The following is a 115,343-nucleotide window of genomic DNA, read 5'->3' on the forward strand; positions in this document are numbered from 1 at the left end:
GGGTGTCGCGGATGTACTGGCCAGGGCGGGTGAAATCGATAGGGCTCTTGCTGTGATCAAACGCATTGAGAATCCCCGAGTGCGTGGTGGGGCCTTGACGGGTATCGCAGATGTACTAACTGGATCGGGTGAAGCTGATGATGTGATGGCCGGATCGGACAAAATTAATGATGAACAATGGGTTGCTGAGAGTGTGCTGCGCAGAGACGGAGATATTGAATATCGTTGGACACGCGCGAAGACTCTGTCCGATGTTATAGGTACGCTGGTCGGAGTAGGTCAAATTGATAGAGCACTTGATGTGATTAAGCGGATCGAGTATCGCTGGGAGCGCGCGAAAGCCCTGGTTGATGTTGCGGATGCGCTAGCAGAGACGAAAACCATCGATGAACTCCTGAGAGTCACTAAAATTGTCGATTATCCGGAACTTCAGGGTCAAGTCCAATCCGCGGTCATTAAAGCGCTCGTTGGCAAGGGTTCCTCCGATGAGGCCGTCGATATGCTGCGCGCCGCGCTCGCCGAGGTCGAAGGATTCGTGCGCAGACAGGACGCCGCCGACTACTGTGCTGTTCTCGCAGCGACGTGCCTCGATGCCGCCGATCTCGTGGACGCAGGAACCACGACGCACGAGCAGTGGCTCGGCCTGGCCCGCTCCGCGCTCGCCCGCTCCTGGCTCTACGGCGCCTCCGTCTGGGATCGCTTCGACGTCCTGCTGCGCGTGGCGCCGGACCTGGCCACGCGACTCGTCGAGGAGCGCCTGCTCGCCGACCCCGAGCCCGAGTCCGCCAGCCCCGCCAGTTCCGTCGAACCTGCCAGCCCCGAGGAGCTCGAGGGGCCCGAGGGTCCTGGCGGCGGGGCGCCGTCGTCCCGTTAGGATGGCCCCGTCACTCCTCGCAGCCACCGAAAGGCCAACGATGTCAATTCGTCGCGTCGCCCTGCTCACCGCGGGCGGCTTCGCCCCCTGCCTGTCCGCCGCCGTCGGCGACCTCATCGAGCGCTACACCGAGGTCGCCCCCGACGTCGAGATCATCACCTACCAGTACGGCTACCACGGCCTGCTCACCGGCAACTACGTCGTCGTCGACGAGGAGGGCCGCAAGAACGCGGGCATCCTGCGCGACTTCGGCGGCTCCCCGATCGGCAACTCCCGCGTCAAGCTCACCAACGCCAAGAACCTCGTCGAGCGCGGCCTGGTCGCCGAGGGCGTCAACCCCCTGGAGTTCGCCGCCGAGCAGCTGCGCAAGGACGGCGTCGACGTCCTGCACACCATCGGCGGCGACGACACCAACACCACCGCCGCGGACCTGGCCGCCTACCTCCACGAGCACGACTACGAGCTCACCGTCGTCGGCCTGCCCAAGACCATCGACAACGACATCATCCCGATCCGCCAGTCCCTGGGCGCCTGGACCGCCGCCGAGCAGGGCGCCGGCTTCGCCTTCAACGTCATCGGCGAGCACCGCTCCAACCCGCGCATGCTCATCGTCCACGAGTGCATGGGCCGCAACTGCGGCTACCTCACCGCCGAGACCGCCCGCCGCTACCACGAGCTGCTCCAGGCCAAGCAGTGGGCGCCCTCGCTGGGGCTCACCCGCGAGCGCTGGGACGTCCACGCCGTCTTCCTGCCCGAGATGAAGCTGGACCTGGCGGCCGAGGCCGAGCGCCTCAAGGCCATCATGGACGAGCAGGGCAACGTCAACATCTTCCTGTCCGAGGGCGCCGGCGTCCCCGAGATCATCGCCGAGCTGGAGGCGGCCGGCCAGGAGGTCCAGCGCGACCCCTTCGGCCACGTCAAGCTCGACACCATCAACCCCGGCCAGTGGTTCGCCAAGCAGTTCGCCGAGCTCATCGGCGCCGAGAAGGTCATGGTCCAGAAGTCGGGCTACTACTCGCGCGCCTCCCGCGCCAACGCCGAGGACCTGGCCCTCATCAAGAAGATGTGCGACCTGGCCGTCGAGTGCGCCCTGCGCGGCGAGTCCGGGGTCATCGGCAACGACGAGGAGAACGACGACGAGCTGTGCGCCATCGCCTTCCCGCGGATCGCCGGCGGCAAGCCCTTCGACATCACCCGGCCCTGGTTCACCGCCCTCATGGACGAGCTCGGCCAGGCCGTCGAGCCCGCCGAGGCCGCGCCCGAGCACTGAGCCCGGCCGCGACCGGCTGAGTCGGCCGGGCCCTCCGCCGGGCCGCGCGACCCGCCTGCCCGGACCGGCCGCAGCCCCGGCCCCCTTCCCGGGCCAGCCGCTCCCGCCGCGCCCCGGCCCCCGCGTTCCGCCTATTGGCGGGGTGCGGGGCCGGGGCGCGGGCGACCGTATGATGCCAGCGTGATGAACGAGCTCGACCCGCCCAGGATCCCCGCCGGCTGGCGCGCGCGCCCGGCCTCCCAGCAGCCCGTCTACCCGGACGCGGCCGAGCTGGCCGCCGTGACCGCGGACTTGCGCGGCCGGCCCCCGCTCGTCTTCGCCGGCGAGGTCGACTCCCTGCGCGCCCAGATGGCCGCCGCCAGCCGGGGGCGGGCCTTCGTCCTCATGGGCGGGGACTGCGCGGAGACCTTCCGCGAGAACACGGCCAACCACATCCGCCTCAAGCTCCAGACGATTCTGCAGATGGCCGCGGTCCTGACCTACGGCGCCTCCACGCCCGTGGTCAAGATCGGCCGCATGGCCGGCCAGTACGCCAAGCCGCGCAGCCGCGCCGACGAGACCCGCGACGGGGTGACCCTGCCCTCCTACCGCGGCGACTCCGTCAACGACCACGCCTTCACGCCCCGGGCCCGCACCCCCGACCCCCGGCGCATGCTCGACGCCTACCTGCGCGCCGGCACCACCCTCAACCTCATCCGCTCCTTCACCATGGGCGGTTACGCCGACCTGCGCGAGGTCCACTCCTGGAACCGCGGCTTCACCGCGAACCCGGCCTACAAGCGCTTCGAGGCCTTCGCCGAGGAGATCGACCGGGCCATGCGCTTCATGGAGGCCGCCGGCGTCGACTTCGACGCCCTGCGCCAGGTCGACTTCTACTCCGCCCACGAGGCCCTGCTCCTGGAGTACGAGGACGCCATGATCCGGGTGGACTCCCGCTCCGGGCGCCTGTACGACACCTCCGCCCACCTGCTGTGGGTGGGCGAGCGCACCCGCGGCCCGCAGGACGCGCACGTGACCCTCCTGACCGGCGTGCACAACCCGGTGGGCGTCAAGATCGGCCCGGACACGGCCCCGGACGACGTCGTCGCCCTCATCGACCGGCTCAACCCGACCGGCGAGGCGGGCCGGCTCAGCCTCATCACCCGCATGGGCGCCGACCGCCTGCGCGAGGCCCTGCCGCCGCTGGTGGAGGCGGTGCGCGCCGACGGCCGCCCCGTCACCTGGATCACCGACCCCATGCACGGCAACACCATCACCGCCGATAACGGCTACAAGACCCGCCGCTTCGAGGCGATCATGGAGGAGGTCCGGGCCTTCTTCGAGGTCCACCGCGCGCTGGGCACGGTGCCCGGCGGCATCCACGTCGAGCTGACGGGCGACGACGTCACCGAGGTCCTGGGCGGCGGCGAGCACATCGACGAGGCGGGCCTGGCCGAGCGCTACGAGACGCTGGTGGATCCGCGCCTGAACCACCAGCAGTCCCTGGAGATGGCCTTCGAGCTGGCCGAGATGCTCAAGGTCTGAGCCCGCCCGCGGGCGTCCGACGGCGCAGCGCGGGCCCGACTCGCCCGCCGCGGGCCCCGATAGCATGAGCGCATGAGTCTGCCCTCCTGCTCCGCCCTGGTCGAGGAGCTGCCCGGCCTGCCGCACGCCGAGCGCGTCCGCCTCCTCGTGCGCACCGCCCGCGAGCACGACGGCGAGGCGGGCCTGGCGCCCCTGCTCGACGAGCTGACCGCCGCCTCCGCCTACCACGCCGGGCTCGTCGTCGACGCCGCCCGCGCCATCGGGGACACCGCCCGCCTCAAGGCCCTGACCCGCCACCCCGGCGCCGTCGTGCGCATCCGCGCCCTCGGCGCGCTGCCCCTGGACGCCCAGAGCCCCGACGAGCTGGCCGCCGCCTACCTGGCCATGCCGCTTCAGGAGCGGCGCCGCCTGGAGGCCAGGCTCGGCCGCGCCCACCGCACCGACCTCATCGACGCGCTCCTGGACCTGCCCCTGTCCGACGTCGACCGGGCCCGGCTCCTGCCGCGGGCGGGCCGGGAGCGGATCGAGGCCCTCCTGCCGGACCTGGCCGACCTGTTGCCCTCGGTGGCGGCCCTGGCCCACCGCCGCCCCGACGCACTCCTGGACGCGCTTCAGTCGCGCCTGGCCGGGCGCGCCCCGGCCGCCAGGGACGAGGCCTGGGCCTGGGTGGCGCCGGGCCTGCCCTCCCTGGCGGAGAACCGCTCCGAGCGGCTCCTCGCCTTACTGGCGGAAGCCGGTCCCACCACGGTCATCCCGCGCGCCCTGGAGCCGCGCCTGGGTCTGCTCATGGGCCGCGACCCGCGCGCCGTGACCGACCTGCTGCGCACCTGCCCGTGGCCCGCGGGCCTGCGCCCCGGGTGGGGCGCCCCGCCCCGCTTCATCCGCGGCCTGCGCCGTCGGATCGCCGCACTGGCGGACGAGCAGATCGGGGCCCTGGCCCGCAGCTGGAGCGCCGCCAAGAACGAGCGCCTCCTGATCGCGCTGCTGGACGCCCTGCCGCCCGCCCGGCGCGCCGGGGCCCTGGCCGCCGCGCTCACGGGCGTGCGCACCCGCACGCGCGTGTGGTCCGCGCCGGCCCTGGAGGTCATGCCCACGCCGATGCGCCAGGCCGAGGCCGAGCGCATGGCCGCCCTGCCCGGCGCCGAGGCGCCGCTGCGCCGGCTCGAACTGGCCGCCTTCATGGCCCCGGAGCGCGCCCGCGAGGTGGCCGAGCCCCGCCTGCACGCCCTGGACGCCGAGGAGCGCGGCGCGGCCTGGAGGGCCCTCATCGGCTCGGCCGCCCGGGCCCGGGACGCCGCGCGGCTGCGCTCGGTGCTGGAGCGGCTGGCGGAGCTGGGCAATGAGCAGGACCCGGTGCGCGCCGCCGCGGCCGAGGCGCTGTCCGCTGTCCCCGTCCCACTGCTGGCGCGGGCCGGGACGGATGAGCTGGAGGGCTTCGCCCGGGCCGCCATGGAGGCCCGGGACACCTCCGTGAGCACGCTCGTCCCGCTCCACTCGACCGCCTGGCGCCTGCTCGTCCACGCCGCCGCCACCGGCCTGCCCACGCGGGGCGCCTGCGCCCTGCTGGAGCTGATCACCGACCAGGACAATGTCATCCGCGTCCCCTTCCGGCTGAGCCTGCCCCCCGACGCCGCCGCTGAGCTCGTCACCGCCCTGGAGCCGGTCATGCGGCGGGCGGCCCGCCGCCACCGCTTCGCCCTGGCCTTCGGGCTGTGGGACGCGCTGGGCCGCAGGGCCTGGCGCGACGAGACGCTGCTGTCCCTCGTCCGCCAGGCCCTCGACGCCCCCGACGACCACGCCCGCCGGCGCGCCGCCGCGGCGCTCGTCGCGGACCCCTCCACCCGCGCCCGGCGGGTCGGCGAGCTCCTCGCGCGCGACGAGACCTTCGCCATCGACGGGTCGGTCCAGTGGGCTGTGTGCCGCAGCCGCCAGGACCTGGTGGGGGTCTTCTCCCGCCGCAAGGCCCTCAAGGGCCGCTTCTGGACGGGACGGCGGGCGTTCGTGCCCGTCGACCTGCCCGGGCCCTTCAGCCTGTGGGCGCCCGAGCACCTGCGCGCCTACGCCGACGCCCTGAGCCGGGCCCTGGACGACGCCGTCACCACCGACTGGGATCGGCGGCGCATCGCGGGCGCCCTCGCCGCACTGCCCACCACCCGCCCGGAGGACCTCGGCCCCCTCCTGCGCTCCGACTCCGTCCAGGTCGTCGAGGGCGTCCTGGCGGCCCTACCGGCCCTGGACGACGCCGAGGCGGCGATGGGCCCGCTGCTCGACCACGCCGGGACGGACCGCGCCAGGGTCGCCATGTTCGCGGCCTCGCGCTGCGCCGACCGCGTGCGGCCCGGGCGCGCCGTCGAGCTCCTCGCGCCCGTCACGGCCCCGCCCGCCAAGGTGACCTCCCGCAAGGAGGCCGTGCGCATCCTCGGGCGGATGCGCACGCCGCAGAGCCTGGCGCTGCTCGTGCGCCTGGGCCTGGACCCCACCACCCACTCCGACGTTCGCACGGCGGTGGGCCGCGCCCTGCTCGCCCACCTCGACGAGCCCGAGGCCTGGGAGGTCCTGCGCGCCCTGGCGAGCGGGGGAGGGCGCGATGCGGCCCTGTCCCTGGCGGCGACGAGCCCGCGGCAGATGGCCGTGCGCCACCGCGCCGCCTACGCCGAGGTCCTCCTGACCGCGCCGCGCGAACCCGAGACCCTCGCGGCCCTGGGCCAGTGGTGCCAGGAGATCCCCGACCTGACCCGGCGACTGGCCCCCACGATCCTGGACGGCCAGAGGGTGCCGGCGCAGGTCGCCGTCGCGGCCGTCATCGCCCACGCCGAACGGGCCGCCGACTGGGGGCCCCACCTCGCGCTCGTGCGCAGCCTGAAGGAGCGCGCGACCTCGCCGGACGAGCCCGACGCCGGGGCCAAGGAGGACCTGCCGCACCTGCGCCGCCTGGAGGAGCTGGTCGCGGGGCTCATCCCCGGCCGGGCGGCGGCGCTGACCTGGCACCGCGAGCACCTGGGGAGCCTCGCCGAGACCCTGTCCGATTCCCCGTGGACCTTCGGGCTCGCCCGGCGGGCGCGCCTGGCGGCCCTGGACTGGGCCGATGCCGCCGACGGCCTGGCGGCCCTGGCTGACGGGGCGGCGGATGACGGCCTCCTGGCGGATCTGCTCGACGACGCCGGCGCCGCCCTGGCCCTGGCCCGCAGCGAGCGCCTGCTGCCCGACGACGGTCCGGACCCCGGAGCGGTCGACGCCCTCCTGTCGAACCCCCGTCCGGCCGCCGGCGTCCTGGCCCTGGCCCTGACGCGGGACGGGGGAGAGGCCGCGGGCTGGCCGCGGGCCTGGTGCGATCGCCTGCGCGCCCTCAGGCGCAGCCCGGTCCCGCTCGTCGCCGAGCGCGCCAGGCGGGTCAGCACGGTCGAGGGCTGAGGCGGGCGAGCCGGCGCCGGGGGGTGTCCAAAGTGGCCGGGCGGGCCGGCGCCGCAGTCCGCGAGATCGCCGGGTAACCGTCGAGCACGTCACTTGACCCGCGAGATCGCCGGGTAACCCGCGAGCACGTCTGCTAGAGGTACGTGCTCGCGGGTCAAGTGACGATCTCGCGGGCCGGGCGGCCTCCCCGCGGGCCTCGTCCGGTCGTCGGGGCGCCCGTCATGGTCGCCATCGGACCCGCGGCCGCCCTCCCCGGAGGGCGGCCGCGGCGGCAGGTTGTCCGAATCTGTTGCAAAGGCCCCGATCGCGCCGGAGCGCCGCAGGAGAATCGTTGATATTCCGCGCTTTCATCCACGGCCGATCCCGTCGCGGGGCGCCTTTGCAACAGATTCGGACATGTCCCCGCCCCAGCGCGTCCCGGGAGCCCCACCCGCACCACTATGCCAAGGGGTTCGCCCCGTGACTCACCGGAACCGGCCGTCCGCCGGCGCGTCGCCCGCGCCCACGCGGGGCTCGTCCCGGGACGCGCTGGAACCGGGGTTCGGGTGGAGTAAGTCGTCCGGGACGGGTTCGCCTCGGGCCCCCGCCACCGTGGCGAACGCGCAGGTTTCCAGTCGAACGCGCGGCCGGGAGATGCGCGTTCGACTGGAAACCTGCGCGTTCGCGGCCCGGGTTCGCGATCCGGGCGGAGGAATGCGGGGGATCGGGCCGCGGGGTCGAAGGCGCGAGCCCCCGCCCCGCCCCGCGCCCGGCGGCGCTCACACGACGTACAGGGTGACCGTCGAGCCCCTGCGCACGCTGGTGCCCGCCGCCGGGTTGGTGGACAGCGACGAGATGAAGGGGATGCCGAAGACGCGCTCGATCTTGACCACCAGGCCCGCGGCCTTCAGCGCGGCGACGGCCTCGTCCTGCTTCATGGAGCTCACGTCCGGCACCGTGACCATCTCCGAGCCCTTGGAGACGACGATGCTGACGGAGTCGCCGTAGAAGTGCCCGGAGGCCCCGGCCGCCGGGTCGGAGGAGATGACCTTGCCGCTCTCGACGCTGTCGGAGTAGGCCTCCGTGGTGGTGCCCAGGACCAGGCCGGCCTTCTGCAGCGCGGTGGTCGCGTCCGCCACGGTCATGCCCTTGACGTCGGGCACCGTGGCGGGGCGGCGCCCCTTGGAGACGACCAGGGCGACGGCGGAGGAGTGGTTGACGCTCTTCCCGGCCGCCGGGTCGGAGGAGATGACCTTGCCGCTCTCGACGGTGGGGGAGTAGTCGTTCGTCACGGCCCCCACGGTCAGGCCGGCGCCGGTGATGGCGGTGCGCGCCTCCTGCTCGGTGCGGCCCACGACGTCGGGCACCGTCTTCTGCTCCACGCCCCGGGAGATGACGGCGGTGACGGCCTGCCCGACCGGTATGGCCGTGCCGGTCGGGGGCTTGCAGGAGATGACCGAGCCCGAGACCACGGTGTCGGAGTAGGCGCGGGTCGGCGTGCCCCACACCAGGCCCGCCTGCGTAATGGCGGACTGCGCCTCCTCCTGGGTCCGGCCGACGATCTCCGGCACCGCCACCCGGCGTCCGGGGCCGCCCGTGCGGTACCACACGCCGGCCGCGACCGCGCCCAGCGCCACGAGCACCCCGGCGCCGATCAGGGTGCGCCTGCGGGCCAGAACGGTGCGGGCCGACTGGATGACCGTGGTCTTCTGGTCGTCGCCCGTGGCCTGACGATCCATCGCCCGCGTCCTGGTGTCCGGGCCGATCGAGCCGATGGGCAGGGAGACGGTGCGCACGCCCGGGCTGGCCTGGCCCTGGTTCGCCTCCTCGCCGTCCCCGGGGGCGTCGGAGCGCACCGCCTGGCGGGCGGCCTCCGCATTGGCGGCGAGCACCTCCAGGGTGCGCACGGACTCGGTGGCGCCGCCGCGCTTGGCGCTCAGCTCGGAGGGGGTGAGCTCGGCGACGACCTCCCGCAGGCGGGCGAGGGCCGCGTCGGCGTCCTCCAGGCGCTCGTCCGCCTCGCGCCGGGTCATCTCGGCCACGAGCTCGTCGACCCTGGCGGGCAGGCTCGGGACGAGGGACGAGGGGGCGGGGACGTCCTCGTGGACGTTGCGGAAGGCGATCTGGACGGGGGAGTCGGCGCTGAAGGGCTGCTCCCCGGTGAGGAGCTCGTAGAGGATGACGCCCACGGAGAAGACGTCGGCCCGCGGCGCGGAGTCGCCCGAGGTGATGAGCTCGGGGGCGAGATAGGCGGCCGTGCCCATCACATTGCCCGTCGTCGTCTGGGCCACCTCCGTCACGGCCCGGGCGAGCCCGAAGTCGGCGACCTTGGCCACCGAGCCGTCGTCCGGGAGCAGCACGTTCTCGGGCTTGATGTCCCGGTGGACCAGGCCCGCCCGGTGCGCGGCCCCCAGGGGGCGCAGCACCTGCGCGGTCAGCCCCAGGGCCTCCTTGACGCTCAGCGGCCCCGCGGCGATGAGGTCGCGCAGGTTGGGGCCCTCGACGAGCTCCATGACGAGGTAGGCGACGCCGTCGATGCTGCCCTGGTCGTAGACGGCGACGACGCCGGGGTTGGACAGGCGCGCCGCGGCGCGGGCCTCGCGCCGGAAGCGGGCGACGAAGTCGGGGGAGTCCGCCAGGTGCGGGTGCATCACCTTCAGGGCCACGCGCCGGTCCAGGCGCCGGTCCTGGGCGACGTACACCGTGGCCATGCCGCCGCGAGCAACCCGGTCGACGATCTCGTAGCGAGAGTCGACCAGCCGACCGAGGAGGGGATCCGTGACCACGGGGCGAGTCTAAGGGGTGCGGGGGCCCGCCGCGATCACCCGGGGACGGCTACCCGCCCGGGCGCGGCGCCCGCAGTCCGGCAGGCCGTCCCGGGCGGCCGCGGCCCGGACGGGCGGGTCGTGGCCGCAGCCCCTGGGCGGGCGGCCGCAGCCCGGGTGGCCGGCCGCAGCCTCCGGCCGGCTGCGACTCCGCCCGACCGGGTCGCGGCGCGCTCAGGCGCGGCGCTCGCACAGGAGCCGGGCGAGCTCGAGCAGGTCGGAGCGGGACTCGTCGGAGATCTCCGCCGGGCCGATGGGGTCGAGGGTGGCGACGGCGGCCCGCAGGTGCCCGGCGATCTGCTCCTCGTGCTCGGCGCGCGCCCCGCAGGCCTCGATGAGCCCGGCGGCCCGGGCGATGTCCGCCTCGGCCCGGGCGATGTCCGCCTCGCCGGCGCGCGGGCGGGCGAGCACGGAGCGCAGCAGGGCCCGGCCCTCCCCGTCAGCGCGCCGCCAGGCCAGGGCCACCAGGACGGTGCGCTTGCCCTCGCGCAGGTCGTCCCCGACGGGCTTGCCGGTCAGCGCCGGGTCGCCGAAGACGCCGAGCTCGTCGTCGCGCAGCTGGAAGGCGATGCCCAGCTCCTCCCCGAAGACGGACAGGCGCTCGTGGAGCGGGTCGCCGGGGGCCGCCCCGGCCTGCAGGGCCCCGATGAGCAGGGGGTGCATGACGGAGTAGCGGGCGGACTTGCGGCGCACGACCTCCAGGGCGGTCCGGTGCATGCGGCGGCCGGCCTCGCGGGGGTCCTCATCGGGGGAGGGCGGGGGCAGCTGCTGGCAGCGCACATCGAGGTACTGGCCGACGGCGACCTCCGCGGTCATGGCGTCGAAGGCCGCCCGCCCGGCGGCCGCGCGATCGGGGCTCAGGGCGGCCCGCGCCTGGGCCGCGGCCAGCTCCTCCCCGGCCGTGGACAGCAGGAGGTCCCCCAGCAGGATGGCCGCCGACGCGCCGAAGGCGCGGGCGTCGCCCAGCCAGGCGCGGTCGCGGTGGAGGGCCTGGAGGCGGCGGTGCGCGGCCGGCTGCCCGCGCCGCAGCGAGGCGTCGTCGATGATGTCGTCGTGCATGAGGGCGCTGGCCTGGTAGAGCTCCAGGGCGGCGCCGGTGCCCGCGACCAGCGCGGAGTCCAGCATCGCGTCGCGCTCGGGGCCCTCCAGGGCGAGGGCGGCGCCCAGGCCCGCCAGGAGCGCCCGCGTGCGCTTGCCCCCGGCCAGGAGGGCGGCGGCCGCGTCGAAGAGCTCGTCCCCGGCGTCGCCCAGGTCGGCGGCGCGCTCGCGCCCGGTCGTGAGGATGCGGCTCAGGCGGGCGTTGACGCCCGCCTTGACCAGTGCGGAGGCGGCGCTGAGCGAGGACATGGGGGCAGGGTACCGGCGCCCCGACCCCCGCGGTGCGGCCCGTGGGACGGCGGGACGGGAATAAGGGCTATAATCCCACGGTTGTCCGCTGCGTCGGTGGTGATGCGCTCCCCGCGCGCGCCCCACCCGATACGCCCGCCCCGTGAAAGGAAATCCGTGGCTACTTCCACAGCTACGCGGAAGCGCGCCCAGCGTGCCGAGGACCTCGACGAGACCACCGAGGAGGTCGAGGACATCGATCTCGACGATCTCGACGACGAGGACGACCCCGACTCGGACAACGACGCCGAGGACTTCTTCGACGACGACGAGGATGAGGACGACGACGAGGACGACCCCGACGAGGAGGACGATGACGAGGAGGACCCCGACTCCGACGACGATGAGGACGAGGAGGACGACGCCGGGGAGGACCCCGATGACGACGAGGGCCCCGCGCCCGAGCTGCGCGACTACTACCTCGACGTGAACCTGGAGGAGGACGGCGACGGCACCAAGCGCCACCCCTTCAACAGCCCCGCCTCCCTCAAGGGGATCCGCCTGGCGCCCGGGGCCACCCTCTTCATCCGCTCGCGCACCGTCGTCGAGGGGCTCCAGCTCGCCGGCAACGGCACCCTGGAGGCCCCGATCACCCTGGCCCCCTACGGGCACGGCCCCGTGCCGCGCTTCGTCATCCCCGATGAGGAGCAGCCCGTCGTCGCCCGCGAGTTCCTGACCCACAACGGCTTCATCTTCCGCGGCTGGGTCATCAAGGGCATCAAGATGGAGCCCTCGATCGCGGCGCTGACCGGCGAGTTGGAGCGCATGCGCCGCGAGGAGGCGGAGCGGGCCGCCGCCAAGAAGGCCGGCAAGCGCTCCCGGGCCGCCTCCAAGGACGGTTCCTTCACCGTCTCGGACTCCGACGAGGGCGACGAACCCGCGCAGAAGGTCGTCACCGCGGGCGCGACCGCCGACCCGGTCAAGGACTACCTCAAGCAGATCGGCAAGGTGGCCCTGCTCAACGCCGCCGAGGAGGTCGAGCTCGCCAAGCGCATCGAGGCGGGCATGTACGCCGAGCACCTGCTCGCCACCCAGGGCAACGACCTCAACGCGAAGTACCGGCGCGAGCTGCACTGGATCGCCCAGGACGGGCAGCGGGCCAAGAACCACCTGCTGGAGGCCAACCTGCGCCTGGTGGTGTCGCTGGCCAAGCGCTACACCGGCCGGGGCATGCTCTTCCTCGACCTCATCCAGGAGGGCAACCTGGGCCTGATCCGCGCGGTGGAGAAATTCGACTACACCAAGGGCTTCAAGTTCTCCACCTACGCCACCTGGTGGATCCGCCAGGCCATCACCCGCGCCATGGCCGACCAGGCCCGCACCATCCGCATCCCGGTGCACATGGTCGAGGTCATCAACAAGCTCGCCCGGGTCCAGCGCCAGATGCTTCAGGACCTGGGGCGCGAGCCCACCCCCGAGGAGCTGGCCGTCGAGCTGGACATGACCCCCGAGAAGGTCGTCGAGGTCCAGAAGTACGGCCGCGAGCCGATCTCCCTGCACACGCCGCTGGGCGAGGACGGGGACAGCGAGTTCGGCGACCTCATCGAGGACTCCGAGGCGGTCGTGCCAGCCGACGCCGTGAGCTTCACGCTCCTGCAGGAGCAGCTGCACGCCGTCCTGGACACCCTCTCGGAGCGGGAGGCGGGCGTGGTCTCCATGCGCTTCGGCCTGACCGACGGCCAGCCCAAGACGCTGGACGAGATCGGCAAGGTCTACGGCGTCACTCGCGAGCGCATCCGGCAGATAGAGTCCAAGACCATGTCCAAGCTGCGCCACCCCTCGCGCAGCCAGGTCCTGCGCGACTACCTGGACTGACCGACCGGACTCGCCGGACTGACCGGACTCGCCGGGCGGGCGGGGGGCCGCCGCCGGCCCGCGCGCCTCGACGGCGTTGGCCCCGCAACCGGAGGGGTTGCGGGGCCGACGCCGTCGCTGCTACCGTCGCGATTGTGACACGGGGTGCCGCATGGCTGAGAACACACCCGTCGAACCTGTCCAGCTAGTACTGACGAAGGGATGTCACATGCACTGGGAGGCGTCTATCCCGGCGGCGCTCGAGGCGGTGCGGCGCCGCGCCCTGCTGGTGTCCTGCATCACCAACTCGGTGGCCGCCAATGTCACCGCCAACGTCCTCCTGGCCCTGGGCGCGGCGCCCGCCATGGTGGACATCACGGGGGAGGCGGGCCCCTTCGCCCGGGTCGCCTCCGCGCTGCTCATCAACCTCGGCACGCCCCAGTCCGAGCAGCGGGCCGCCGCCCGCGAGGCCGCTGCCGCGGCGCACGACGCGGGCACGCCGTGGGTCCTGGACCCGGTGGCCATCGGCGTGCTGGCGCACCGCACCGCCCTGGCCCACGAGCTCCTCGGCCGGGGGCCCGGCGCCGTGCGGGGCAACGCCTCGGAGATCCTGGCCCTGGCCGGGGTCAGCAGCGGCGGGCGGGGCGTGGAGACCGCCGACGACGTCGCCGCGGCGTTCGCCCCGGCCCGCGACCTGGCCCGCCGCCACGGCTGCGTCGTCGCCGTCTCCGGCCCCGTCGACCTGGTCACCGACGGCGAGAGCGTCGTCCGAGTGCGGGGCGGCTCCGCGCTGCTGACCCGGGTGACCGGCGGGGGCTGCGCCCTGGGCGCGGTGGTGGCGGCCTTCCTCGGGGCGGGCCGGGAGGAGGGGCTGGACGACCTGACCGCCGTCGTGGCCGCGCACGCCGTCTACAGCGCCGCCGCGAAGCGCGCACAGGCCCGGTCGGCCGGTCCCGGCTCCTTCCAGCCCGCCTTCCTCGACGCCCTGTACGCCCTGGAGGCGGGCGACCTGCGGGCCGTCACCGTCACTGTCAGCGCCGCTGGCGGCGCCGCGGAGGCCGCCCGCACCGCGGAGGGGGAACCGGCATGAGGGCCGCGCCGGACCTGTCGGTCTACCTCGTCACCGACGAGGACCAGTGCCGCTCGCGCGGACGCGACGTCCTGGCCACCGTTGCGGCCGCCGTCGACGGCGGGGTCACCTGCGTCCAGCTGCGCGCCAAGGACGCCGACGGCGGCCCCTTCCTGACCCGGGTGCTGGACGTGGCCGAGGCGGTGGGCGACCGGGTCCCCGTCATCGTCAACGACCGCGTCGACGTCTTCCTGGCGGCGCGCGACCTGGGCGCGCCGGTGGCGGGGGTCCACCTGGGCCAGTCCGACCTGCCCGCCGACGTCGCCCGCCGCCTCATCGGCGACGACGCCTACCTCGGGCTGTCGGCCGCGACCCCCGACGAGCTGCGCGCCGCCCGGGAGCAGGGCGCCTGCGACCACGTCGGCATCGGCGTCGTGCGCGCCACCGCCACCAAGACCGACGCCCCGCAGAGCCTGGGCGTGGACGGCGTGGCGCGCATGGCCGCCCTGACCGATCTGCCGGCGGTGGCCATCGGCGGCGTCACGGCCGGCGACCTGCCGGCCCTGCGGGCGGGCGGCCTGGCCGGCGCCGCCGTCGTCTCGGCCATCTGCCTGGCCGAGGATCCCGGGCGCGCCGCCGCCGCCCTGCGCCGCGCCTGGGACGAGGGGGGCCGGCGATGAGCCCCTCACCGGACCATTCGGCGACCGTGACCGCCCTGACCATCGCCGGCTCCGACCCCAGCGGGGGCGCCGGCATCCAGGCCGACATGAAGGCCATGAGCGCGCTCGGCGCGTACGCCATGAGCGTCATCACGGCCCTGACCGCGCAGTCGACGCGCGGCGTGACGGGCGTGCACGCCGTGCCCGTCGACTTCGTGCGCCTCCAGCTGGACACGCTGCTGGAGGACATCGTCCCTGATGCCACCAAGATCGGCATGCTCGCCACCGCCGAGCTGGCCGACGCCGTGGGGGAGTACCTGCCCGGGCTCGCCCGCACGGTGCTCGACCCGGTCATGGTGGCCACCTCCGGGGACCGCCTCCTGGACGAGGAGGCGGTCGGCGCCGTGCGCCGCCTGTGCACCGGGGCCGACCTCATCACCCCCAACCTCCACGAGGCGGCCGTCCTGCTGGACGAGCAGCCCGCGGCGAGCCTCGACGGGCTGCGCACCCAGGCGCAGCGCCTGAGGGATCTGGGCGCGCGCAGGGTGCTGGTCAAGGGCGGGCACCTGATCGGCGACGCGGGCGACGCCGTCGACGTCTACGCCGATGCCGACGGCGTCGAGATCCTGCGCGCCCGCAGGGTCGCCACGGGCAACACCCACGGCACGGGCTGCACGCTGTCCTCGGCGATCGCCTCGCTGCGCCCGCGCCGGGCGACCTGGCTGGAGGCGGTGCGCGACGCCAAGGACTACCTCACCGGCGCCATCGGGCACGCCGACGCCCTGGGCGTCGGGCACGGGCACGGGCCCGTCCACCACTTCTACCGAATCTGGACCTCCGAAGGGGAATGATCATGACTGACAGCCGGGCGGCGGGCGCCGCCGCGGGGGACGACGGGGCCGGCGCCGCCGGCGCGGCGGGCGCGTTCACGACTCGGGCGTGGAGGCGCGCCGCCCCGATCCGCGCCGCGATCGACGAGCAGCCGCTGGTCCGGGGCCTGGGGGACGGAACCCTGAGCGAGGACCGCTTCAACTACTACATGACCCAGGACGCGCTGTACCTCGTCGAGTACGGCCGGGTGCTGGCCGGTGTCGCGTCGCTGAGCGGGGAGCCGGACGAGTTCGCGTTCTGGTGCGACTGCGCCAAGCAGGCCCTGGTGGCCGAGCGCGAACTGCACGCCGCGCACGTGGACCTCATGAGCGGGGCGACGGCGTCGCCGACGTGCCGCGCCTACACCGACTTCCTGCACACCGGCGTCGCCCTGGGCTCTTACGGCGTGGCGGTCGCCGCCGTGCTCCCCTGCTTCTGGATCTACCAGGACGTCGGCGCCGGACTGCTCGCCCGGGCGGGCGATCTGAGCGGGCACCCCTACGGCGACTGGATCTCCACCTACGCGGACCCCGCCTTCGAGCAGTCGACGGCGCGGGCCAGGGGCGTCGCCGACCGGCTGGCGGCGGCCGCCGGCGATGACGAGCGCGGGCGCATGCACGAGGCCTTCGCCACGGCCTGCAGGTACGAGTGGATGTTCTGGGACGCCGCCTGGCGCATGGAGGACTGGCCCGTTTAGGAACCGCGCCCGCACGCCACCGGGCCCCGCGGCCCTGACGGTCGCGGGGCCCGGCGGCGCGGCATCATGCGGGAATCGGGACGGATCGGGCGGGATGGTCGGCTCGCGGGGCGAGGCCCGGGGAGCGGACGGGCGGGGACTGCGGGGCCGGCGGATCAGGCCCCGGGGGCCAGGCGGTCGGTCTCGTCCTGGACGAACAGCGCCTGCCTGTCCAGGGCGGCCCGGTGGGCGCGCCCGTGGTGAGCGCAGAAGAGCAGCTCGCCCGCGGACAGGACGACGCGGATGAAGGCCTGCGCGCCGCAGACGTCGCAGCGGTCCGCCGTGGTGAGCGGGCGTTGCGCGCTCGGGCGCGACTGGGCGGCGGCCTGCTCGGCCGCGTCGGCGATCGGCTCGGCGACAGCGGGGGTGGACGTGTAACTCATGGCTGTACTTCATCACGCCCCGATGACGCCCGCGTGCCGCGGGGGCCCGTTTCCGCCCCCGGCGCAGCCACTGAGCCGACGGCGAACGCCGGGGATGCGCTCGCGGCGCCCCCGGCGCGCCGTCGGGCCAAGGCCACATCCCGGCGGCGGCGCGAAAGGCGGCCGCGGCCCGCCGGATCGGCTAGATTTTCGGCGTGCCCGACAGCTCCACCTCCTACTCCGCCCGACACCTCTCCGTCCTGGAGGGGCTCGAGGCCGTGCGCAAACGGCCCGGCATGTACATCGGCTCCACCGACCAGCGGGGCCTCATGCACTGCGTGTGGGAGATCATCGACAACGGCGTCGACGAGGCCCTGGAGGGCTACGGGGACCGCATCAACGTCGTCGTCCACGACGACGGCTCCATCGAGGTGCGCGACACCGGCCGCGGGGTGCCCGTCGACGTCGAGCCCGCCTCGGGCCTGACCGGCGTCGAGCTGGTCTACACCAAGCTCCACGCCGGGGGCAAGTTCGGGGGCGGCTCCTACGGGGCCGCCGGGGGCCTGCACGGCGTGGGCGCGAGCGTGGTCAATGCGCTCAGCGCCCGCATGGACGTCGAGGTCGACCGGGGCGGGCGGACCCACGCCATGAGCTTCAGGCGGGGGGTGCCCGGGGTCTTCGCCGACCCGCCCGGCGGCCCGAGCCCGGGATCGCCCTTCACCGAGTACACCGAGGCCTCCGAGCTGCGCGTCATCGGCAGGGTGCGCCGCGGCGTGACCGGCACCCGGGTGCGCTACTGGGCCGACCCGCAGATCTTCCCGCGCCCCGACGAGTACGACGCCGCCGCCCTGCGGTCCCGCCTGCGCCAGACCAGCTTCCTCGTGCCGGGCCTGACCCTGACCCTGGCGGACGAGCGGGCGGCGGAGCCGGGGGCCGGCGCCGGGGGGGCCTCTGGTGACGCGGCCGGCGGCGCCGAGACCTTCCTGGCCAAGGGCGGCACCCGCGACTTCGTCGACTTCCTGGCCTCCGACGGCTCGGTGACCGACACCTTCCGCCTGACCGGCCGGGGCGCCTACACCGAGACCGTCCAGCAGTTCGACCGGGCCAGCGGGCACCTGCGCCCCGTGGAGGTGGAGCGCACCTGCGCCGTCGACGTGGCCCTGCGCTGGGGCATCGGCTACGACACCACCGAGCGGTCCTTCGTCAACATCATCGCCACCCCCATGGGCGGCACGCACCTGACCGGCTTCGAGCAGGCCGTCACCAGGGTGCTGCGCAGGCAGATCGAGTCCAACGCCCGCGCCCTGAAGGTCACCAGCCGCGACGGGCGCATCGAGAAGGACGACATCCTGGCGGGGATGACCGCGGTGGTGGCCGTGCGGGTGCCCGAGCCCCAGTTCGAGGGGCAGACCAAGGAGGTGCTGGGCACCGCCCCGGTGCGCCAGATCGTCGCGAAGGTCGTCGAGACCGAGCTCACGGCGCTGCTGACCTCGACCAAGCGCGACCTCAAGGCCCAGTCCCGGGCCCTGCAGGAGAAGATCGTGGGGGAGATGCGCGCGCGGGTGAGCGCCCGCGTGCACAAGGAGATCACGCGGCGCAAGACGGCCCTGGAGACCTCCACCCTGCCCGCCAAGCTCGCCGACTGCCGCTCCGACGACGTGGCCGCCTCCGAGCTGTTCATCGTCGAGGGCGACTCGGCGCTGGGCACCGCCAAGAACGCCCGCAACTCCGAGTTCCAGGCGCTGCTGCCCATCCGCGGCAAGATCCTCAACGTCCAGAAGGCCTCCCAGGCGGACATGCTGCGCAACGCCGAGTGCTCGGCCATCATCCAGGTGGTCGGGGCCGGGTCCGGGCGCACCTTCGACATAGAGTCGGCCCGCTACGGCAAGGTCATCCTCATGACCGACGCCGACGTCGACGGCGCCCACATCCGCACCCTCCTGCTGACCCTCTTCTTCCGCTACATGCGGCCCATGATCGAGGCCGGGCGCGTCTTCGCCGCCGTCCCCCCGCTGCACCGCATCGAGGTGTCCGGCTCGGGCCGGCGCAAGAAGGAGGTCATCTACACCTACTCCGACGACGAGCTGGTGCGCACCCTGCGCCGCCTGGAGAAGCAGGGGCGCGGCTTCAAGGAGCCCCAGCGCTACAAGGGCCTGGGGGAGATGGACGCCCATCAGCTGGCCGAGACCACCATGGAGCCCGAGCACCGCACCCTGCGGCGCATCACCCTGGGCGACGAGGCCGAGTTGACGGAGGCCGAGAACGTCTTCGAGCTGCTCATGGGCTCGGCCGTCGAGCCGCGCCGCGACTTCATCATCGCCGGCGCCGCCGACGTGGACCGCGAGCGCATCGACGCCTGAGGGCGCGGGGCCCGGGCGCGGGCGCGACCCGCATCGGGTAAGGTGCCCAGTGCTCGATCGTCATCACCCGTCCTCACCGGGCCAGTCCTGGTCCCCGCGCAAGGAGGCGCCCATGGCCCCCGTCTACGGATCCTCGCGTCGCCCCGGTCCGTCCGGGCCCTGGTCGATACTGCGCCCCGGCCCCCGCTCGGCCCTGTCCCCCGAGCTGCTCTGGGCGCCGCTGAGCCCGTTGGACAACACCGAGCTCGCCGCGCTCATCGCCCGCGCCGAGGCGGTCGACGACCCGCCCTACCGCACCACCGAGCAGGAGACGGCCGAGTACTTCGTCGACCCCACCTACTCGGGGGTCGCCGGGCGCGACGGCGAGGGGGTCATGCGCGCCTTCGGCCTGGTGCGCATCCGCCCCGCCGGCGAGGTCTACGCCTCGATGAGCGGGGTCGTGGACCCCCAGTGGCGCCACCGGGGCATCGGGGGGGCCCTGCTGCACTGGCAGACCGAGCGCGCCCGCCACCTCATCGGGGCGGAGCGGGCCGGGGCGGCGCCCGGCTCCGTCGCCGCCACGGCCCCCGCCCACGTGGTGACCACCGTCCTGGAGGAGGACGAGCGCATGCAGGAGCACATGCGCGACCTGGGCTTCTCCGCGCGCCGGTGGTACCGGGAGGTGCGCCGCAGCCTGGCCGACGCCGTCCCCGAGGTCGACATCGACGGCTTCCTGACGATCGAGCCCTGGAGCGAGGACTACGACGACGCCGCCCGGCGGGTCCACAACCAGAGCCTGGCGGGCGGCTTCGGCTCCTTCACCATGAGCCGGGAGGACTGGAACGCCGGGCGCACCTACTTCGTGCCCCAGTGGAGCTTCATCGCCGTCGACCGCTCCGGCGACCGGGCGCGCGTGGCCGGGTACCTGCGCTCGGCCCGCTACGAGCAGGACTGGGAGGCGCTGGGCTGGCGCGAGGGGTACACGGACATGCTGGGGGTGCTCGCCGACTACGGCGGGCGCGGCGTCGCCCCGGCCCTGCTGACCGCCGCCATGCGCGCCTACCAGCGCGACGGCATGGAGTTCGCGGCGGCCGGCGTCGACTCCGACAGCCCGACGGGCGCCGTCGACCTCTACCGCGAGCTCGGCTACGCCCCCACCCAGGGCTCCATCCTCTACGCCCTGGACGTGTGAGGGCGCCGCCGGCCCTCACCACCACCCCGCGCCCCGTCCGCCCCCGCCGCCGGGGGACGACGCCTCAGCCGATGCCGGCGATGGGGGCGGCCAGCGGCGAGCCGGAGGCGTCGCGGCGCTCATCGGGCTCGGGCAGGGGCACGGCCCGCCCCTCCGACCCGACGGCGCGGGCCGGTCCGACCCCCGCCCAGGCCAGCACCAGCCGGTCCTCCCCGCGCAGGAAGCGGTGGGCGCGCACCCCGCCGGTCGCCCGGCCCTTGGCGGGGTAGCGGTCCAGGGGGGTGACCTTGACGCTGCCCGTGCCCATGCCCGGCAGGGCGTCCCCGCCGCCGGCGACGGTGACCACCACCGCCTCGGCCAGCAGGTCGGCGGGCACCGAGGCGGCGGCGATGACGCGGGCCGCCTCGTGCAGGGAGATGCCCGCCATGCCGCCCGCGGCCCGGCCCTGCGGGCGGACCCTGCCCGCCTCGAAGCGCAGCAGCCGGGCGTCACTGGTCACCAGGACGAGCACGTCGGAGTCCGCCGCCGTCCCCGCGAAGACGACCCGATCGCCCTCCGCCAGGGAGATGACCTCCCAGGAGTCGCCGCGCCCCGGCTCATCACCGGGCCTGACCCGTTTGACCACGCCCCGCGCGGTGGCCAGCACCACGGGCGCCCCCGCCTCCGCCCCCGCGCCGATGGGCACGAGCCCGACGACGGTCTCATCGGCGGCCACGTCGACCAGGAGCCGCGCCGGCTGGCCGCCGGCCAGGGCGGGCGCCCCGTCCGCGCGCGCCACCTCGGGGGTGGCGAGCACGTCGAGGCGCACGAGGCGGCCGGCGTCGGTGACGACGCCCACCCGGGAGCGGGCGGTGGTGGCGACCTGACTGGTCAGGGCGTCATGGGGCCGGCGCGCCCCGGAGCGGGGGACCGCCTCGGCGCCGGCCAGGCGCGCCACCAGCCCCGTCGCGGACAGCAGCACCCGGCAGGGGTCGTCGGGCACCGTCAGGGGCACGTCGGCGGCCCCGGCCATGAGGCTCATCGCCGCCCTCACCGCCTGCGCGTCGCCCGCGCCGCCCGCCCCCGCGCCTCCGGGGGCCCCGACCCCGTGCGCGAGCGCGTCGGCCCCCGCCCCCGGGGCCGGCAGGAGCACGGTGCGCCGGGGCGTGCCGTGCTCCTCGGCCACCGCCGCCAGCTCGCGCGAGACCACCGCGCGCAGCCGGTCCTCATCGGCCAGGACCGCCTCGAGCTCGGCGATCTCGCGCGCCAGGTCCTCGCGCTCCTTCTCCAGCTCGATGACGGAGAACCTGGTCAGGCGCCGCAGCTGGAGCTCGAGGATGTAGCCGGCCTGGGGCTCGGTCAGGTCGAAGGTCCGCATGAGGCGCTCGCGCGCGGCGGCCGCGTCCTGGCTGGAGCGGATGACGGCGATGACCCCGTCGATGTCGACGATGGCGGTGAGCAGCCCCTCGACCAGGTGGGCGCGCTCGCGGCGCTTGCCCAGGCGGAAGCGGGTGCGCCGGGTGACCACCGTCAGGCGGTGGCGCACGAAGACCTCCAGCAGCTCGCGCAGCCCCAGGGTGCGCGGCCGGCCGTCGACCAGGCACACGTTGTTGATGCCGAAGGAGTCCTCCAGGGGCGTGTGCCTGTAGAGCTGGGCCAGGACCGCCTCGGGGTTGTAGCCGTTCTTGACCCCGATGACCAGGCGGGTGCCGTGCTTGCGGTCGGTGAGGTCGGCGACGTCGGTGATGCCCTGGAGCTTCTTGGAGGCGACGGTCTCCTTGATGCGGGCGATGACCTTCTCCGGGCCCACCAGGTGGGGCAGCTCGGTGACGACGATGCCCTTCTTGCGGGGGGTGATGTTCTCGATGCGGGCGGTGGCGCGGGTGAGGAATTTGCCCCGGCCCGTGCGGTAGGCCTCCCGGATCCCGTCCAGGCCCACGATCATGCCGCCGGCGGGCAGGTCCGGCCCGGGCACGATGGCCATGAGGTCCTCCAGGCTCGCCTCGGGGTGGGCGATGAGGTGGCGGGCGGCGGCGACGACCTCGCGGAGGTTGTGCGGCGGCATGTTCGTGGCCATGCCCACCGCGATGCCCGAGGCGCCGTTGACCAGCAGGTTGGGGAAGGCGGCGGGCAGGACGTCGGGCTCGGTGAGGGTGTAGTCGTAGTTGGGGGAGAAGTCGACGGTGTCCTCGTCGATGTCGGCCGTCAGGGACAGCGCCGGGGTCGCCAGGCGCGCCTCGGTGTAGCGGGGCGCGGCCGGCCCGTCGTCGAGGGAGCCGAAGTTGCCGTGGCCGTCGATGAGCGGCAGGCGCATGGTGAAGGGCTGGGCCAGGCGCACGAGCGCCTCGTAGATGGCGACGTCGCCGTGCGGGTGCAGGCGCCCCATGACGTCGCCGACGACGCGCGAGGACTTCACGTGGGGGCGGTCGGGGCGCAGCCCCATGCGGTCCATCTGGAACAGGATGCGGCGCTGGACGGGTTTGAGGCCGTCGCGGGCGTCGGGCAGCGCCCGGGCGTAGATGACCGAGTAGGCGTACTCCAGGAAGGAGGTGCGCATCTCCGTGGGGAGGTCCTGCTCGACGATGAGGCCGTCGGAGGGCGGAGGCGTCTGCGTGGAGGACTTGGGCATGCGGGCATTGTCGCGGTTGGCGGCGCCGGGGCGCGAGTCGACACCCGGGGGTGAGCGGGACGACGGCGGGTGGCATGATCGGCCCATGAGCAGTCGGACGCCGCCCCCGCCCCGCCCGGTTCCGGCCGGGTCCGCCGATGAGCCCGCCGCCGGGTCCGTCGCGGCGGCCCTGGGCGAGGACGTGGCCCGCGCCGGCTACTACCCCGAGCTCGTCGCGGGCTGCCTGGAGGTGGCCCTGGCGGGCGAGGAGCCGGTGGCGCACCTGGTCCAGGCGGAAACGAGCTTCGCCGACGCCGTCCACCGGCACCTGACCGTCCTGGCCCTGACCCCCGGCCGCCTCATCATCGTCCACGTCGACGACGCCGCCCTGGAGGACGGGGTGCCCGGGGCGGTGGCCACGAGCGAGGCCGTGCCGGTGCGGCGCATCTCCTCCCTCGCGCTGAGCCGGGGGGTGGCCCGGCCCGCCGCGGGCGGGGGGCGCCTGGTGGAGATGACCATCGCCATCTCCTGGGGGGCGGTGCGCCGCCTGGACCTGGAGCCCGCCTCCTGCCCCGACCCCGCCTGCCAGGCGGATCACGGCCTGACGGGAACCTCGGTGCCCGACGACATCGTGGTGCGCGTGGCCGCGGGGGTCGAGGGCGATGAGGCCCTGGGGCGGGCCGAGGCCTTCGCCCGGGCCCTGTCGCGGGCCACGGCCCGCTCGGCGGTGGACGCGTGAGCCCGGCCGGCCCGCCCGAGCCCGCGCCGCCGCGGCCGGACCCGGCCGCCCCTCCCGAGCTGAGGCTGGTCCTGGGCGCCGCCGCCGCGGGGGCGGGCCTGGCCCTGGCGCCGGCGGGGGACCCGGACGTGCTCGACGACGCCGGTGCGCGTCAGACGGCCGCCGCCTGGGGGCTGCTGGAGGGATCCGGCCGGGATCCGCGGCGCGGGGGCGGGGTCGTCGTCGTCCTCGTCGACGGCCTGGGCCTGGAGCTGCTGCGCGAGCGGCGGGGCCACGCGCCCACGCTGCGCTCCTGGCTGGCGGAGGCGGATGGCGGGTCCGGGCCGGGCCCGCGGGCTCTCACCTGCCTGCCCACGACGACGGCCTCGGCCCTGACGACGCTGGGCACCGGCGCCGTCCCGGGCGTGACGGGCGTCGTCGGCTACAGCGTCCTGACGCCCCGGATCGACCGCGCCCGGCTCGTGTCCGGCCCGCCCGGCCCCTCCCGCGTCCTGTGCCTGATCACCTGGGAGGGCGGCGACGCCCCCGACCCGGCCGTCTGGCAGGACGTGCCCACGATCTTCGAGCGCCTGCGGCGGCCCGACGGGCCCGGCGCCGGGCCCGTCGATTCGGCGGGGGCTCCCGCGCCGCCGGCGGTGACGATCGGACCGGCCCGCTTCGCCGGCTCGGGCCTGACCCGCGCCGCCCTGCGCGGCTGCCCCCACCTGGGCGCCGACCGCATGGAGGCCCGCCCCGCCCTGGCGGCGGGGGCCCTGCGCCGCGGCACCCCCCTGGTCTACCTCTACGTCGGCGAGCTCGACCGCGCCGGGCACCTCCACGGCTGGCGCTCGGCGCAGTGGCTGGACCAGCTGGAGCGGCTGGACGCGGTCGCGGCGGACCTGGCCCGCCGGGTCCCCGCCGGGACCCGGATCGTCCTGACGGCGGACCACGGCATGGTCGACACCGACGCGGACCGGCGCGTGGACGTCACCGCCCACCCCGACCTGGCCCGCGACGTCGTCGCCGTGGCGGGCGAGCCCCGCTTCACCCAGCTCTACGTGCCCGGCTCCGACCCGGAGATCGCCGCGCGGGTGGCCGGGCGGTGGCGCGACCTGCTGGGGGAGCGGGCCGCGTGGGTGGGCACCCGCGACGAGGCCCCCGCCGGCCTGGGGCCGCTGGGGCCGCGGGCGCGCGGCGTCCTGGGGGACGTCCTGGTCGCGATGGACGGGAACTGGGTCGTGGTGGACCCGCGGGTCCACAGCCCCTCGGCGATCGCCATGCCCGGCGTCCACGGCTCGGTCACGACGGCGGAGAGGGACGTGCCCCTGCTCCTGGCCCTGGCCTGAGGCCGGCTGGCCGCACCCGGTTCCGGTCCGCGGCGCGCCCCTCACTCGGGCCGGGCGCCGAAGACGATCTCGTCCCAGGTGGGCACGGGGCGGCGCCGGTGCCGCCGGGGCGGGAGCTCGGAGACGGTGGGGGTCTGGGACGTGCGCGCCGGCGCCTCGGGGTCGGGGTTCTCGGCGCCGGGGGGCGCCGCCTGCGCGTCGGCGTCGGTCGCCGGCGCGGGGGAGGGGGCCGACGGCGCGGAGGCGACGGCGCGGCCCCGGCGGGCCCCCACGGGGCGCACGAAGGCGCGCCTGCGCTCGGACATGGACACCACCTGCGCCTGCCCGCGGGGGGAGGTCCTGGGCGCCGGCTCGGCGGGGGAGCCGGCCCCGGCGAGCTGCTCCAGGTCCTCGTCCTCCAGGGGGATCTCGACCTCGACGCGCCGGCCGCGGTTGGAGGCCAGGTCGGCCAGCAGGGCGTCGGTGGAGGAGTCCTCCATGAGCGCGCGCCCGGGGTCGTCGGGGTCGTCGGCGTCGTCGGCGTCGCCCTCGCCGGGCGGCGGGGCGAGGTGCCGGGGCCCGGCGGAGGCGGTGCGCGCCTCGGAGTCCTGGTCGAAGACCTCCGGCAGGCGCTGACCAGCGGCCTCGGTCAGCCACCGCGACTCGTCGTCGAGGGCGCTGACCGAGCGCGCCGCGAGGTCCAGCACCCAGCTGGCGTGCTTCTCCTCGGCGCCCTGGACGAAGGTCAGGTTCACCTGCCAGGGGTCGCGCCCCTCGCGCGAGGCGTCCCAGGCCAGGCTGGAGGGCTCGACGCCGCGGGTGGCCAGGCGGTCGATGACGAGCTCGCCCAGCACCGGGGAGTCCTTCTCCCAGCCGATGCGGCAGGCCTGGGCCTGCTCCACCGCCCAGCGGCGCTCGGCCAGGACGGGGCCCTCGAAGCGCCGGACGTGGTTGACGTCCATGCCCGTGGACTGGGCGACCTCCTCGGCGCTGGCCCCGGCGCGCATGAGCGACTGCAGGGCCCGGGGCCGCAGATTGCCGTTGGAGGAGGGGACGTCGGGCGCGGGGGAGAGGGCGGCGGGCCCGGCCCGGCGCACCGCGGCGCGCAGGGCGTCGTCGACGATGATGCTGTACCGCTGGCCGTCCTGGTCCGTCATGACGATGCGGTCGCCGTTGCCCCCCAGCAGTTCGAGCTCGATCATGGGGTGGGGCCTCCTTCAATCCCTGCTTCGGGCTTCAGCGTGCCACCTGCCGCGCCGCAGTCAAGGGAGGTGTCCCGGTGTGCCCATGAATCGGGTCCCGGAATCTATTCACGATCGGCCCTCGTGGTGCTATTGTGCGCGTGCCCTGCTCGAAGGGACGATCCGGCAGCTCCTGTGTCCCGGGCCGCCCCCGGTGGCCGCCCCGCCGCCTGAGCGCCGCATCGACTGCCGCCGACGAGAAGAGAGTGACGAGCCATGGCGACCGACTACGACGCCCCGCGTAAGAATGATGACGAGCCCGAGGCTGATTCCATCGAGGAGCTCACCGCTCGTCAGAAGGATCACTCCTCCGACGCCATCGAGGAGGACGAGAATGAGGTCGCCGAGGGCTTCGAGCTGCCCGGGGCGGACCTGTCGCGCGAGGAGCTGAGCGTGCACGTCGTGCCCCAGCTCGACGACGAGTTCACCTGCTCGGAGTGCTTCCTCGTCCACCACCGCAGCCAGCTCGCCTACATCGACGAGGCCACCGGGCTGCCGGTGTGCACCGACTGCGCCGGCTGAGCCGCGCGCCGCCGCATCCGTCACATCCGCCATCCAGTCACGAGCGAGCCCGACCGGGCCCGTCAGCACCGAGGAGCCTGATATGGGTCTGTTCTCCCGCCGCCGCCACGACGACCCCGCGCCCGCCTTCGAGGACAGGAGCGCCCCCGCCCCCGCCGAGCCGCGGGGCACCGGCCCCTGGGACCGGGACGGGGCCCCCGAGGCGCCCCACGGCCGCGTCGACCTGGGCTCCCTGCGCGTGCCCGTCGTCGACGGGATGCAGCTGCGCCTGGAGTCCCCCCGCCCCGGGGCCGAGGCGGTCGCCGTCATCCTCGTCCTGGGCGGCTCCACCCTGGAGCTGCGCGCCTTCGCCGCCCCCCGCACGGCCGGGGTGTGGGACGAGCTGCGGGCGGACATCACCGCCGAGCTGACCCGGGCGAGGGCCAGCTGTCGGGTGCTGACGGGCCCCCACGGGCCCGAGATCCTCGCCCAGGTGCCCGTGCGCGGACCCGGCGGCCAGCCCATGAACGTCCCGGCGCGCTTCATCGGCGTCGACGGCCCCCGGTGGTTCCTGCGCGGCGTCCTCCAGGGCCGCGCCGCCACGGACGACGAGGCCGCGCGGGCCCTGCGGGAGGTGTTCGACGACGTCGTCGTCGTGCGCGACGGCCAGGCCCGCCCGCCCCGCGAGCTGCTGCCCCTGCACGCCCCCGGCGCCGTGGGCGGCCCCGAGGCCGAGGACCTGCCGGGGCTGGAGCCGCTGACGCCCGGGCCGACGATCTCCGAGATCCGATGACTCTGCGCTCCCGGCTCGCCGAGCTGCTGCACCCGCTGCGGGCCAGCCGCGAGGAGCTCGACGCCGCCGACGAGGCGCGCGGCGCGACCCGCCGGGGAACTGTTCCGATCGGGCAGATCGTGCCGCGCCACCGGGCGAGGGTGTCGGGGGTGCTGCGGGCCCTGACGTACGGGCCCGCGCAGAGCAAGCCCGTGCTGGTCGGCCAGCTCTTCGACGGCACCGGGTCGGTGGACCTGGTGTGGCTGGGGCGCCGCTCGATCGCCGGGATGCGCCCCGGCGTCCACCTGTGCGCCGAGGGCATGGTCGTCGCGGGCGATCCCCGTTCGAGCATCTACAACCCCGCCTACGAGCTGATCGGAGACGAGTGATGAGCCCTCGCCCGCCCGCGCGCACCGGTCTGGGCGCCATCGACGCGGAGCGCTTCAACGTCGCCTCGGCCGTCGGCGGGTGGCGCGGCGTCATCGAGTCGGCCGCCCCCACCCTCGTCTTCGTCGTCGTCATGGCGGTGCGCCCCTCCGCCCTCGTGGCCGCCCTGGCGGCCTCGCTGGCGGTCAGCGGGGCGGCGCTGGCGGCCCGCCTGGCCCAGCGCCAGGGCCTGACGCAGGTGCTGGGCGGGGCCGTCCTGGCCCTGGTCAGCGCCGCCTGGGCGTGGCGCAGCGGCGAGGCCTCGAACTTCTACGCGACCGGGCTGCTCATCAACGCCGCCTGGCTCGCCGGGTGCCTGCTGTCCCTGGCGGCGGGCCGGCCGCTGGTGGGGATCCTCATGGGGCTGTGGCGCGCCGCCGCCGGCGGCGGGTCCGCCCGGCCCGACGGCGGGGCCGACGCCGATGACGCCGCCCGGCCCGAGGACGCCGCCCCCCGGTCCCGGCCCGCCGGGCGGGGCGGTCGGCGACGCGACCCGGCCCGGGCGGCGGAGCACCGCCGCCACCGGGCCGCCACCGCGGTGCTGGCGGCCATGTTCGCCCTGCGGCTGGCGGTGGAGGTGCCGCTCTACCTGGCCGGCGCCGCGGGCGTCGGCGCGCTGGGAGTCGCCCGGCTCGTGCTGGGGCTGCCGCTGTTCGCCCTGACCGCGTGGTTCGTCTGGCTGCTCGTGCGCGACCCGGCCCGCCCCGCCCGGCCGGACTGATCGGCCGGACCGGTCGGCCCGGGCGGGGCCTCAGCCCAGCTGGGGCGCCGGGTCGGCCCGGGTGGGATCGGGCGCGGGCTCGTCGTCGGCGGTGAAGATCACCGGGATCTCGCCCAGAGTGGCCTCCCCCTCGCGGGCGGTGAGGAAGAGCAGCTCGTCGCCGCGCTCGAAGCGCTCGTCGGCGTCGGGGGTGATGGGGCGGTACTCGCGCAGGATCGCCGCCAGCACCGTGTGCGGGGGCAGCTCCACCTCGCTGACGAGCTCGCCGATGACGGGCGAGTCGTCGGGCAGGGTGAGCTCGTGCATGAGGGCGCCGGACTGGTGGAAGGTGAACACCGACACGAGCGAGCCGACGCTGACCGCCTCCTCGACCAGCGCCGTCATGATGCGCGGGGTCGACACCGACACGTCCACGCCCCAGGCGTCGTCGAAGAGCCACTCGTTCTTGGGGTTGTTGACCCGCGCGACGGTGCGGGGCACCCCGTACTCGGTCTTGGACAGCAGGGAGATGACGAGGTTGGACTTGTCGTCGCCCGTGGCGGCCACGACGACGTCGGCGGTGCCGGCCCCGGCCTCCGCCAGGGCGTCGACGTCGCAGGCGTCGGCCAGCTGCCAGTCGGCGTCGGGTACCGAGGAGATGCGCATGGCGTCGGGGGAGCGGTCCACGAGGGTCACCTCGTGGCCGTGGCTGATGAGTTCGCGGGAGATGGACCGGCCCACGGAGCCGGCTCCGGCGACGAGGATCTTCATGGCTCAGGCCTCCTGGACGGGCGGACGGGACAGGGCGCGCTGCACGGCGGTCAGCCTCTCGGTGGCCACCGCCAGGTGGAGGCGGTCGTGCTCCTGGATCAGGGTGGTCCCGGTGGGCACCAGGGCCCCCGAGCCGCGCGAGATCCAGGCCACCCGCACGCCCAGCCGCTCCTCGATGGCGGTCACGGACGTGCCCACCCAGGCGTTGGACACGTCGGGCTGGACCAGGCCGACGGCGCCGGAGGGGTCCACGATCTCGCGGGCGATCCCGCCGGGCAGCATGCGGCGCATCATCTGCTCGGCCGTCTGCCGCACGGTCGCCACGGTGGGGATCCCCAGCCGCTCGTAGACGTCGGCGCGCCGGGCGTCGTAGATGCGGGCCACCACGTGCTCGATCCCGAAGGTCTCGCGCACCACCCTGGCGGCCACGATATTGGAGTTGTCCCCGTTGGACACGGCGGCGAAGGCGTAGGCCTCATCGATCCCGGCCTGCTCCAGGGCGTCGCGGTCGAAGCCGATGCCCTTGACCTTGCGCCCCTGGAAGTCGTGCGGCAGCCGCCGGAAGGCGTCGGACAGCTGATCGATGACGGACACCGAGTGGCCCATGCGGTCGAGCTGGGCGGCCATCGAGGCGCCCACGCGGCCGCAGCCCATAATGACGAAGTGCACGGGCCCAACCGTACCCCGGCCCGGGCCCCGGCGCCGACGGACGTGCCCGCCCCGGCGGGCCCGCTTGGCCCGGGGCGCCGTCGGACGTACCATTCGCTGACGTGCGCGACTTCGCAGACCGCCTCAAACGGATCCTCGTCGGGCGCCCGGTCCCCAGCCAGGCCCTCGGCGAAACCCTCCTGCCCAAACGCATCGCCCTGCCGGTCTTCGCCTCCGACGCCCTGTCCTCCGTGGGCTACGCCCCCGACGAGGTCCTCATCACCCTGGCGGTCGCCGGCGTGGCCGCCACCGCCCTGTCCCCGTGGATCGCTTTGGCGGTCGTCGGCGTGCTCGTGGTCGTCGTGGCCTCCTACCGCCAGACCGTCCACGCCTACCCCTCCGGGGGCGGGGACTACGAGGTGGTCTCCACCAACCTCGGCCCCCACGCCGGCCTCCTGGTGGCCTCGGCCCTGCTGAGCGACTACGTGCTCACGGTCGCGGTCTCCGTGTCCTCGGGCACCGGCTACCTGGCCGCCGCCGTGCCGGGCCTGGCCCCCTACAAGGTGTCCATCGCCGTGGGCGTGGTCACGGTCCTGGCGGTGCTCAACCTGCGCGGCTCGCGCGAGTCCGGCAGCGCCTTCGCCATCCCCACCTACCTGTACATGGCCGCCATCGGCGTCACGGCCGTGACCGGCCTCGTCCAGGAGCTGACCGGCACCCTGGGGCGGGCGGCCAGTTCGGGGTACCAGATAGCGGTCGACGCCGACTGGGACCGGGGGCTGACCGGCCTGGCGGGCGCCTTCCTCATTCTGCGGGCCTTCTCCTCCGGCTGCGCCGCGCTGACGGGAGTGGAGGCCATCTCCAACGGCGTGCCCAGCTTCCAGCGCCCCAAGTCCCGCAACGCCGCCACCACGCTGCTGCTGCTGGGCTCCATCGCCGCGCTCATGCTCATGAGCATGATCCACCTGGCGGGCGCCACGCACGTGCAGATGGTCGAGGACCCCGCCACCCAGCTGCTGCACGACGGCGAGCCCCTGGGCGGGGGGTACCACCAGGACCCCGTCATCGGGCAGATCGCCGCCACCGTGTTCTCCGGGTTCAGGCCGATGTTCTACCTCGTGACCGCCGTGACCGGCCTCATCCTCGTCCTGGCCGCCAACACCGCCTTCAACGGCTTCCCGGTGCTGGCCAGCGTGCTGGGCCGCGACGAGTTCCTGCCCCGCCAGCTGTCCCAGAGGGGTGACCGCCTGGCCTACTCCAACGGCATCATCGTCCTGTGGCTGGGGGCGGTGGCCTTCATCGTCGGCTTCGGCGCCAACACCAACCGGCTCATCCAGCTCTACATCGTGGGCGTGTTCATCTCCTTCACCCTGTCCCAGATCGGCATGGTGCGCCACTGGACCCGCGAGCTGACCACCGCCACCGACCCCAGGGCGCGCGCGCGCATGCACCGCTCGCGCCTGATCAACGGCATCGGCGTGGTCGGCACCGGCACGGTCCTGATCATCGTGCTGGCCACCAAGTTCACCCGCGGCGCCTGGATCACCCTGACGATCATGGCGCTGCTGTACCTGGTCATGAACCGGATCCGGCGCCACTACCGGCGCGTGAGCGCGGAGCTGGCGATCTCCGACCTGCACGACGCGCGCGTGCTGCCCGCCCACGTGCACGCCATCGTCCTGGCCTCGCGCCTGCACCGGCCCACGCTGCGGGCCCTGACCTACGCCCAGTCCACCCACCCGACCTCCATCGAGGCCGTCACGGTGGACACCGGCGACGGCGGCGCGGACCGGCTCCTGGACGCCTGGGAGGAGGCGGAGCTGCCGGTGCCGCTGACCATCCTGGACTCGCCCTTCCGCGACATCACCCGCCCCATCATCTCCTACGTGCGCAGCGTGCGCCGCGAGTCCCCGCGCGACCTCGTCGTCGTCTTCCTGCCCGAGTACCTGGTGCGCCACTGGTGGGAGCAGATCCTCCACAACCAGACCGCGCTGCGGCTCAAGACGGCCCTGCTGTTCACCCCCGGCGTCGTCATGGCCTCGGTGCCCTGGCAGCTGGGGCTGCCCGGGGAGAGGCTCATCCACCACGGCGTGCGCGCCACCGCCCCCACCGGCATCGCCGACGCCGACGCCGCCGCCCGGGCTGCCGACGCCGTGCGCCTGGCCCCCGCGGACGACGGCGCCGCCGGCGCCGGGACCGGAAGGACGCCATGACCGCGAATGCGACCCGGCCGCGCCAGGGGCGCGAGGAGATCGTCCTGACGGTGGGGCCGCCCGCCCACGGCGGGCACTGCGTGGCCCGCCCCGCCGACGACCCGTCCGGACGGGTCGTCTTCGTGCGCCACGCCCTGCCCGGCGAGACGGTGCGGGCGGTCATGACGGGGAAGAGCGCCAAGATCTGGCGGGCCGACGCCGTCGATGTGCTGTCGGCCTCGCCCGACCGCGTCGAGCCGCTCTGGCCCGAGGCCGGGCCCGGCGGGGTCGGCGGGGCGGAGCTGTGCCACGTCGCCCTGCCCGCCCAGCGCACCTGGAAGCGCTGGGTCCTGGCCGACTGCCTGCGGCGCATCGGCGGCGAGGATGTCGCCTCGGCCGTGGCGGCCCTGCCCGAGGCGACCGGCGCGGGGGCGGTCCCGGTCGAGCCCATGGCGAGCGAGGCGGCGGCGGAGGCGAGCGAGGCGGCGCGCGTGCGCGCCCGGGCCGGCACCGGCACCCGGACCAGGGTCGCCCTGGTCGTCGACGACGAGGGCCGGGCCGGCATGCACGCCTTCCGCTCCGGACGCGTCGTGCCGGTGCGCTCCCTGCCCCTGGCGGTCCCGGCCATCCGGGACCTGGGCCTGACCGAGCGCGCCGTGTGGCGCCGGCACTACCGGCCGGGCATGCGCGTGCGGGCCCTGGCCCCCGGCGTCGGCGAGCCGGTGGTGCTCCTGTCCGACGTCGAGGGGGACCGGGTCCTGACCGCGGCGGGGCGCCCCACCGGGCGCCGGCGCGTCGAGGAGGTCGTCGACGCCTCCGGCCTGGGGCTGGGCGAGCTGCGCTACAGCGTCCACGTCTCGGGCTTCTGGCAGGTCCACCGCGACGCCCCCGCCGCCCTGGTGGAGCGGGTCGTGCGCGCCGCCGTGCCGGATCCGGCGCGGGCCGGGGCCGCCCGGGTGCTGGAGCTGTACTCGGGGGCCGGCCTGCTCACCCTGCCCCTGGCCGCGCTGGGGTGCGAGATCCGCTCCCTGGAGGCCGACGAGCGGGCGGTGCGCGACGCCCGGCGCACCCTGCACGACTTCGGGGCGGCCCGTCTGCACGTGGGGCGGGCCGGCGCCGACTCCGTGGCCTCGCTCGGCTCCGGGTTCGGGCCGGGGCGGGACGGGCGGGCCGACGTCGTCGTCCTCGACCCGCCGCGCCGGGGCGCCGGCCGCGAGGTCGTGGAGGCCGTGGCCGCCCTGCGCCCGCGGCGCATCGTCCTGGTCGGCTGCGACCCGGCCGCCCTGGCCCGGGACCTGCGGACCTTCATCGGCCGCGACTGCCGGATCGTCGCCATGAGCGCGCTGGACATGTTCCCCCACACCCACCACTTCGAGACGATCGCGGTGCTCGAGGGCGCCTGAGCGCGGCCGGTCCGGCGGCGGGGAGAAGGGCCCGGCGGCGGGGGAGGGCGCCGTCGTCGCCGCCGAGTCCGCCCTGGGGGCGCATGGGTCCTCCTTGTGGGTCATGGACCTGGACGACTCCGGCGCGCTGCGCCTGTCGCACTGGGAGCCCGCGGCATGAGCGGACCCGCCGGAGGATCGGCACGGGTGGCCGCACGTTAATCGGCCCCCGCCCCGCGGCGGACCCGACGGCGGGATCGGCGCCCTGCCGGGACTCCGCCGGGGCCGTGCGGCATATTGACGCGGGATGACGGAACGTCGTCTAGCGTGGGTCACGGCTTGACCGAGCAGGACCGGTCCCGCGCCCCCGCGCGGGCGCACGGCGGTCCGCTCTCCCTTGCGCAGAACAGGAGCGACGTTGACGAGCCTCGACACCTTCCACTCCCGCTCCACCCTCGACGTGGACGGCCGCAGCTACGAGATCTTCCGCCTGGACGCCGTGGACGGCCTGGAGCGGCTGCCCTACTGCCTCAAGGTCCTGGCTGAGAACCTGCTGCGCACCGAGGACGGCGCCAATGTCACCGCCGACCACGTGCGCGCCCTGGCCGCCTGGGACCCCGACGCCGAGCCGGACACCGAGATCCAGTTCACCCCCGCCCGCGTCATCATGCAGGACTTCACGGGCGTGCCCTGCATCGTGGACCTGGCCACCATGCGCGAGGCGGTGGCGGACCTGGGCGGCGACCCGAAGGTCATCAACCCACTGGCCCCCGCCGAGATGGTCATCGACCACTCCGTGCAGATCGACTCCTTCGGCCTGGCCTCCTCCCTGGAGATCAACAAGGAGCGCGAGTACGAGCGCAACGCCGAGCGCTACCAGTTCCTGCGCTGGGGGCAGGGCGCCCTGTCCAACTTCCGCGTCGTCCCGCCGGGCACCGGCATCGTCCACCAGGTCAATATCGAGTACCTGGCCCGCACCGTCTTCACGCGCGAGATCGCCGGGCCCGACGGCGCGAGCGCCGTCCAGGCCTACCCCGACACCTGCGTGGGCACCGACTCCCACACCACCACGGTCAACGGCATGGGCGTGCTGGGCTGGGGCGTGGGGGGCATCGAGGCCGAGGCCGCCATGCTGGGCCAGAGCGTGTCCATGCTCATCCCCCGCGTGGTCGGCTTCAGGCTCACCGGCTCCATCCCGGCCGGGGCCACGGCCACCGACGTCGTGCTCACCATCACCCAGATGCTGCGCGCCCACGGGGTGGTGGGCAAATTCGTCGAGTTCTACGGCGAGGGCGTGGCGCAGGTGCCGCTGGCCAACCGCGCCACCATCGGCAATATGAGCCCCGAGTTCGGCTCGACCGCCGCCATCTTCCCCATCGACGAGGTGACCCTGGACTACCTGCGTCTGACCGGGCGCAGCGAGGAGAACGTGCGCCTGGTCGAGGAGTACACCAAGACCCAGGGCATGTGGCACGACCCGGGGCGCGAACCGGTGTTCTCCGAGTACCTGGAGCTGGATCTGGCCACGGTGGTGCCCTCCATCGCCGGGCCCAAGCGCCCCCAGGACCGCATCGAGCTGTCGGGGGCCAAGGCCTCCTTCGAGCGGACCCTGCCGACCTACGCCGCCCAGGCCCACAAGCCCACGCCGGTGACCCTGGCCGACGGCACGCTCACCGAACTCGACCACGGGCACGTGGCCATCGCCTCCATCACCTCGTGCACCAACACCTCCAACCCGAGTGTCATGGTCGCCGCCGGGCTGCTGGCCCGCAACGCCGTGGCCCGCGGCCTGCGGAGCAAACCGTGGGTCAAGACCTCCACGGCGCCCGGATCCCAGGTGGTCACCGACTACTACGCCAAGGCGGGGCTGTGGCCGGCGCTGAACGCGCTGGGCTTCAACGTCGTGGGCTACGGCTGCGCCACGTGCATCGGCAACTCCGGGCCGCTGCCGGAGGAGATCTCGGCGGCCGTCAACGACGCCGATCTCGCCGTCGTCTCCGTGCTGTCCGGCAACCGCAACTTCGAGGGGCGCATCAACCCCGACGTCAAGATGAACTACCTGGCCTCCCCGCCGCTGGTCATCGCCTACGCCCTGGCCGGCACCATGGACTTCGACTTCGCCACCCAGCCGCTGGGGCGCGACGAGCAGGGCCGCGACGTCTTCCTGGCGGACATCTGGCCCGACCCCGCCGAGGTCCAGGCCACCATCGACGCCACCATCGACCGGCAGATGTACACCCGCGACTACGCCGACGTGTTCGCCGGCGACGAGCGCTGGCAGGGCCTGGACACGCCCGAGGGGGAGACCTTCGCCTGGAACGAGGAGTCCACCTACGTGCGCAAGGCCCCCTTCTTCGAGGGGCTCACCATGGAGCTCACCCCGGTGACCGATATCCGCGGCGCCCGGGTGCTGGCGCTGCTGGGCGACTCGGTGACCACCGACCACATCTCCCCGGCCGGCGCCATCAAGTCCGACTCCCCGGCGGGCCGCTACCTCGCCTCCCGGGGGGTGGCGCGCCGCGACTTCAACTCCTACGGCTCGCGCCGCGGCAACCACGAGGTCATGATCCGCGGCACCTTCGCCAATATCCGCCTGCGCAACCAGCTGCTCGACGGCGTCGAGGGCGGTTACACCCGCAACTTCCTCACCGGCGAGCAGGAGTCGATCTTCGACGCCTCCCTGGCCTACCGGGCGGCCGGCGTCCCGCTGGTGGTGCTGGGCGGCAAGGAGTACGGCTCGGGCTCCTCGCGCGACTGGGCCGCCAAGGGCACCGCGCTGCTGGGGGTCAGGGCGGTCATCACCGAGTCCTTCGAGCGCATCCACCGCTCCAACCTCATCGGCATGGGGGTGGTGCCCCTGCAGTTCCCGGACGGGGAGTCGGCGGCGAGCCTGGGCCTGGACGGCACCGAGACCTTCTCCGTCACGGGGCTGACGGCGCTCAACGAGGGCGTCACGCCCCGGACCGTCGTCGTCAGGGCCGAGCGGGCCGACGGGTCGGTCGTCTCCTTCGACGCGACCGTGCGCATCGACACCCCTGGCGAGGCCGACTACTTCCGCAACGGCGGCATCCTCCAGTACGTCCTGCGGGGCCTGGCGCGCGGCGAGTCGGCCTGAGGTCACGGACGCCTCGGCCCAGGACAGGTCCCCCCTGTCCGACACCTGCCGGTGGTGCACGGTCTTCGCCAACTCTCGGGGCGCGGGCGGCGAGTTCGCCTGATCCGGGTGCGTCCGAAAGCCTACCGACCAGCCCTACTTCCCGGCGGGCCGGTAGGCGACGATCTCGTCCGTGCTGTAGACCTGGGCCACGATGAGATCCGGGTTGACCATGTAGAAATGGTCGTACTGTTTGGGGAGTTCGATGCGTCTGCCGTTATCGGTCCTCCACATACCGCGAACACTCATCTCAACTCCACCGCAAATCAGAACACTCCGGTCGTCAGACAAAAAAATTGACTCTTCGTCATAGTTATCGAAATCATCATATCTAATTGCCTTGGATGTTGATCCTGCGACTTTGAATTTATAGTGCCCATTGTTGGTTATCGTGGCCGTAAGTTCGGCCCAGGAGGTGTCTCCCGTGGTCAGGTAGGATCTGTATTGCTCGATGCTCGCATAGGGTTGTGTATTCGTGCGAATATACCGAGTGTCATGAGTTTCATTAGTGGGGGTATTGATAACCTCCTGCACCTCTCCGGTGGGCGAGGCCAGCACCCTAACCTTTCCCTTTTCGAAAGCCCATCCGTCACTGAGAGAGCTGACCCAAGGAGTGTCGTAATCGTTGGTGTGGTTCTGCGAACTGTCAAGAGGTATGTCAATGGGGTACGTCTCGCCGGTGGCAAGATTGACGAGAGTATAATCTCCGAACCTGACTATAGTCGTCCCGTTCTGATTATAGATCGAGCCCGCCCAGTTATTCTGCCACAGTAAGTACCGCCTTTCTACTCCAGGGATTGTTTTAGTCCAAAGCACCTGATGGGGACGCTCGGAGCCCCAGGCGGTGCACTGATCTGCGTCATCGCAATTGACAGCATAGTTGTCGATGATGTCGGGGTGAGCATCAATTGGCCAGGGCCACGGCGTCTGTTCGCCAGTAACGGCGTCAATGAGGTAGCCAAAGTAGATGATGTAGTTGCCCCAGTAAGAACTGGCTACGCCTGTGGCTTTAGGATTAGGTTCAATTGCAGTCTCCCATTGCTTATTGAGACTGTCTCCGGAGACATCGTATGAAGTTATCAAAGTCGAATTAGTCGAATTGGTGGACGAATCGAAAATCACAAGCTGATTCCCTCTTCCGGTGAAACTTCGTCCATCGGCGGCGTCGAATTTCCAGATCTGGCGCCATTCTCCGGCCCAGCCGGAGGCGGAGGAAGTGGCCTGGGCGCCGGTGCCGCCGTGCAGTTTCTTGACCGCGATGGCGGCTCCTCCGACGAGGACGAGGACGGCGACGAGGATCGCGGCGATAATGCCCATCCGCGGGCGCCGTCTGGTTCTGGGGGCGGGGGGCGCGGTTGAACCCGCATCGGCGCCGGAGTCGGCACTGGCTGTGGAGTGCGTGAGTCCAGCCCTCCGCTTCGTCTTGGCTGCCGGTGCGGGCGCGGTGGACGTTGACGGGTTCGCGGTGGCGTCTGCCGTCCGGGTGGACGCTTCCGCCTGTGCCGGCGTTGTTTGCGTCGGTTCTGGTTGGGTGGCGGTGCGCTGGGCGAGGGCGGCTTGGACGGCGGGGTCGGGTGAGGTGCGCAGCCAGTCGACCAGGTCGGGGTAGGTGGCCGGATTGGTCGCCAGAGCGGGGTGCAGGTCGGGCCGGGCGGCGGCGATGCGGGCCAGCTCGGCGGCCGGGGTGGAAGGGGAGGAGGCGGCCAGGCGGTCCGCGTCGGTGTCGGACCCGGCCGCACCCGGATTCGATGGAGGAGGCGGAACCGGCGGGATAGGCGGTCTCGACGGGGATGGCGGTGGATCTGAGGGCGCCGCCGGGCCCGACGGCACTGACGCGCCCGACGGGGACGACGCGCTCGGCGAGCCCGCCTGGGAGGGCGGATTCTGCCGTGGTGACGGGGACGAGGGGGATGACGGATCGGTGGCCATGCCCACATGGTATGGACGCGCCCGTCCTCGCCCGGCACTCGCCGCTACACAATTTCTTGTACTTTCCAACCCCGCCGACCGCACCTACAATCACCGGTCCTCGTGGCGACGGCGAGAACCCCGGACCTGTACCCCCGGACCAGCGAGAGGGTTCTCCCGCGGCCGGTGGCGAGCAGGATCGAGGGCACCCCGGAAGGACGCTCGACGCCGACCCCCGGCCGCAGTCTCGGCGCCCGCCCGTGCGACGGGCCGCGGGGCGGGCGCCGGCTGAGGAGTCCCCTGCCGGTGGCGCCGTCCGGGACCGCTTCCGCCCCCGTCGTCTGCACTGGTTCTCATGCGCCCCTATTTCTTGGCGGGCTTGTAGGCGGTGATCATATCGTATTCATCGATGGCCACGATGAGTTCGGGGTTGACGAGGTAGAAGCTGGTCTTCTCGTCGGAGAATTCATTTCCGGGGAAATGAATGAGATCACCGTCCTCGACGGTCCACGCGCCGCTGATCTGCAGGCCCGTGCCCGTATTCACCGGGATGACACTGCCGCGCAGCAGTACGGAGCCGTCCGAGGACAGGGAGTAGATGGTGCCGTCTGATTCGGCGCAGCGGCCCGACTCGTCGTACGGCTTCAGGGTCGAGTCGCCGACTTTGAGTGAATCCCAGCAGTCGCCGGTCGGCTTATTCTTGCGCATGCCCTGGACCTGTGCCCAGCTGAAGTCATCATCCTGGACGCAGGACTTGAGTTGGGCGGCGGTCATGCTCCGCTGTTCGGTCGTGGGGCGCCAGGTGCCGCAGTAGTAGTAGGGATCCTCCCCGCTGGTGAAGGTCTCGCGCTTCTCGCCCGTGGGGGACAGGATCGTGACTTTGCTATTGATATACGTGTACCAGCCGTCGGCCAGCACCCTGGGGAATTCTCCCTCACCGAAGTCGTAGGTATCGCCGGTAGTCGCATTGACTCCGGTGTCTGACGCGACGAGTGCGATGGTGCTGTCGTCACCCTGATACACGGATCTGGTGATCTGGGGGTCCGTCGTGAGATAGTCGTAGCTGCCGGGTATGGTGGTTCTCCACAGTTCCTTGTCAGGATTCTTGGCGCTCCAGCCGGTGCACCGGTCTCCGGAACTGCAGCCGATGATGTAGGTGCCAGCCCGAATCCAGGCCTCACCCCAGGGGACGCTGGTCGTCTCGCCGTCATCGGCGTCGATGAGCTTGTCGTTGGCGATGATGAAGCCGCCCCAGTAACCGCCCCAGTAGATATTGGTGGAGGCGTAGGGGTTGGGATTGAGTTTCGTGGTCCACTGCTCCTTCGGCTTATTGCCGGAGACGTCGTAGGCGGTCACTCTCGTGACATTCTGGTCCGAATCGGTGTTGGCGACGAAGAGCTGATCCTCATTCCCGAGGAGGACCGACTTCCCACCGGCGTCCATCGTCCAGGTCTGACGGGCGCCCTTCGCCCAGGATGCGGAGGGCACTGCGATGATCGGATCGGGGGTCTTGAAGAAGAACCATATTCCCGCCGCGGCGGCGCTCAGGACGAGGACGGTGACGAGTACGACGACGGTGATGACGACCGGTCGGGGGGTCCGGGCCCTTTTGAGGGCCGGAGCGTACCCGGCGCTTGGGGCGGGGGCGAGGGCGAGGGGCGCCGGAGGCGCCTGGGGGACCGCGCGCCGGACGAGGGCGATCTGGACGGCGGGGTCGGAGGAGGCCCGCAGCCAGTCGACCAGTTCCGGATAGGTGGCGGGGTTGGCGGCCAGGATGGCATGCAGATCGGGCCGGGAGGCGGCGATACGGGCCAGTTCGGCGGCCGTGGTGGCGGGGGAGCCGGCGGCCAGAAGATCCGGGTCGGGCGTGCCCGGGCCCGTCGGGACTGACGAGCCCGGCGGGCCCGGCCGAGGCGGCGGGGGTGGCGGAGCGGTGGTCATGCCCACATGGTATGGACGCGCGGGCCCCCGCTCGACGTTCGTGGACCTACAATTTCTTGTACTTCTCAACCCCGCCGACCGCCCTCGGAGCGCGGCGAGTCAGCCTGACCTCCGGGACAGGTATCAAGGACTGCCAAAAGACGTCGGCTCACCGGGGAGCCCGACGTCGTGCATTCCTCGTCCGGTTCCGGAGGCGGACGTCAGGAGCGGCCCGGGGCGTAGGCGGTGATGGTTCCCTCGCTGTCCATCTTGCCTACGACGAGGTCGGGGCGTGCGAGATAGAGGTAGTCCTTATCATCGAGGTCTACCCAGTCGTCCTTCAATCTGATGCCGCTGATTTCTTGTGACTTGACCGTGAGATAGGCGGCGGAAGAAACTGCGGTGACATTCCCGGTCGGGTCGGTGATCGTGAAATGTCCATCCTTCGTGGGTTTGACGGGACTATCGCAGCCGCTGGGGTAATCGGGTGCGGAGCCGATCTGCCCACTCGCCGTATCGATGAAGACGTCGCCCAGGTGAACCACCATCGTCGAATTATTGCAGTACACGTCCTCGACCGAGATCTCCCACGACGAGTACAACATGACGTCGATACCTGTATCGTGGGCTACATCCTCACTCAGACCGGGCCTGGAGGTGCGCCACAGTTCTGTGCCCGGCTGCGTGCTCGACCGTCCGGTGCAGGTGTCCGACTTGTCGCACACAATGAGTTTGTCACCGACGATCCAGAACTGATTTTCGTATCTGTCGCCGTTAGTATATACTGGAATCTCGGCGATCTCGTTGCCGGTGGCGGGGTCGATGACCTGGTTGCCGGCGAGAATGTACTCCCCCCAGTAGGCGGGGAAGTCGGGGAGCGACTTACTCCACTGCTGCGTCGGAGTATCGCTGCTAATATCAAAGGCGGTAACGGGGTAGAACGCGTCGTCGCTGGAACCGTCGTGCGACATATCGATTGCGAGTACCTGATCGCTCTTGCTCGTTATTAAGCCGTAGGCATCTATCCGCCAGGCGATGTGGGAGCCCGAGGCCCAATCCGGTGACAGCGGGGCCCCACTGGCGTCCACCGCGGCTCCGGTCGGCGTGCTGGTCGGGTTGCCGCGGTGGGTCCGCGTCCAGGCGAAGGCGCCTCCGACGGCGAGCACGAGCACGACTGCGAGCGCGGCGGCGGCAATCGCGAGAGGCCTGCGCCGCAAGATGCGTCGGGGAGTCGTCCCGCTGGCCTTGGCCGACGGCGCGGCCGCGTCGGCGCCTTCCGCCTGGGCGGGCGCTTCCGTCTGCGCCGGCGCCGCTTGCGCCGGTTCTGGCTGGGCGGGCGCGCTTGCGCGCTGGGCGAGGGCGGCCTGGACGGCGGGGTCGGGGGAGGTGCGCAGCCAGTCGATCAGGTCGGGGTAGGTGGCGGGGTTGGCGGCCAGGGCGGGGTGCAGGTCGGGCCGGGCGGCGGCGATGCGGGCCAGCTCGGCGGCCGGGGTGGTGGGGGAGGAGGCGGCCAGGCGGTCCGCGTCGGCGTCGGGCCCGGATGCTTCCGGAGAGGGCGGGGAGGATGTCATGCGGGCATGGTATGAACGTGCGGCCCCTCGCCGGACGTGCGCGGACATACAATTTATGTACCCTTTCATCCCCCGCCGGCCGTCTTCTATAATCCTGGGTTCTCGCAGTGAGGGGCGACGGCGCCGGTCGGCGGGCCCCGCCGCCGGCTCACGCGCCCCGGTGGGGACTGATGAGGCCGGCCTCGTAGGCGGCGATGACGAGCTGGGCGCGGTCGCGGGCGCCCAGGCGGGCCAGGAGCGCGGTGATGTGGCTGCGGCAGGTGGCCCGGGTGATGCCCAGCTCCACCTCGATCTCGCTGTTGGACAGGCCGCGGGCGATGAGCAGGAGGACCTCGCGCTGGCGGGGCGTGAGCGCCCCGACGCCGTCGGCCCGCCGGCCGGCGGACGCGCCGACCGCCGCGGCGCTCGGCATGCGGGCCACCAGGCGGGCCAGGACCCGGGGGCTGAGCAGCGACTGGCCCTCGTGGACGGTGTGCACGGCGTCGACGAGGGACTGCGGGTCGGCGTCCTTGAGCAGGAAGCCGCAGGCTCCGGCGCGCAGGGCGCCCAGGACGTAGTCGTCGACCTCGAACATGGTCAGGATGAGGACGCGCGTGCCCCCGAGCGCCGGGTCGGCGCAGATCCGGGCGGTGGCCTCGATGCCGCTCAGCCCCGGCATCTGAATGTCCATGAGGACGACGTCGGGGCGCAGCTCGGCGGTCAGGGCGAGGGCGCGGGCGCCGTCCCCGGCCGTCCCGACGACGCTCATCCCCTCCTCGGCCTGAAGCAGGGCGGCCAGGGTGGTGCGCAGGAGGGCCTGGTCCTCGGCGATGAGGACCCGGATGGGGGCGCCGGCAGCCGCGCCGTCCGGCCCGCCGTCGCCGTCGGGCTCAGTCACGGGACCTCCCCGCAGTGGGCTCGGACGCGCGCGGGCCCGGGACCCGGGGGAGCACGGCCTCGACGGCGAAGCCGGGGGCGTCGCCGCGGGGCCCCGCGGTCAGGGAGCCGCCCAGCGCCGTCACGCGCTCGCCCAGGCCGCGCAGTCCCTGGCCCGCCCCGGGGCGGGGCGCCCAGCCGGGGGCCGGGCCGTCGTCGACGACGCGCACGCGCAGCCGCCCCGGCTCCTCGAGGAGGGTGACGCGGGCGCGGGTGGGGCCGGCGTGGCGGGCCGTGTTGACCAGGGCCTCGCCCACGACCCGGACGGCGGCCCGGCTCACCGCGGCGGTCGGGCCGCCGGGGGCCGCCGCGCCCGGGGCCGCATCCGTTTCCGCGCCCGCCCCCGTGACGGCGTCGGCGTCGAGCTCGACCCTGACGCCGGCTCGTCGGGCCCCGTCGATCGCCTCCGCGAGGCTACCGGCGAGCCCGGGCCCCGCCCCCGCCCCGGCGGGCGGCGCGGACGCCGTCACGGCCCCGGGCGTCGGGGGCGTGCGCTCGTCGCGCAGGACGGCGAGCATGCGCCGCAGCCCGTCGGTGGCCTCGCGGGAGGCGGCCTCGACATCGCCCAGGGCGTTGCGCAGGCCGTCGGGGGTGGTCTCGAGGCGCCGGGCCACGGCGCAGCGCACGGTGATGGCGCCCAGGTTCCCGGACACGGCGTCGTGCAGCTCGCGGGCGATGACGAGGCGGTCCTCGGCCACCGCGCGCGCGGCCGTCTCCTGCGCCAGGCGCCACTCGTAGACGCGCCGGTCGCGCCGTCGCAGCCACAGGGCGGCGGCGACGAGACCCGTCATGGCGAGAATCGTCGTCATCTGAATGCGCGGGGAGGGGTACGGGTAGACGCCGATGAAGAGGCCGGTGCCGACGATAAGTGCGGCGGTGCCCGTGATGGCGCGTCCGAGTGCGGAGTGGCGCGGGAGGGCGTCGAGGGCGGGCACGCAACCAGTCTAGGAGGGCGGTCCGGGCGCTTCATCGGACCAGGGTTCGACGGACCTGGGTCTGAGACGCCGGCCCGGTATTCGCCCCGGCGGCCGATGCGCGCCGCGGCCCGGCGCGGCGAGGGTGGGCCCATGATCAGTATTGAGAACCTCGTCAAACGGCACGGTTCGCGGGAGGTGCTCCACGGCGTGAGCCTGGAGGCCCGCCCGGGCCGCGTCACCGGCTTCGTGGGCCCCAACGGCGCCGGGAAGTCCTCGACCCTGCGGTGCCTGCTGGGGCTGGACCGGGCCGACGGCGGGCGCGCGCTCATCGGCGGGCGCCCCTACCGCGAGCTGCGCGAGCCGCTGCGCACGGTGGGCGCGATGCTCGACGGCTCCGGCGCGCACCCCTCCCGCACGGCCCGCGGGCACCTGGCGTGGGTCGCCTCGGGAGCGGGCATCGGGCGGCGCCGGGTGACCGAGGTGCTCGACGCCGTCGGCCTCGGCGGGGCGGCCGGACGCCGGGTGCGCACCTTCTCCCTGGGGATGGGTCAGCGCCTGGGACTGGCCGCGGCCCTGCTGGGCGACCCGGAGGTGCTCATCCTCGACGAGCCGGTCAACGGCCTGGACCCCGAGGGGATCCGGTGGATCCGCACGCTGCTGCGCCGTCGGGCCGACGCCGGGGGCACGGTCCTGCTGTCCAGCCACGTCCTGGCCGAGCTGGCCGAGGTGGCCGACGACGTCGTCGTCATCGCCGACGGGCGGGTGCGGGCGGCTGGGACGCTCGATGAGATCGCCGCGGGCTACTCGAGCTTGGAGGAGGCCTTCTTCTCCCTGACCGGGGGCGGGCTCGGCGGCCGGGCGGGCCTTCGCCGCCCGGCGCGCGCGGAGGGGGTCCGGGCATGAGCGCGGCGACGGCGCTGATCCGCTCGCTCAGGGCGGAGGCGCGCAAGACGGCCGGTCTGCCGGGCGTGTGGCTGGGGGCGGCGCTGGCGCTCGCCCTGCCGGTCCTGGTGGAGTACTACGTCAATCACAACCTGGCGGACGAGCTGGCCGCCGGCGGCCAGCGGGCGTCGGCGCGGCTGGGCGACGTCGGCGTCATCGGCCTGTACATGGGGACGACGGGGATCGTGGTGCTGGCGGCGAGCGTCGTGGTGAGCGAGTACGTGAGCGACCCGCGCACGAACGTCGACTCGCGGCAGGTGACGACGACGATGCTGGTCCAGCCCCGGCGCGGGGCGGCGGCGGCCGCGAAGCTGATGGTGGTGCTGGCGGCCGCGCTGGTGCTCCTGGCGCTGGCGTGGGCGGCGACGTTCTCGCTGTGCCGGCACCTGCTGGGGCCGCGCATGCCCCTCGGTCCGGTGCCGTGGTGGATGCTGACCGGGATACTGGCGTGGTGGCTGTTCTCGGCGGCGGCGTCGATGGCGCTGGCCGCGGCCACGCGCAGCGCGATGGCGTCGATGACGGCCCCCATCGCCATGTCCACGATGATCTCGCCGGGGGTGCTGCTCATCAAATCCACCGATGCGGCGCGGTTCCTGCCGGATGCCGCCGCGGTCCGCCTCATTGCGGACCCGACGACGCTCAACTACGACCGGCTCGTCGAGCTGCTGTCCGTTCCCATGGCGGCCGCGGTCTGCGCGGCGTGGGCGGGCGGCTGCGCCGTGGCCCTCTGCTGGGTGTGGATGAGGAGGGACGCATGAGCGGGACCCGTGTGCACAGCAGAACCGGCGGGGCCGCCGGGGCCGCCGGGGCCGCCGGGGCCCGGACGGTCGGGCGCGGCGGGGCCGGCGCCGGGGCGCCCTGGGGACGCGCGCTGCGCGGCGAGCTGATGAAGGCGGTGACGCTGCCGTCGATGTGGTGGACGGCGGCGATGACCGGCGCGGCGGGGATCGCCATCATCATGTCGGCCCTTCAGAATAGTGAGAGTGGGCAGTCGTTCGGCTTCGAGGACATCGCCCCCATGTGGACGCTGGCGGTGCAGATCGGGTTCGTGACCGCCGGGGTGATCGTGGCCGGGGCCGAGCACTCCAGCGCGCAGGGGATGACGAGCCTGCTGGTGACGCCGGCGCGTGGGCGGCTGGTGGCGGCCCGGCTTGCAGTGCTGACCGGCGGGGGACTGGTGGCGGCCGGCGCGCTGGTCGCCATGGGCGTGGTGGCCTGTCCGCGGACATCGTCGGCGGCGCTGTGGGCCGGCGGCAGGACCGTCGTGTGGCTGACGGCGGCGCTGCTGCTGGCCGAGGGAATCGGCGAGATCGTGCGCAGCGCGACGGGGGCGGCGACGGCCGCGGCGGTCCTGGTGGTCCTGGCGCCGCAGCTGGCCTCGATCCTGGGCGACGCCGTCGACTGGCTCCCCGGTCAGGCGGGTCAGATCTGGGTGGCGGGCGGCGCTTCGCGCGACGGCGTCGTCACCGCCGGGCTCATCGCGCTGGCGTGGACGACGGCGGCGACGGCGGGCGGCGCGGCGCGACTGGTGCGCGCCGACGCGTGAGGACGCGGGGAGAAGGGGGCTGCGGGCATGCTGGGCTCGCGGGTCCCCTTCTCCCCGCCCCACTGGCGGCGGCCGGCCGGTCTGCTGTCGGCGACTCGCTTCCGGGGATGTTGATCACCTTTGCGCCGCCGTCCGGGGTCTCCGATTATCCTGTAATCGATATGGAAATCGTAGCGGTCGATGGCACAGTTCTCTATGAGAATCGGAGGCGCGTCCCAGGGGCCTCGGAGACCTCGGAGACCTCGGAGACCTCGCCGTCATCGGCCCTGAGGGTCGGCTCCCGCTCCGGGGTCACTTCTTGCCCGGGGCGTACGCCGTGATCCTCCCGCTCGCGGAGTCCGATGAGATCATGAGGGAGGGGCCGGCGAGGCGGAAGACATTCTTCTCGATGTCCGAGCCGGGGAACTCAATCGGTTTCTGATCGGCGATCGTCCAGGCGCCCATAATACTGGCGGACTCGGGGGAGAACGGCTTCTCCCATGCGGCCACCAGAATCTTTTCGTCATCGGAGACGATGTAGAGGGAGGGGTATGCGAGGCAATTGGAGATCGACTGGACCTTGCCCTTCACGATGGTTCTGCCGACGGCAATGGTGGCCTCGCACCCATCGGCTCCCAGGCCGACGTAGTTCACGGACACCTCGGCCCAGGACAGGTCGCCGTCCTCCAGGTACCTGCGGTACTGCTCGCCGGAGGGCCGCTCCTGCGACGGCGTCGCGGTGAATCTCGTGACGCCCGCACTTCCTCCGAATGTGTTCTTCTTCTCACCGGTGGGGGACAGCAGTGCGTATTCACTGCCGTTGTAAGCGACCCAGCCGTCGGTGGTGGCGGACATGGCCCTGTAGCCCTCCGCTCTCAGGTCGAAGGTCTCCCCGGTGTCGACGTCCACGAGCATCTTCGGGGACAGGGCGAGAATGGTGCGGTCCCCGACATGGGTGTTCGTCCGCGAGACCGCCTGCACCCCGTCCTTACCGATATTCGCCAGCGCGCCCTCAATGGTCGCGCTCCACGCCCTGGAGGAGATGTCTGAGGACCTCCAGGCCTCGCAGTTGTTCTTCTCGTCGCAGGCGATCGCCATGTCATCGACGATGGCCACTAAAGGCGGGTTCACGGACCAGGGCGCCTCCGTGACGCGGCCGTCGGAGCGCTCGATGAGCTGGTGGCCGACGGTGAGATAATCGCCCCAGATGCCGTACGAGTACATCGAGGCGCCGTGCACCTGGGCCTCCCACTGCTTCTCCGGCTCACTGCCGGAGATGGAGTAGGCCGCCACCGAGGACCGGGATCCGTCTTCACCGGATTCGGCTACGAATAACTGGTCGCCGGCGGTGGTGATCATCCGACCGTCGAGGCTCCACACCTCGTGGGCGCCGTCGGCCCAGGAGGGATCGGGTGAGATCATTCCTCCCTCCGGCGGGCCCGGCGACGGGCTCTCGGACGGCTGCGGCGCGGCCGTGGGAGCCGATCCGCTCTGCGAACGACCTTTCGAACTCAGGAAGTGGAGCCCGACCCCGGTGGCGCCGACCAGCACGAGGACGGTCACGAGCACGGTGGCGGCAATGATGGCGGGGCGCGGGAGCCCGGTTCTCCGCCCCGTCTTGGTGGTCGGTGCGGGCGCGCCGGCCGGTGTCGGGCTCGTGGCGGCGTTTGCCGCCCGGGTGGGCGCTTCCGTCTGCGCCGGCTCCGCCTGCGTCGGTTCTGGTTGGGCGGGTGGGGTGGTGCGCTGGGCGAGGGCGGCCTGGACGGCGGGGTCGGGGGAGGTGCGCAGCCAGTCGACCAGGTCGGGGTAGGTGGCCGGATTGGCGGCCAGGGCCGGGTGCAGGTCGGGCCGGGCGGCGGCGATGCGGGCCAGTTCCGCGGCCGGGGTGGCGGGGGAGGCCGCGGCCAGGCGGTCCGCGTCGGCGTCGGCCCCGGCCGCACCCGGGGCCGATGGATCCGCCGGGGACGGTTGGGCCGGCGAACCTGGTCGGGAGGACGGATCTCGTTGCGATGACGGGGATGACGGATCGGAGGTCATGTCCACATGGTATGGGGAATGCGTACGTCTCGTCGGGGTAGCCGGCCATCGTCGTCCCTTGTTCGGGTTCGCCGCGGTGGAGTGCTGGGAAGGTTGTTCTGAGGCCGGTTTTAAATACGTAGCGCGAGGGTTGTGGTGATCGTCTGCTTTGACGAGCCTTTCTCGTCGGGAGTGGTGGTCCGTGGGCCCGGACCGGCGCGGTGATGGAAGTGGGCGGGCGCGGGGTGGTACGGGTGGGGCTCCTGGGGCGGTCCGGGGCGGGGACGTGTCCGAATCTGTTGCAAAGGCGCCCCGGGCCGGAATCGGCGGTGAGAAGAAGCGCGGAATATCAACGATTCTCCTCCGGCGCTCCGGCTCGATCGGGGCCTTTGCAACAGATTTGGACAAACGGCGCCGTCGCGGACCCCGGGAGGGGCGGCCGCGGACCCGCGGCCGCCCCTCCCGCCTCGGAACATCTCCTGTGTTCCGGTGAGAAGGGCTCAATCTGAGCGGGAAAGACCTCCGTCAGGGCCTTGGCGGAGTGGACTGGGGCGCGCTCCGGGACTAGTCGGCGCCCGGGGCGTACGCCGTGATCTTCCCGCTCGTGCGGTCCGACGCGATTATGAGCGAGGGGCCGGCCAGGTAGAGAGAACTCTGCTTCGTATCCAATCCGGGGAAGGTGATCTCCCACTGGGCGGTGGCCGACCAAGTGCCCTTGATGAGGGCGGACTCGGGGGAGAGCGGAGCATCCGCTATGGCCATGACTACTCTTTTGTCGTCGGATACGACGAAAGCCGCGGGATACTTCAGGCAATGGGCGGTGTCGATGACCTGGTGGAACATCTTCATGGTGTTATTGCCAACAGTGACGTTGACCGGGCATGTGCCGGAGGACGTATTACCGCTGGGTATGCTCATGCGCAGTTCGGCCCAGGACAGGTCGCCGTCCTCCAAGTACTTGCGGTACTGCTCGCTGGAGGGGCGTTCCTGCGAGGGAGTCGGCCCGAACCTTTCACTCCCGAATTTTCCGCTGAAGGTGCCCTTCTTCTCGCCCGTGGGGGACAGTATCGTGAACTCATACTCACTGGTTCCCTTGTAGGCGATCCAGCCGTCGGTGGTGGCCATCACTCCGCTATAGTCCTCCGCGCTCAGGTCGAAGGTCTCCCCGGTGTCGACGTCCACGAGCATCTTCGGGGACAGGGCGAGAATAGTGCGGTCCCCGACATGGATGCTCGCCCGAGAGATCAGTTGCAGCGAGCTGAGGGTGAGGCGGTACTGCGAGTCCTTAACGGTCGCGTTCCACGCCCTGGAGAAGGGGTCGGAGGATCTCCAGGCCTCGCAGTTGTCCTTCTCGTCGCAGGTGACCGCCATGTCGTTGATGACGAGCAGGAAACTCGCTTTAGTGGACCACGGCGCCTCCATGACCCGGCCGCTCGAGCGCTCGATCAACTGATCGTCGATGACGAAGTAGTCCCCCCAGACCCCGGACGGACCCAGTTTCTTGTCGTGCAGCTGGACCTCCCACTGCTCCTTGGGCTCGCTGCCGGAGATGGAGTAGGCCGCCACCGAGTCGGCGTGGCTGGAGTCCGCACTGATCGTGATGATGAAGAGCTGGTCGCCGGAGAGAATGAGCGAGGTCTTCTCCCCGCCCTCGAGGCTCCACACCTCGTGGGCGCCGTCGGCCCAGGAGGAATCGGGCACGACCATTCCCCCCTCCGGCAGGCTCGGCGACGGGCTCTCGGACGGCTCGGGCGCCGACGCGGTCGTGGGCCGGGACGTTCTCCTCGCGTGGTCCTTGGAATTCAGGAAGCGGATCCCGGCCCAGGCCGCACCGCTGATGACGAGGACGGTCACGAGCACGACGACGGCGATGACGGCGGGGCGCGGAAGTCCGGTTCTCCGCTTCGTCTTGGTGGCCGGTGCGGGCGCGCCGGCCGGTGGCGGGCTCGTGGGGGCGTCTGCCGCCCGGGCGGGCGCTTCCGCCTGCGCCGCTTGCGCCGGTTCCGCTTGTGCTGGTTCTGGTTGGGCGGGTGGGGTGGTGCGCCGGGCGAGGGCGGCCTGGACGGCGGGGTCGGGGGAGGTGCGCAGCCAGTCGACCAGGTCTGGGTAGGTGGCCGGATTGGCGGCCAGGGCCGGGTGCAGGTCGGGCCGGGAGGCGGCGATGCGGGCCAGCTCCGCGGCCGGGGTGGTGGGGGAGGAGGCGGCCAGACGGTCCGCGTCGGCGTCGGCCCCGGCCGGATCAGTCGGGGACGGCGGGGATGACAGGAACGACGGGTTCGGCGGGTCCGGCGGGTCGATCGGGGACGATGGGGAGGTGGTCATGCCCACATGCTATGGGGGCGCGCACCCTCGCCCGGCGCCCGCGAGTACACAATTTCTTGTACTTCTGCCCCGCGCCCCGCCCCGGCCGACCCGTCGGACCCGGCCCCCGCTCCGGGGCTAGCCGTTGCCCGGGGCGTACGCCCTGATCTTCCCGTTCACGTGGTCCGACGCGATTATGAGTGAGGGGCCGGCGAGGTGGAGGAGGCTCTTCTTCGTATCCAATCCGGGGAAGATGATCTCCTTCTGGCCGCTGAACGACCAGGCGGCCAGAATAATGCCGGAATGGCGGGTGAGCGGCACGTCCGATACGGCTATGACTACTTTTTTGTCATCGGATACGGCGAGAGCATCGGGGTATCTCGAGCAATTGGCGCTGTCGACGGGCCGGTAGAAGTCGCTTATGGTGTTATTGCCAATGGTGATGTCGATCGGGCACATTTCGCCGGGGACCTTGCTTCTGTCCATGCTCATGCGCAGTTCGGCCCAGGACACATCGCCGTTCTCCACATACCTGCGGTACTGCTCACTGGAGGGGCGCTCCTGCGACAGCGTCGGTCCGAACCGTTCGTCCCTGTCATTGTTCCCGCTGAAGGTGCCCTTCTTCTCGCCCGTGGGGGACAGGATCGTGTGCTTCCCCTCTCCGCTCGCATCGCTGGCGATCCACCCGTCGGTGGTCGACACCAGGGACATGTATCCCTCCGCACTCAGGTCGAAGGTCTCCCCGGTGTCGACGTCCACGAGCATCTTCGAGGACAGGGCGAGAATGGTGCGCTCCCCGACATAGATGTCCGCCCGTGTGATCAGCCGCGATGAGCCGAGGCGGCTCTGCGAGTCCTTGATGGTCGCGCTCCACGCCCTGGAGAAGGGGTCGGAGGACCTCCACGCCTCGCAGGCATCCTTCTCGTAGCAGGCGATCGCCGTGTCATTGATGACGATCACGAGCATCACTCGAGCGGACCACGGCGCCTCCATGACCCGGCCGCTCGAGCGCTCGATCAGTTGATCGTCGACGAAGATGTAGTCCCCCCAGACTTCGATCGGTATCCCCCTGTTGTCGGGCAGTTGGGCCTCCCACTGCTTCTCCGGCTCGCTGCCGGAGATGGAGTAGGCCGCCACCGAATCGACAGTGAAGTCCGCCTTGTTCGTGATGACGAAGAGCTGATCGCCGGCGATCAGGAGCGAGCCCTTCCCCTCCTCCTTATCGAGGCTCCACACCTCGTGGGCGCCGTCGGCCCAGGAGGGATCGGGGGTGACCAGTCCTCCCTCCGGCAGGTCCGGCGACGGGCTCTCGGACGGCTCGGGCGCCGACACGGTTGCGGTCGCGGGCCGGGACGCTCTCCTCGAATGGTCCTTGGGGCTCAAGAATCGGATCCCGGCCCAGGCCGCACCGCTCAGAACGAGGACGGTCACGAGCACGACGGCGGCGATGACGGCGGGGCGCGGGAGTCCGGTTCTCCGCTTCGTCTTGGTGGCCGGTGCGGGTGCGCCGGCCGGTGGCTGGTTCGTGGGGGCGTTTGCCGTCCGGGCGGGCGCTTCCGCCTGCGCCGCCTGTGCTGGTTCTGGTTGGGCGGGTGGGGTGGTGCGCCGGGCGAGGGCGTCCTGGACGGCGGGGTCGGGGGATGTGCGCAGCCAGTCGACCAGGTCGGGGTAGGTGGCCGGATTAGTCGCCAGAGCGGGGTGCAGGTCGGGCCGGGCGGCGGCGATGCGGGCCAGCTCCGCGGCCGGGGTGGCGGGGGAGGCCGCGGCCAGGCGGTCCGCGTCGGCGTCGGCCCCGGCCGCACCCGGGGCCGATGGATCCGCCGGGGACGGCTGGGAGGACGGGAACGACGGGTCCGGCGGGTCGGTTAGGGACGATGGGGAGGTGGTCATGCCCACATGCTATGGGGGCGCGCGCCCCCGCCCGGCGCCCGCGAGCACACAATTTCTTGTACTTCTGCCCCGCCGCCCCGCCCCCGGTCGCACCTCCGCGACCGGGGGCGGGACCTCGTGGGCGGGGGCGCGGCCCGCGCGCCCTACTTCTTGCCGGGGCGGTAGGCGGTGAGCTCGCCGCTCGTGTCGCGGGCCACAATGAGTTCGGGATTGACGAGGTAGAAGACGGTTCCGCTGTCGAAGTCGTTGCCGGGGAAATCGATGGTCTCGCCGTCCTTGACGGTCCATGCGCCGCTGAGCCACATGCCCGTGGACGTGCTCGTCGGGTCGGTGGACGCGCGCATGAGCACCGACTCGTCCGAGGACAGGGCGTACAGGACGGTGCCGTCCGGCTCGTAGCACTCGCCCGACTCGTTGGCCGGTTTGAAGGTCGACTCGCCGATCGTGAGCTTGGTCGAGCAGCTGCTGCTCGAGTTCTTCGCACGGGTGATCTTGATCTTCGCCCAGCTGACGTCCTCGTCCTGGATGAAGGACTTGAATTCGGCCGCGCTCATGAGGGGGTGGTCGAGGGTGGACGCGGTGCTGACGTCCTCGGGGTACTCCCCGTCGAAGCTCTCGCGCTCCTCTCCGGTGGGTGACAGGATCGTGAACCTCCCCTTTTTGTAGTCGTACTTGCACCAGCCGTCGGTCAGGGCGAAGACGAAATCCGAACTGGTCGTATCGAAGTCGTAGACGTCGCCGGTGATTACGTTTATCCATGTGCTCTCGGAGGCCTGCACAATGAGCTTGCCGTCCCCCTGGTAGGTGGATCTGCCCGCGGAGGGCGTGCCCTGGAAGTCGGAGCTGCCGGAGACGCTGGTCTCCCACAGCTTCTGGTCCGGATTCGAGGCGCTCCAGCCGGTGCACTGGTCCTTGCGGCTGCAGGAGAAGGCGTAGGCGCCGACAATGATGGGGTTATTATGCCAGGGGGCGTCGGTGGTCTTGCCGGTGTCGGCCTTGATGAGCGTGTCCCCGGCGATGAGGTAGTCGCCCCAGTAGGACAGGTAGAAGGAGTCGGTGCGGGGATCCGCGGACCACTGCTTCTTGGGCTTGTCGCCGGAGACGTCGTAGGCGGTCACCGTATCGATGTTGTAATCCGAGTCCATATCGGCGACGACGAGCTGGTCCTTATTGCCGATGAGCGTCGACCGCTCGCCGACATTCATGTCCCAGGCCTTGTGGGAGCCCTTCGCCCAGCTGTTGGAGGGGGCGGTGGGCCCGTTCGCGGAGTCCCCGCCCAGCAGGTGCATTCCCAGCACGACCGCGCCGCTGATGACGAGGACGGCGACGAGGACGGCGACGGTGATGATGACGGGCCGTGAGACCCGCCGTCGCGGCGGCGCGGGGGCGGCGGGCGCCGGCTGCGGGGCCGCTACGGGATATCCGCCGGTCTGCGGGCCCGGGACCGCGAAACTCCCCGAGGCGGGCGTGCCCGCCCCGGGCGGCAGTGCCGGCAGGGAGCTGGGTGCCGAGGGCGCAACCGGTGCTGAGGCGGCGGCCGGGGGAGGCGGTGCTGAGGCGGCGGCCGGGGGAGGCGGGGGCGCCGGTGCTGCCCCGGAGTGCGCGAAGCGGGCCGCGAGCGCCGCCTGGACCGCGGGATCCTCGGAGTGCCGCAGCCAGTCCACGAGGCCCGGGTACGTCGACGGGTTCGTGGCGAGGACGGCGTGCAGGTCGGGCCGGTAGGTGGCGATGCGGGCCAGCTCGGCGGCGGGGGTCAGGGGGGAGGCGGCTGCGTCGGCATCGGCGTCGGCGGCGGGGGTCAGGGGGGAGGCGGCGGCGTCGGTGTCGGAGGCGGCGGCGTCGGCCGCATCGGCCGCGGCGTCGGCATCGGCGTCGGCGGCATCGGCGTCGGCGGCGGGGGTCAGGGGGGAGGCGGCGGCGTCGGTGTCGGAGGCGGCGGCGTCGGCCGCATCGGCCGCGGCGTCGGCATCGGCGTCGGAGGGAAGGGCCGAGGAGGGCGGAGTGCTCATAGGGGCAAGGTAGGCGCCCGGAGCCCGGTGTTCTGGGACTTCGGGGCCGTGACACGGCGGCGGGACTCCGTCCGTCGCGCCCCGGGGTGCGACGGACGGGCGACGCGGCCGGCGTCACTCGCCGTCGGGAATGAAACGCCCCGATCTCATGGTTCACGCCTATCGAGAATCGAGCGCCAAGGAGAACCGTCATGACTCACGCCCATACGCCCGCCGCAGCCCCCGTCCCCGCCGCCCCGACCGGGCCGGCCGAACCGGCCGAGGAGGTCGACCTGCTCGTCGTGGGGGGCGGCAAGGCCGGCAAGTCCCTGGCGATGCTGCGCGCCAGAGCCGGGGACAGGGTCGTCATGGTGGAGCGCGACAAGGTGGGCGGCACCTGCATCAATGTCGCCTGCATCCCCACCAAGACCCTCATCTCATCCGCCCGGGTCCTGCGCGAGGTCCAGGGCTCGGGCGCCCACGGCGTCACCCTGCCCGGCCGCGACGGCGGCGCCGGCGCCCTGGAGCGGGCCCGCATCGACCTGGCCGCCCTGCGCGCCCGCAAGGAGGCCGTCGTGGGGGGCATGGTGGCCGCCCACGAGAAGATGTTCCCCGCCTCCGGCATGGACTTCGTGCGCGGCACCGCCCGCTTCGTCGCCCCGCGCACCGTCGAGATCGCCCTGAACGACGGCGGCCGGCGGCGCGTGCGCGGCGCCAGGGTCCTCATCAACACCGGCACGACGCCGTCGGTCCCCCCGATCGAGGGCCTGTCCGACGCGCCCCACTGGACCAGCGAGGACCTGCTCGCCCTGCCCGAGCTGCCCGACCGCCTCGTGGTCCTGGGCGGCGGCGTCATCGGCGTCGAGATGGCCTCCCTCATGGGCCTGCTCGGCGTGCCGGTGACCGTCGTCCACGCCGGGGCGCACATCCTGGACCGGGAGGACGACGACGTCGCCGCCGAGGTGGCCGCCGGCCTGGAGGCCCTGGGGGCCACGATCCTCACCGGGGCCCGCGCCTCGAAGGTCGCCGCCGCCCCCGACGGGCGCGGCGTCGTCGTCACCACCGCCGACGGGCGCGAGGCGGCCGGATCCCATCTGCTCGTGGCCCTGGGCCGCACCCCCGTCACCGCCGGGCTCGGCCTGGAGGCCGCGGGCGTGGAGCTGACCGGGCGCGGCTTCGTGCGCGTCGACGACCACCTGCGCACCACCGCGCCGGGCGTCTACGCCGCGGGCGACGTGGCCGGCACGCCCCAGTTCACCCACGCCTCCTGGAACGACTTCCGCGTCCTGCGCGACCTCTTCGCCGGTAAGGAGGCCTCCACCGCCGGCCGGCTCATCCCGTGGGCCGTGTTCACCACGCCCGAGCTCGGGCACGTGGGCCTGACCGAGGCCGAGGCCCGCCGGGCCGGCCACGAGGTGCGCGTCGCCAAGACCCCCACGGCCGCCGTCCCGCGCGCCAAGACCCTGGGGCGCACCGAGGGCTTCTACAAGGTGATCGTCGACGCCCGCACCGACGAGATCCTGGGCGCCGCCATCATCGGCGCCGAGGCGAGCGAGGTCGTCACCGCCATCCAGATGGCGATGCTGGGGGGCCTGAGGTGGCAGCAGGTGCGCGACGCCGTCATCACCCACCCCACCATGGGCGAGGGGCTCAATATCGTCCTGGACTCCCTGGGCTGAGGGCGGCGGTCGCGGGCCCGGGCGCGCTCACCGGCCCGCCGCGCCCGGGCGCCCCTGCGGCCGCAGGCCCAGGCCCGCGACGACCTCTGCCCCCGGCAGCGCCGCCAGCAGCGCCCCGGGCACCAGGAGCTTGGAGCGGCGCACGCCCGAGCCGATGAGCACCGTGTCCCGGCCGGCCACCGCGGCGTCGATGAGGAGCCTCCAGTCCCCGGGCAGGCCGACCGGCGTGATCCCGCCGTACTCCATGCCGCTCATCTGCACGGCCCGCTCCACCGGCAGGAAGGAGGCCTTGCGCACGTCGATGCGCCTCTTGACGACGTGGTTGACGTCGGCGGAGTCGGTGGCCCGCACGACGCAGGCGGCGATGCGCTCCTGTCCGGTGCGCCTGCCGGCCACGAGCACGCAGTTGCCGGTCGCCTCGGGGTCCAGGGAGTAGCGGGCGTTGAGGGCGCCGGTGTCGGAGTGGTCCGGGTCGATGGGCACCACCCGCGCCCGGCGGGCCAGGTCCGCGCCCTGGGGCGAGGACGCCTCCAGCGCCCGCAGCGCCGCGGCCACGGGCGGGCCGAGCAGGTCGGCGCGCTCCAGGGCCGGCCGCCAGCCGATCTCCGCCGCGAAGACCTCGGCGGGGTCGCGCAGTTCAGCGGTCATCTCTCATCCCCTCCTCGACGCGCGGCGCCGCTCGATGCGCTCCTCCAGGCGGGCGCTGACCCGGGGCCATTCCGGAGGGGTGACGCTGAACATGGCCGTGTCGCGCACGAGCCCCTCCTCGCCGGGCGCCAGGGAGGGCTGCCAGGCGCGCAGGACCGCCTCGAAGGTCGCCCCCGTGGCCGCGATCGCCGCGCGGGCCGCCTCGTTGCGCGCGTCGGTCTTGATGTCCACGCGGTCCACGCCCCAGGACTCGAATGCCTGTGTCATGAGCAGGAGCTTGGCGGCCGGGTTGACGGCGGTGCCGCGGGCCGCCGGGGCGAGCCAGGTCGATCCGATCTCGACGGCGAAGAGCCGCCCGCCGTCCATCCACCGCGGCGTCAGATAGGCGGTGTGCCCCACGACGCGGCCGGTGGCGGCCTCGATCTGCGCGAAGGGGGCGTAGGCGCCCGCGTCCCGGCGGGCCAGGCTGCGGGCCACATAGTCCTCGACCTCGTCGGGCGTCGGCACCGCGGCGAAGGCGTTCGGGCCCGCGCCCTCGGCGGCCCGCCGCAGCCCCGGCACGTGCCCGGGCGTCAGCGGCTCGAGGCGCACGACGTCGCCGCTCAGCGCGTCGCAGGACAGTGCGGGGGAGGACGGGTGCGGGACGGGGCTCATGGGCCCGATCATGGCAGCCCGGTCGCGCCCGCGCCCGAGCGCCTCAGCATGTGGTCTCATTGTCCCCGTGCTGCACGTCATCTTCTACTGTCCGCGCATCCCCGGCAATTCGGGGGCCGCCATCCGCCTGAGCGCCAACACCGGCTCCATGCTGCACCTGGTCGACCCGCTGTTCGACATGGACGACGCCAAACTGCGCCGCGCCGGCCTGGACTACCACGACCTGGCCGCCACGCGCGTGCACGGCACCTGGGAGGAGTGCCTGGCCCAGATCCCCGGGAGGATCTTCGCCTTCACGGCCCGCGCGGAGCGGCTGTACACGCAGGTCGACTGGCGCGACGACGACGCGCTGCTCCTCGGCCCCGAGCCCACGGGGCTGCCCGAGCAGATCATGGCCGACCCGCGCGTGAACGAGCGGATCCGCATCCCCATGGTCGGGGCCAGCCGGTCCCTCAACCTGGCCAATGCGGCCGCGATCGGCCTGTACGGGGCCTGGCGCGCCCTGGGCTTCCCCGGGGGGAGCTGACGGCGGCGCGGGCCCCGCCGCCGGCCCTTCAGAGGATCTCGGCGGGGCGGATGGACAGGTTCTCCACGACGGCGTCCAGCGGCGTGTCCGCGGCCAGGCGCACCGCCGCCGCCACCGAGCTGGGAGCCATGTGGTCCTCGGCGCGGTACTCCCCGCCCCGGGCGGCCTGGACGCGGTGCTGCATGGGGGTGTCGACGCTGCCGGGGAAGATGCTGGTCACGCGCACCACGCCCCGCTCCTCCTCGCGCAGCCCGTCCGCCAGCGCCTTGAGGCCGGCCTTCGCCGCGCTGTACAGGGTGTGGCCGGCCCACGTGCGCAGCCCGGCGCTGGAGTTGATCATGACGACCAGGCCCCGGGTGGCCCGCAGCGCGGGCAGGACCAGGCTCGTCAGGTGGGCGACGGCCACCAGGTCGAGGTCGAGGACCTCCCGCCACTGCGCGGGGGTGAGGGAGGCGATCGGCGCGGAGGACTCCACGCCCGCGGAGTGGACGAGGATGTCCAGGCTGCGCAGCCTGAGGTCGCCCACGGCCTTGGCCACGGCCTCGTCGTCGGTCAGGTCGACGGCGCAGGTGCGCACCCGCGTGCCGTTCTCCTCGCTCAGCACCGCGGCGAGCTCGTCGAGGTGGGAGGCGTTGCGGGCCATGAGGACCAGGTCGTGGTCCAGGGCCAGGTTCTGCGCGATCGCCAGGCCGATCCCGGAGGTCGCGCCGGTGACCAGGGCCATGTGCCGGCGCTGGTGGCGCCCCGTGATCTGGGGGATCTCCCCGGTGACGGGCGAGACCGTGGCCGGGGGGACGACGGCGGGGCTCATACGACGTCGGCTCATGCGTGGGACTCCTCGGTGATGAAGGGGGCGCGGTCGCCCGGGACGGAGTAGGTGGCGGTGAGCAGGGCGCGCCCCAGGGCGTGGAAGGAGACCTGGCAGGCGACGGCGGCGGCGCTGGCCGACCCGTCCAGGCCGAGGGTGTCGACGTCGAGGGCGTGGACGGCGAAGACGTAGCGGTGGTCGCCGTCGCCCGCGGGCGGATAGGGGCCGAACCAGGCGCGGGTGCCGGCGTCGTTGCGCACGTGGAAGGCGGGGGCCGCGAGCCCGTCGTCGGACTCGCCCGCCCCGCGGGGCAGCCCCGCGGCCGAGGCGGGCAGATCGACGACCGTCCAGTGCCACCAGCCCGAGGGGCTCGGGGCGTCGGGGTCGAAGCAGGACACGACGAAGGAGCGCGTCCCGGCCGGGGCGCCCGACCATCGCAGCCCGGGGGAGAGGTTCTCGTGGATCGCGGTGAAGCGGTCCCCCATGCGCTCCCCGTCGGCGAGGTCTTCCGAGGTCAGGGAGAAGGAGGGAACGGCGGGAAGAATGTCGTAGGGCGGGGTCGCGCGGGGGCGGGAGAGATCGGGTGTCACGGGAGGCTCCTGGAGAGCGGCGGTGGGCCTTTTGGGTCACTGTAGACGGCTCTGGGGCGGATGGAAGCACCCCGCGACGCCGCCCGGAGCGGTGCACCGGCACCTTTGCCCGTGATCCCGCCGTAATCCCGATGTGACCCTTTTGATATGGCGCAGGCCACCACGGCGCGCCTGAACGCCGGCGCCCAGCGCCGCGCCCCTCCCCGGCGTGTCGCGCGCGTTCACCGCCGGTCACGGCGGCGGCCGGCGGGCAGACGGCGCACCACCAGGGCCACCAGGCACAGCCACGCCGCCGCCAGCGCCCACCCGGCCAGGACGTCGGTGAACCAGTGGTGGGCCAGGTAGACGCGCGACAGGCCCACCGCCGTCGCCGCCGCGACCGCCCCCGAGGCGGCGACCGCCTTGCGGCGCCCGGAGGCCGGGGAGAACAGGACGAAGCCGGCGAGGGCGCCGACGAAGACCGCCGTGTTGAAGCTGTGCCCGGAGGGGAAGGAGTAGGTGCTCAGCGCCTCGTCCACGAGCAGGCCGGCCGGGGGGCGGGGACGGGCGAAGACCAGTTTGAGCGCCACGGTCAGCCCCGCCGAGCCCGCCATCGCCGCCGCCAGGACCAGGGCGCGGCGGTGCAGACGGCGGGCCAGCAGGAGCGCCGCGACCAGGACCGTCCCGATCGTCAGCCCCGTCGTGCCGCCCAGGTCGGTCAGGACCCGGACCGCGGGGGTCAGGGCGCCGCGGCGCGCGGCCACGGCCCAGTCGGTGACGGCCCGGTCCAGGCGGGACGGGCCCGCGCCCGCCCCGGCGCCGACGGCCAGGGCGGCGAAGACGGCCAGGGCGAGGAGCCCGGCCGCCGCCGTCGCGGCGCCCGGGGCGGGGCTCTGCGCCCGGCGGGGGTCCGGGGCGGGGGGAAGACGCGTCATGGGCGGGAGGCTAGCGGGCGCATCCGCCCGCCGCGCACGCGCGCCGCCTCCCGCCTCCCGCTGCCCGCTGCGGCGTCGGACCCGGCCGGCCGGTAGCATGCCCGCGGCGCTCCGCCGCCCGCGCGGACCCGCCCGAAGACCCCGGGAGAAACCGAGAGGACCCATGGCCAAGCTCTACTTCCGCTACGGCGCCATGAACTCGGGCAAGACCACGAGCCTGCTCCAGACCGCCCACAACTACGAGGAGCGCGGCCAGCGGGTCGTCCTCGTCAAGGCCTGCGTCGACACCAAGGGCGACGACGCGATCGTCTCCCGCCTGGGCGTGTCGCGCCGCGTCGACATCCTCCTGTCCGCCGGGGACGACGTGCGCGCGCTCGTGCGCGCCCTCGATCCGCGGGGGCCGGGCGGGCCGGGCCCGCGCCGCCGCGCCGTCGACTGCGTCCTGGTCGACGAGGCCCAATTCCTCACCCCCCTGCAGGTCGACCAGCTCATGGAGCTCGTCCTGCTCGACGACGTCCCCGTCCTGGCCTACGGCATCCGCACCGACTTCCGCACCACGGGCTTCCCCGGCTCGCGGCGCCTGCTGGAGATCGCCCACTCCCTGGAGGAGCTCAAGACGATCTGCCGCTGCGGCCGCAAGGCGGTGTTCAACGCGCGCAGGATCGGCGGGCGGTTCGTCTTCGACGGCGACCAGGTGGCCATCGACGGCGTCGACGTCGCCTACGAGTCCCTGTGCGGCAAGTGCTACCTGGAGGTCGGGGGGACGCTGCTGGGCCGGTAGGGCCGGTGAGGGGCGCGGGGCCCGCGGCCGGCCCGCCCGTGCGGCGCAAATCCGCGATGAAATGGCGCGATTGCCTGGATCCGTCGGGCCGAACGTGCTACTATGTACACATGTTCGACCAGGGCTCGGCACCAGGCCCCCTCCCCGACGCGGCGGGAGCGGGCGGCGGGGACGTTCCCGCCCCGAATGCGGCACCCCCCGGCGCGGCGGTGCCGGGCGCCGAGTCGCCGGACGCGCCCGCCCTCGCCGAGCGCCTGGCGTCCCTGGCCCCCGGCGCGGACCTGGCCGCCCTCGTCGAGGGGCTCATGGGCGGCCTCCTGGGGCCCGCCGCGCCCGCCGCGCTGCGCGAGGAGGCCCAGGGCGAGCCGGTGCTGCTGGACGAGGGGCTCCTGGCCCCCGCGGACCTGTCCCTGCTGCGCCGGGCCCGGACCCGCGAGATCGGCGCCGCCGGGGCGCTCGCGGCGGACGCCCTGGGCCAGATGGGGGCGGAGGTGCTGAGCGAGGTCGTGGCCGCCTGCCGCCGCCTGGCGACCTGGTCCCAGTGGGCCCTGGGCGTGGCGAGCGCCTGCCTGGCCCGCAGCCCCGAGATGCGCACGGGCCCGGCGCCCCGGGGGCCCGGCGGGCGCGCGGAGCGCTTCGTCACCCCGGAGGAGACCCGCTTCCACGCCTCCAGCGAGATCGCCTGCCGCCTGGGCGTGGCGCGGACGAGCGCCGAGCGCCTGCTGGACAGGGGCGAGGGCCTGCTGGACGGGGTCTTCGCCCCCACCGAGTGCCTGCACCGCTGCGGCCTGCTCGACGAGGCCAAGACCGCCCTCGTCCTGAGCCGGCTCAAGGGGGTCGCCTACGAGGCCGCCCGCGAGGTCCAGGAGCGGGTGCTCCCCCGGGCGCCCCAGCGCACCCGCCCCCAGCTCGCCCGCGACATCGACCGAGCCCTGGCGGCCCTCGACCCGCAGGGGGCGGGCGCACGCCGCCGGCGCAATGTCGCCCAGCGGCACGTCGGCCGCCCGAGTCCGCGCGGCGAGGGCGTGGCGCGGATGAGCCTGCTCCTGCCGACGGCGGACGCCTTCCTGCTCGACGCGACCCTCGACGCCGTCGCCGCCTCCGCCCGCGCGAGCGGCCAGGAGCGGACCCTCGGCCAGCTGCGGGCCGACGCCCTGGTCGGCCTGTGCCTGCACGCGCTGCGCAGCTCCCAGCACGCCGCCCACCGCCTCGGGCCCGGGCGGGCGGGGGAGGTCGTCGATCCCGCCGCGGACGGGGCCCCGGCGCCCGCGGGCGGCGACGGCCCCGCGGACCCGCCCGGCTCGATCGGCCCGCCCGGTCCGGCCCGTCCGGCCGGCGGCGCTGCGCGGGGGGCGGTCCCCGACGCGGAGCGCCCGCGGCTCCTGCCCGACGGGGTCCCCCTGGAGGGCCTGCTCTCCTCCCTCAGCGACCTGGTGGGCTCCTCGAGCCCCTGGTGGACGCCCTCGGGGACCGGGCCCGTCCCGCTCCCGCCGGGCCTGACCGTGAGGGTGGACGTGACCGTCCCGCTCGACCAGCTCCTGCCCGACGCCGCCGCGCCCCCGCCCCGCGCGCCGGGGGCGCGCCCGCCGTCCCGCGGCGGCCCTCCCGACGCCCCCGTCCTGACCGCGGGGGGCCGCAGCGCCCCCGTGCCCGCCCTGCTCGCCCGCGCCCTGGCCGCCGGCGGGACCTGGCGGCGGATCGTCACCGACCCGCTCTCCGGCGCCGTGCTCGACGTCGGCCGCACCCGCTACCGCCCGCCCGCCGCCCTGGCCGACCTCGTGCGCGCCCGGGACCGCGCCTGCACCCACCCCGGGTGCGAGATCCCCGCGCGCCGCTGCGACATCGACCATCTGCGGCCCTGGGCCCGGGGCGGCACCACCAGCCTGGACAACCTCACCGTCCTGTGCCAGGCCCACCACCGCCTCAAGCACACGCCCGGGTGGTCGCTCGCGCGGCTGGACGACGGCGCCCTCCTCTGGCGCACCCCCTCGGGGGCCCGCTACCGCCGCGAGGCCGACGGCACCATCCTCCGCCTGCCCCGGCGGATCGGGCCGCGCTCCCTCGTGGACCCCGGCGGCCCCGTCCCGGCGGACCTGGCCGCGGCCGTCACCGGCCCCGTCCTGGAGCGCCTGGAGCGCGGACTGGCGCAGGCCGCCCCGCGGGCGGGGGCGGGGGAGGGGGCGCCGCGCCTGGAGACCCGCGGGCCCCGCCCCGGCCGGAGCCCCGGCGCCTTCGAGGCCGTCCCCTACCCCGCCGCCCTCCACGAGCTGGGCCTGACGGCGCTGCTGGACGCCGTCGTCCCCTTCTGATCGGGCGGGGCCCGCCGCGCCGGCCTAGGCCTTCTCGCCCTTCTCGGCGGCGTTGTACCTGGGCAGCTCGCCGACGACGGGGGCGTCCTTGGTGTGCAGCTCGGAGTAGACCGACCAGGCCACGCTCACCAGCGGCACGGCGACGACGGCGCCCAGCAGCCCCACCGAGAAGGTGCCCACCGCCACGGCCAGGCCCACGACCACCGGGTGCAGCGAGACCTGCCGGCCCATGATGAGCGGCTGGAGGATGTGGCCCTCGATCTGCCCGATCCCGGCCACGCCCAGCCCGACGACGACCATGGCGATGAAGCCCTTGGAGGCCAGCGCCACCACCATCGCCACCAGCATCGCCGCGGGCGCGCCGATGATGGGCACGAAGGCGCCGATGAAGACCAGGACCGCCAGGGGCGCCGCCAGCGGCACCCCGACCACCTGCAGGAAGATCCCCGCCATGACGGCGTCGGTCAGGGCCAGGATGACCGTGCCGCGGGCGTAGCCGGCGAAGGTGTACCAGCCGGCCCCGGCCGCGCGGTGGACCCTCTCGCGCAGGTGCGCCGGCAGCTCGTTGAGGAACCAGCGCCACATGCGCCCGCCGGAGGCCAGGAGGAAGATGGCCGTGAACAGCGCCAGCGCGAGCACGACGAAGACGTCGACGATCGAGCCCGCGTTGGACAGGACCTCCCCGGCCAGGCTCGGGGCATTGGACTGCACGTACTCCTGCCCCTGTTCGACCAGGCTCTGCACGGTGTCGACGAGCTCCTGCTGGGTCAGGTGGACCGGCAGGGGCCCGTGCTCCAGGAAGTCGACGATCGTGTCCAGGCCGTCGGAGAACTGCCGCGCCAGGGAGTCCCACTGGCTCGTCACCGAGGACACGACGTAGGCGATGAGGGCGGCCACCACCGCCAGGGCCGTGAGCAGGCCCAGGAACGTGGCCGGGTAGCGGGGCATGAAGCGGGCGAAGAAGGAGACCAGCGGGTAGAGGATCGCGGTGATGACCAGGGCGATGAACACCCCGATGAACACGGGGATGACCTGCGCCGTGCCGATGAACACGAGGCTGACGGCCGTCACGATCCCCAGCAGGAGCCAGGCGCCCACGCCGCCGCGCACGAGCCAGCCGGGCAGGGAGTCCAGGGTCGCGGACCGCGTGGTGACCTCGCCGACCACCCTCACGCGCGCGGCCTCCTCCGGCGCCGGCGCCGCGCGCCGCTCGTCGGAGACTATCGGGGCGTCCAGGCGCATGACCAGGGCCCTGTCGGCCTCCCGCCACTGGTCCGCCCGGTCGATCTGGCGGTGCAGCGCCTGCCTGGCCCGGAAGATCGGGTTGATCGGGCGGTGCTCCCCGGCCCCGCGCGGGGAGTCCGCCGGCCCGTCGGACGGCGCGGGGGCGTCGGCGGGGGCCTCGACCCCGGCGGGCACGGCGTTCTCGGCGGGCCTCCCGGCCCCGGCCGGGTCCTCGTCCGCGCTCATCGGCGCCTCCTGTCCGGCTCCGGCGGGGCCCCCGGGGCGGGGTTGGGATCGTTCAGGATCAATGTCCGGCCTTTCTCTCGGTGACGCGGCGCCGCAAGCCTACTAGCGTGGCCGCATGAGCACCCCGGATGACACGAACCGCCCCCCGACTCCTCCGCCCGCGCCCCGTCTGCCGCGCACCGCCGCCCTCGGGCCCGGCCGCAGGGGCCTGCCCCGCCTCCTGGTCGACGCCGCTGCGGGCGGCGGCGAGATCTACCTCCACGGGGCGCACCTGACGTCGTGGCGCCCCCGCGGCGGCGAGGAGGTCCTCTTCGTCTCGCGCCGGGCCGTCTTCGACGGCGTGCACGCCATCCGCGGGGGCGTGCCGATCTGCGCGCCCTGGTTCGCCGGGGGCGCCGGCGGCGGGCGCGCCCCCGCGCACGGCTGGGCCAGGATCCGGCCCTGGCGGCTGCGCAGTGCGCAGGCCACCGCCGACGGCGGCGTGCGCGCCCTGTTCGCCCTGGAGCACGACGACCTGTCCCTGCTCTACGAGGTCGGCATCGGCGAGGAGCTGAGCCTGGAGGTGTCCCTGCGCAACACGGGCGCCGCGCCGCGCACCGTGGAGGCCGCCCTGCACACCTACCTCGCCGTCGGCGACGTCACCGCGGTGTCGATCACAGGGCTCGAGGGGGCCCGCTACTCCGACCGGCTCACCGACGAGGAGCGGGTGCAGGACGGGCCCATCCGCTTCTCCGGGCGCGTGGACCGCATCTACCGGGCCCGGGGGCCCGTCGCCGTGACGGATCCGGCCGGCGCTCGCCGCATCGTCGTCACCGGGGTCCGCGCGCCCAACGCCGTGGTGTGGAACCCGTGGAGCAGGGTCGCCGCGACCATGGCGGACCTGGGGGAGGAGTGGCCCTCCATGGTCTGCGTCGAGTCCGCGGCGGTGCGCGACCGGGCCGTGCGCCTGGAGCCGGGGGAGTCGACGTCCCTGGGCGCGCGCATCGGGGTCGAGCCGCTCGCGTGAGACCGCCCGGGCGCCCGCCCGCCGGACCGCCCGGGCCTGTGATGCACCGCACCGGGGGCCGATTTGCCCCGCCTCGACGCGGGCGTGCTAAGTTGTCCTGCGTCGCCGCGGCGGGGTCCGCCCCGCATCGCGATGATGCGCAGTCCGAGTGGCGGAATAGGTAGACGCGCTAGCTTGAGGTGCTAGTGCCCTATTAAACGGGCGTGGGGGTTCAAGTCCCCCCTCGGACACCCGGAGCCGGGGCCCCGATTCGAACGGATCGGGGCCCTCGTCGTCGTCCGGCCGCTCAGGCCGCCCCGGCGCAGGCCCGCCGCCGCTCGTCGCGCAGGCGCACCTGACGCGCGGACCACCGCGCGCCCGCCGCGCCGCCCAGCGCGAAGACGACCAGGGGCGCCACCGCGGCCACCGGCCCGATCCCGTCGCCGCCCGCGACGAGCGAGTCGCCGTGGAAGACGGCGGCGACGGCGGCCTGCGCGACCAGCACGGCGGCGACCAGGCCGATGTGCACGGCGGTCAGGGCGCTCCACCTGTCCTCCCGGCGCCTGGCCTCGCACCACGAGGGCAGGGAGGGGGCGTCGACGCGGTCCGGGGTGATCTCCACGGGCCCCCGGTCCCCGGGTGCGCGGGCCGGGCGGCTGAGGATCAGGGCGTCGGAGCCCCGGCGGCGGGCGCAGACGAACGCGCCGCAGACCCCGTAGGCCAGGGCCGGCAGGGGAACGGGGGAGAACAGCCCCAAGGACACCGGGAGCATCAGGGCCGCCCCGGCGGCGGCCAGCCCCAGGACCAGGACGACGCCCAGCCCCGCCGTGACCCGCCGGGCCCGGCGCACCGCGCGGGCCACGTCGATCCGGTCGGGCCAGGCCGGGCCGGGCAGCCCGTCGCGGGTCAGCCCGCGCACCATGCGCTCCCCGCCCGGGTGGGTGAGCAGGTCGCGCCGCAGGCCCGCCTCCACGTCCAGGGGCCGGGAGGAGCCCGGCTCCTGACGGGCGAGCCCGGCCAGCGTCCGGCGCAGGAGCCGCCACTGGTCCTCCGCCAGCCACGACGGCGTGCGCAGCACCCACGCGCGCCGCGCCAGGGTGAGCACGATCGCCGTCGTGCCAACCACTATCAGCGACACGAGAACGGCCATGAACACCTCGAAGAAGCGGTCCCCGCCGGAACCCAGCAGCTCGCGCCCCGCCGTGACGGCGAACCAGCACGCGCCGGCGGCCACGCCGACCGCGGCGAGCGCCGACACCAGGTGGCCGAATAAGTCCCCCGGGGACGGGGCGGCCGGGAGCGGGCCGCCCCCGGTCCGCCGGTCCTCCGCCAGCGCCGCGCGAACGGCCCGCCGCACCTCCTCGACCGTCCCGACGGCGGCCAGGGGGACGGTCAGCCGCTCGCGCACCAGCCGCAGGGGGGTCGGCGAGCCGCCCAGCCCCGACTCGTAGAACGGGACGGGGCGCCCGGACCCCGCCCGGTGCTCGCCGATGCGGCCGAGCTCGAACCGGATCTCGGCGACCCGGGCGGGCACGCGCTGCTCGACGCACACCACCCCCGAGCGCAGGCGCACCCGCACGGCCGGGCGCAGCCATCGGGGCGCGGGCGGTGCGGGCGGGGCGGGGTGCTGGCTCATGCGGACTCCTCATCAGGGGGAGGGACGCCGCCCAGCCTAGCGGGCGGGCCCGCCGGGCCCGGCCCGCGAGCCGGGGCCGGGTGCGGCGCCGGGACTATGATCGCCCGCCATGAGGCCCTTCGAGATCCGCGTTCCCGCCGCCCGCCGGGGCGGCGCGGAGCTGCCCGCGCTCCTGCTGTCCGCGCCCACCGGGGCCGACGTCGAGCGGATCGCCGGGATCTGCCAGGACCCCGACATCCAGGAGTGGACCACCGTCCCGCGCGGCTACACCCGCGCCGACGCCGAGGACTTCGTGACCGGGACCGTCGTCAAGGGCTGGCGGAGCGGCGCGGAGCTGACCTGGGCGGTGCGCGAGGAGCGGCCGGGCGGCGCCGTCCTGGTGGGCATGACGGGCCTGTCCGGGCGGGTCGGCGGCGTCTGGGAGATCGGCTACTGGCTGGACCCCGCGGCCCGCGGCCGGGGCACCGCCTCCCGCGCCGCCCGGGCCCTGGTCGAGGCGGCCTTCGACCCGGACGGCCCGCTGCGCGCCGCCGCCCTGCGGTGGCGCTGCGACATCCACGACGGCGTGCCCAACTGGGCGTCCTGGCGCGTGGCCCGGGGGCTGGGCTTCCGCCGGGAGGGGCGGGTGCGCTCCCTCCTGGTCAACGACGGCGTCCTGCGCGACGGCTGGGTCGGCACGCTCCTGCCGGGCGACCCGCGCCGCCCGGCGGCCCCCTGGGACGGGCCGGCCGCCCCCGGGCGGCCGGGCGGCTCCCGCCACACCCGCGGCGCCGACACCCCGCTGGTGGAGGCGGACGGCGTCGGCGAGAGGGAGGGCGACGACCCCGAGGCCCTCGTGCGCCGCTTCCACCACCTCTACGGCCTGCCCGTGCGCACCGACGGGCCCGGCCTGGAGCGCGAGAGCCTGCACATGCGCATGAGCCTGATCGCCGAGGAGTTCGCCGAGCTCGTCGGGGCCGTCTACGGGGCGGGCGCCCGCGCCCGGGTCGAGGCCGCCTACGCCCGGGCCGTGGCCGACGACGACGGCGAGCGGGACACGGCGGCGGCCGCCGACGCCCTGGCGGACCTGGTCTACGTCGTCTACGGCATGGCCCTGGAGACGGGCATCGACCTGGCCGCCGTGCTCGCCGAGGTGCAGCGCTCCAACATGTCCAAGCTGGGCGCCGACGGGCGGCCGGTCTACCGCGAGGACGGCAAGGTCCTCAAGGGCCCCGGCTACTTCCCCCCGGACGTGGCGGGGGTGCTCGGGATCGGGTCGTGAGGGGGCCGCGGCCCCGGCGGCGCCCCTGACCGCGCCCGGCGCCGGACGTGGCACCATGGGCCCACCACGACACCGGAAGGAGCGCACATGACTCGCGTCACCATCGTCGGAGGCGGTTACGGCGGCATCGTCCTGGCCAAGGCCCTCGACGACGTCGCCGAGGTCGTCCTCGTCGAGCAGAAGGACACCTTCGTCAACCACGCCGCGGCCCTGAGGGCCGTCGTCGACCGGCGGTGGGCGGAGAGGATCTTCATGCCCTACGACCGCCTCCTGGCCCGCGGGCGCGTCGTGCACGGCACCGCCCTGGCGGTGCGGGGCACCACCGTGTCGGTGACCGGCGCCGGCGACATCGGGGCCGACCACCTGGTGCTGGCCACCGGCACCGCCTACCCCTTCCCGGCCAAGCACCTGGAGTCCTCCGCCGCCCTGGCCCGGGCCCGCATCGAGCGCGCCCACGCCGGCCTGGAGCGCGCCGGGCGCGTGCTGGTCGTGGGCGCCGGCGACGTGGGCGTCGAACTGGTGGGGGAGATCACCTCCGCCTTCCCCGGCATCAGGGTGGTCCTGCTGGAGGCCTGCGCGCGGATCCTGCCGAACCGGGGCTACCTGCCCGAACTGCGCCGGTCCATCGCCGACCAGCTCGAGCGCCGCGGCGTCGAGGTCATCACCGGCGACACCCTGGCCTGGCTGCCGCCGGTCGACCCGGGCGTCCTCTCGCCCTTCCGCGTGACCACGACCAAGGGCCGGCGCCTGGAGGCGGACACGTGGTTCCGCGCCCACGGCGCCTCGGCGGCCACAGGCCTCCTCGGCGGGGACTACGACGAGATCCGCCGCTACGACGGCACCATCCGCGTCGACGAGCACCTGCGCGTCGTCGGCCACCCCGGCGTGTGGGCCATCGGCGACATCACCGACGTGCGCGAGACCAAGCGCGCCGACGCCGCCCGCGCCCACGCCCGCGTCGTCGCCGCCAATATCCGCTCCCTCATCGGGGGCGGGAGCGCCGACGCCGTCTACGCCCCCCGGCCCGAGCACGTCGTCCTGCCCCTGGGGCCCGACGGCGGCGCCTCCCAGATCCTGCGCGACGGGGAGCGCGCCGTCGTCGGCCCCGAGGAGACCTCCCGCTTCAAGGGGCGCGACATCTACGACGGGGCCATGCGCGAGATCCTGGGCCTGGGCCGGGACGGCGAGTGAGCGGCAGGGCGCGGGGCGCGGGGCGGTCCGGGCCGGTATTGTGACCCGCATGACGAACGACCCGCGGTCCGCGCTCAACCGACTCATCGCCGCCTTCGAGGCGCACCTGGACGCCGCGGCCACCGGGGATGATCTCTCGCCCGCGGTGGTCGCCGCCGAGAACGCGCTCCAGGACGCCTTCTTCACCTACGACGACGCCCTGTTCACCGCCTACGGCATCGAGCTGCCCTTCGACATCGTCGACGCCGACGACGAGGAGGACGAGGACGACTACGACGAGGGCGATGACGAGGACTACGACGACTACGACGACGAGGATGACGAGGACTACGACGAGGGGGACTGAGCCGGCTGGGCGCGCGGCCGCTCAGAAGCGCTCGGGGTAGCCCAGCTCCGGCGCCGTCACCTCGTCCAGGGCGTGGCGGATCTGCACCGGCAGGCTCAGGTCCTCCGCCGACAGGGCCCCCTGGAGCTGGGCGGGGGTGCGCGCCCCCACAATGGTGCAGGCCACGCCCGGGGCGTCGCGCGCCCAGGCCAGGGCCACCTCCACCGGCTTGCGGTCCAGGCCCACGGCCGCCGTCGCCACCGCCTCGACCACCCCCTCGTGGCGCTGCGCCAGGTAGGGGGCCACGTAGGAGCGCAGGTGCGGGGAGCCCCCACGCGAGTCCGCCGGCGTGGACGCCCGGTACTTGCCGGTGAGCACCCCGCGCCCCAGCGGGGCGTAGCCGATGACCCCCAGGCCCAGGGCCGCCGCGGCGGGGACCACCTCGCGCTCGATGCCGCGGCTGAGCAGGGAGTGCTCGACCTCCACGGCCGCCATGCGCGGCCCGCCGCGCTCGCGCAGCAGGTCGGCGGCGTGGACGGTGGCCCACGCGGGGTGGTTGGACACCCCCACGTAGCGGGCCCGGCCCGAGTCGACCGCGATGCGCAGCGCGTCGACCGTCTCCTCCATGGGGGTCGTGGCGTCGGGCACCTGGACCAGCCACAGGTCCAGGTGGTCGGTGCCCAGGCGGCCCAGGGATATGTCCAGCAGGTCCAGGAGCGTGCCGCGCGAGGCGTCCGCGGCGCTGGGCCGCTCGCCCGTGCGCCAGGTGCGCACCCCCGCCTTGGACACCAGGACCAGCTCCTGACGGTCCACGTGCTGCTCCAGCAGCTGGCCGATGACCTCCTCGCTCAGCCCCTCGCAGTAGGAGGCCGCCGTGTCCAGGAGCGTGCCGCCGGCGTCGAGGAAGACGTCGAGCTGCTCCTTGGCCTCCACCTCGTCGGTGTCGCGCCCCCAGGTCATCGTGCCCAGGCCGACCGACGACACGCGCAGGCCCGTGCGGCCCAGTCTGCGATGCTCCATGGGCTAACCGTAAACGGCCCCGTCAAGGCGACGGCGGCGGCGCGCTCACGTCCTCCCCCGCCGCCCCCGCGCGAGGCCGCAGCCTCAGGCGGCCCGCCGGGCCGTGAGCAGCCGCTCCACGCCCTCCGGCGACGCCGGCGGGGGCTCGCCCCCGAACAGGGGGCACACCGCCTGGAAGGAGCACCAGTCGCACAGGCGCGAGCGGCGGGGCGCGAACCGCCCGCTGCGGGCGCAGTCCTCGACCTCGTCCCACAGCCGCTCCAGGCGCACGGCCGTGGACTCCAGCTCCGCCGGGTGCGGGTCGTGGGTCAGGACGCGCCCGTCCTTGAGGTAGATCAGCTGCAGCCGCCGCGGCGCCCGGCCGCGCCCGAGCCGCAGCACCAGCGCGTAGAAGCGCATCTGGAACAGCGCCTCCTGAACGAAGCGCGGCCCGGGGGAGCGGCCCGTCTTGTAGTCCACCACCCGCACCGACCCGTCGCCGGCCACGTCCAGGCGGTCGATGAAGCCGCGCAGGAGCAGCCCGCCGCGGGTCTGCGCCTGGACGAACAGCTCGCGCTCGGCCGGCTCGAGCCGGGAGGGGTTCTCCAGCCGGAAGTAGGCGGCGATGAGCCCGCGGGCCTCCTCCAGCCACGCCCCGACCCGTCCGGGGGAGTCGAACAGCTCCATGACCCGCGGGTTGCGCCCCCGATGCTCCTCCCACTGGTCCGGCAGCATCCCCAGGGCCGCAGACACGGTCCGCTCGCCGGCCGGCAGGTCGTAGAGCCGCTCCAGCACCGCGTGCACGAGGGTGCCCCTGTGCGTGGCCAGGGACCCCGGCTCGTCCAGCCGGTCCACGACGCGCAGCCGGAACAGCAGGGGGCACTGCATGAAGTCCTTGGCCCGCGACGGGGACAGGGCCGCGCGCCGGCCCTCCGGCGCGCCGGGGGTCGCATGGTCGCTCATGCCCCCGAACCTACCCCCGCCGGCCGACACGAACCCGCCCCTGCGCACCCCGGCGCCGGACCGGCTAGGCTCACCCGCATGTCACCGCAGTCCACGCCCCGCGGATGGGTCCTGGGCCGCGTCGGCGGCGCCGACGTCGTCGTCCAACCGGCCTCGGCCCTGCTCGGGCTGCTCATCGCCGGATCCTGGTACCCGCTGGCCGCCGACGCCCTGACCGGCCTGAGCGCGCCCGCCGTCGTCGGGGCGGTCGCCGCCACCGTGGCGGGCGCGGCCGTGAGCATCCTCGCCCACGAGCTCGCCCACGGCGCCGCGGGCGCCGCCCTGGGCCGCAGACCCGTGCTCTACGAGTTGCACCTGTGGGGCGGGCGCACCACCTTCGGCCCCGCCGCCGCCTGGCGCCCCTGGAAGGACGCCCTGACCTCCCTGGCCGGGCCCGCCGCCAACCTGGCCCTGTGGGCCGCCGGCCGGGCGGCCCTGGAGTGGGCCCGCCCGCCGCTGGCCGCCGCCTTCGCCCTGTGGGCGCTGACCTGGGTCAACCTCGCCCTGGCCGTCTTCAACGCCCTGCCGGCCCTGCCCCTCGACGGCGGCCACGCCCTGGCCGCCGCCGTCGAGCAGGTCACCGGGCGGGCCCGGCTCGGCCGCACCATCGCCGCCTGGGGCGGCCTGGCCGTCATCGCCGCCATCGCCTGGCAGTGGATCGCCCGCCCCCTGCTCGCATCCGGGCGCCGGCCCGACTCCTTCTCCCTCATCCTGGCCGTCATGGTGGCCTGGCCCATCGCCGCGACCAGCTGGCGGGTGCTCGGACTCGGACGGGGGGAGCGGGCCGCCGCCCGCCTCGACCTGCGCGACCTGGCCCGGCCCGTGGCGGTGGTGCCCTCCCGCACCGACCTGGAACGGGTCCGCCGCATCCTGGACGAGGGCGCCGCCCTCGTCCTGGTCGCCGACGGACCGGCCCTGCTGGGCGCCATCGACGACGCCGGCCTGGCCGAGCTGGGCGCCGTCGACGAACGGCGGGCCACCGCCGGACAGGTCTGCCTGGCCCTGCCCGCCCGCGCCGTGACCACCACCGCCACCGGGCCGGAGGCCGCCCGGGCCCTCAAGGCGGCGCGCACCGTCTCGCGCTGGCTCGTCCTGGTCGAGGACGGCCGCATGAGCGGCGCCGTGCCCACGGGGGCGAGGTGACCATGGCCGACGCCGCCCCGACCCCCGACGACGCGCCCGCCCCCGGCCCCGGCGACGCCGGCGCCCCGCCCGGCAGGCGCCGCCTGCTGCGCACGACCCTGGCCGGCACCGCCCTCCTGGCCTCCGGCGCCCTGGGCGCCGGAGCCGGCGCCGCCCTCACCCACCACCTCGACACCCACCTGTCGCCCACCGACCGGGTCGCCCCGGCGCCCACGGGCCCCGGCGCCCTCACCGCGCGCGTCCTCCTCCAGGGCCCCGACGACGCCCCCCGCGCCTGCATCACCTTCGACGACGGCCCCGACCCCGCCTGGACGCCGCTGGTCCTGGACATCCTCGCCGACGCGGGCCTGAGCGCCACCTTCTTCGTCCTGGGCGAGGCCGCCGCCGCCCACCCCGAGCTCATCGCCCGCGAGGCCGGGGCCGGCCACGAGATCGGCGTCCACAACTGGGTCCACACCGACGTCTACAGCGCCGACGCCGCCCATCTGCGCGCCGACGTGGACCGCACCATCGCCGCCATCGAGTCGGCCGGCGCCCCGCGACCGGCGCTGTGGCGCCCGCCCTACGGGCGCATCGACGCCCCCGCCCTGGCCGTGGCCGCCGAACGCGGGCTCGACCTGCTGCTGTGGAGCGAGCACACCCCCGACGTCGAGCACGCCCGGGCCCTGACGACGCGCGTCCACGCCGGCTCGATCATCCTGTGCCACGACGGGCGCACCCAGCCCAACCGGGAGCTGCTGCGGGCCGTGGGCGACTCCCTCGTCGCGCTCGCGGAGCGGGGGATGACCTTCCTGACCGGCTCGCAGATGCTCGCCGCCTCCCAGTCGCAGTAGGCGCCGTCCGCCGGGGCCGCCCAGCCCCCCGCTACACTGGCGCCATGACCGAGCCGGACCCCGGTGCGGCGCACCGCGCCCACTTCGCCGACAACCGCGCCAACTGGGACGACCGCGCCGCCCTCCACGAGGCCTGCGGCTACGGCATCGCCGAGCTGCTCGCCTCGCCCGCGGCGCTCACGAAGGACGTCGCCGCCGACCTGGGGCGCCTGGGGGACCTGACCGGCCTCGACGTCATCCACCTCCAGTGCCACCTGGGACTCGACACGATCAGCCTGGCCCGGCTGGGGGCGCGGCGCGTCGTCGGCCTCGACCTGTCCCCGCGGTCGCTGGAGCGGGCCCGGGACCTGGCGCGGCGGGCCGGGGCCCGCATCGAGCTGGTCGAGTCCAACGTCTACGCGGCCCGCGGGGCCGTGACCGGGGACTTCGACCTGGTCTACACCACGCTGGGCGTGCTGTGCTGGCTGCCCGACGTCGGCGCCTGGGCGCGCGTCGTGGCCCGTCTGCTGCGCACCGGCGGGCGCCTCGTCCTGCGCGACGACCACCCCGTCTTCATGGCCGTGGGGGACGACGCCTCCCACGGGCTCACCCTCCACGAGCCCTACTTCCAGCAGGACGAGCCCATGACCTGGCAGGACGAGGGCTCCTACGTGGAGGCGCCCGCGGACGCCGCGCCCATCGCCCACACCCGCAACCACCAGTGGAACCACGCGGTGGGGGAGATCCTCACCGCCCTGATGGGGGCGGGCCTCGTCCTGGAGGAGGTGGGCGAGACCCGCGTGAGCGCCTGGCGCCGCTGGCCCGAGCTCATGGAGCCCTGCGAGGGCGGCTACCGCTTCGCCGACCCGGCGCTGCGCGAGATGCTGCCCCTCCAGCTCGTCGTCGTCGCCCGCCGGCCGGGCGCGGACCCCACTACACTGCGCGGTGATGAGTGAGCAGCAGGCCGGCCCCGGCCTCCCCCCGCGCCACGCCACCCAGGAGGTCCTCGGCCCGGCCGGGCGGCGCGGCCCCTTCCGCTACGGCGAGCGCATCCAGGTCACCGACTCCAAGGGCGCCAAGAGCACCTTCCACCTCGACCCGAACGGCTGCTTCCGCTCCCGTCGCGGCGGCTTCCGCCACCGCGACGTCGTCGGCCTGGAGGAGGGCACCGTCCTGACCACCGACACCGGCCACGAGCTGCTCCTGCTGCGCCCGCTGCTGGCCGACTACGTCCTGTCCATGCCCCGGGGCGCCCAGGTCGTCTACCCCAAGGACTCCGGCCAGATCATCGCCATGGGCGACATCTTCCCCGGCGCCCGCGTCATCGAGGCCGGGGTCGGCTCCGGGGCCCTGACCATGAGCCTGCTGGGCGCCGTCGGGCCGGCCGGGCGCCTGCTGTCCATCGAGCGGCGCGAGGACTTCGCGGCGATCGCCGCCTCCAACGTCGACTCCTGGTTCGGCGGGCCCCACCCCGCCTGGGAGCTGCGCACCGGCGACTTCGCCGACGTCGTCGCCGCCCGCGTCCCCGACGCCGGCGCCGACCGCGTCGTGCTGGACATGCTCGCCCCCTGGGAGAACGTGGACGAGTCCGCCCGCGCCCTCGTGCCCGGCGGGGTGCTCCTGGTCTACGTCGCCACCGTCACCCAGCTGTCGCGCGCCGTGGAGGCCCTGCGCCGCAGCGGCCGGTTCACCGAGCCCGAGTCCTGGGAGTCCATGGTGCGCACCTGGCACGTCGACGGGCTGTCCGTGCGCCCCGACCACCGCATGGTCGCCCACACCGGCTTCCTGATCGCCGCCCGCCGCCTGGCCGCCGGCTCCGGGCCGCTCACCCGCCGCCGCCCGCCCGCCCGCGGCGCCTACGACGAGGCCGGCCACTGGGAGCCCCGGGACGTGGGGGAGCGCACCGGCAGCGACAAGAAGGTGCGCCGCGTCCTGCGCGACGCGGCCGCCAAGCGGCCCGGGGCCGCCACCCCCGTCCTGCCCGGCGCCCCGGCGCGCGGTGAGGGCGAAGGGGGCGGCGCCCGTGCCTGAGACCCGGCCCCGGACCCCGGGCCCGCCCCCGCCCTCGCCGTCCTTCACCAGCCACCAGCTGCGCGAGGCCCGCGCCGAGGCCGCGAGCCTGGCCGCCAAGAACGAGCGCCTGACGGCCGCGCTCACCGCCGCCCGCGAGCGCATCGTCGAACTGGGCGCCCAGCTCGACGCCGTCACGGCCCCGCCCGTCACCCTCGGCCTGCTCACCGCCGCCCCCCGGTCCCGGGGGGAGGGCCGGCCCGTCGAGGCCGACGTCGCGCTCGGCGGGCGGCCCATGCGCCTGGGCCTGCACCCGGGCCTGGACCCGGCGACCCTGGGCGCCGGCCGGCTGGCGGCCGTCAACGACCAGATGCTCGTCGTCGACTCCCTGCCCGCCCCCGACACCGGCGAGGCCGTCACCCTCGACGAGGTCCTCGGCGCCCGCCGCGCCCTGGTCACCACCGGAGGCGGGGCGAGCCGGGTGCTGGCCCTGGCCGAGGGCCTCGACCCCGCCGCCCTCAAGCCCGGCGACACCCTGGTCGCGGATCTGCGCGCCGACCTCGCCACCGCCCTGGTGGAGCGCACCGGCGTCGAGCAGCTCGTCATCGCCGAGGCCCCGGACGTGTCCTGGGCCGATATCGGCGGGCTCGGCCCCCAGATCGACCGGATCCGCGACGCCATCGAGCTGCCCTTCGCCCACCCCGGGCTCTACCGCGGCTACGGCCTGCGCGCCCCCAAGGGCGTGCTTCTGTACGGCCCGCCCGGCTGCGGCAAGACCCTCATCGCCAAGGCGGTGGCGACATCCCTGGCCGACTCCGCCGGCGGGCGCCCGGCCGCCTTCCTCAACATCAAGGGCCCCGAGCTGCTGAGCAAATTCGTGGGCGAGACGGAGCGGCAGATCCGCGCCATCTTCGTCCAGGCCCGCAAGGCGGCCGCCGAGGACCGGCCCGTGGTCGTCTTCTTCGACGAGATGGAGGCCCTGCTGCGCACCCGCGGCACCGGCGTGTCCTCCGACGTCGAGACCATGATCGTCCCCCAGGTCCTGTCCGAGATCGACGGCGTGGAGTCCCTGCGCAACGTCATCGTCATCGGCGCCTCCAACCGCGAGGACATGATCGACCCGGCGATCCTGCGCCCCGGCCGCCTGGACGTCAAGATCCGCATCGACCGCCCCGACGCCGAGGCCGCCGCCGACATCCTCGCCAAGCACCTGAGGGCCGACCTGCCCCTGGATCCCGGGGAGCTGGCCGGGGCGGGCGGGGACCGCCAGGCCGCCGCGGCGGCGATGCGCCGGGCCGCCGTGGACGCCCTGTACGCGCGCACCCCCGCCACCGCCGTCCTGGAGGTCGTCTGCGCCTCCGGGGCGCGCGAAACCCTCCACCTGGCCGACCTGGCCAGCGGCGCCATGCTCGCCGCCGTCGTCGCCCGCGCCAAGACCGCCGCCATCAAGGACGAGATCGCTGGCGGGCCCGGCGGGCTGTCCACCGCCCGCCTCCTGGAGGCCATCGCCGTCGAGGCCCGTCAGAACGAGGAGATCGCCTCCGCCGCCGGCCCCGAGGGCCGGGAGCGCCTCATCGGCCGCCGGGGCGAGCGGATCCGCTCGGTCACCAGGCTCGTCCCCGACCGGGAGGAAGCGTGAACGATCACCCCGCCCAGCCCGTGGAGCGCCCCGTCGGCCTGGAGACCGAGTACGGCATCCTCAAGCCCGGCGACCCCCGCGCCAACCCCGTCGCCCTGGCCTCCCGCCTCGTCGCCGCCTACGGCGCCGTCTCCCGGCCCGCCCTGACCGGGCCCGACGGCGCGCCCGCCCCCGCCGTGCGCTGGGACTACGAGGACGAGGACCCCCTGGCCGACCTGCGCGGCACCCGCCTGGAGCGCGCCGCCGCCCACCCCAGCCTGCTCACCGACGACCCCGACCGGCCCGCCCCCGGCGGCGAGGAGACCGCCCCCGGTGCGCCCGGGCCGGCCGCCCCCTGGGGCGAGCGGGCCCGCCCCGGCGCCGCCGAGGCGGCCCTGCCCCGCCCCGCCACCGCCGTGCTGACCAACGGCGCCCGCCTCTACGTCGACCACGCCCACCCCGAGTACGCCGCCCCCGAGGTCCTCACCCCCCTGGACGCCCTCATCTGGGACCGGGCCGGGGAGGTCGTCGCCCGCCGGGCCATGGCCGCCCTGGCCCGGGGGCGGGGCGGGGCCGGGCCGGAGCAGGTCGTGCTCTACAAGAACAACGTCGACGGCAAGGGCGCCGCCTACGGCAGCCACGAGAACTACCTCGTGCGCCGCGACGTCCCCTTCGCCGACCTGGCCGCCGCCCTCATCCCCTTCCTGGTCACCCGGCCCGTCGTGGCCGGGGCGGGGCGCGTGGGCATCGGCCCCCGCTCCCAGCGCCCCGGCTTCCAGATCAGCCAGAGGGCCGACTACGTCGGCTGCGACATCGGGCTGCAGACCACCTTCAACCGCCCCATCGTCAACACCCGCGACGAGCCCCACGCCGACGCGGCCCGCTGGCGCCGCCTGCACGTCATCAACGGCGACGCCAACCGCTTCGAGACCCCCGTCTACCTCAAGGTCGCCACCACCGGCCTGCTGCTGTGGTACCTCGAGCGCGCCCACGAGCGCGGCGAGGGGCCGGGCCCCCTGGCCCGGCTGCGGCTGACCGCCGACCCCGTCGAGGAGCACTGGGCCCTGTCCCACGACCCGACCCTGCGCCGCGCCCTGGCCACCGAGTCCGGGGCGCGCACCGCCCTGGAGATCCAGCGCGCCCACCTGGAGGAGATCCGCGCCGCCGTCGTCGCCGACTACGGCGGCACCCGGGCCGCCGGACGGGCCACGCACCGAGCGCTGGCCCTGTGGGACGAGGTGCTCGCCTCCCTGGAGGCGTGCGCCGCCCGCCCGGCGGACGAGGCCGCCGCCGACGCCGCCGCCCGCGACGTCGAGTGGCTCGCCAAGCTCCGGGTGTGCCAGGGCCTGCGCCGCCGCGGCGGACTGGACTGGGACGACCCCCGCCTGGCCGCCCTGGACATCCAGTGGGCGGACCTGCGCGAGGGCCGGGGGATCGCCGACAGGCTCATCGGCGCCGGGCGCACCCGGCGCCTGACCGACGACGCCGCCATCGAGGCCGCCGCCGACAGCCCCCCCGCCGGAACCCGCGCCGCCGTGCGCGGGCGCGCCGTGGCCGAGTTCGCCGAGGTCGTGGCCGCCTCCTGGACCGGCCTCGTCCTGGACATCCCCGCCCGCCCCGGCCTGACCCGGCTGGCCCTGCCCGACTCCGTGCGCGCCGACGCCGCCACCGCCGAGGAGCTCCTGGCCGCCCTGCGCGACGCGATTGGGACCGGCCCCGCCGACGGGGGGACACTGGCCCCATGAGCCTCAACGAGCAGATCCAGCCCACCGCCCCCGCCGAGCCCGACCCCGCCCCCGCGGCCGGGCAGACCCGCACCGGCGGCGTCGACGACATCCTCGACGAGATCGACGCCGTCCTGGAGACCGACGCCGCCGCCTTCGTCCAGGGATTCGTCCAGAAGGGCGGCCAGTGAGGTGGGCGCTCCGGCGCGCCGCATCTACGGCATCGAGACCGAGTACGGCATCACCTGCGCCTCCACCACCGGCGGCGCCCCGCCCCTGGACGCCGACCGCGCCGCGCGCCTCCTGTTCGAACCCGTCATCGCCCGCTCCCGCACCTCCAACGCCTTCACCCGCGGCGGCGCCCGCCTCTACCTCGACGTGGGCTCCCACCCCGAGTACGCCACCGCCGAGTGCGACCGCCTGACCGACCTGCTCGCCCAGGATCGCGCCGGCGAGATCACCATGGCCGACCTGGCCGCCCGGGCCAACGCCGACCTGGCCGCCCGGGGCGTGCCCGGGCGCATCCACCTGCTCAAGAACAACACCGACTCCGCCGGCGCCGGATTCGGGTGCCACGAGAACTACCTCGTGCGCCGCCGCGCGGACTTCTGGAACGACGCCCGCACCCTCGTGCCCCACCTCGTCACCCGCCAGATCCTCGTCGGCGCCGGACACGTCCTGCCCGGCGCCGACGGGGCCCCCGCCCGCTACGTCTTCTCCCAGCGCGCTGACCAGATGGAGGACGCCGTCTCCTCCGCCACCACCCGCTCCCGCCCCCTGATCAACACCCGCGACGAGCCCCACGCCGACGCGACCCGCTACCGGCGCATGCACGTCATCGTCGGCGACTCCAATATCGCCCAGGGATCCACCCTCCTCAAGGTCGCCGCCATGGACCTGCTCCTGGACTACCTGGAGAAGGGCGGCTCCCTGGCCGACCTCCGGCTCGCCCGCCCCATGAGCGAGATCCGCCGGGTCTGCCACGACCTGAGCGGGCGCACCCCCCTGGAGCTCGCCGACGGGCGCACCATCACCCCCATCGACCTGCAGACCGAGCACCTGGCGCGCGTGCGCGCCCACGCCGCCGACCTCGACCTGAGCGAGTCGCACCGCCGCGCCCTGGACCTGTGGGAGAGGGGCCTGGACGCCGTCGCCCGCGGCCGGCCCCAGGACGTGGCCGCCGACCTCGACTGGGCGGCCAAGCACCAGCTCCTGACCCGCTACGCCCGGCGCGCCGGCACCGGCCTGGACGACCCCCGCGTCGCCCGCCTGGCCCTGGCCTACCACGACGTGGACCCCGGGACGGGCCTGCGCCCGAAGCTGGAACGGGCCGGACTGCTGCACCGCCTCGTCGACGAGGACCGCTGCCGGGCCGCCGTCGACACCCCGCCCGCCACCACCCGGGCGCGCCTGCGCGGCGCCGCCGTGGCCCTGGCCCAGGACCTGCGCCGCGACCTCACCGTCGACTGGGTCAACCTGCGCCTCGACGACGGGCGGACCCCGCCGCTGGCCCTGCGCGACCCCTTCGCCCGCACCGACGAGCGCGTCGACGCCCTCCTGGAGGCCATGGCCCGCCGGGACGCCCCCGCCGGCTCCTGGCCGCCGACCATCTGAACCCCGGATCTGAGATACTCGCCTCCCGATGACACCCGACCAGCACCCCACCCCGGCCGACGGGCGGCCGCTGACCCGCAGGAGACTGCGCGAGATCGAGCGCGCCCGCGCCGCCGAGGCCGAGCGCGCCCGCCGGGCCGCCGCCCACTCCGCCCCGACCCCGGCCGCATCCCCCGAGCCCCCCGAGTGGGCCGCGTCCCCCGAGTGGGCCGCGCCCCCCGCCCCGGCGGCGGACCGGCCCCGGCGCAGGTCCATCGCCTCCCCGCCCGAGCGGCGCTCGCGGGCGTCCGCGCCCCCCGAACCGCCCACCGTCACCGGCGCCCAGCGGGCCGTCGGCGCGACCCTGGGCCGCAGGCGGCCGCGGGGCGCGGTGGCCGTCATCCTCACGATCGTCGTCGTGGTCGCGATCATCGCCGTGCCCGTCGTCCTGTCGCGCAGCGGCGCCGGGCGCATCCTGGGGGGCGCCACGGCGGGCGGCGGGGGCGGGGTGACGCTGGCCGCCGACGCCCCGATCGACTCGGCCCTGACCGTCACCGGCAGGATCGGCTCGACCCCGGCCCTGTCCCTCAAGGGCGTGCTCGCCCCGCCCGCGCCCGAGCAGGTCATCACCGACGTCGTCGTCCAGGGGACGGGACGGACCGTGAACGAGGGCGACGGCGTGCTCCTGTCGGTCTCGCGCTTCTCCGGGACCGACGGCGCCAACACCACGGGTTCGCCCTCGGGCAGGCGCCTGTTCTTCCGCCGCCTGGACGCCGGTGTCGTCGGCGAGGCCATCGACGCGGCCGTCGTCCAGGCCGCCGAGGGCTCGCGCATCGTCCTGCGCTCGTCCGTCGAGAGCAGCGGCGGGAGGGTCGCCGAGGTGACGGTCGTCGACGTCCTGCCCACCCTCGCCGCGGGCGCGGCGCAGACGCCCGCCGCCGGGACGCCGAGCGTCGCCCTGGCCGAGGACGGCACCGTCTCCGTGGGCCTGACCGGGCTGGCCGCCCCCACCCGCTCCACCGCCGCCGTCGTCATCCGGGGGGAGGGGAGCCAGGTCTCCGCCACCGATACGATCGTGGCCCGCTACACCATCGTGTCCTGGTCCGGGGGCACGGTCCGCACCACGAACTACGGCTGGACGGCGGCCCTGGGCACCATCGACATGACCGACACCCTGGCCGGGCTGGCCCAGGGCCTGGTCGACGTTCCCGTCGGCTCGCGGGTCGTCCTGTCGCTGCCGGCGGACCAGGCGCGCGGGGACGAGCCGGTCGCGGTCGTCGTCGACGTCCTGGCCATCGTCGAGGGCGGCGCCGCCCCGTCCGACGCCGCCTCCGCGCCGGCCACGCCCTGAGCCGGGGCCCGCGGGCGCTACCCTGGTCCGGTCCGCACCCCCGCAAGCGCCCGCCGCGAAGGAGCCACCGATGAGCGTCGCCGTCCGCGTCATCCCCTGCCTCGACGTCAAGGACGGGCGGGTGGTCAAGGGCGTCAATTTCACCGGCCTGCGCGACGCCGGGGACCCCGTCGAGCTGGCCCGGCGCTACGACGCGCAGGGCGCGGACGAGATCACCTTCCTCGACGTGTCCGCCTCCCGCGAGGGGCGCGCCACCATGCTGGAGGTCGTCGCGGCCGCGGCCGAGCAGGTCTTCGTGCCCCTGACGGTGGGCGGCGGAGTGCGCGGCGTCGGGGACGTCGACGCGCTGCTGCGGGCGGGGGCCGACAAGGTCGGCGTCAATACGGCGGCGATCGCCCGCCCCGAGCTGCTGTCCGAGGTCGCCGAGCGCTTCGGTGAGCAGGTCCTCGTCCTGTCCCTCGACGCCCGCCGCTGCCCGCCGGGGGTGAGCACGCCGTCGGGCTACGAGGTCACCACCCACGGGGGCACCCGCTCCACCGGCGTCGACGCCCTGGAGTGGGCGCGGCGGGCCGCCGACCTGGGGGCCGGGGAGATCCTGCTCAACTCCATGGACGCCGACGGCGTCACGGGCGGCTTCGACCTGGACATGCTCGACGCCGTGCGCGAGCGCGTGCGCGTGCCCCTCATCGCCTCCGGTGGGGCGGGGCGGGCGGAGGACTTCGCCGCCGCCGCCGACCACGGCGCCGACGCCGTCCTGGCCGCCAGCGTCTTCCACTACGGGACCCTGACGGTGGCCGACGCCAAGGAGGCCCTGCGGCGGGCGGGCCACCCGGTCAGGACCGCGCCCGCCGCCCCCGCCGCCCGTCTGGACCCGGCGCTCGCCGCCCGCCTCAAGCGCGACGCCGCCGGGCTGGTGGCGGCCGTCGTCCAGCAGTACGACTCCGGCGAGGTGCTCATGGTCGGCTGGATGGACGACGAGGCCCTGCGCCGCACCCTGACCCAGGGGCGCGTGACCTTCTGGTCGCGCTCCCGCCGGGAGTACTGGCGCAAGGGCGACACCTCCGGCCACCATCAGTACGTCAGGTCCGTGGCCCTGGACTGCGACGGCGACGCTCTGCTGGTGCGCGTCGACCAGGTCGGCGCCGCCTGCCACACCGGGGCCCGCAGCTGCTTCGCCGCCGGCGGGGACCTGGGGGCCGTTGTCGGGCGCCGGCCGGCCTCCTGACGCCGGCTCGCCGCCCTGATTTGCCACGGCGGCCCGCCGCCGAGGACTATGAGCGGACCGGGGCGCCGTCGTGCGGGCCCGGTCGGGACCGCCGCTCGGGGTCAGGAGGTGCAGCGGTGAACAGGTTCGAGGAGCTCGCCCAGGCGGCCCGCGCCGCCGTGCGGGCCCGCCAGCGGCGCCTGCCGCTGGAGCACCTGCGCGAGCTGGTGCGCACCGCGCCCCCGACCCTCAATGCGGCCGCCGTCCTGCGCTCGCGCGGCCGGGCCGTGTCCGTCATCGCCGAGGTCAAGCGCGCCACGGCCGACTTCGCCGACCTGACCGGGGTCGGCGACGTCGCGGTCCTGGCGCGCTTCTACGAGGCCGGGGGGGCGGCCTGCGTCTCGGTGGTCACCGAGCCGCTGCGCTCCCACGGCGCCCTGGAGGACCTCGACGCCGTGCGGGGCGCCGTGGACGTGCCCGTCCTGGTCAATGACCTGGTCGTCACGCCCTACCAGGTCCACGAGGCCCGCGCCCACGGGGCGGACCTGCTCATGCTCGACGCGCGCACGGCCACCCTCGTCCTGGAGTCGCTCATCGACCGGACCCACTCCCTGGGGATGCTCGCGGTCGTCGGGGTCCACTCCCGGCGCGAGGCCCTGACCGCCGTGCACGCGGGCGCCCGCGCCCTGGCCGTCGACGCCCGCGACCCCGGCACCCGGGCGGTGGACCGCTCCCGCTTCGAGCAGGTCGCCGAGGTCCTGCCCGGCTCGACCATCCGCATCGCCGCCGGCGGGGTGAGCGGGGCGCACGACGTCATGAACTACGCTCGGGCCGGGGCGGACGTGGTCCTCGTCGGCGAGGCGATCATTCGCTCCGCCGACCCCCAGCAGTTCGTGGCCCAGCTCGTGGCCGCGGGCTCCCACCCCTCACTGCTCACCGCCACCCGCCGAGAGGTCCTCTGAGTGCTCGCCATCGCCCCGCTGCCCGCCCCGCCCGCCTCGATCCCCAGCCCCTCGCGCAACGCGTGGCATCTGGGCCCCTTCTCGCTGCGCGCCTACGCGCTGTGCATCCTGGCGGGCGTCTTCATCGCCGTGTGGTGGACCTCCAGGCGCTACCGCGCGCGCGGCGGCGACGGGGACACGGTTCTGGACGTGGCCGTGCTGAGTGTGCCCGTGGGCATTCTCGGCGCCCGGCTGTACCACGTCATCACCTCCCCGGACGCCTACTTCGGGCCGGGGGGCGACCCCGTCCGCATCGTGCAGATCTGGCGGGGCGGACTGGGCATCTGGGGCGGCGTCGCCGCGGGGCTGGCGGCGGCCGCGTGGCTCATGCGCCGGCGCGGACTGCGCCTGGCCCCCCTGACCGACGCCGTCGCCCCGGCCCTCCTCGTGGCCCAGGCGGTGGGGCGCGTGGGCAACTGGTTCAACCAGGAGCTCTTCGGCGCCCCCACCGCGCTGCCCTGGGGCCTGGAGATCGACGACGCCCACCTGCCGGCCGGCTGCGCCCCCGGAACCCTGTTCCACCCGACCTTCCTCTACGAGGCGCTGTGGAACCTGGCGGGGGCGGCCCTGCTGGTCCTGCTGGAGCGGCGCCTGAGGCGCCGCGACGGGACGACGGGCGGGCGCCTCATCTGGGCCTACCTCATGGTCTACACGGCCGGTCGCGCCTGGATCGAGTACCTGCGGGTGGACGAGGCCGCCGTCGTCCTGGGCCTGCGCCTGAACGAGTGGACGGCGATGATCGTCTTCCTGGTGGGCCTGGTCGGCTTCGTCGCCGCCGGCCGGCGCGGGGCCGACGACGCCATCGCCGTCGGCCCCGCGCCGGACCCCGCCGACGCCGGATCCGACGATGAGGACCGCCATGCGACCCTCGATGGTCCGAATGGCGACACGGAGGGGGGATCGGGCGACGACGACCGGGCTCGGAGTGCGAACGGGTAGTCTCCGGGCCCGTTGTCCCGTAGGCTGGGGCCATGCGCAGAGCCAAGATCGTATGCACCCTCGGACCCGCCACCGAATCGTCTGAGCAGGTGCAGGCGCTCGTCGACGCGGGCATGGACGTCGCCCGCATCAACCGCTCCCACGGCAGCGCCGAGGAGGCCGAGGTGCTCATCGGCAGGGTGCGGGCCGCGGCGGAGGCCTCCGGCCGCCCGGTGGCCGTGCTCGTCGACCTCCAGGGCCCCAAGATCCGCCTGGGCACCTTCGTGGGCGACCAGAGGGTCAAGCTCGACAAGGGCGACGAATTCACCATCACCATCGACGACGTGCTGGGCACCGTCAAGCGCGTCTCGACGACCTTCAAGGGCCTGCCGGGGGACTGCAAGCCCGGCGACCGCCTCCTCATCGACGACGGCAATGTGGCGGTGCGGGTCACCGCCGTCACGGACACCGACGTCATCACGAAGGTCGAGGTCCCCGGCTACGTGTCCAACCACAAGGGCCTCAACCTGCCCGGCGTGGCCGTGTCCGTGCCCGCCCTGAGCGAGAAGGACCGCGAGGACCTGCGCTGGGCCCTGACGCGGGCCGACGCCGACGTGATCGCCCTGTCCTTCGTGCGCAGCGCCTCCGACATCGACGACGTCCACGCCATCATGGACGAGGTCGGGGTGCGCCTGCCCGTCATCGCCAAGATCGAGAAGCCGCAGGCCGTCGACAAGCTCTTCGAGATCGTCTCCGCCTTCGACGGCATTATGGTGGCCCGCGGCGACCTCGGCGTCGAGATGCCCCTGGAGGCCGTCCCGCTGGTCCAGAAGCGCGCCATCGAGCTCGCCCGCCGCCAGGCCAAGCCCGTCATCGTGGCCACCCAGGTGCTGGAGTCCATGATCCAGAACCCGCGCCCCACCCGCGCCGAGGCCTCCGACTGCGCCAACGCCATTCTCGACGGCGCCGACGCCGTCATGCTCTCGGGCGAGACCTCCGTGGGCGCCTACCCCATCGAGGCCGTGCGCACCATGGCCCGCATCATCGAGAACGTCGAGGACAACGGCGGGGACCGCATCGCCCCGCTGGGCTCCTACCCGCAGACCCGCGGCGGGGCGATCACCCGGGCGGCCGCCGAGATGGGCGACCAGCTCGAGGTCACCCACCTGGTGACCTTCACCCAGTCCGGCGACACGGCCCGCAGGCTCTCGCGCCTGCGCTCGCCCATTCCGCTGCTCGCCTTCACGCCGCTGCGCTCCACGCGCAACCAGCTGTCCGTCTCCTGGGGCGTGACCACCTACGAGGTGCCCGAGGTCAGCGACACCGACGAGATGGTCGCCCAGGTCGACGAGGTCCTCCAGGCCAGGCACCTGGCCCGCGCCGGCGACGAGGTCATCATCGTCGCCGGCATGCCCCCGGGCACCCCCGGCTCGACGAACTCCATCCGCGTCCACACCGTCGGCGAGACGGTCGACTACCGGTCCTGAAGGACTCCCCGGGCCGGACCGGGTGACCGGGCGGGGCCCGCACCATCACGGTGCGGGCCCCGCCCGTGAGTTCGCGCCCGGGTCCGTGCCTCCGATGGGATTCGAACCCATAACACTCCGATTTTGAGTCGGATGCCTCTGCCGATTGGGCTACGGAGGCGCGGCGACGGCGAGTGCGTCGGCGCGGAGCATACTAATATGCGAATCGTGAGCAAACAATCCGCGTCCCCTGAGACCCCCACCGCCCGCAGTCGCCGCGTCGTCGTCGCAGAGGACGAGACGCTCATCCGCCTCGACATTGTCGAGACCCTCACCGAGGCGGGATACGAGGTCGTCGCCGAGGCCGCCGACGGCGAGGAGGCCGTGCGCCTCGTCGAGGAGCACGAGCCCGACCTGTGCGTCATGGACATCAAGATGCCCGTCATGGACGGCATTACCGCCGCCGAGAAGATCCTCGACAAGCACTCCGTCGCCGTCGTCATGCTCACCGCCTTCTCCCAGACCGAACTGGTCGAGCGCGCGGGGGCGGCCGGGGCCATGGCCTACGTCGTCAAGCCCTTCACCCCGGCCGAGCTCATTCCGGCCCTGGAGATCGCGCTGTCGCGCCACGAGGAGATCCGGTCCCTGGAGGGCGAGATCGCCGACCTCCAGGAGCGCTTCGAAACCCGCAAGCGCGTGGACCGCGCCAAGGGCCTGCTCATGGAGAAGATGGGGCAGAGCGAGCCGGAGGCCTTCCGGTGGCTGCAGAAGACCTCCATGAACCGCCGCCTGACCATGCGCGAGGTCGCCGACGCCGTCATCGAGCAGGTCGGCGGCGTCTCCAAGGGCCCGGCCAAGAACCGGGACTGAGGGGCGCGCCGCCGGCCCCGTCAGGCCGCGTCGTCGTCGGACCGGGCGTCGGGCCGGGTGTACAGGCTGCGCAGCGTGCCCCGGGCCACGGCGCGGCCCTCGTCGTCGCTCACCCTCACCTCGTAGACGCAGGTGCGCCGGTCCTGGTGGACGGGGGAGGCGATGGCCGTGACGTAGCCGGAGCGCACCGGGCGCAGGTGGTCGACCATGAGCCCGGCGCCCACGGGCACCGCCCCGGCGGGCGCCGCCCGCCGCGCGGCCACGGAGGCGGCCGTCTCGATGAGGGCGGCCGTGGCGCCGCCGTGCAGGACCCCCGCTACCTGGCGGGCGCCCTCCACCGGCATGCGCACGACGCTGCGCTGCGCCCCGCGCTCGAGGACCACCATGGACAGGGTGTCCATGAGGGTCCCCCGCTCCGCCTGCTCCAGGGCCGGTCGCAGCGCGCTGGCGGCGGACACGGCCGAACCGGCCGGACGCGGGACCGGGAAGGGGTCGGTGCCGGAGTCGGGGAAGGCGACGGCGGTGTCGGCGGAGTGCGGGACGGGGCTGTGGGGCTCGCTCATGCCCTTAGGCTGGCACGGTGAGCACCACCGAGACCAGCCCATCCGACCCCGACGCCGCGCCCGGCGCCCCCCGGGCGGGGCGCCTGCTGCTCATCGACGGCCACTCCATGGCCTTCCGGGCCTACTACGCGCTGCCCGTGGACTCCTTCACCACCTCCACCGGCCAGGCGACCAACGCCGTGCACGGCTTCATCTCCATGCTCCTGTCCCTGCTGGAGCAGGAGCGGCCCACCCACCTGGCCGTCGCCTTCGACCTGCCGGGCGGCACCTTCCGCACCCGCCAGTACCCCGGCTACAAGGCCAACCGCGACGAGACGCCCCGGCCCTTCATCGGGCAGATCGAGCTCATCGAGGACATCCTGGCGGCGATGGGGGTGCGCGCCGTGACGGCCCCGGACTACGAGGCGGACGACGTCCTGGCCACCCTGGCCGCGCGGGCCCGGGCCGAGGGCCTGGAGGTCCTGGTGTGCTCCGGCGACCGCGACTCCTTCCAGCTCATCACCGAGAACTGCACCGTGCTCTACCCCGTCAGGGGCGTCTCCGCGCTGCGGCGCATGACGCCCGCCCAGGTGCGGGAGCGCTACGGCGTGGGCCCCGAGCGCTACCCGCACCTGGCGGCGCTGGTGGGCGAGACCAGCGACAACCTTCCCGGCGTGCCGGGCGTGGGGCCCAAGACCGCGGCCAAGTGGCTCAACCTCTACGACGGCCTGGACGGCGTCATCGCCCACGCCGGGCAGATCCGGGGCCGGGCGGGGGCCTCGCTGCGCGAGCACCTCGACGACGTGGTGCGCAACCGCCGCCTCAACCGGCTCGTCACCGACGTCGACCTGGGCATCGACCCCCTGCGCGACCTGCGCCCGGGCGGCGCTGGCCGCGAGGAGCTGGCCCGGATCATGGAGGCCCTGGAGCTGCGCACCCTGCACCGGCGCGCGCAGCGGGTCCTGACCTTCCGCGACGCCGCCGGCTCCGGCGACGGCTCCGCCGACCCGGTGCGCGAGCGCCTGGCGGCGCTGGAGATCGCCGTCCTGGGCCGCCAGGTCGAGCCCGGGGGCGTGGGGGCCTGGCTCGACCGCCACGCGGGCGGCGGGCCCCTGGGCCTGGACGTCGTCGGCGTCCTGGCGCCGGAGCGGGGCGACGCCCAGCTCCTGGCCCTGAGCGACGGCGCGCGCGCCCTGGCCCTGGACCTGGCGCTGGTCGACCCCGACGACGAGCGGGCGCTGGCCGGCCTCCTGGGCGACGCGGACCGCCCCAAGATCGTGGCCGACGCCAAGGGGGTCTGGCACGCCCTGCGCGCCCGCGGCCTGGAGCTCGACGGGGTCGTCGCGGACCCCTCGCTGGCCGGCTACCTGTGCCGCCCCGAGCAGCGCGGCTACGACGTCGCCGCCCTGGCCCGGCGCTGGCTCGACCTGGACCTGGAGGCCCTGGACGGCGCCGGGGACGAGGGCGGCGCCCAGGGCGCCTTCGACCTGGAGGCCCTGACCGACGACGCCCCGCCGCGGGCGCTGCTGGCCTGCGCGCGCCGCGCCGCCGTGCTCCTGCCGCTGTACGACGTCCTGCGGGCGCAGATGGTCGAGCGCGGCGCCGAGGTGCTGTTCACGGACCTGGAGATGCCGGTGGCGGCCCTGCTGGCCCAGATGGAGGACGCCGGCATCGCCGTCGACGACGCCGTGCTCGCCGAGCGCGAGACCGAGCTCGACGCCCGCGTGACCCGCGCCGCCCAGGACGCCTGGGCCGCGGCCGGCCACGAGCTCAACCTCTCCAGCCCCAAGCAGCTCCAGACGGTGCTCTTCGACGAGCTGGGCATGCCCAGGACCCGCAGGACCAAGACCGGCTACACCACCGACGCCGAGGCCCTGGCGGGCCTGTACGCCAAGACCTCCCACCCCTTCCTGGCCGGCCTGCTGGAGCACCGCGACGCCATCAAGCTGCGCCAGACCGTGGAGGGCCTGCGCAGGGCGATCGGGGCGGACGGGCGCATCCACACGACCTTCCAGCAGACGATCGCCGCGACCGGGCGGCTGTCGTCGACCGACCCGAACCTGCAGAACATCCCGGCGCGCACCGAGGAGGGCCGGCGCATCCGCGAGGCCTTCGTCGTGGGGCGCGGCTACGAGTGCCTGCTCACGGCCGACTACTCCCAGATCGAGATGCGCATCATGGCGCACCTGTCGGGGGACGAGGCCCTCATCGAGGCCTTCCGCAGCGGGGAGGACCTGCACCGCTACGTCGCCGCCCTCGTCCACGACATCGACGTCGGGGCGGTCACCGACGCCCAGCGCAGCCGCATCAAGGCGATGAGCTACGGGCTGGCCTACGGGCTGTCCGCCTTCGGCCTGGCCCGCCGGCTCGGCATCGACTCCGCCGAGGCCATCGCCCTGCGCCAGGCCTACTTCGACCGCTTCGGGAAGGTGCGCGACTACCTCGAGGGGGTCGTGGAGCGGGCCCGCGTCGACGGGTGGACCGAGACGATCCTCGGGCGCCGCCGCTACCTGCCGGATCTGACCAGCGACAACCGCCGGCTGCGCGAGATGGCCGAGCGGGCGGCCCTCAACGCCCCCATCCAGGGCAGCGCGGCCGACATCATCAAGAAGGCGATGATCGACGTCGCCGACGCGCTGGCCGGGGCGGGCGCCTCCTCCCGCGTCCTGCTCCAGATCCACGACGAGCTCCTCCTGGAGGTCGCCCCCGGCGACGCCGACGAGGTCGAGCGGATCGTGCGCGACAAGATGGGGCGGGCCGTGGAGCTGTCCGTGCCCCTGGAGGTCTCGGTGGGGCGCGGGACGACCTGGCGCGAGGCCGCCCACTGAGGGAGCCGGTGCGAACGTGAGGGATTCCACGCATAGCGAATACAGATTGCCCAGGACCGCATAGGCTACGGATTGGGTGCATGCTGATAGAGTCCCTTGAGTGCGCTCCTGGGCGACTTGACGTCCCCGACCGAGTCGCGGTGCCAGTCCGGGCTGGCCCGGGACGAGGGGTGCGCACGGCTCTGCCCACCCGACCATCACATCCGTATTCGGAGCACCCACTCAATGACCACAACCATGCCCAGCCCCGCCCCGGTCGCCGTCAACGACATCGGCTCGACCGAGGAGATCCTCGCCGCCGTCGACCAGACCATCAAGTACTTCGATGACGGCGACATCGTCGAGGGCACCGTTGTCAAGGTCGACCGCGATGAGGTCCTCCTCGACATCGGCTACAAGACCGAGGGCGTCATCCTCGCTCGCGAGCTGTCCATCAAGCACGACGTCGACCCCGACGAGATCGTCTCCGTCGGCGACGAGATCGAGGCCCTCGTCCTCCAGAAGGAGGACAAGGAGGGACGCCTGCTCCTGAGCAAGAAGCGCGCCCAGTACGAGCGCGCCTGGGGCACCATCGAGCGCGTCAAGGAGGAGGACGGCGTCGTCACCGGCACCGTCATCGAGGTCGTCAAGGGCGGCCTCATCCTCGACATCGGCCTGCGGGGCTTCCTGCCCGCCTCCCTGGTCGAGATGCGCCGCGTGCGCGATCTGCAGCCCTACGTCGGCCGTGAGCTCGAGGCCAAGATCATCGAGCTCGACAAGAACCGCAACAACGTGGTTCTCTCCCGCCGCGCCTACCTGGAGCAGACGCAGTCCGAGGTGCGCACCAACTTCCTCCAGACCCTCCAGAAGGGCCAGGTCCGCTCCGGCGTGGTCTCCTCCATCGTCAACTTCGGCGCCTTCGTGGACCTGGGCGGCGTCGACGGCCTGGTCCACGTCTCCGAGCTGTCCTGGAAGCACATCGACCACCCCTCCGAGGTCGTCGAGGTCGGCCAGGAGGTCACCGTCGAGGTCCTGGAGGTCGACTTCGACCGCGAGCGCGTGTCCCTGTCGCTCAAGGCGACCCAGGAGGACCCCTGGCAGGCCTTCGCCCGCACCCACGCCATCGGCCAGGTCGTGCCCGGCAAGGTCACCAAGCTCGTCCCCTTCGGCGCGTTCGTGCGCGTCGAGGACGGCATCGAGGGCCTGGTGCACATCTCCGAGCTGGCCCAGCGCCACGTGGAGGTCCCCGAGCAGGTCGCCAAGGTCGGCGACGAGGTCTTCGTCAAGGTCATCGACATCGACCTGGACCGCCGCCGCATCTCGCTGTCCCTCAAGCAGGCCAACGAGGGCGTGGACCCCAACTCCGAGGACTTCGACCCCTCGCTGTACGGCATGGCCGCGGAGTACGACGAGAACGGCAACTACAAGTACCCCGAGGGCTTCGACCCGGAGACCAACGAGTGGCTCGAGGGCTACGACGCCCAGCGCGAGGCCTGGGAGGCGGAGTACGCCGCCGCCCACGAGCGCTGGGAGGCCCACAAGGCCCAGGTCGCCCGGGCCATGGAGCGGGACGCCGACCCCGGCGACGCCGGGTCCGCCTCCTACTCCTCGGCCGCCTCGGAGGCCACCGGCACGCTGGCCTCCGACGAGGCGCTGGCCGCCCTGCGCGAGAAGCTGACCGGCAACTGAGACGATCCGGCCACGACCGATCGACGCCCGTCCCGTCCGCCGCCGGCGGGCGCGGCGGGCGTCGATCGGAGCCGGGACGGGGCGGCGTCCCCATCGCGCCGGCGCCCGACTCGTGCCAGTCTGCTGTCGTTTGCGGGCGACGCCCCGGAATCGGAAAGCGGAGGGGAACTGACGATGACCAGTTGGGGTGAGCTGCCCGATCTCATCGCGGGGGCGGGCGATCCGCGGGGGCGCAGCGCCCAGGAGCTCCTGAGCCGCCTGCTCGTGGAGGATCCCCCCGATGCGGAGCCCACCGGGGCCCAGGCGCGCGCCGTCGCCGAGCCGCTCATGGCCGTGGACCGGGTCTGGGTCGCCGCCCTGGGGGAGGATCCCGACCGCAGTCGGGAGGACCTGGAGCGGGCCGCGGCGGTGTGCGAGGCCCTGCGGTCCGCGGTGTCGGCCTCGACCCTGCCCCTGCGGTACGCGCGGGTGGAGCTGTGCGCGGTCCTGGGCCTGCGCGCCGAGGCCATTGAGCAGCTGCGCACGGCGCGGCTGTTCTCCTTCGGCGAGCCCGACGCCGAGGCGACGCTCACCACCGCCCGCCTGCACGACGACTACTCCGGGGTCATCCGCACCACGACGGCGACCCCCGCCCGTCCCGACGCCGACCCCGCGGGCACGGCCCTGACCCTGGCGGCCGGCCTGCTGCCGCACCTGGCGCGCGGCGGGCGGGTGGAGGCGGAGGACGCCCTCATGTCGCTGACGCTGCTGGCGGTGCCCGAGAGCCTGCGGCTGCGGGTGCTGGGCGATGAGCTGGAGTACCTGGGGCTGTCGGGGCAGTGGGAGCGGGGGCTGGCCCTCATGCGCCACTCGGGGCCGGCCGACCCGGGGCAGGCCACCGCCTGGTCCCTGCTCAACGCCGCCGTCGGGGCGAGCCTGGTGCTGCGCGAGGCCAACCGCGCGGGCTACGGGTCCAACGCCCTGGGCTCCACGATCGACTGGCGCACGCCCTGGGGCGACCTGAAGGTCACCGGCTGGGACCCCGTCGTGCGGGCCTACGACGCCGTGACCGCCTTCGTGCGGGCCCTGGCCGTGCGCTTCGACGCGCGCAACGGCAACAACGGGGTGTCCTTCTGGGCGGAGAGCCGCATGGCGGCCGAGGCCCGCTCCCTGGCCTCGCGCTCCTACGGGACCGTGACGGGCGTGGTCGCCGACCGCGCCACCCTGGGCAACCAGGGCCGGCTCCTGGGCCAGGTGCGCGAGCTGCTCGTGCTGGCCAACGGCTACGGCCTGGACTCGGTGCACGAGCGCGCGCTGGTCACCGCCGAGACCGTGAGCCAGTCGCTGGCGGCCGTGACCGACGACTCCCAGCTGGAGACGGTCGTCGACCTGCGCATCGCCTTCTGCCGGCTCCTGCTGGCGCTGGGCGCCGATGAGCGCGCGGAGAAGGAGGCCCTGGACACCGCCGAGCTGTGCCTGTCCCAGGGGTGGTCCGAGCTGGTGGTGGCGAGCCTGACCATCGCCGCGCAGACGGCCGCCCGCCATCGCGACGCCCGGGCGGCCTCGGCCTCGTGGGAGCGGGTGCGCCAGGAGGCGGGCGACTGGGGGGCGTCGCGGGCGGGGGAGCGGGCCGGCGTCGTCGTCGAGGCGATCGGGGACCCGGCCTCCGCCGCCCAGGCGCTGACGATCATCGCCGAGGAGGTCGCCCGGGGCGTGGAGGAGGACCACGGCCGGGCCAGCGCCGCGCGCGAGTTCTGCAAGCGCGCGCGCACCCAGCTCGAGCGCTGCCGCACCGCGCCGCGGGGCGTGGCCGAGCGCCTGACGGCGGTGGAGGCGGCCGTGGCGCCCTTCGGCCGCGGCCACGGGGGGCGGCGCTCGCGCGGCGGGGCCGCGCGCAGATCCGAGGAGGGCGGCGAGCGGGCCTCCTGAGGCTCCTGAGCGAGGAGCGGCCGCCGGCTATACGCTCCCGTTATGCATGATGCCGCGCCGCCCTTGTCTGACCACTTGGTCACCGCGCTCGTCACCGGCTTCGAACCCTTCGACGGCGCCCGCCTCAACCCCTCCTGGGAGGCCGTCCGCCTCCTGCCGGGGGAGCTGGCGCTGGCGCACGGGGCCCTCATCGTCCACCGCGAGCGGCTGCCGGTGACCTTCGAGGGCGCCCGGGGCCGCGTGCGCGAGCTCATCGCGGCGCTGCGCCCCGATGTCGTCGTGCTCGTGGGCCTGGACGCCGGCGCCCGGGCGGTGAGGCTGGAGACGACGGCCCGCAACCTGGCCGGGGCCCGCATCCCCGACAACGCCGGCCGCCGGCCCCGCGGCGAGGCCCTGGTCTCCGGCGGGCCGCCCCGGCGCTGCGCCACGTGGAGCGCCCCGACGCTGGCGGGCAGGCTGCGCGCCGCCGGTCACGCGGTGGAGGTCAGCGACGACGCCGGGGGCTACGTGTGCAACGCGACCCTGTACGCCGCCCTGGAGGCCCTGGAGGCCGGCGGCCGGACCGGAGTGCTCACCGGGTTCGTGCACGTGCCCGGGCCCGGGGCGCCGGGCGCCGACGACGTCCCCGCGCTGCTGACCGCCCTGCTGATCGAGCTCGCCGACCAGGTCCGCCGCCGCCGGGCGTGGAGGCAGGGGGTGGGGCGCGCCTCCGTCCCGCGCGCCGGGCGCCCCCTGCGGGTGGGGCTGACCGGCGGGATCGGCTCGGGCAAGTCGACGGTGGCGCGCCTGCTGGCCCGGCGCGACGCCACCGTGGTCGACGCCGACGCCATCTCCCGGCGGGTGACCGGGGCGGGCGGAGCGGTCCTGGGCCGGATCCGCTCCGTCTTCGGCGACGGGGTCATCACCGCCGACGGCGCCCTCGACCGCTCCGCCATGGCGGGCCTCATCTTCTCCGACCCCTCCGCGCGCCGGCGCCTGGAGTCCCTCACCCTGCCGCGCATCGCCCTGGAGGCCGCCCAGGAGATGGAGCGCGCCGGGGCGGGGGGAGTGGCCGTCTACGACGTCCCCCTGCTCGTGGAGCAGGGCATGGCGGACCTGTTCGACTCCGTCGTCGTCGTCGAGTCCCCGCTGGAGCAGCGCCTGGAGCGCCTGGAGCGGCGGGGGCTGGAGCGCGCCGAGGCCATGGCGCGCATGGCCGGCCAGGCCGACGACGAGGCGCGCCGCGCCCTGGCGGACGTCGTCCTGATCAACAACGGCACCGAGGCGGACCTGGCCGACGGCGTCGCCTGGCTGTGGGACAACCGGCTCTCCCCGCTGCGGCGGCTCGGGGCGGCCGACCGGTCCGCGTAGCCTGGGCCCATGCGTCCCGTCACCGACCTGCGCCGCCGCGCCAGGCCCTTCGAGGTCATCAGCCCCTACACGCCCGGCGGCGACCAGCCGGCCGCCATCGACGAGCTGGAGCGGCGCCTGAGGGCGGGGGAGAAGGACATCGTCCTGCTGGGGGCCACCGGCACCGGCAAGTCCGCGACCACCGCCTGGCTGGTGGAGAGGGTCCAGCGCCCCACCCTCATCCTGGAGCCCAACAAGACCCTGGCCGCCCAGATGGCCGCCGAGTTCCGCGAGCTGCTGCCGAACAACGCGGTGGAGTACTTCGTGTCCTACTACGACTACTACCAGCCCGAGGCCTACGTGCCCCAGACGGACACCTTCATCGAGAAGGACTCCTCCATCAACGACGAGGTCGAGCGCCTGCGCCACAGCGCGACGAATTCGCTGCTCACCCGCCGCGACGTCGTCGTCGTGTCCTCCGTGTCGTGCATCTACGGCCTGGGCACCCCCCAGGAGTACGTGGACCGCATGACGCCGCTGGCCGTGGGCCAGGTCATCGACCGCGACGAGCTGCTGCGCCGCTTCGTGGCCATGCAGTACACCCGCAACGACGTCGACTTCACCCGCGGCACCTTCCGGGTGCGCGGCGACACCGTGGAGATCATCCCCATGTACGAGGAGCTGGCCATCCGCGTGGAGTTCTTCGGCGACGAGATCGAGTCCCTGGCCACCCTCCACCCGGTGAGCGGCAAGGTCATCGACTCGGCCGACGAGGTCTTCGTCTTCCCCGCCTCCCACTACGTGGCCGGCCCCGAGCGCATGGCGCGGGCCATCGAGGGCATCGAGGCCGAGCTGGCCGATCGCCTGGCCGTCCTGGAGCGCGACGGCAGGCTCCTGGAGGCCCAGCGCCTGCGCATGCGCACCACCTACGACCTGGAGATGCTCGGCCAGATCGGCATGTGCTCGGGCATCGAGAACTACTCGCTGCACATCGACGGGCGCTCCCCGGGCACCCCGCCCAACACCCTGCTGGACTACTTCCCCGAGGACTTCCTCCTGGTCATCGACGAGTCCCACGTGACGGTGCCGCAGATCGGGGCCATGCACGAGGGCGACGCCTCGCGCAAGCGGACCCTGGTGGATCACGGCTTCCGCCTGCCCAGCGCCCTGGACAACCGGCCGCTGACCTTCGCCGAGTTCGAGGACCGCATCGGCCAGACCGTCTACCTGTCCGCCACCCCGGGCCCCTACGAGACGCGGCGCTCCGACGGCGTCGTCGAGCAGATCATCCGCCCCACGGGCCTGGTGGACCCCGAGGTGGTGGTCAAGCCCACCGAGGGGCAGATCGACGACCTGCTCGAGCAGGTGCGCGTGCGCGTCGAGCGCGGCGAGCGCGTCCTGGTGACCACCCTGACCAAGCGCATGGCCGAGGACCTGACCACCTACCTGGCCGAGCGGGGCGTGCGTGTGGAGTACCTGCACTCCGACGTCGACACGCTGCGGCGCGTGGAGCTGCTGCGCCGACTGCGCCTGGGGGAGTTCGACGTGCTCGTGGGCATCAACCTGCTGCGCGAGGGCCTGGACCTGCCGGAGGTCTCCCTGGTGGCGATCCTGGACGCGGACAAGGAGGGCTTCCTGCGCTCGGCCACCTCCCTCATCCAGACCATCGGGCGCGCCGCCCGCAACGTCTCGGGGCAGGTGCACATGTACGCCGACGCCATCACCCCGGCCATGGCCGCGGCCATCGGGGAGACCGAGCGGCGCCGCGCCAAGCAGATCGCCTACAACGCCGAGCACGGCATCGACCCGCAGCCGCTGCGCAAGAGGATCGCCGACGTGACCGACATGCTCGCCCGCGAGGACGTGGACACCGCCGAGCTGCTGGCCGGCGGCTACCGCGGACACGAGGAGCGGGCGGTGGTCTCGCGGCGCCGTCGGGCCGCCGAGGCCACCGTGCGCGAGAAGCTGGCCGGGGCCGCCCAGGGGGACCTGGCCGACCTCATCACCGAGCTCACCGCCCAGATGCACGCCGCCGCCGAGGACCTGCACTTCGAGCTGGCGGCCCGGCTGCGCGACGAGATCCGGGACCTGAAGAAGGAGCTGCGCTCCATGCGCGCGGCGGACTGACCGGCGCCGGCCGCATCGCCGACGCCGCACCGGGCGCCGGCCGCGCGGGCCGCCGAGCCGTTAGACTCGCCCCGACCACTCGGAGGGGAGTACTCCCACCAACGGCGACGTCGTCATCACGGCGACCGGGTCCTCAGGGCCCCGGCCCCGGCGTCGCAGGCCCCGGGTCCGCGCCGTCCGGCGCGGGCCGCGGCGGGAGGAGACCTTCGGTACCTTTTCCGAACCCGTACCGAAGGAGCGCCCGTGGACGTCCACGCCCTCGGATGGATCGCCCTGGCCGCGATCATCCTGACCATGATCACGATCGACGTCGTCGGCCATGTGCGCACCCCCCACGAGCCCTCCATGAGGGAGGCGGCCGCCTGGTCGGCGGCCTACATCGCCATGGCCTGCGCCTTCGGCGCCGTCGTGTGGGCCGTGTGGGGCGGGCGGTACGGCCAGGAGTACTTCGCCGGCTACATCACCGAGAAGGCGCTGAGCATCGACAACCTCTTCGTGTTCGTCATCATGCTCACCGCCTTCCGGGTGCCGCGCGCCTACCAGCAGGAGGTGCTGCTGGCGGGCATCGTCATCGCCCTGGTACTGCGCCTGGTCTTCATCCTGGCCGGCGCCGCCCTCATCGAGAACTTCTCGGCGATCTTCTACGTCTTCGGCGCCTGGCTCATCTACACCGCCGTGGCCCAGGCCCGCGAGGGCGTCCAGCGGCCCGACGAGCACGAGGCCGAGGAGTACCGGCCCAGCGGCTTCGTCAGGCTCGTCTCGCGGGTCGTGCCCATGACGGACGGCTTCGTGGGCGGCAAGGTGATCCACCGCCACGCCGGGCGCACCATGATCACCCCGATGCTCCTGTGCATCATCGCCATCGGCACCGCCGACGTCATGTTCGCCGTCGACTCCATCCCGGCGATCTACTCCCTGACGGCCGAGCCCTACCTCGTCTTCGCCGCCAACGCCTTCTCCCTGCTGGGGCTGCGCCAGCTCTACTTCCTCATCGACGGGCTGCTGGACCGCCTCGTCTACCTGCACTACGGACTGGCCGCCATCCTGGGGTTCATCGGCCTCAAGCTCGTCAACCACGCCCTGCACAGCAACGAATTGCCCTTCATCAACGGGGGGCGACCCTGGGAGGCGATCCCCGAGCCCTCCATCGGGGCGTCGCTGGGCCTCATCGTCGTCGTCGTCGCCCTCACCGTCGTCGCCTCCGCCCTGTCCTCCCGGCGCGCCGCCGCGGCCGGGCGCGACGGCGACCGCTGAGAGGGGGGACGATGGGCGCGAGTCCCCTGGCCTGGCTGGCGCTGGGCGCCGTCGTCGCGGGCCTGCTGACCCTGGACTTCGTCGGGCACGCCCGCAACCCGCACCCGCCGGGCCTGCGCGAGGCCGTGGGCTGGAGCCTGGCCTACATGGCGCTGGCCGCCGGCTACGGCGCCGTGGTGTGGGCGGTCGCCGGCGGCGCGTGGGGGCAGGAGTTCTACGCCGGGTGGGTCACCGAGTGGTCGCTGAGCGTGGACAACCTCTTCGTGTTCATCCTCATCCTGTCGGCCTTCCGGGTGCCGCGCGCCTACCAGCAGAAGGCGCTGCTGGCGGGCATCGTCATCGCCCTGGCGCTGCGCCTGGTCTTCATCCTGGCCGGCGCCGCCCTCGTGGAGCGCTTCGGCGCCGTCTTCTACGTCTTCGGCGCCCTCCTGATCGGCACCGCCGTCAGGCAGGTCGTCGACGCCCGCCGGCCGGACGGGCCCGACGACGGCGCCGAGTACGCCGACAACGCGGTGACCCGCCTGGTGCGGCGGGTCCTGCCCACGACCGACGGCTTCGTGGGCAACCGGCTGATCCACCGCCACGCCGGGCGCACCATGATCACCCCGATGCTCATCGCCGTCGTCGCCCTGGGCTCGGCCGACCTCATGTTCGCCGTCGACTCCATCCCGGCGATCTTCGGGCTCACCTCCGAGCCCTTCCTCGTCTTCAGCGCCACGGCCTTCTCCCTGCTGGGGCTGCGCCAGCTCTACTTCCTCATCGACGGGCTGCTGGAGCGGCTCGTCTACCTGCCCTACGGCCTGGCCGTCATCCTGGGGTTCATCGGCCTCAAGCTCATCGACCACGCCCTGCGCGTCAACTCCCTGCCCCTCATCAACGGCGGGCGGCCCGTGGAGCTCGTCCCCGAGCCCTCCACGGCGGTCTCCCTGCTGGTCATCGTGGTGACCCTGGCCGTGGTCGCCGTCGCCTCCCTGCTGCGCACCCGGCGCCGGGGCGGGCGCCGGTAGGCTGGCGGCCATGACCGATCGGATGACCGAGCAGACCCGGACGGACCCTCGAGAGCCCGTCGGGGCGGACGGCGCCCCGCGGGGCCTGAGCGCCTCCCAGGTGCGCGAGCGCGTGCGCCGGGGGCTGACCAACGCCTACCGGGAGCCCAGCTCGCGCTCGGCGGCGGCGATCCTGCGGACCAACCTGCTGACCGTCTTCAACGCCATCCTGGGCGTCGCCCTGGTCGTGGTGCTCCTCGTGGGGCAGTGGGTGGACGCGCTGTTCGGCTTCGTGCTGGTGCTCAACACGGCCACGGGAACCCTCGCCGAGGTCCGCGCCAAGCGCGCCCTGGACCGCCTCAGCGTCCTCCAGGCGCCCACCGCCCACGTCCGGCGCGAGGGGCGCGAGGCCGACGTCGACGTGGCGGACATCGTCCTGGACGACGTCGTGCGACTGCGCAGCGGGGAGCAGGTCCCCGCCGACGGCGAGCTCCTGACCGCCGACGGGCTGGAGATCGACGAGTCCATCCTCACCGGGGAGTCCGACGCCGTGCGCCCCGAGCCGGGCGCCCGGGTCCTGTCGGGCACCACGGTCACGGCGGGGGAGGGGCTCATGCGCGCCACCGCCGTGGGCGAGCGGGCCTACGCCCACCGGCTGGCGCGCGAGGCCCGCCGCTTCTCCAGGGTCGGCTCCGAGCTCCAGGAGGGCACCGACCGGGTCCTGCGCTGGATCTCCTGGGTCATCGTGCCGGTGGCGCTGCTGCTGGCCTGGTCGCAGATCAGCGCGGCGGGCGGCTGGCAGGCGGCGCGGGCCACCGGCGCCTGGCGCATGGCGACGGTCGCGGCCATCGCCGGGGTCGTGGGCATGGTCCCCCAGGGGCTGGTGCTGCTCACGAGCGTCAACTTCGCCACCGCCTCGCTGCGCCTGGCCCGCCGCCGCGTCCTGGTCCAGGAGCTGCCCGCCGTGGAGGTCCTGGCCCGCGTCGACACGCTGTGCCTGGACAAGACCGGCACCATCACCACCGGGCGCATCCGCCTGGAGCGCGTCGAGGGCCCCGGCGGGGCCGGGGCGGGGCCCGAGCTGCGCGGCGCCCTGGCGGCCCTGACCTCGCAGGAGTCCAATGCGACCGCCCTGGCCGTGCGCGAGGGGCTGGGGGAACTCGGCGCGCCCGGGCCCGACGACGACGCCGGCGGGCGGACCGGGACGGACGACGCCGACGGGCGGCGCGTGCCCTTCTCCTCGCGGCGCAAGTGGTCCGCGGCGGGCGCGGGCGGGCGGACCTGGGTCATGGGCGCCCCCGAGATCGTCCTGGACGGGGCCGAGGGGGCCGGGGCGCTGCTGGCGCGCGCCCGGGAGCTGGCCGGGCGGGGCCTGCGCGTGGTGGGCCTGGCCGTCGCCGACGTCGGCTGCGGGCGCGCGCCCGACGGGGACGCCGCCCTGCCCGACGGGCGCGCCGCCGCCGGCCTGGTCGTCCTGGCCGAGGAGGTCCGCCCCGACGCCGAGCGGACCCTGGCCTACTTCCGAGACCAGGGCGTGCGGGTCAAGGTCATCAGCGGCGACAACCCCGTCACCGTGGCCGCCGTCGCCCGCCGGGCCGGCGTGCGCGCGGCCGGGGCCGGCGGGGGCGGGGCGGAGGCCGTCGAGGGCGGGGCCGATGAGCCCGGGCCCGGGCGGGACGGGGATCTCGCCGTCGTCGACGCGCGCACCCTGCCCGCCGACGCCTCCGCCCCCGAGGAGCTGGACGCCCTGGCCGACTCGGTCGAGGGCGCCGACGTCCTGGGGCGCGTCACGCCCGAGCAGAAGCGCGCCTTCGTCCGGGCCCTGCGCCGTCGCGGGCGCACCGTGGCCATGACGGGCGACGGCGTCAACGACGCCCTCGCCCTCAAGGACGCCGACCTGGGCATCGCCATGGGCAACGGCGCGCCGGCCACGCGGGCGGTGGCGCGCCTGGTCCTGCTGAGCGGGGAGTTCTCCGCCCTGCCCGGCGTGGTCGCCGAGGGGCGGCGGGTCATGGCCAACACGGAGCGGATCGCCTCCCTGTTCCTGTCCAAGACCGTCTACGCTAGCCTCATCGCCGTCGTCGTCGCCCTCACGGCCATCTCCTACCCCTTCCTGCCGCGCCAGCTCACCATCGTGTCCTCCCTGACGATCGGGATCCCCGCCTTCGTCCTGGCCCTGGCCCCCAACCGCCGCCGCTACCGCTCCGGCTTCCTGCGCCGCGTGCTGGTCCTGTCGGTGCCCGCGGGCCTGGTCGCGGGCGCGTGCACCCTGGCGGCGCGCACCTGGCTGGCCGCCGTCGGCGCCCCCGAAGGGCAGGTGACCACGGGCGCCACGCTCGTGCTGGTGGCCTGCGGACTGGCGCTGCTGACGCTGACGGCGCGGCCCCTGTGGGGCTGGCGCCTGGGCCTGATCGTCCTCATGGGCGCCATCGCGGTGGCGGGCGTCCTCGTCGCGCCGGTGCGGGCCTTCTTCCTCCTGGAGTGGCCGGCCCCCACGACCTGGCTGGTCGTCGCGGTCATGACGGGCGTTGTCGTCGCCCTGATGCACCTGGTGGGCTCGCTCGGCCCCCGCCTGGCGGGCCCGGAGCCGGGCGCGGGGCGCCCGAGGGCCGATCGGTGAGACGAATCGGCCCCATGGGGCCGATCGGCTGACGGGGGCCCGACCCGCCCGGGGGCTCAGGCCAGCAGGCCGATGACCGGGTTCCACTCCCGCGCGACCCGCTCGGCGATGAAACCGGCCCTGTGGAAGGGGTCGTCGTCCAGGAGGGCCAGGGCGCCGGCCTCGTCCTCGGCGCGCACGACGATGAGGGCCTCGTGCGTGCCGGGGTGGGGGCCGGCCGCCAGCAGCAGCCCCCGGTCGGCGAGCCGGCCGTTGAAGGCCCGGTGCGAGGGGCGCATCTTCGCCATCTCCTCGTCCTGGTCGGTGACGTAGCGGTACTCGACGGCGTAGATCCTGCTCATGGCCCCAGCCTAGACGGTGCTGCGCCCGCCGGGGCGCCGCTGCGCTGGTGCGGGTGGGGCTCCTGGGGCGTGCCGGGGCGGGGGCGTGTCCGAATCTGTTGCAAAGGCGCCCCGGGCCGGGATCGGTGGCGAGAAGAAGCGCGGAATATCAACGTTTCCCTTTCGGAGCCCCGGCACGATCGGGGCCTTTGCAACAGATTTGGACAATCGGCGCCGCCGCGGCCCCTCGGAGGAGAGCCGCCGGTTGGACGACGACCACGACGGGCGCCCCGATGACCGGACGGAGTCCGCGGGAACCCCGCCCGACGCGCGAGCACGTCACTTAACCCTCGAGCACGTCTGCTAGAGGTACGTGCTCGAGGGTTACCCGACGTGCTCGCGGGTTAAGTGACGATCTCGCGGACCGCGGGGGTGCGCAGCGGAGGGCGAAGAGGCGCAGCGGAGGAAAAGGGGCGCAGTAGAGGGTGAAGGGGCGCAGTGAAAGAGGGGGCGGTGGACGCCGCGGAGCACCGGCGCGGGGCGGCCGCCGGGCGGGGCGGGCGCCCCGGACCGGCGCGCCGACCGCCCGGAGTGGCCAATCCCTCGCCGCCCCGCCTCGAACACGTGTTTGGGGTTGCGGTCCTCCCTCCTAGACTCGGCGTCGTGAACGACTCCCTCATCATCCGCGGCGCACGAGAGCACAACCTCAAGGGCGTGAACCTGGACCTGCCGCGCAACGCGATGATCGTCTTCACCGGCCTGTCCGGCTCGGGCAAGTCCTCCCTCGCCTTCGACACGATCTTCGCCGAGGGCCAGCGCCGCTACGTGGAGTCCCTGTCCTCCTACGCCCGCCAGTTCCTGGGCCAGATGGACAAGCCCGACGTCGACTTCATCGAGGGCCTGAGCCCGGCGGTGTCCATCGACCAGAAGTCCACCTCCCGCAACCCCCGCTCCACCGTGGGCACCGTCACCGAGGTCTACGACTACCTGCGCCTGCTCTACGCGCGCGCCGGCGTCCAGCACTGCCCCGTGTGCGACGCGGTCATCTCCTCACAGACCCCCCAGCAGATCGTCGACCGGGTGCGCGCCATGGACGAGGGCACCCGCTTCCAGGTCCTGGCCCCCGTCGTGCGCGGCCGCAAGGGCGAGTACGCCGAGCTCTTCGCAGACCTTTCCGCCCGGGGCTTCTCGCGCGTGCGGGTCGACGGCATCATCCACCGCCTGGGGGACGTGCCCGCGCTCAACAAGAGGCTCAAGCACGACATCGAGGTGGTCGTCGACCGCCTCGTCGTGCGCGAGGGCATCCGCCGGCGCCTGACCGACTCGGTCGAGACGGCGCTGGGCCTGGCCGACGGGCTCGTCGTCATCGACAAGGTGGACCTGCCCGCCGAGGATCCCGATCGCGAGCACCGCTACTCCGAGAAGCGGGCCTGCCCCAACGAGCACCCCCTGTCCCTGGACGAGATGGAGCCGCGCACCTTCTCCTTCAACGCCCCCTACGGCGCCTGCCCCGCGTGCACCGGCATCGGCACCCGCCTGGAGGTCGACCCCTCCCTGGTCGTCCCCGACGAGGAGCTGACCCTGGCCGAGGGCGCCATCGCCCCGTGGGCGGGCCACCAGAAGTACTTCACCCGGCAGCTGGCGGCCCTGGGGGAGGAGCTCGCCTTCGACGTCGACACCCCCTGGCGGGCCCTGCCCGACCGCGCCAAGGAGGCCATCCTGCGCGGCAAGGACTACGAGGTCCAGGTCAAGTACCGCAACCGGTGGGGGCGCGAGCGCATCTACTCCACCGGCTTCGAGGGCGCGCTCGACTACGTCATGCGCAAGCACGACGAGACCGAGTCGGAGTGGTCCAAGGAGCGCTACGAGGGCTACATGCGCCGGGTGCCCTGCCCGACCTGCCACGGCGCGCGCCTCAAGCCCGAGGTCCTGGCCGTGCGCGTGGGGGACAGGTCCATCGCCCAGCTGTGCGAGCTGCCCGTGGGCGAGGCCCGCGACTTCCTGGCCGGACTGCACCTGACCGGCCAGGTCGAGCGGATCGCCGCGACGATCCTGACCGAGATCGACGCCCGCCTGGGCTTCCTCGTCGACGTCGGCCTGGACTACCTGAGCCTGGCCCGCGGCGCCGCGACGCTGTCGGGCGGGGAGGCGCAGCGCATCCGCCTGGCCACCCAGATCGGCTCGGGGCTGGTCGGGGTCCTCTACGTGCTCGACGAGCCCAGCATCGGGCTGCACCAGCGGGACAACGCCCGCCTCATCGAGACCCTTCAGCGCCTGCGGGACCTGGGTAACACCCTCATCGTCGTCGAGCACGACGAGGACACCATCCGCTCGGCCGACTGGATCGTCGACATCGGCCCGGGCGCCGGGGAGAGGGGCGGGCGGGTCGTCTACGCCGGCGCCCTGCCGGGACTGCTCGACGCCGCCGACTGCCTCACCGGCGACTACCTGGCCGGGCGCCGCGCCATCGAGGTGCCCGCCGTGCGGCGCAGGCCGGTCAGGGGCCGGGAGGTCACGGTGGTGGGGGCCCGCGAGAACAACCTCAAGAACATCACCGTCTCCTTCCCCCTGGGCGTGCTCACGGCCGTCACCGGCGTGTCCGGATCGGGCAAGTCCTCGCTGGTCAACTCGATCCTCTACCAGGTCCTGGCCAACCGGCTCAACCGGGCCCGGGGCGTGCCCGGGCGGCACAGGACGGTGCGCGGCCTGGACGACCTGGACAAGGTGGTGCACGTGGACCAGTCGCCCATCGGCCGCACCCCCCGCTCCAACCCGGCCACCTACACGGGCGTGTGGGACCACATCCGCAAGATCTTCGCCGCCGTGCCCGAGTCCAAGGCGCGCGGCTACGGGCCCGGCCGCTTCTCCTTCAACGTCAAGGGCGGGCGCTGCGAGGCCTGCAAGGGCGACGGCACGCTCAAGATCGAGATGAACTTCCTGCCCGACGTCTACGTGCCCTGCGAGGTCTGCGGCGGGGCCCGCTACAACCGGGAGACCCTGGAGATCCGCTACAAGGACGCCACGGTCGCCGACGTGCTGGACATGACCATCCGCCGGGCCGGCGAGTTCTTCGCCGCCACCCCGATCATCGCCCGCCACCTGAGCACGCTCGTCGACGTCGGCCTGGGCTACGTGAGACTGGGGCAGTCGGCCACCACCCTGTCCGGCGGGGAGGCGCAGCGCGTCAAGCTGGCCACCGAGCTCCAGCGCCGCTCGACGGGCCGGACCGTCTACGTCCTGGACGAGCCGACGACGGGCCTGCACTTCGAGGACATCCGCAAGCTCCTGGCGGTCCTCCAGGGCCTGGTCGACAAGGGCAACACGGTGGTCGTCATCGAGCACAACCTCGATGTCATCGCCAACGCGGACTGGGTCATCGACCTGGGGCCCGAGGGCGGCCGGGGCGGCGGGGAGGTGGTGGCCGCCGGCACCCCGGAGGAGGTGGCCGCCGACCCCGCCTCCCACACCGGCCGGTACCTGGCCCCGCTGCTGGAGCGCTCGCGCCGCTGAAAGGGGCGGGGGCGGGCGTCGCCCGGCCGGTCCGCGGGCCGGGGGCGGGCGGCCTCAGGCCCCGGGGCCGCCCGGCCGCCCGGAGTCGCCCTGCTCCCGGGCCTCCCGGGCCCCCTCGGCGTCGGTGGCGGCCCGGTTGTAGGCCAGGGACAGGCCGAAGCAGACGACGCCGCCCACCAGCAGCGCCAGGATGCGCGTGAGCGAGCTCTGGGCGACGACGTCGAAGACGGCGAGCTTGAGGACCGCCACCAGGACCAGGGCCAGGCCGTAGTGGCGCAGCGCCGTCGCCCCGATGGCGAATCCCAGCAGGATGCACGCCGCGCCCGTGCCCAGGGCGATGACCGTCATAATGACGGAGGAGGCCCGGGCGTCGCTCAGCGCGATGATCGACCACCACAGCACCAGGGAGCTCAGCCCGGCCGCGGCCAGGGCCGCGCCGGCGCGGCGGATCCACGGCAGGAGCAGGCGGTCGGCCGTGACGGTCAGGACGACGGCGGCCACGACCAGCGCCAGCGCGGGGGCGAACCGGGCGGAGCCGGCGGCGAGCAGGTCGACGAGGGCTCCGCCGGCCAGGACGACGGCGCCCACGACCGTGCCGGCCGGGGGCGCCGGGGTCAGGGCGCGCCCGGCGGCGTCGACCCCGGGGCGCAGCCCGATCATGGCGCCGCGCGCGAGCGGCAGGGGAGAGGCGTCGGGGTGGAACAGGCCCAGCGCGCTCAGGGCGGTCAGCGCCGCCGACATGAGCACCGCCCCCGTGGCGCGGGCGGCGTCGGGCGCCCAGGGCACCAGTCCGGCGATCAGGACCGGGGCTGAGACGGCCAGGGCGGCCCCGCCCAGCCAGGCGCCGGCGCGCAGCGCGGTGCGGCGCGCGAAGCGGGCCCGCGGGTCGGCGTCGTCGGGCAGCGCGGCCTCGCACAGGGGGCAGGCGGCCAGCATGACCAGCGCGGCCGCCAGCGCCGAGGCGAGGGCGGGCCGGTCCCGGTTGCAGGCGAGCAGGGCGCCGCCGGCGCCGGCGGCGGCGAGGGGGACGGTCCAGGCGGCGCCCTCGCGCGCCAGGCCCCACACGGGCAGCGCCACGGCGAGGGCGAGCAGGACGGCGGCGCGCGCCTCGACGAGCAGGAGCATCAGCCCGACCACGACGATGCCGCCGAGGAGGGCCGCGAGGGGCCCCGGGCGCCGGCCCCGCGGCCGGCGCGCCAGGAGGATCACGGCGCTCGCCACGATCTGCACCGCCAGGACGAGCAGCACCGCGGCCGTCCGCTGCCCGGGCGCCGTCAGCCGCCCCAGGCTCAGCGCGGTCACGACGGCGGTGACGACCTGCGCGGCGGCCCAGTCCCAGCCGATGGCGCCGCGCCGGCCGTGGTTCCACAGCAGGGCGTCGGCCTGGAGGACCTGGGCGTGGAGGAGGGCGATCGCGGCGGCGACGAGGGCCAGCGCGGCCGGGGCGAGGTCGGCCGAGCCCAGGGGGCCGTGCGAGGGCGCGGCCAGCGCGGCGAAGGACGTGGTCGTCACCCCGATCACCGGGTACCACACGGCCCCGGGCATCCGCCCGGCGGTCCCGGCGAGCAGGGCGCAGGTGACGGCCAGCACGAGGGCGTAGAGCTCGATGAGCAGCCATTCCGTGAGCGCGAGCTCGGGGTGCGCCAGGGCGTGGAGGGAGGCGAAGCCCATGGTGACCAGGGCGCCCACCATGGACACGACGGCGGTGAACACCTGCCGGGTCAGGCGCGACAGGAGCAGCAGCACCAGGCCCCACAGCGCCATGAGGCCGAAGGCGGGGCGGGCGGGGACGAGTCCGTCCAGGAGCACGCCGCTGATGACGGCGACGAAGCCCAGGGCCCCGCCGGTGCCGGTGAGCGTGGCCGCGGCGACGCGCTGGCCGGGGCGGGCGACCGCCAGGCGGGTGCCGACCCCCACGAGCGCGAGCGCCGCCAGGGCGAGGGAGCCGATTTTGACGCCGTCGGGGATGGACTCCCAGGTGAGCGCGACGAGGCTGACGGCGGCCAGCACGATGAGCAGGGTCGCCGCCGCCGAGAGCAGGTAGCGCCCGATGTTGCCCTCCGCGCGGGCGCGCTCCCACCAGGCGGGACCGGCGGGGGAGGGGCCGACGGCGGGGCGCGCGCCCGGCCCGCCCGCGGAGACGGCCGGGGCTGCCGGAATCCGGGTCGGCCGGGCCGCGGGGACCGGCGGCGCCGCGCCCGGGGCGGCGGGGCGGGGACGGGGCTCGACCGGCGTCCACGGGCGGGGCGACGGCGTCGGACCGGGTTCGGCGGGTTCGGCGGGCTCGGGCCGGGCCGGTTCGACCGGTTCGACCGGTCGGGGCCCGTCGGTCGGGGCGGGCTGGGGACGGGGCTCCGCCGGGTCGGGCCCGGACTCGGCGGGCCCGACCCGCTGCGCGGTGGGCTCGTGGGCGGGCGCGGCGCCCTCCACGTGGGCGAGGACGGCGATGCGGCGGGCGATCCAGTCGAGCTTGCGCTCCATGAGGTCGAGGCGCCGCAGCACCTCGGTCAGGTCCTCGCCCGGCCGGCGCGGGGCGTAGGGGTTGTCGGGGCGGGGCATGGGCGGTCTCTCCTGACGTGCCTGCGGGGGACGGCGCCCACGCTAGGCCAGGGGGCGGCGGATTCATATGGGCGGGCCGACTTCTGTGGATAACCGGGCGGCTGGCGCCGTCGGGCGTGCGGGCGGGGCCGCGGACTACCCTGCAGTCATGAGCGAGAACGGACTCACCGCCGCCCGGACTAAAATGCGCGATGCCGGGGTCGCGCAGCAAGCCATCGACGTCTTCACCCACTACTACACCCAGCTCGAGGGCGGGGCCACGGGCCTCATCCCCGAGGAGACGATCGAGCCGCTCACGCGGATCGACTCCATCGACGGGGCCGCGATCGACGAGGACGCGGCCCGCGAGGCGCTCGACCGCACGGCGCTCATCAAGCTCAACGGGGGCCTGGGCACCTCCATGGGCATGGACCGGGCCAAGTCCCTGCTCCCGGTCCGCGACGGGCGGACCTTCCTCGACCTGCTCGTCGACCAGGTCATGGCGGCGCGCCGGCGCTACGGGGTGAGACTGCCGCTGATCTTCATGGACTCCTTCCGCACCCGCTCCGACACCCTGGCCGCCCTGGCGGCCCGCCCCGGCATCGAGGTCGACGGCCTGCCCCTGGACTTCCTGCAGAACCGCGAGCCCAAGCTGCGGGTCGACGACCTGAGCCCGGTGCAGTGGCCCGCCGACCCCGAGCTGGAGTGGTGCCCGCCCGGCCACGGCGACATCTACACGGCCCTGATGGCCTCCGGGGTCCTCGACGCCCTGCTGGAGCGCGGCTACCGGTACGCCATGACCTCCAACTCGGACAACCTGGGGGCGGCCCCCTCCGCCCGCATCGCCGGCTGGTTCGCGGCCTCCGGCGCCCCCTACGCCCCGGAGGTGTGCCGCCGCACGCCCGCCGACGTCAAGGGCGGGCACCTGGCCGTGCGCAGGAGCGACGGGCGCATCATCCTGCGCGACACGGCGCAGACGCCCCCCGAGCAGATGCGCTTCTTCACCGACCAGTTCCGCCACCCCTTCTTCCACACCAACAACCTCTGGTTCGATCTGGAGGTCCTGCGCGACACCCTGGTCGAGCGCGGGGGGATCCTCGGTCTGCCGCTCATCCGCAATGAGAAGACGGTCGACCCCTCCGACCCCGCCTCCACGCCCGTCATCCAGATGGAGACGGCGATGGGCGCGGCCGTCGAGGCCTTCGAGGGCGCCGCCGCCGTGGAGGTGCCGCGCAGCCGGTTCCTGCCGGTCAAGACCACCAACGACCTGCTGCTGGTGCGCTCGGACGTCTACGAGGTCGACGACGACGGGCTGCTGCGGATGGTGCCGGAGCGGGCCTGCGAGGTGAGCCTCGATGCGCGCTTCTACAAGCGGATCGGCGACTTCGAGGCCCGCTTCCCCCACGGCGTCCCCTCGATCAGGGGGGCCGAGTCCCTGAGCGTGGAGGGCGACTGGACCTTCGGGGCCGGCGTCGTGGCCACCGGCCGGGCGCGCGTCGCGCCGCAGGGATCGCCCGGCGAGATCCCCGCCGGCGCCAGGATCTGAGCGGATCGGCGCCGGGCGGCGGCGCGCAACGGCGCGGGCCCGGACCGTACGGTCCGGGCCCGCGCGCCGGGTGGGCGATACTGGAATCGAACCAGTGACCTCCTCGGTGTGAACGAGGCGCTCTAACCCCTGAGCCAATCGCCCGGCGCGGGGGACAGGCTATCGGGGCGGCGCCCGGCGCGGCAAACAGGAGACCGGTGAGGTGTCTCACCGCGGGGTCGTTTGGTCCGCCCCGCCGGGTGGGTGCTATGGTTTCCCAGCACCGGGCGGGTCGTCCCGCCCCGGGCTCATGCGGATGTGGCTCAGTTGGTAGAGCATCACCTTGCCAAGGTGAGGGTCGCGGGTTCGAGTCCCGTCATCCGCTCCGAGGAGCGGGGGGCCGCCGGCGCCCGGCATCTTCAGCGGTGGGTTGGCCGAGAGGCTAGGCACCGGCCTGCAAAGCCGTTCACACCGGTTCGAATCCGGTACCCACCTCGGGCGATTGGCGCAGCGGGAGCGCGCTTCCCTGACACGGAAGAGGTCACTGGTTCGATCCCAGTATCGCCCACCACCGCCCGTCCGGGCCCCGTCGCCGGACCCGCGGGCGACGACCGAAGGTCACATTCAGGTCACGATTCGGGCGCGCGTGACGTAGGGTGATGGCATGCCCTTGAGGAATCAGGACGAGCGCGAGATCTGGGTCAGGCAGAGGCTGGAGGACATCCGGCGCGACGGGGCCGTCGCCTTCCAGCCCGACGGCGGCATGGCCCGGCGCCGCCTCATCGCCTTCTCGGCCTTCACGGTGATCCCGTGCCTGGTCGCCGTCGTCGCCGGGATGGCCCTGGGGCGGGCGGCGCTCACGGTCGTCGGCGCGATCGCCGGGGCCCTCCTCCTCGGGTTCTGGGTCATCAACTACCGCGTGGAGTCGATGGTCTCGCGCCTGACCCTGACGCCCGCCGGCCTCCGCCACGACAAGCTCAAGGGCGGGGCCTGGACACTGCAGTGGTTCCACCGGTGGTGCGACTTCACGGAGATCCGCGAGGCGCGGGCGCGGGTGCCCGGGAGCTCGTCCATGCGCAGGAACGACATGGGCACGCGCGCCTACTTCTCCGACGGCACCCACGTGCTCCTGCCGGACCTGGTCTTCGCCAACGACCTGGAGGCGGGGCGCGAGCTGCTGCGGGCCGCCCACCGGTTCTTCCTCGACTCCTCGCGCTCCGTGAGCGCCTCCTAGCCCCGGCCCGCCGGCGCCCGGGGTCATGGCGCCTCGTCGGCCGCGTCCCACTGCGAGGGCAGACCCAGGGTCCGCAGCCTCCGGGAGGCCAGCATGAGTCCCAGGGCGAGGGACCCCAGCGCGGTGAAGCCCCACAGGGTCCCGCTGCGCCCCACCGCGTCGAGCCCGCGCCCCGCCAGCCAGGGGGCCGCGGCGGGCAGCCCGAGGTTGATGAGCAGGAGGGCGCCGCCGACCCGGCCGAACATCCCAGTGGGGATGAGCCGCATCACGTAGCCGCCCCCCACGGCGTTCATGATCGGCGCGGCGCAGAAGAGCAGGACCAGCAGCAGGGCGCGGCCGGGCACCGAGGGGACGAGGGCGAGGCCCGCGGTGGCCGACACCGTCACGGCGGTGGCCGCCAGGAGGAGGACCCCGCCGCGCACGCGCTGGCTGAGCCGCGTCGCGCCGGCCGCCCCCACGAGCATGGCGACGCCCGATCCGGTGGTGAGCACCCCGATCCTGGCGGCGGACAGCCCGTCGCGGGACCAGCCGAGGACGACGGCGGTGCAGGAGCCGGTGCCGCTGATGCTCAGAAGGCCGAAGACGAGGGACAGGAAGAGGAGGAAGGGCCGGCCGGCGAGCCAGCGCCAGCCCTCGACGACCTCGGCGCGGGCGCGGCGCGCCCCGGCGACCGGCCCCCGCCCGCCGGGGCGCGCCGGATCGGGCGGGGAGGCGGACCCGGCCCCGGGGCGGGTGTCGGCCCGCACCCGCCAGATGCTGACGGCGGCCAGGACGTGCCCCGCCGCCTCGGCGAGGAAGGGGGCGGCGGGGGAGACGGACATGAGCGCCCCGCCCGCCGGGTTGCTCGCGATGGACAGGGCCGATTCGCGGGCCTGGTTGGCGGCCTGCGCCGAGGGGTAGCGGTCCGGGGGCACGACGTGCTTGATCATGGCGTTCGACGCGAGCCCGAACACGCCGGCGCAGGCGCCGGAGGCGGCCGCGACCACGAGCAGGACCGGCGGGGTGAGCGCCCCCAGCCGCCAGGCGAGCGCCGCCGAGCCGTAGATCGTCGCCCGCGCGAGATCGCCCAGGACGATGAGCCGCTTGCGGTCCACCCGGTCGACGACGACGCCGCCCGGCACGGTCATGACGGTGGACGCGACCGCGCCCACGGTGCCGACGAGCCCGGCCGTCGTGAGCGACCCGGTGGCCGCGTAGGCGATGAGCGGCATGGCGAACGCGCGCAGGGACGAGCCGAAGTCCGCCAGGGTGTCGCCCGTGAACCACAGGAGGTAGTCCCGGCTGCGCCACAGGGGCGGCGACGGGAGGGGGGAGGGACGGGGGCCGGCGGGCGTGGCGCTCATGCGGCACAGCATGCACCCGCACGTCCTCGTGCGCAAGAGATATTGCGAAACAGGTTTTGCGGAACCGCGCGCCCTCCTCCTACCCTTGTCCCCATGCCGCGCCGCATCGCCGATCCCGCCGTCATGAGGGCCGTCGCGCACCCGCTGCGCCTGGCCATCCTCACGGAGATGTGGGACGCCGACCGGCCGCTGCGGGCCACCGACCTCGCCGAGATCCTCGGCGAACCCGCCAACTCCGTCAGCTACCACATCCGCAGGCTGCGGGACGCCGGCTACGTCCTCGACGCCGAGGGCCCCGAGGGAGCCACGGCGCGCGACCACTGGTACGTCTCGCCCCAGCGCGGGATCACGGGCGACGACGCGACCACCGACGCCGACGGCCTGCACGAGGCCCTCGGCGCCGTGCTGCGCACGCGCTACGGCCAGATGGTCGAGCACGTCATCCGCGCCGAGCGGGCGGAGAAGGGGCCCATGCTCCACGCCGACGGCATGATCTGGCTGCCGCAGGACCTGGCCCGCGCCTACACCCGGCGCCTGAGAGACCTGCTCTCCGAGCTGCGTCGGCAGGCCGTCGAGGCCCGCGCCGGCGCCGAGCCCGGCACGCCCTTCACCCGCTACGCCTTCGTCACCGACCTCGTGCCCGAGACCCGCCGGGGCGCCCGCCTGGAGCTGCCGGTCGAGCGCACGCCCGAGCACGACTACCGGGAGTACGACCTGGACGAGTCCTAGGAACCGCGCCCGCCCGGTCGGGCGCCCTGCTCTAGGCTGCCCGTCATGGCCGACCCCTCGACATACCGCCCCGCCCCCGGCGAGATCCCCGCGTCCCCGGGCGTCTACCGGTTCCTCGACGCCGAGGGCCGCGTCATCTACGTCGGCAAGGCCAAGAGCCTGCGCTCGCGCCTGTCGAGCTACTTCCAGGACGTGGCCGCCCTGCACCCGCGGACCCGGAGGATGGTGACCACCGCCTGCGCCGTGGAGTGGACGGTCGTGGGCACGGAGGCGGAGTCCCTGGCCCTGGAGTACTCCTGGATCAAGGAGTTCAACCCGCGCTTCAACGTCATGTACAAGGACGACAAGTCCTACCCGTACCTGGCCGTCACCATGAGCGAGGCCTACCCGCGCGCCCAGGTGGTGCGCGGCGCGCGCAGGGCCGGGACCCGCTACTTCGGCCCCTTCGTGCAGGCGCGCTCCATCCGCGAGACCCTCGACCAGCTCCTGCGCGTCTTCCCCGTGCGCTCCTGCTCGTCCGCAGTGTTCGCGCGCGCCCGCGCCTCCGGGCGCCCCTGCCTGCTGGGCTACATCGACAAGTGCTCGGCCCCCTGCGTGGGCCGCATCGGCGAGGCCGACCACCGGGCGCTGGCCGAGGACCTGTGCTCCTTCCTGGCCGGGCGCACCGGCCCCTACCTGCGCGAGCTCGACGAGCGCATGCGCCTGGCCGCCGCCGACCTGGACTTCGAGAGGGCGGCGCGCCTGCGCGACGACGCCGCCGCGCTGCGCGGGGTCCTCGAGCGCAACGCCGTCGT

87 protein-coding genes, 6 tRNA genes, 1 pseudogene and 1 riboswitch (1 of these 95 running past the window's edge) are annotated in these 115,343 nt (G+C 74.3%); of the genes and pseudogenes, 63 read left to right on the forward strand and 31 right to left on the reverse strand.

What is annotated here, in order from left to right:
- The 4 genes from G446_RS20495 to G446_RS0100020 all read left to right on the forward strand — a co-directional run.
- Positions 1–874: hypothetical protein (locus tag G446_RS20495; protein WP_211228207.1), on the forward strand; the 874-nt coding region annotated here is incomplete at its 5' end.
- A gap of 40 nt (positions 875–914) precedes the next feature.
- The gene (locus G446_RS0100010; protein ID WP_026408567.1) at positions 915–2,144 is read left to right on the forward strand and encodes a pyrophosphate--fructose-6-phosphate 1-phosphotransferase; all 1,230 of its coding nucleotides are present in this window, start codon (positions 915–917) and stop codon (positions 2,142–2,144) included.
- Between the two features lie 183 nt (positions 2,145–2,327).
- Complete coding sequence (locus G446_RS0100015) at positions 2,328–3,668, forward strand: class II 3-deoxy-7-phosphoheptulonate synthase (RefSeq protein ID WP_026408568.1); 1,341 nt, start codon at positions 2,328–2,330, stop codon at positions 3,666–3,668.
- A gap of 72 nt (positions 3,669–3,740) precedes the next feature.
- Complete coding sequence (locus G446_RS0100020) at positions 3,741–7,079, forward strand: hypothetical protein (protein WP_026408569.1); 3,339 nt, start codon at positions 3,741–3,743, stop codon at positions 7,077–7,079.
- Between the two features lie 758 nt (positions 7,080–7,837).
- On the opposite strand, the gene G446_RS0100025 is transcribed toward G446_RS0100020, so the two are convergent.
- Together G446_RS0100025 and G446_RS0100030 are read right to left on the reverse strand one after the other, a co-directional pair.
- Entirely contained in the window at positions 7,838–9,844 is a 2,007-nt protein-coding gene (locus G446_RS0100025; RefSeq protein ID WP_026408570.1) for a Stk1 family PASTA domain-containing Ser/Thr kinase, read from the reverse strand.
- A gap of 213 nt (positions 9,845–10,057) precedes the next feature.
- On the reverse strand, positions 10,058–11,230 hold the full coding sequence (locus G446_RS0100030; protein WP_026408571.1) for a polyprenyl synthetase family protein: 1,173 nt from the start codon (positions 11,228–11,230) through the stop codon (positions 10,058–10,060).
- 156 nt (positions 11,231–11,386) lie between these two features.
- Between G446_RS0100030 and G446_RS0100035 the strand changes: the two genes are divergently transcribed.
- The 5 genes from G446_RS0100035 to G446_RS0100055 all read left to right on the forward strand — a co-directional run bounded on the left by G446_RS0100035 (position 11,387) and on the right by G446_RS0100055 (position 16,358).
- Entirely contained in the window at positions 11,387–13,084 is a 1,698-nt protein-coding gene (locus G446_RS0100035) for an RNA polymerase sigma factor (RefSeq protein WP_026408572.1), read from the forward strand.
- 130 nt (positions 13,085–13,214) lie between these two features.
- Positions 13,215–13,303, forward strand: a riboswitch (TPP riboswitch).
- Positions 13,293–14,153, forward strand: a complete 861-nt coding sequence (thiM, locus tag G446_RS0100040; protein WP_026408573.1) for a hydroxyethylthiazole kinase — start codon at positions 13,293–13,295, stop codon at positions 14,151–14,153. (Overlaps the previous riboswitch by 11 nt.)
- Positions 14,150–14,812, forward strand: coding sequence for a thiamine phosphate synthase (gene thiE, locus G446_RS0100045; RefSeq protein WP_026408574.1), 663 nt, complete (start codon positions 14,150–14,152; stop codon positions 14,810–14,812). The genes thiM and thiE overlap by 4 nt, the downstream gene beginning before the upstream one ends.
- A complete protein-coding gene (gene thiD / locus G446_RS0100050) occupies positions 14,809–15,642 on the forward strand; it encodes a bifunctional hydroxymethylpyrimidine kinase/phosphomethylpyrimidine kinase (RefSeq protein WP_026408575.1) in 834 nt (277 codons plus the stop codon). The genes thiE and thiD overlap by 4 nt, the downstream gene beginning before the upstream one ends.
- 2 nt (positions 15,643–15,644) lie before the next feature.
- Complete coding sequence (locus tag G446_RS0100055; RefSeq protein WP_084778766.1) at positions 15,645–16,358, forward strand: TenA family protein; 714 nt, start codon at positions 15,645–15,647, stop codon at positions 16,356–16,358.
- Between the two features lie 155 nt (positions 16,359–16,513).
- Here the strand turns inward: G446_RS0100055 and G446_RS0100060 are convergent, their stop codons facing one another.
- Positions 16,514–16,780, reverse strand: coding sequence for a DUF7455 domain-containing protein (locus G446_RS0100060; RefSeq protein WP_026408577.1), 267 nt, complete (start codon positions 16,778–16,780; stop codon positions 16,514–16,516).
- 194 nt (positions 16,781–16,974) lie between these two features.
- Here G446_RS0100060 and G446_RS0100065 point away from each other — a divergent pair, with 194 nt between their 5' ends.
- Together G446_RS0100065 and G446_RS0100070 are read left to right on the forward strand one after the other, a co-directional pair.
- A complete protein-coding gene (locus tag G446_RS0100065; RefSeq protein WP_026408578.1) occupies positions 16,975–19,119 on the forward strand; it encodes a DNA gyrase/topoisomerase IV subunit B in 2,145 nt (714 codons plus the stop codon).
- Between the two features lie 112 nt (positions 19,120–19,231).
- Entirely contained in the window at positions 19,232–20,290 is a 1,059-nt protein-coding gene (locus tag G446_RS0100070) for a GNAT family N-acetyltransferase (protein WP_026408579.1), read from the forward strand.
- 64 nt (positions 20,291–20,354) lie between these two features.
- Here G446_RS0100070 and G446_RS0100075 read toward each other — a convergent pair whose 3' ends face one another.
- Complete coding sequence (locus tag G446_RS0100075) at positions 20,355–22,898, reverse strand: DNA gyrase/topoisomerase IV subunit A (RefSeq protein WP_026408580.1); 2,544 nt, start codon at positions 22,896–22,898, stop codon at positions 20,355–20,357.
- 85 nt (positions 22,899–22,983) lie between these two features.
- On the opposite strand from G446_RS0100075, the gene G446_RS0100085 reads away from it, so the two are divergent.
- Together G446_RS0100085 and G446_RS0100090 are read left to right on the forward strand one after the other, a co-directional pair.
- A complete protein-coding gene (locus tag G446_RS0100085; protein ID WP_245574503.1) occupies positions 22,984–23,616 on the forward strand; it encodes a DUF5998 family protein in 633 nt (210 codons plus the stop codon).
- Positions 23,613–24,941 carry an alkaline phosphatase family protein gene (locus G446_RS0100090; protein WP_051285495.1) on the forward strand — a complete coding sequence of 443 codons (1,329 nt, stop codon included), beginning with the start codon at positions 23,613–23,615 and terminating at the stop codon, positions 24,939–24,941. Before G446_RS0100085 ends, G446_RS0100090 begins: the two co-directional genes overlap by 4 nt.
- Positions 24,942–24,982: 41 nt before the next feature.
- On the opposite strand, the gene sepH is transcribed toward G446_RS0100090, so the two are convergent.
- Positions 24,983–26,122 carry a septation protein SepH gene (gene sepH, locus G446_RS0100095; RefSeq protein ID WP_026408584.1) on the reverse strand — a complete coding sequence of 380 codons (1,140 nt, stop codon included), beginning with the start codon at positions 26,120–26,122 and terminating at the stop codon, positions 24,983–24,985.
- Between the two features lie 255 nt (positions 26,123–26,377).
- Between sepH and G446_RS0100100 the strand changes: the two genes are divergently transcribed.
- From G446_RS0100100 to G446_RS0100115, 4 genes are all read left to right on the forward strand, one after another.
- Positions 26,378–26,683 carry a DUF4193 domain-containing protein gene (locus tag G446_RS0100100; protein WP_026408585.1) on the forward strand — a complete coding sequence of 102 codons (306 nt, stop codon included), beginning with the start codon at positions 26,378–26,380 and terminating at the stop codon, positions 26,681–26,683.
- An 82-nt stretch (positions 26,684–26,765) separates the two neighbouring features.
- Positions 26,766–27,455, forward strand: coding sequence for a DUF3710 domain-containing protein (locus G446_RS0100105; RefSeq protein ID WP_026408586.1), 690 nt, complete (start codon positions 26,766–26,768; stop codon positions 27,453–27,455).
- On the forward strand, positions 27,452–27,823 hold the full coding sequence (locus tag G446_RS0100110; RefSeq protein WP_051285496.1) for an OB-fold nucleic acid binding domain-containing protein: 372 nt from the start codon (positions 27,452–27,454) through the stop codon (positions 27,821–27,823). Before G446_RS0100105 ends, G446_RS0100110 begins: the two co-directional genes overlap by 4 nt.
- Positions 27,823–28,581 carry a DUF3159 domain-containing protein gene (locus tag G446_RS0100115; protein ID WP_026408588.1) on the forward strand — a complete coding sequence of 253 codons (759 nt, stop codon included), beginning with the start codon at positions 27,823–27,825 and terminating at the stop codon, positions 28,579–28,581. Before G446_RS0100110 ends, G446_RS0100115 begins: the two co-directional genes overlap by 1 nt.
- Before the next feature lie 30 nt (positions 28,582–28,611).
- On the opposite strand, the gene G446_RS0100120 is transcribed toward G446_RS0100115, so the two are convergent.
- Both G446_RS0100120 and G446_RS0100125 read right to left on the reverse strand, forming a co-directional pair.
- Positions 28,612–29,331 carry a potassium channel family protein gene (locus tag G446_RS0100120; protein ID WP_026408589.1) on the reverse strand — a complete coding sequence of 240 codons (720 nt, stop codon included), beginning with the start codon at positions 29,329–29,331 and terminating at the stop codon, positions 28,612–28,614.
- Between the two features lie 3 nt (positions 29,332–29,334).
- Positions 29,335–30,000 (reverse strand): potassium channel family protein, encoded by a 666-nt coding sequence (locus G446_RS0100125; protein ID WP_026408590.1) that lies wholly within the window; start codon positions 29,998–30,000, stop codon positions 29,335–29,337.
- A gap of 101 nt (positions 30,001–30,101) precedes the next feature.
- Here G446_RS0100125 and G446_RS14995 point away from each other — a divergent pair, with 101 nt between their 5' ends.
- The 3 genes from G446_RS14995 (at position 30,102) to acnA (ending at position 36,668) form a co-directional block, all read left to right on the forward strand.
- The gene (locus G446_RS14995) at positions 30,102–32,192 is read left to right on the forward strand and encodes an APC family permease (protein WP_034468491.1); all 2,091 of its coding nucleotides are present in this window, start codon (positions 30,102–30,104) and stop codon (positions 32,190–32,192) included.
- Positions 32,189–33,574, forward strand: a complete 1,386-nt coding sequence (locus tag G446_RS0100135) for a class I SAM-dependent RNA methyltransferase (protein WP_026408591.1) — start codon at positions 32,189–32,191, stop codon at positions 33,572–33,574. Before G446_RS14995 ends, G446_RS0100135 begins: the two co-directional genes overlap by 4 nt.
- Before the next feature lie 397 nt (positions 33,575–33,971).
- Positions 33,972–36,668, forward strand: a complete 2,697-nt coding sequence (gene acnA / locus G446_RS0100140) for an aconitate hydratase AcnA (RefSeq protein WP_026408592.1) — start codon at positions 33,972–33,974, stop codon at positions 36,666–36,668.
- Positions 36,669–36,803: 135 nt separating this feature from the next.
- On the opposite strand, the gene G446_RS19675 is transcribed toward acnA, so the two are convergent.
- The 5 genes from G446_RS19675 to G446_RS15005 all read right to left on the reverse strand — a co-directional run bounded on the left by G446_RS19675 (position 36,804) and on the right by G446_RS15005 (position 43,956).
- Entirely contained in the window at positions 36,804–38,636 is a 1,833-nt protein-coding gene (locus G446_RS19675; protein WP_156916451.1) for a variant leucine-rich repeat-containing protein, read from the reverse strand.
- A 342-nt stretch (positions 38,637–38,978) separates the two neighbouring features.
- Complete coding sequence (locus G446_RS0100155; RefSeq protein WP_026408594.1) at positions 38,979–40,556, reverse strand: variant leucine-rich repeat-containing protein; 1,578 nt, start codon at positions 40,554–40,556, stop codon at positions 38,979–38,981.
- 200 nt (positions 40,557–40,756) lie between these two features.
- A complete protein-coding gene (locus G446_RS0100160; RefSeq protein ID WP_026408595.1) occupies positions 40,757–42,106 on the reverse strand; it encodes a variant leucine-rich repeat-containing protein in 1,350 nt (449 codons plus the stop codon).
- A gap of 148 nt (positions 42,107–42,254) precedes the next feature.
- Positions 42,255–42,983, reverse strand: a complete 729-nt coding sequence (locus tag G446_RS0100165; RefSeq protein WP_026408596.1) for a response regulator transcription factor — start codon at positions 42,981–42,983, stop codon at positions 42,255–42,257.
- Complete coding sequence (locus G446_RS15005) at positions 42,976–43,956, reverse strand: sensor histidine kinase (RefSeq protein WP_051285497.1); 981 nt, start codon at positions 43,954–43,956, stop codon at positions 42,976–42,978. Before G446_RS15005 ends, G446_RS0100165 begins: the two co-directional genes overlap by 8 nt.
- Positions 43,957–44,088: 132 nt before the next feature.
- On the opposite strand from G446_RS15005, the gene G446_RS0100175 reads away from it, so the two are divergent.
- The 3 genes from G446_RS0100175 to G446_RS0100190 are packed head-to-tail and all read left to right on the forward strand — an operon-like array spanning position 44,089 to position 46,426.
- Positions 44,089–44,841 (forward strand): ABC transporter ATP-binding protein, encoded by a 753-nt coding sequence (locus G446_RS0100175; protein WP_026408597.1) that lies wholly within the window; start codon positions 44,089–44,091, stop codon positions 44,839–44,841.
- The gene (locus G446_RS0100180; protein ID WP_026408598.1) at positions 44,838–45,638 is read left to right on the forward strand and encodes an ABC transporter; all 801 of its coding nucleotides are present in this window, start codon (positions 44,838–44,840) and stop codon (positions 45,636–45,638) included. Before G446_RS0100175 ends, G446_RS0100180 begins: the two co-directional genes overlap by 4 nt.
- A complete protein-coding gene (locus G446_RS0100190) occupies positions 45,635–46,426 on the forward strand; it encodes a cupin (RefSeq protein ID WP_051285498.1) in 792 nt (263 codons plus the stop codon). The genes G446_RS0100180 and G446_RS0100190 overlap by 4 nt, the downstream gene beginning before the upstream one ends.
- A gap of 291 nt (positions 46,427–46,717) precedes the next feature.
- On the opposite strand, the gene G446_RS0100200 is transcribed toward G446_RS0100190, so the two are convergent.
- From G446_RS0100200 to G446_RS19680, 4 genes are all read right to left on the reverse strand, one after another.
- Positions 46,718–48,442 carry a variant leucine-rich repeat-containing protein gene (locus tag G446_RS0100200; RefSeq protein WP_026408600.1) on the reverse strand — a complete coding sequence of 575 codons (1,725 nt, stop codon included), beginning with the start codon at positions 48,440–48,442 and terminating at the stop codon, positions 46,718–46,720.
- Between the two features lie 543 nt (positions 48,443–48,985).
- Positions 48,986–50,743: a variant leucine-rich repeat-containing protein gene (locus G446_RS0100205; protein ID WP_026408601.1), complete on the reverse strand. Its 1,758-nt coding sequence runs from the start codon at positions 50,741–50,743 to the stop codon at positions 48,986–48,988.
- Positions 50,744–50,860: 117 nt separating this feature from the next.
- Positions 50,861–52,612 (reverse strand): variant leucine-rich repeat-containing protein, encoded by a 1,752-nt coding sequence (locus G446_RS0100210; RefSeq protein WP_026408602.1) that lies wholly within the window; start codon positions 52,610–52,612, stop codon positions 50,861–50,863.
- A 143-nt stretch (positions 52,613–52,755) separates the two neighbouring features.
- Positions 52,756–54,621: a variant leucine-rich repeat-containing protein gene (locus tag G446_RS19680; RefSeq protein ID WP_026408603.1), complete on the reverse strand. Its 1,866-nt coding sequence runs from the start codon at positions 54,619–54,621 to the stop codon at positions 52,756–52,758.
- Between the two features lie 191 nt (positions 54,622–54,812).
- Between G446_RS19680 and G446_RS0100220 the strand changes: the two genes are divergently transcribed.
- Complete coding sequence (locus G446_RS0100220; protein ID WP_051285499.1) at positions 54,813–56,279, forward strand: dihydrolipoyl dehydrogenase family protein; 1,467 nt, start codon at positions 54,813–54,815, stop codon at positions 56,277–56,279.
- Positions 56,280–56,306: 27 nt separating this feature from the next.
- Here G446_RS0100220 and G446_RS0100225 read toward each other — a convergent pair whose 3' ends face one another.
- A complete protein-coding gene (locus G446_RS0100225) occupies positions 56,307–56,927 on the reverse strand; it encodes a YbaK/EbsC family protein (RefSeq protein ID WP_034468500.1) in 621 nt (206 codons plus the stop codon).
- Between the two features lie 3 nt (positions 56,928–56,930).
- Positions 56,931–57,581, reverse strand: coding sequence for a GNAT family N-acetyltransferase (locus G446_RS0100230; RefSeq protein ID WP_026408606.1), 651 nt, complete (start codon positions 57,579–57,581; stop codon positions 56,931–56,933).
- Between the two features lie 67 nt (positions 57,582–57,648).
- Here G446_RS0100230 and G446_RS0100235 point away from each other — a divergent pair, with 67 nt between their 5' ends.
- On the forward strand, positions 57,649–58,107 hold the full coding sequence (locus tag G446_RS0100235; protein ID WP_026408607.1) for a tRNA (cytidine(34)-2'-O)-methyltransferase: 459 nt from the start codon (positions 57,649–57,651) through the stop codon (positions 58,105–58,107).
- A 28-nt stretch (positions 58,108–58,135) separates the two neighbouring features.
- Here the strand turns inward: G446_RS0100235 and G446_RS0100240 are convergent, their stop codons facing one another.
- From G446_RS0100240 to G446_RS15025, 3 genes are all read right to left on the reverse strand, one after another.
- Complete coding sequence (locus tag G446_RS0100240; protein WP_211228208.1) at positions 58,136–58,933, reverse strand: SDR family oxidoreductase; 798 nt, start codon at positions 58,931–58,933, stop codon at positions 58,136–58,138.
- Complete coding sequence (locus tag G446_RS0100245) at positions 58,930–59,505, reverse strand: YbhB/YbcL family Raf kinase inhibitor-like protein (RefSeq protein WP_026408609.1); 576 nt, start codon at positions 59,503–59,505, stop codon at positions 58,930–58,932. Before G446_RS0100245 ends, G446_RS0100240 begins: the two co-directional genes overlap by 4 nt.
- Before the next feature lie 221 nt (positions 59,506–59,726).
- Positions 59,727–60,419 (reverse strand): phosphatase PAP2 family protein, encoded by a 693-nt coding sequence (locus tag G446_RS15025; protein ID WP_051285500.1) that lies wholly within the window; start codon positions 60,417–60,419, stop codon positions 59,727–59,729.
- A 163-nt stretch (positions 60,420–60,582) separates the two neighbouring features.
- Between G446_RS15025 and G446_RS0100255 the strand changes: the two genes are divergently transcribed.
- Positions 60,583–61,200 (forward strand): thymidine kinase, encoded by a 618-nt coding sequence (locus tag G446_RS0100255; RefSeq protein WP_026408610.1) that lies wholly within the window; start codon positions 60,583–60,585, stop codon positions 61,198–61,200.
- Between the two features lie 110 nt (positions 61,201–61,310).
- Positions 61,311–63,509: an HNH endonuclease signature motif containing protein gene (locus G446_RS0100260; protein ID WP_026408611.1), complete on the forward strand. Its 2,199-nt coding sequence runs from the start codon at positions 61,311–61,313 to the stop codon at positions 63,507–63,509.
- Positions 63,510–63,533: 24 nt separating this feature from the next.
- On the opposite strand, the gene G446_RS0100265 is transcribed toward G446_RS0100260, so the two are convergent.
- Positions 63,534–64,979, reverse strand: coding sequence for an AI-2E family transporter (locus tag G446_RS0100265; protein ID WP_026408612.1), 1,446 nt, complete (start codon positions 64,977–64,979; stop codon positions 63,534–63,536).
- 115 nt (positions 64,980–65,094) lie between these two features.
- Between G446_RS0100265 and G446_RS0100270 the strand changes: the two genes are divergently transcribed.
- A complete protein-coding gene (locus G446_RS0100270) occupies positions 65,095–65,985 on the forward strand; it encodes a D-hexose-6-phosphate mutarotase (RefSeq protein ID WP_026408613.1) in 891 nt (296 codons plus the stop codon).
- A gap of 142 nt (positions 65,986–66,127) precedes the next feature.
- Positions 66,128–66,215 (forward strand) — tRNA-Leu (locus G446_RS0100275).
- A gap of 56 nt (positions 66,216–66,271) precedes the next feature.
- On the opposite strand, the gene G446_RS15030 is transcribed toward G446_RS0100275, so the two are convergent.
- Positions 66,272–67,600 carry a hypothetical protein gene (locus G446_RS15030; protein WP_051285501.1) on the reverse strand — a complete coding sequence of 443 codons (1,329 nt, stop codon included), beginning with the start codon at positions 67,598–67,600 and terminating at the stop codon, positions 66,272–66,274.
- Positions 67,601–67,709: 109 nt separating this feature from the next.
- On the opposite strand from G446_RS15030, the gene G446_RS0100285 reads away from it, so the two are divergent.
- The 3 genes from G446_RS0100285 (at position 67,710) to G446_RS0100295 (ending at position 70,398) form a co-directional block, all read left to right on the forward strand.
- Complete coding sequence (locus G446_RS0100285) at positions 67,710–68,861, forward strand: bifunctional GNAT family N-acetyltransferase/nucleoside triphosphate pyrophosphohydrolase family protein (protein ID WP_026408614.1); 1,152 nt, start codon at positions 67,710–67,712, stop codon at positions 68,859–68,861.
- An 87-nt stretch (positions 68,862–68,948) separates the two neighbouring features.
- Positions 68,949–70,052 (forward strand): FAD-dependent oxidoreductase, encoded by a 1,104-nt coding sequence (locus G446_RS0100290; RefSeq protein WP_026408615.1) that lies wholly within the window; start codon positions 68,949–68,951, stop codon positions 70,050–70,052.
- Between the two features lie 49 nt (positions 70,053–70,101).
- A complete protein-coding gene (locus G446_RS0100295; protein ID WP_026408616.1) occupies positions 70,102–70,398 on the forward strand; it encodes a hypothetical protein in 297 nt (98 codons plus the stop codon).
- A 21-nt stretch (positions 70,399–70,419) separates the two neighbouring features.
- Here the strand turns inward: G446_RS0100295 and G446_RS0100300 are convergent, their stop codons facing one another.
- On the reverse strand, positions 70,420–71,397 hold the full coding sequence (locus G446_RS0100300; RefSeq protein WP_026408617.1) for an aldo/keto reductase: 978 nt from the start codon (positions 71,395–71,397) through the stop codon (positions 70,420–70,422).
- Between the two features lie 84 nt (positions 71,398–71,481).
- A complete protein-coding gene (locus tag G446_RS0100305; RefSeq protein WP_211228209.1) occupies positions 71,482–72,339 on the reverse strand; it encodes a RecB family exonuclease in 858 nt (285 codons plus the stop codon).
- A gap of 78 nt (positions 72,340–72,417) precedes the next feature.
- Between G446_RS0100305 and G446_RS0100310 the strand changes: the two genes are divergently transcribed.
- The 14 genes and pseudogenes from G446_RS0100310 (at position 72,418) to pyk (ending at position 87,239) form a co-directional block, all read left to right on the forward strand.
- Positions 72,418–73,521, forward strand: a complete 1,104-nt coding sequence (locus G446_RS0100310; protein ID WP_026408619.1) for a site-2 protease family protein — start codon at positions 72,418–72,420, stop codon at positions 73,519–73,521.
- A 2-nt stretch (positions 73,522–73,523) separates the two neighbouring features.
- Positions 73,524–74,354, forward strand: coding sequence for a polysaccharide deacetylase family protein (locus tag G446_RS15035; RefSeq protein ID WP_026408620.1), 831 nt, complete (start codon positions 73,524–73,526; stop codon positions 74,352–74,354).
- A gap of 44 nt (positions 74,355–74,398) precedes the next feature.
- Positions 74,399–75,289, forward strand: coding sequence for a class I SAM-dependent methyltransferase (locus tag G446_RS0100320; protein ID WP_026408621.1), 891 nt, complete (start codon positions 74,399–74,401; stop codon positions 75,287–75,289).
- Entirely contained in the window at positions 75,282–76,364 is a 1,083-nt protein-coding gene (locus G446_RS15040; protein ID WP_034468504.1) for a tRNA (adenine-N1)-methyltransferase, read from the forward strand. The genes G446_RS0100320 and G446_RS15040 overlap by 8 nt, the downstream gene beginning before the upstream one ends.
- The gene (gene arc, locus G446_RS0100330; RefSeq protein ID WP_026408622.1) at positions 76,357–77,982 is read left to right on the forward strand and encodes a proteasome ATPase; all 1,626 of its coding nucleotides are present in this window, start codon (positions 76,357–76,359) and stop codon (positions 77,980–77,982) included. Before G446_RS15040 ends, arc begins: the two co-directional genes overlap by 8 nt.
- Positions 77,979–79,706, forward strand: coding sequence for a proteasome accessory factor PafA2 family protein (locus G446_RS15045; RefSeq protein ID WP_034468506.1), 1,728 nt, complete (start codon positions 77,979–77,981; stop codon positions 79,704–79,706). Before arc ends, G446_RS15045 begins: the two co-directional genes overlap by 4 nt.
- Positions 79,703–79,876 carry a ubiquitin-like protein Pup gene (locus G446_RS0100340; RefSeq protein ID WP_026408623.1) on the forward strand — a complete coding sequence of 58 codons (174 nt, stop codon included), beginning with the start codon at positions 79,703–79,705 and terminating at the stop codon, positions 79,874–79,876. Before G446_RS15045 ends, G446_RS0100340 begins: the two co-directional genes overlap by 4 nt.
- A 1-nt stretch (position 79,877) precedes the next feature.
- Positions 79,878–81,299 (forward strand): Pup--protein ligase, encoded by a 1,422-nt coding sequence (pafA, locus tag G446_RS0100345; RefSeq protein ID WP_026408624.1) that lies wholly within the window; start codon positions 79,878–79,880, stop codon positions 81,297–81,299.
- Between the two features lie 28 nt (positions 81,300–81,327).
- On the forward strand, positions 81,328–82,629 hold the full coding sequence (locus tag G446_RS15050; RefSeq protein WP_051285502.1) for an FKBP-type peptidyl-prolyl cis-trans isomerase: 1,302 nt from the start codon (positions 81,328–81,330) through the stop codon (positions 82,627–82,629).
- A 70-nt stretch (positions 82,630–82,699) separates the two neighbouring features.
- Positions 82,700–83,467, forward strand: a pseudogene (gene hisF / locus G446_RS15055) (imidazole glycerol phosphate synthase subunit HisF); the annotation flags it as partial.
- Between the two features lie 27 nt (positions 83,468–83,494).
- Positions 83,495–83,854, forward strand: a complete 360-nt coding sequence (gene hisI, locus G446_RS20720; RefSeq protein ID WP_245574517.1) for a phosphoribosyl-AMP cyclohydrolase — start codon at positions 83,495–83,497, stop codon at positions 83,852–83,854.
- A 116-nt stretch (positions 83,855–83,970) separates the two neighbouring features.
- Positions 83,971–84,795 carry an indole-3-glycerol phosphate synthase TrpC gene (locus G446_RS0100365; protein WP_026408625.1) on the forward strand — a complete coding sequence of 275 codons (825 nt, stop codon included), beginning with the start codon at positions 83,971–83,973 and terminating at the stop codon, positions 84,793–84,795.
- The gene (lgt, locus tag G446_RS15060) at positions 84,796–85,773 is read left to right on the forward strand and encodes a prolipoprotein diacylglyceryl transferase (protein ID WP_156916452.1); all 978 of its coding nucleotides are present in this window, start codon (positions 84,796–84,798) and stop codon (positions 85,771–85,773) included.
- Positions 85,774–85,805: 32 nt separating this feature from the next.
- Positions 85,806–87,239 carry a pyruvate kinase gene (pyk, locus tag G446_RS0100375; protein ID WP_026408626.1) on the forward strand — a complete coding sequence of 478 codons (1,434 nt, stop codon included), beginning with the start codon at positions 85,806–85,808 and terminating at the stop codon, positions 87,237–87,239.
- A gap of 86 nt (positions 87,240–87,325) precedes the next feature.
- Here the strand turns inward: pyk and G446_RS0100380 are convergent.
- Positions 87,326–87,399 (reverse strand) — tRNA-Leu (locus G446_RS0100380).
- Positions 87,400–87,437: 38 nt separating this feature from the next.
- On the opposite strand from G446_RS0100380, the gene G446_RS0100385 reads away from it, so the two are divergent.
- Complete coding sequence (locus G446_RS0100385) at positions 87,438–88,088, forward strand: ANTAR domain-containing response regulator (protein WP_034468509.1); 651 nt, start codon at positions 87,438–87,440, stop codon at positions 88,086–88,088.
- A 20-nt stretch (positions 88,089–88,108) separates the two neighbouring features.
- On the opposite strand, the gene G446_RS0100390 is transcribed toward G446_RS0100385, so the two are convergent.
- The gene (locus G446_RS0100390; RefSeq protein WP_026408628.1) at positions 88,109–88,651 is read right to left on the reverse strand and encodes a PaaI family thioesterase; all 543 of its coding nucleotides are present in this window, start codon (positions 88,649–88,651) and stop codon (positions 88,109–88,111) included.
- Between the two features lie 17 nt (positions 88,652–88,668).
- On the opposite strand from G446_RS0100390, the gene polA reads away from it, so the two are divergent.
- The 8 genes from polA to G446_RS15070 all read left to right on the forward strand — a co-directional run bounded on the left by polA (position 88,669) and on the right by G446_RS15070 (position 103,350).
- Positions 88,669–91,458: a DNA polymerase I gene (gene polA, locus G446_RS0100395; RefSeq protein WP_026408629.1), complete on the forward strand. Its 2,790-nt coding sequence runs from the start codon at positions 88,669–88,671 to the stop codon at positions 91,456–91,458.
- A 225-nt stretch (positions 91,459–91,683) separates the two neighbouring features.
- A complete protein-coding gene (gene rpsA / locus G446_RS0100400; protein ID WP_026408630.1) occupies positions 91,684–93,126 on the forward strand; it encodes a 30S ribosomal protein S1 in 1,443 nt (480 codons plus the stop codon).
- A gap of 174 nt (positions 93,127–93,300) precedes the next feature.
- Complete coding sequence (locus G446_RS0100405; protein WP_026408631.1) at positions 93,301–95,034, forward strand: hypothetical protein; 1,734 nt, start codon at positions 93,301–93,303, stop codon at positions 95,032–95,034.
- 42 nt (positions 95,035–95,076) lie between these two features.
- A complete protein-coding gene (gene coaE, locus G446_RS19015; RefSeq protein WP_084778772.1) occupies positions 95,077–96,384 on the forward strand; it encodes a dephospho-CoA kinase in 1,308 nt (435 codons plus the stop codon).
- A 9-nt stretch (positions 96,385–96,393) separates the two neighbouring features.
- The gene (gene uvrB, locus G446_RS0100415) at positions 96,394–98,490 is read left to right on the forward strand and encodes an excinuclease ABC subunit UvrB (protein WP_026408632.1); all 2,097 of its coding nucleotides are present in this window, start codon (positions 96,394–96,396) and stop codon (positions 98,488–98,490) included.
- Between the two features lie 243 nt (positions 98,491–98,733).
- Complete coding sequence (locus G446_RS0100420) at positions 98,734–99,744, forward strand: TerC/Alx family metal homeostasis membrane protein (RefSeq protein WP_026408633.1); 1,011 nt, start codon at positions 98,734–98,736, stop codon at positions 99,742–99,744.
- A gap of 11 nt (positions 99,745–99,755) precedes the next feature.
- Positions 99,756–100,751 (forward strand): TerC/Alx family metal homeostasis membrane protein, encoded by a 996-nt coding sequence (locus G446_RS0100425; RefSeq protein WP_026408634.1) that lies wholly within the window; start codon positions 99,756–99,758, stop codon positions 100,749–100,751.
- A 22-nt stretch (positions 100,752–100,773) separates the two neighbouring features.
- Complete coding sequence (locus G446_RS15070; RefSeq protein ID WP_051285518.1) at positions 100,774–103,350, forward strand: HAD-IC family P-type ATPase; 2,577 nt, start codon at positions 100,774–100,776, stop codon at positions 103,348–103,350.
- Between the two features lie 56 nt (positions 103,351–103,406).
- On the opposite strand, the gene G446_RS0100435 is transcribed toward G446_RS15070, so the two are convergent.
- Positions 103,407–103,691, reverse strand: coding sequence for a YciI family protein (locus G446_RS0100435; RefSeq protein ID WP_026408635.1), 285 nt, complete (start codon positions 103,689–103,691; stop codon positions 103,407–103,409).
- A gap of 642 nt (positions 103,692–104,333) precedes the next feature.
- Between G446_RS0100435 and uvrA the strand changes: the two genes are divergently transcribed.
- Entirely contained in the window at positions 104,334–107,180 is a 2,847-nt protein-coding gene (uvrA, locus tag G446_RS0100440) for an excinuclease ABC subunit UvrA (RefSeq protein ID WP_026408636.1), read from the forward strand.
- Positions 107,181–107,234: 54 nt separating this feature from the next.
- Here uvrA and G446_RS0100445 read toward each other — a convergent pair whose 3' ends face one another.
- Positions 107,235–109,739: a DUF2339 domain-containing protein gene (locus G446_RS0100445; RefSeq protein WP_026408637.1), complete on the reverse strand. Its 2,505-nt coding sequence runs from the start codon at positions 109,737–109,739 to the stop codon at positions 107,235–107,237.
- A 148-nt stretch (positions 109,740–109,887) separates the two neighbouring features.
- Between G446_RS0100445 and G446_RS0100450 the strand changes: the two genes are divergently transcribed.
- On the forward strand, positions 109,888–111,264 hold the full coding sequence (locus tag G446_RS0100450) for a UTP--glucose-1-phosphate uridylyltransferase (RefSeq protein ID WP_026408638.1): 1,377 nt from the start codon (positions 109,888–109,890) through the stop codon (positions 111,262–111,264).
- A gap of 71 nt (positions 111,265–111,335) precedes the next feature.
- Here G446_RS0100450 and G446_RS0100455 read toward each other — a convergent pair.
- Positions 111,336–111,408 (reverse strand) — tRNA-Val (locus tag G446_RS0100455).
- Between the two features lie 147 nt (positions 111,409–111,555).
- On the opposite strand from G446_RS0100455, the gene G446_RS0100460 reads away from it, so the two are divergent.
- The 4 genes from G446_RS0100460 (at position 111,556) to G446_RS0100475 (ending at position 112,477) form a co-directional block, all read left to right on the forward strand.
- Positions 111,556–111,628, forward strand: a tRNA-Gly gene (locus G446_RS0100460).
- A gap of 39 nt (positions 111,629–111,667) precedes the next feature.
- Positions 111,668–111,738, forward strand: a tRNA-Cys gene (locus tag G446_RS0100465).
- A gap of 1 nt (position 111,739) precedes the next feature.
- Positions 111,740–111,814 (forward strand) — tRNA-Val (locus G446_RS0100470).
- Between the two features lie 93 nt (positions 111,815–111,907).
- Positions 111,908–112,477, forward strand: coding sequence for a hypothetical protein (locus G446_RS0100475; RefSeq protein ID WP_026408639.1), 570 nt, complete (start codon positions 111,908–111,910; stop codon positions 112,475–112,477).
- 23 nt (positions 112,478–112,500) lie between these two features.
- Here the strand turns inward: G446_RS0100475 and G446_RS0100480 are convergent, their stop codons facing one another.
- Positions 112,501–113,820 carry an MFS transporter gene (locus tag G446_RS0100480; RefSeq protein ID WP_169721259.1) on the reverse strand — a complete coding sequence of 440 codons (1,320 nt, stop codon included), beginning with the start codon at positions 113,818–113,820 and terminating at the stop codon, positions 112,501–112,503.
- A gap of 93 nt (positions 113,821–113,913) precedes the next feature.
- Here G446_RS0100480 and G446_RS18505 point away from each other — a divergent pair, with 93 nt between their 5' ends.
- Positions 113,914–114,549: an ArsR/SmtB family transcription factor gene (locus tag G446_RS18505; protein ID WP_051285503.1), complete on the forward strand. Its 636-nt coding sequence runs from the start codon at positions 113,914–113,916 to the stop codon at positions 114,547–114,549.
- A 45-nt stretch (positions 114,550–114,594) separates the two neighbouring features.
- Positions 114,595–115,343 carry the 5' end (the start) of an excinuclease ABC subunit UvrC gene (uvrC, locus tag G446_RS0100490; protein ID WP_026408641.1) on the forward strand. It continues 1,408 nt past the right edge of the window, so 749 of the gene's 2,157 nt are visible here — the first part of the coding sequence; its start codon is at positions 114,595–114,597; its stop codon lies beyond the right edge, outside the window.

Origin of the sequence: Actinomyces dentalis DSM 19115 (assembly GCF_000429225.1) — a bacterium.
GTDB lineage: Bacteria > Actinomycetota > Actinomycetes > Actinomycetales > Actinomycetaceae > Actinomyces > Actinomyces dentalis.

Coding starts and splice junctions, on each gene's coding strand:
- G446_RS0100010 (WP_026408567.1), top strand. CDS start 915: ATGTCAATTCGTCGCGTCGCCCTGCTCACCGCGGGCGGCTTCGCCCCC.
- G446_RS0100015 (WP_026408568.1), top strand. CDS start 2,328: ATGAACGAGCTCGACCCGCCCAGGATCCCCGCCGGCTGGCGCGCGCGC.
- G446_RS0100020 (WP_026408569.1), top strand. CDS start 3,741: ATGAGTCTGCCCTCCTGCTCCGCCCTGGTCGAGGAGCTGCCCGGCCTG.
- G446_RS0100030 (WP_026408571.1), bottom strand. CDS start 11,230: ATGTCCTCGCTCAGCGCCGCCTCCGCACTGGTCAAGGCGGGCGTCAAC.
- thiM (WP_026408573.1), top strand. CDS start 13,293: ATGCACTGGGAGGCGTCTATCCCGGCGGCGCTCGAGGCGGTGCGGCGC.
- thiE (WP_026408574.1), top strand. CDS start 14,150: ATGAGGGCCGCGCCGGACCTGTCGGTCTACCTCGTCACCGACGAGGAC.
- thiD (WP_026408575.1), top strand. CDS start 14,809: ATGAGCCCCTCACCGGACCATTCGGCGACCGTGACCGCCCTGACCATC.
- G446_RS0100055 (WP_084778766.1), top strand. CDS start 15,645: ATGACTGACAGCCGGGCGGCGGGCGCCGCCGCGGGGGACGACGGGGCC.
- G446_RS0100060 (WP_026408577.1), bottom strand. CDS start 16,780: ATGAGTTACACGTCCACCCCCGCTGTCGCCGAGCCGATCGCCGACGCG.
- G446_RS0100070 (WP_026408579.1), top strand. CDS start 19,232: ATGGCCCCCGTCTACGGATCCTCGCGTCGCCCCGGTCCGTCCGGGCCC.
- G446_RS0100075 (WP_026408580.1), bottom strand. CDS start 22,898: ATGCCCAAGTCCTCCACGCAGACGCCTCCGCCCTCCGACGGCCTCATC.
- G446_RS0100085 (WP_245574503.1), top strand. CDS start 22,984: ATGAGCAGTCGGACGCCGCCCCCGCCCCGCCCGGTTCCGGCCGGGTCC.
- sepH (WP_026408584.1), bottom strand. CDS start 26,122: ATGATCGAGCTCGAACTGCTGGGGGGCAACGGCGACCGCATCGTCATG.
- G446_RS0100100 (WP_026408585.1), top strand. CDS start 26,378: ATGGCGACCGACTACGACGCCCCGCGTAAGAATGATGACGAGCCCGAG.
- G446_RS0100105 (WP_026408586.1), top strand. CDS start 26,766: ATGGGTCTGTTCTCCCGCCGCCGCCACGACGACCCCGCGCCCGCCTTC.
- G446_RS0100110 (WP_051285496.1), top strand. CDS start 27,452: ATGACTCTGCGCTCCCGGCTCGCCGAGCTGCTGCACCCGCTGCGGGCC.
- G446_RS0100115 (WP_026408588.1), top strand. CDS start 27,823: ATGAGCCCTCGCCCGCCCGCGCGCACCGGTCTGGGCGCCATCGACGCG.
- G446_RS0100120 (WP_026408589.1), bottom strand. CDS start 29,331: ATGAAGATCCTCGTCGCCGGAGCCGGCTCCGTGGGCCGGTCCATCTCC.
- G446_RS0100135 (WP_026408591.1), top strand. CDS start 32,189: ATGACCGCGAATGCGACCCGGCCGCGCCAGGGGCGCGAGGAGATCGTC.
- G446_RS19675 (WP_156916451.1), bottom strand. CDS start 38,636: ATGGCCACCGATCCGTCATCCCCCTCGTCCCCGTCACCACGGCAGAAT.
- G446_RS0100155 (WP_026408594.1), bottom strand. CDS start 40,556: ATGACCACCGCTCCGCCACCCCCGCCGCCTCGGCCGGGCCCGCCGGGC.
- G446_RS0100160 (WP_026408595.1), bottom strand. CDS start 42,106: ATGACATCCTCCCCGCCCTCTCCGGAAGCATCCGGGCCCGACGCCGAC.
- G446_RS0100175 (WP_026408597.1), top strand. CDS start 44,089: ATGATCAGTATTGAGAACCTCGTCAAACGGCACGGTTCGCGGGAGGTG.
- G446_RS0100180 (WP_026408598.1), top strand. CDS start 44,838: ATGAGCGCGGCGACGGCGCTGATCCGCTCGCTCAGGGCGGAGGCGCGC.
- G446_RS0100190 (WP_051285498.1), top strand. CDS start 45,635: ATGAGCGGGACCCGTGTGCACAGCAGAACCGGCGGGGCCGCCGGGGCC.
- G446_RS0100200 (WP_026408600.1), bottom strand. CDS start 48,442: ATGACCTCCGATCCGTCATCCCCGTCATCGCAACGAGATCCGTCCTCC.
- G446_RS0100205 (WP_026408601.1), bottom strand. CDS start 50,743: ATGACCACCTCCCCATCGTCCCCGATCGACCCGCCGGACCCGCCGAAC.
- G446_RS0100210 (WP_026408602.1), bottom strand. CDS start 52,612: ATGACCACCTCCCCATCGTCCCTAACCGACCCGCCGGACCCGTCGTTC.
- G446_RS19680 (WP_026408603.1), bottom strand. CDS start 54,621: ATGAGCACTCCGCCCTCCTCGGCCCTTCCCTCCGACGCCGATGCCGAC.
- G446_RS0100220 (WP_051285499.1), top strand. CDS start 54,813: ATGACTCACGCCCATACGCCCGCCGCAGCCCCCGTCCCCGCCGCCCCG.
- G446_RS0100225 (WP_034468500.1), bottom strand. CDS start 56,927: ATGACCGCTGAACTGCGCGACCCCGCCGAGGTCTTCGCGGCGGAGATC.
- G446_RS0100230 (WP_026408606.1), bottom strand. CDS start 57,581: ATGAGCCCCGTCCCGCACCCGTCCTCCCCCGCACTGTCCTGCGACGCG.
- G446_RS0100240 (WP_211228208.1), bottom strand. CDS start 58,933: ATGAGCCGACGTCGTATGAGCCCCGCCGTCGTCCCCCCGGCCACGGTC.
- G446_RS15025 (WP_051285500.1), bottom strand. CDS start 60,419: ATGACGCGTCTTCCCCCCGCCCCGGACCCCCGCCGGGCGCAGAGCCCC.
- G446_RS0100255 (WP_026408610.1), top strand. CDS start 60,583: ATGGCCAAGCTCTACTTCCGCTACGGCGCCATGAACTCGGGCAAGACC.
- G446_RS0100260 (WP_026408611.1), top strand. CDS start 61,311: ATGTTCGACCAGGGCTCGGCACCAGGCCCCCTCCCCGACGCGGCGGGA.
- G446_RS0100265 (WP_026408612.1), bottom strand. CDS start 64,979: ATGAGCGCGGACGAGGACCCGGCCGGGGCCGGGAGGCCCGCCGAGAAC.
- G446_RS0100270 (WP_026408613.1), top strand. CDS start 65,095: ATGAGCACCCCGGATGACACGAACCGCCCCCCGACTCCTCCGCCCGCG.
- G446_RS15030 (WP_051285501.1), bottom strand. CDS start 67,600: ATGAGCCAGCACCCCGCCCCGCCCGCACCGCCCGCGCCCCGATGGCTG.
- G446_RS0100285 (WP_026408614.1), top strand. CDS start 67,710: ATGAGGCCCTTCGAGATCCGCGTTCCCGCCGCCCGCCGGGGCGGCGCG.
- G446_RS0100290 (WP_026408615.1), top strand. CDS start 68,949: ATGACTCGCGTCACCATCGTCGGAGGCGGTTACGGCGGCATCGTCCTG.
- G446_RS0100295 (WP_026408616.1), top strand. CDS start 70,102: ATGACGAACGACCCGCGGTCCGCGCTCAACCGACTCATCGCCGCCTTC.
- G446_RS0100300 (WP_026408617.1), bottom strand. CDS start 71,397: ATGGAGCATCGCAGACTGGGCCGCACGGGCCTGCGCGTGTCGTCGGTC.
- G446_RS0100305 (WP_211228209.1), bottom strand. CDS start 72,339: ATGAGCGACCATGCGACCCCCGGCGCGCCGGAGGGCCGGCGCGCGGCC.
- G446_RS0100310 (WP_026408619.1), top strand. CDS start 72,418: ATGTCACCGCAGTCCACGCCCCGCGGATGGGTCCTGGGCCGCGTCGGC.
- G446_RS15035 (WP_026408620.1), top strand. CDS start 73,524: ATGGCCGACGCCGCCCCGACCCCCGACGACGCGCCCGCCCCCGGCCCC.
- G446_RS0100320 (WP_026408621.1), top strand. CDS start 74,399: ATGACCGAGCCGGACCCCGGTGCGGCGCACCGCGCCCACTTCGCCGAC.
- G446_RS15040 (WP_034468504.1), top strand. CDS start 75,282: ATGAGTGAGCAGCAGGCCGGCCCCGGCCTCCCCCCGCGCCACGCCACC.
- G446_RS0100340 (WP_026408623.1), top strand. CDS start 79,703: ATGAGCCTCAACGAGCAGATCCAGCCCACCGCCCCCGCCGAGCCCGAC.
- G446_RS15050 (WP_051285502.1), top strand. CDS start 81,328: ATGACACCCGACCAGCACCCCACCCCGGCCGACGGGCGGCCGCTGACC.
- pyk (WP_026408626.1), top strand. CDS start 85,806: ATGCGCAGAGCCAAGATCGTATGCACCCTCGGACCCGCCACCGAATCG.
- G446_RS0100385 (WP_034468509.1), top strand. CDS start 87,438: ATGCGAATCGTGAGCAAACAATCCGCGTCCCCTGAGACCCCCACCGCC.
- G446_RS0100390 (WP_026408628.1), bottom strand. CDS start 88,651: ATGAGCGAGCCCCACAGCCCCGTCCCGCACTCCGCCGACACCGCCGTC.
- rpsA (WP_026408630.1), top strand. CDS start 91,684: ATGACCACAACCATGCCCAGCCCCGCCCCGGTCGCCGTCAACGACATC.
- G446_RS0100405 (WP_026408631.1), top strand. CDS start 93,301: ATGACCAGTTGGGGTGAGCTGCCCGATCTCATCGCGGGGGCGGGCGAT.
- coaE (WP_084778772.1), top strand. CDS start 95,077: ATGCATGATGCCGCGCCGCCCTTGTCTGACCACTTGGTCACCGCGCTC.
- uvrB (WP_026408632.1), top strand. CDS start 96,394: ATGCGTCCCGTCACCGACCTGCGCCGCCGCGCCAGGCCCTTCGAGGTC.
- G446_RS0100425 (WP_026408634.1), top strand. CDS start 99,756: ATGGGCGCGAGTCCCCTGGCCTGGCTGGCGCTGGGCGCCGTCGTCGCG.
- G446_RS15070 (WP_051285518.1), top strand. CDS start 100,774: ATGACCGAGCAGACCCGGACGGACCCTCGAGAGCCCGTCGGGGCGGAC.
- G446_RS0100435 (WP_026408635.1), bottom strand. CDS start 103,691: ATGAGCAGGATCTACGCCGTCGAGTACCGCTACGTCACCGACCAGGAC.
- G446_RS0100445 (WP_026408637.1), bottom strand. CDS start 109,739: ATGCCCCGCCCCGACAACCCCTACGCCCCGCGCCGGCCGGGCGAGGAC.
- G446_RS0100450 (WP_026408638.1), top strand. CDS start 109,888: ATGAGCGAGAACGGACTCACCGCCGCCCGGACTAAAATGCGCGATGCC.
- G446_RS0100475 (WP_026408639.1), top strand. CDS start 111,908: ATGCCCTTGAGGAATCAGGACGAGCGCGAGATCTGGGTCAGGCAGAGG.
- G446_RS0100480 (WP_169721259.1), bottom strand. CDS start 113,820: ATGAGCGCCACGCCCGCCGGCCCCCGTCCCTCCCCCCTCCCGTCGCCG.
- G446_RS18505 (WP_051285503.1), top strand. CDS start 113,914: ATGCCGCGCCGCATCGCCGATCCCGCCGTCATGAGGGCCGTCGCGCAC.